The sequence below is a fragment of the Amycolatopsis sp. NPDC001319 genome (genome assembly GCF_042896185.1).
In the GTDB taxonomy this organism is placed as follows: Bacteria; Actinomycetota; Actinomycetes; order Mycobacteriales; family Pseudonocardiaceae; genus Amycolatopsis.
The window spans coordinates 371,407-485,266 of the sequence record NZ_JBIAWY010000005.1 but is presented as its reverse complement, the minus strand read 5'-3'; the positions used below and the strand labels follow the sequence as shown (position 1 = coordinate 485,266).

Below are 113,860 nucleotides of genomic sequence, written 5' to 3'. Positions count from 1 at the left end.
CGTCGTGAACCAGACCGGCGATTCCGTGGCGAAGTACGACGTGCTGACGCTCGTTTCGAAGGAGCAGCCGTGACCGCTGTCGCTTCCGAAGAAGACTTGCTCGGCCATTTCGAGCACACCATCGAGCGCGACCAGCGCATCGAGCCGCGCGACTGGGTGCCCGAGGGCTACCGCAAGACGATGATCCGCCAGATCGCGCAGCACGCGCACTCGGAGATCATCGGCATGCAACCCGAGGGCAACTGGATCACGCGCGCGCCTTCCTTGCGGCGCAAGGCGATCCTGCTCGCGAAGGTGCAGGACGAGGCCGGCCACGGGCTCTACCTGTACTCGGCGGCGGCCACGCTGGGCGCGGACCGCGCGGACCTCACCGACAAGCTGATCAGCGGCCGGCAGAAGTACTCGTCGATCTTCAACTACCCGACGCTGACCTTCGCCGACGTCGGCGTGATCGGCTGGCTGGTCGACGGCGCGGCGATCTGCAACCAGGTGCCGCTGTGCCGGTCGTCGTACGGGCCGTACGCGCGGGCGATGATCCGGATCTGCAAGGAAGAGTCGTTCCACCAGCGGCAGGGGTACGAGCTGCTGATGACGATGATGCGCGGCACGCAGCAGCAGCGCGATATGGTGCAGGAAGCCGTGAACCGCTGGTGGTGGCCGTCGCTGATGATGTTCGGTCCGCCCGACGCGGAGTCGCCGAACACCGCGCAGTCCATGGCGTGGAAGGTCAAGCGGCACACCAACGACGAGCTGCGGCAGCGTTTTGTCGACATGTCGGTGCCGCAGGCGGAGGCGCTGGGCGTCACGTTCCCGGACCCCGACCTGCGCTGGAACGCCGATCGCGAGCACTACGACTTCGGTGCCGTCGACTGGGACGAGTTCAAGAACGTGTTGCAGGGCAACGGCCCGTGCAACAAGCAGCGCGTTGCGCATCGGAAGCAGGCCCACGACGACGGTGCCTGGGTGCGTGAGGCCGCTGTGGCACACGCTGCCAAATCGCAGTTGGGGGGTCCAGGGGGGCTCGCCCCCCGGCCGGGGTCTGGGGCTCGGCCCCAGGAAACAGAGGAAGGTTCGCGATGAAGCACGATTGGCCGTTGTACGAGGTGTTCGTGCGGGGCAAGCGCGGCCTGAACCACGTGCACGTGGGCTCGCTGCACGCCGCGGACGACCAGATGGCGCTGCACAACGCCCGTGACCTCTACACGCGGCGCAACGAGGGCGTGTCGATCTGGGTCGTGCGCGCTTCGGACATCACCGCGTCCTCGCCGGACGAGAAGGACCCGTTCTTCGCGCCCAGCGGCGACAAGGTGTACCGGCACCCGACGTTCTACGACATTCCCGACAACGTTCCGCACATGTGAGGCCTTGATGTCCTTCGACAACGTCTACGAGGCCATCACCGAGGACAACGACGCCCGGTGGGCCTTCGGCACCGGCTTCGCCGACCCGCTGTCCGGTGTGGACACTTCCGTTCCGCCTTCGCTGGATGCTTCGGCGTTGGCCGCGTACTGCCTGATGCTGGGTGACGACGCGCTGGTGTTCTCCCACCGCCTCCAGGAGTGGGTCACGAACGCGCCGGAGCTCGAAGACGAGGTGGCGATCGCCAACATCGGCCTCGACCTGCTCGGCCAGGCCCGCCTGCTGTTGGCGCGCGCCGGCAAGGCCGACGGCACCGACCGCTCGGAGGACACGCTCGCGTTCCTGCGGGCCGAGCACGAGTTCCGCAATGTCCGGCTCGCCGAGCTTGGTGGGGGCCACTTCGGCCACCTGATGGCGCGGCTGCTCGTGTTCTCGACCTGGCGGCTGGCGTTGCTGCAGCAGCTCGAGTCCGATGCCGCCTCCGCAGGAGGGAGTACGTCGGCGGAGTCCAGTGTGGACCCAGTGCTCTCGGCGATCGCGGCCAAGGGCGTGAAGGAGCTGGCCTACCACCGCGACTACGCGGCGCAGTGGGTCGTGCGGCTCGGCGACGGCACCGAACTGTCGCACGAGCGCATGCAGGAGGGCCTCGACGCGGTGTGGCCGTACGTCGACGAGCTGTTCAAGACGCACCCGCTGGAGCTGGTGGACGCGGCTACTTTGCGCCCGGAGTTCGACGTCGTCCTCGACCAGGTGCTGGCCGCGGCGACGCTGGAGCGGCCGACTTCGGGTGCCGTGGCCGGCGTGTCCGGCCGGACCGGGCGCGACGGCGTCCACACGGAGCAGATGGGGTTCCTGCTGGCGCAGCTGCAGAGCGTGGCGCGGGCGATGCCGGACGCGACATGGTGACCGCGCTGGCCGTGGCCGCCACGGTGACCGACCCGGAGCTGCCGATGCTCACGCTCGCCGACCTCGGAGTGCTGCGGTCGGTGTCCGAAGAGGACGGTCGCGTGACGGTGGCCATCACCCCCACCTACACCGGCTGCCCGGCCATGGACACCATGCGCGACGACCTGGAGCACGCGCTGCTGGGCGCCGGCTACGCCGACGTCGAGATCCGCACGGTGCTCGAACCGGCGTGGACCTCCGACTGGATCTCGGCCGACGGGCGGCGCAAGCTCGCCGAGGCCGGCATCGCGCCGCCGGGTGCCGCCCCGCGGCGGGCGAGTGGACCGGTGCCGCTCACGTTGTCACCGCCCGTGTCGCGCATCGCGTGCCCGCACTGCGGGTCGCTCGACACGGTGGAGCAGTCGCGGTTCAGCGCCACCGCGTGCCGGGCGCTGCGCCGCTGCCGCGCGTGCCTGGAACCGTTCGAACACGTCAAGGAGATCTGAGTTGACCAGCACGATTTCCCGGCGCACCGGCTTCCACTCCCTGCGGGTGGCCGACGTCGAGCGGCTGTGCGACGACGCGGTCGCCGTGACCTTCGACGTGCCGGAGGAGCTGGCCGAGACGTTCGCCTTCGCGCCCGGCCAGTCGCTGACCTTGCGCCGCACCGTCGACGGCCGGGACGAGCGCCGGTCGTACTCGATCTGCGCTCCGGCCGGCCGGCGGCCACGCGTGGGCGTGCGCCTGGTTCCCGAGGGCGTGTTCTCGTCGTGGCTCGTGCAGGACGTGCGCCCTGGTGACGTCGTCGAGGTCTCCGCACCGACGGGGACCTTCACGCCGGATCTGACCACGGGCGGTCACCACGTGCTGATCGCGGCCGGCTCGGGCATCACGCCGGTGCTGTCGATCGTCGCGTCGCTGCTCGCGACGCCGGACGCCACCGTCACCGTGCTGTACGGCAACCGCCGCACGGACACGGTGATGTTCGCCGACGAGCTGGCCGACTTGAAGGACCGCTACCCGGCGCGGCTGGAGCTCATCCACGTGCTGTCGCGGGAACCGCGCGAGGCCGAGCTGTTCACCGGCCGCCTCGACGCCGACAAGCTGCGCGTGTTGTTCGGCTCGCTGGTGCCGGTGGAGTCGGTGGCCCACTTCTGGCTGTGCGGGCCGTTCGGGATGGTCGCCGCCGCGCAGGAGGTGCTGACGGCCCTGGGCGTGCCGGAGTCGAGTGTCCACCAGGAGCTGTTCTACGTGGACGACGTGCCGCCGGAGCCGGTCAAGCACGTCGACCCGGCCGTGGCCGGCGCCGCGTCGGAGGTCACGCTCATCCTCGACGGCCGTTCGACGACGATGAGCCTGCCGCAGGAATCGTCCATTCTGGACGGTGCGCAGAAGTTCCGGCCGGACCTGCCGTTCGCCTGCAAGGGCGGCGTGTGCGGAACGTGCCGGGCGCGCGTCACCGACGGTGCGGTGGACATGCGGCGGAACTTCGCGCTGGAGAAGGCCGAGGTGGACGCGGGGTTCGTGCTGACGTGCCAGTCGCACCCGGCGAGCGAGCGCGTGACGGTGGACTACGACGCTTGATCAGCGCCTGCGGCGCCGGCGCCGGGACCCCAGCGTGAGGTCTTCGGGACTGTCCGGTTCGGTGGCGGGGCGGGTGGTGTCGGGCAGGCCCATGGCCTCGGCCGCGCGTTCCTGGGCCTCCGCGAACTTCCCGGACGGCCCGTCCTGGGCCCGCCGCAGCACCGACGTCCGCAGCCGGTTGTACCCGCGCACGGCGACGGGCCGGCGGGACCGCAGGTCGTACTCCGGCAGGTGCTCCAGCTCGGCCGCCAGCTCGCGGTCGACCAGCACCGTGCCGGGGCGCGCGACGGACGTGAGCCGCGCTGCGAGGTTCACGACGGAGCCGTAGACGTCGCCGAAGCGGGACAGCACCCGCCCCGAAGCCAGCCCCGCGCGGACCGCTGGCAGGTCGTCCGACGCCGACGCGCGTTCGGTGAGCGTGAGGGCGATCTCGGCGCCCGAGCCGGGGGAGTCGGTGACGAAGAAGACCTCGTCGCCGATCATCTTCACGATCCGGCCGCGGTGGTCGGCGACCACACCCGCGGCCAGTGACTCGAACGCGTCGAGCACGTGGCTGAGCTCGTCCTCGTCGACCTCGCGGGTCATCTTGGTGTAGCCCACCATGTCGACGAAGCCGACGACCTGCGGCCGCGCCTCCAGGTCCTCGTCGGTCGCGAAGGCGCGCCCGGCGTACGCCACGAGGTGACGGCGCCACACGAAGTTCTGCACCTGCTCCAGCTCGGGCAGCAGCCGCGCGACGAGCTTGGTGACCTGGCTGTCGTCGAGGCCCGGGTTTCCGGCGATGAGCGACCACAGCATGTGCACCTGCCACTCGGCCAGGCGCGACAGGTGCTGGCCGAGCGCGCGCGTCACGGCGACCTCGAGGTTGCGCGCCACGAGCCCGGACGCGATGAGCTGGTCGGCGGTGCGCATGGCCTCGACGTCGGCGTCGGTGAACACCACCTCGTCGTCCTCGGCCGCCGCGAACCCGAGCGCGCGCCACAGCCGGCGCGAACGTTCCTCGGGCACCCCGGCCTTTCGGGCCACTTCGAGCCGGGTGTACTTGCGCGGCCCGCCGAGGAGGAGCTTCTCCAGCTGGTGCTGCACCTCAGGGGTTTCGGCCACGGCTCAGGTCGTGTGCACGATCAGCACGTCGACACCCGACTTGCGCGCCACCTCCGCCGGCACCGAGCCGAGGATCCGCCCGGCGAGCGTGTTGAGACCGCGGTTGCCCACCACGAGCAGATCGGCCGACGTCTCGTGCACGACCTTCCGCAACGCGTGCACCGGCTCCCCGTTCACGGCGATGGTCTGGATGTCCTTCGCCCCCGCCTTCGCGGCCCGATCGCGCGCACTCTGCAACGTGTCCTCCGCCGGCGCCGACCCGACGACCTGGTAGGCCTCGTCGCCCAGCTCGTCCTGCGCCTGCTCCACGTCGTGCTTGCTGGCGGGGTAGTACGCACACACCACGACCAGCTTCGCCTCGGCATCCGCGGCCACCCCCGCCGCCCGATCCACCGCGGCGAACGACGAGTCCGACCCGTCCGTCCCCACCACCACGGTCCGATAGACAGCCATCCGAAACCTCCCGGCGATCCCGAATCGGGGCAGCTCCGCCCCTCTTGTCGGGGGAAGGTTACTCGCCAGTTGGCTCGCCCGCCGTTCGCCTCGGCTCCGCCGGGGCGAACGGCGGGCTCGCTGGTGTTTTTTGCCCCGGCTCCGCCGGGGCGGCGAGATCGCCTTTGAGCCGGTGCCGGGATCGAGCGGTCTGATCGGCCTGGCGGCCGATCGCACCGCCCGATCCCAACACCGGCGCGATCTCGCGTTGTGGTCGCCTTCCGGGCCTGGTCGTTCGGGGGCTTCGTCTGCTGAGGGTGGTTGAGTCCGCACCCCGAGACGGCGGCCGAAATGTCTGAGGTGAGTGGGGGGCGATCTCGCGTGGTGGTCGACTGGAGGGCGTGGTGATTCGGGGGCTTTGTCTGCTGAGTCCGGATATGCCGCTGCCTCGGGGAGGTGGCCGGAGGGTCTGAGGCGGGTTGGGTGCGGTCTCGTGTTGTGATCGTTTTCAGGGCCTGGTCGTTCGCGGGCTTCGTCAGCTGAGGGCGGCTGAGTTCGCACCCCGAGACGGCGGCCGAAGGGTCCGAGGCGAGTTGGGGGCGATCTCGCGGGGTGGTCGCCTGAAGGCCTGGTCGTTCGGGGCTTTGTCTGTTGAGGCGGGATGTGTCGCTGCGTCGGGGAGGTGGCCGGAGGGTCCGAGGCGAGGTGGGTGCGATCTTGCGTTATTGGTCGCCTTCAGCGCCCGGTGGCCGCGGGCGCGTCAGCCGAGGGCGGGGGTGGCTGCACCCGGTGAAGCCGAAGAGGCAATGGTGGCGGCCGAGGTGGGTTGGGGGTGTCGGCGGCTGGTACCGCGCGGGTGGGTTGCCGGCGGTGGCCTTGCTCCAGGCTGAGTGGGCCGGCGGCTGGTGGTCGAGACCGCGCGTTATCGGCGGTCAAGTGTGGGGTTGGCCCGCAGCGTGTTTGAGCTGTTCAAGGGGAGAACTTCGTGACTTCGCCGTCGGCAGCGGTCAGTGTGAGCGCCCAACCGCGAGAGCGATCGAGCCGGGGTCGCGGTGCTCGCCGCGGCCCCGGCTCGGCCGGGTCTGGAGGGTGCTTGCCTTGGCCCGGAGGTCAGTCGCCGGTGGGTTTGCCGGGGTGGCCGGAGGCGGGTTGGGGCTGGGGCTTGGGCTTGGGGACGTCGCTGGTGCGGAGGCGGACCGTTTTCTCGACGTCGCCTTCCGCCGAAGCCGAAGCCGAGCTGGAGCTCGAACCCGCGCTCGAACCCAAACCCGAGCCGGTCGAAGCAGCGGGGGCAGCGGCCGCGACCGGGGTCTTCGGCTCGATGGAGGCCTTGATGTCCGCCGGCACCAGTGTGTCCGTCTCGCCGAGGACGTGGTGGGCCTCGGCGAGCACGGTGCGCGCCTGGCGGACCTGTTCGGCGAGGCTGGTGCGGACGTTGCGCAGCGCCTCGACGCGTTCGTTGGCCTGCGTGATGCGGCGGTTGGACTCGTCGGTGGCTGTGCGGACGCGGCGGCGGGCCTCGTCGGCGGCTTCGGCGAGGCGGGCGTTGGCCTCGGTGATCGAGTCCTGCTTGCGCTTGTTCGCGTCGGCGACGGACTCGCGCTGGCGGCGCTCGATGTCGGCGCGGGCGGCTGTTTCCTCTTCCAGCACCTTGGCGCGGATGGCGGCGGCGTCCTCGGCGGCTTCGCGCACGCGGCGCTCGGCTTCGGCCTTCGACGCGGCCTCCTGCTCGGCCAGCACGCGCATCGCCTCGGTGCGGCGGGCGGCCATGGCGATCTCGAAGTCCTCTTCGACCTGCGTGCGGCGGGCCTCGGACTCCGCGTCGAGCTTGTTGCGCTCGGCCTCGGCCTTGTCGGTGATCGACTTCGCCTCGGCGCGGGCGTCCTCGAGGACCTTGCGGTGCTCGGCTTCCATCTCCTTGCGGCGCAGGTCGAGCTCGGTGAGCAGCTGCTCGTACCGCGCGCGCATGGCGCTGGCGTCGGTCTCCGCCTTGGCGCGGATGTGGCCGGCCTCGGCCTCGGCGCGCGCCCGCGTGTCGGCGGACTCGTCCTGCGCCAGGCGCAGCATCCGCTGCAGGCGCTCGGACAGGCCCTCGACGCTCGTCGGCGGCTGCGCCAGCCGGTCGACCTGCCCGCGCAGGTCGGCGATCTCACCGCGCGCGATCTCCAGCTGCCGGGCCAGATCACCCGCCTGGGCGATGGCGGCGTCGCGGTCGCCGGTGAGCATCTTCAGGTCGGCATCGAGCCGTTCCAGATGTTCGTCGACCTGCGCTCGGCTGTACCCGCGCTTCGCCACGTCGAAGCCGGCTCCCAGCGGCACAAGCTCCCGTTCCTCGCCAAGGCTCATGGCCCTACCGTAGCCGCTACGGGGTCACGGACGGGTGAGCACCCACGGTGTCCGGACGAGCCTGCGCCGAGCGGCCGAACACAGTAGCCCGATGGCCGAAAACCACGCCGGAACCGGTTGTGCGCAACTGTGACCCACAGATCTTGACCGGCCGGCCAACCAAGGCGCATGATCGAAGCAGGGAAACTTCCTGAACAGCAGGTTCTCTGCGGAGGTGAGCACGAATGAGTGAAGTCTCGACGCGCGCCTGGACCCGGCCCCACGACTGGGCCGAGGTCGTCATCGGTGTTGTCGCCGCTCTTTCACCCCTTTGGCTGAGCACGGACACGATGACGATGTGGACGATGGTGATCCTCGGTGCGCTGATCGCCATCGACGGCCTGGTGTCGCTCGCGGCGCCCGGTGCCGTCTACGGCGAGGGCATCCAGGTCGTCCTCGGGGTGTTGCTGTTCATCGCGCCGTGGGTGATGGGGTACACCGAACTCAACGGGGCGTCCTGGACGTCCTGGGTAGCCGGTGCGCTCACGATCATCGCCGGCGCCGCCGCGATGCCGATGGCCACCGCCGCCCACCGGACGGCGATGCCGCACTGAAGGAGCTGACATGACGGATGACTCGGCGAAGGAGCGGATCCTCTGCGCGGCTGAAGCGCTCTTCGCCGAGTCCGGCTTCGACGCCACCCCGACGTCCCGCATCGCGGAGCGCGCCGGGGTGCCGAAGGGTCTGGTCCACTACTACTTCCGCCGCAAGTCCGACCTGCTGGCGGCCCTGGTCGCGCGGCTGCCCGACGAGAACATCGAGCCCGCCGCCGTCGTGGTGCCCGGTGACCTCGCCGGGTCGCTGCGCCGGCTCGTCTCGGAGCTCGACCGCCGCTTCACCGGCTCACTCGGCCTCTCCCACGTCCTCTGGCGCGAGGCCGACACCCACTACGTCGTGCGCGACGCCCTCGGAGAACGCTTCCAGCACCTCGTGCGCCTGGTCCGCGCGGTGATCGTGGCCGCCACGGGCGGGCGCCTCGCCGTCGCCGACCTCGACAGCGCCTCCGGCCTGCTCGCCCGCGCCGTCAGCCACCGCCACGCCACGGCCCGCCACTCCGGCGACGACCTCCCGGCCGAGTTCGACGGCGAGCTCGTCTTCCTGGCCAACGCGTTGTCGGCGAAGGCGAAAGAGTCCTAGCGAGCGGCCGGTTCCGGAGTCAGTCCGCCGCGGGCATCAGGGTGCCGTTCCATCGGACGGCCTGCGGGAGCCGCCCCGTCTTGAGCAGTTCAAGCAGGGCGTTCGTGAATTGGTCGAGCGGGATTCCGGATCCCGCGGGGAAGCCGGTTTCGGAATCGGTGACTTCCGGTGATGCGGGGTCGCCGATGGCGTAAGCGGCGATCATCTCCTCGCCGTTGTAGAGGAGATAGCCGTAGCCGTGCTGGACATGGACGTCGACGACGCCGTGTTCGGATTCCACGGTGGCGGTGAAGACGCCGTCCTGAGCCAGCAGATCGACCAGCTGCCGCACGTCGTCCGCGCTGGTGAGCCGGCGGTTGAACCCGCCTTCCTCACCGTTTTGGAAGGTGGGGCCATACGCGGTGAGACTCACGCGTCTTCCTCCCGTCCTGTGTAGGTGATGGTACCGCCGTCCGGTTGGACGACGTGGAGGGTGGAGCCGGGAGCAAGGAACGTGGTCTCGAGCTGCTTGTCGCAGGTCAACGGAGCTGAGCGGTCGAACTCTCGGGTACCGCACACCGAACGGTCGACGACTACCGTCTCTTCGGTCAGGCCCCGGTTGCGCATCTCGATCGCGACCTTGACCTCCATATGCGCGGCCAGCCGCGCGACCTTCCTCCGAGCAGGTGGAAGGTTCGCGGCAACGAACTCGTTGACCCGCGGGTAGTACTCGTCGCCAGTGCCGCTGCGGATCGGAATGATCGTGCCATCGGAGCGCACCCATTCCCCTTTCGCCGGCGACGAACCGATGGGTGAATTGCCGACGCGGTCACGGGCCCGCTGTACTCGCTGCTGCTCCGCGGGTACGGGCGTTGGTGAAGACTTTCTAGGCGGCCCTGCTGGACGCGCTCCGGGGTGAATCTACGAGCCGCCGGCGATAGCAGCAGCGACTGCCTCCAGCTGCTGGGCTAGGCCTTGGAGCTGCGCGCCGACGGTCTGGCCGATCTCCTGGCTGACCTTCTGGATCTCGGCAACGACCGCTTCGTGAGGAGTGCCGCCGACAATCGCGGCGGCCTGGGTGGCGACGCTGTCCAGCTCCTGGGTGATCGCCTGAGCAGCGGCCAAAGGCAGGCTGGTTGCGAGGGCTTGGAGCTGACTGGCGGCTTCCTGGAGTTGGCTGGCCATGCGGCGGGTCCTCCGGGCTGTGGCGGCGGTGCGTAAGGGAGATCAAGTATGACGGGTCGGCACGACAGAAAGATGCCGTTGCCGAAGTTCGTCGAGCTGACCTTCGGGTTCTCCGCCTGTTCAAGGCCCACTTCTCGCGGACACGCCCGCGAGTCCTAGTGCGCCGCCGGTTCCACCAACTCCACCAGCACCCCACCAGCGTCCTTCGGGTGCACGAAGTTCACCCGGCTGTTCGACGTCCCACGCTTGGCCTCGTCGTACAGCAGCCTCAGCCCTTGCTCCCTCAACGCAGCCGCGGCGGCGTCCACATCGGACACCCGGAAGGCGAGCTGCTGCAGGCCGGGACCGTTGCGCCCGAGGAACTTCGCGATGGTCGAGTCGTCGCGCAGGGGCGCGAGGAGCTGGATCATCGTCTCGGTGCCCGCGGTGCCGGGGGCGCGCAGCATCGCTTCGCGGACGCCCTGCTCCTCGTTCACCTCCTCGTGCGCGACCTCCAGGCCGAAGTGCTCCTTGTGGAACGCGATCGCTTCGTCGAGGTCGGGAACCGCGATCCCGACGTGGTCGATCGCGGTCACGAACGGGGTGAGCACGGCTTGGATGGACTCAGTGTTCATGGGGGCAGGATAAAGGCCACTACCCTGGTGAAGCCCCCTGAAATCCACGGAGTCCATCCAAGACGTGCGCCCCCTCACACTGGCTCCATCAAGAAGCCGTAGGCCCGGGTACAGTCGTGAGACTGTAGGTGTTCCTAATTCTTGGGAGGACGACGTGTCCGGTTCCGTGATCCTGGGTGCGGCCCGTACCCCCATCGGGCGGCTGCTCGGCTCGCTGAAGGACTTCACCGGTGCGCAGCTCGGTGGCATCGCCATCAAGGCCGCGCTGGAGCAGGCCGGGGTTTCGCCGTCCGAGGTCGAGTACACGATCATGGGCCAGGTCCTCACCGCGGGCGCGGGCCAGATCCCGGCGCGCCAGGCCGCCGTCGCCGCGGGCATCTCGATGGACGTCCCGGCGCTCACGATCAACAAGGTGTGCCTCTCGGGCCTCGACGCCATCGCGCTCGCCGACCAGCTCATCCGCGCCGGCGAGTTCGACCTCGTCGTGGCGGGCGGCCAAGAGTCGATGACGCAGGCGCCGCACCTGCTGCCGAAGTCCCGCGGCGGCTTCAAGTACGGCGACGTGACCATGCTCGACCACATGGCCTACGACGGCCTCTTCTGCGCGTTCGACCAGGTCGCCATGGGCGCCTCGACGGAGAAGCACAACGCGCGTTACGGCATCACGCGCGAGCAGCAGGACGAGTTCTCCGCGCGCTCCCACCAGCGCGCCGCCGCCGCCATCGAGGCCGGCTTCTTCCGCGAGGAGATCGCGCCGGTCACCATCCCGCAGCGCAAGGGCGACCCGATCGTCTTCTCCACCGACGAGGGCGTCCGCGCCGACACCACCGTCGACGGCCTCGCCAAGCTGCGCCCCGCCTTCGCCTCCGACGGCACCATCACCGCCGGCTCGTCGTCGCAGATCTCCGACGGTGCCGCGGCCGTGATCGTCGCCAGCCCCGAAAAGGCCGCCCAGCTGGGCCTCACCCCGCTGGCCGAGATCGGCGCCCACGGCGTCGTCGCCGGCCCCGACGCGTCGCTGCACGAGCAGCCGTCCAACGCCATCCGCAAGGCTCTGGCGAAGGCCAAGCTCGACGTCGGCGACCTCGACCTGGTGGAGATCAACGAGGCGTTCGCCGCGGTCGGTGTGGTCGCCAGCGAGAAGCTCGGCCTGGACCCGTCGAAGGTCAACGTCAACGGCGGCGCCATCGCCCTGGGCCACCCGATCGGCGCCTCGGGCGCCCGCCTTGCGGTGCACCTGATCCACGAACTGCGCCGCCGCGGCGGCGGCCTGGGCGCCGCTGCGCTCTGCGGCGGTGGCGGCCAGGGTGACGCGCTGCTGCTGCGGGTTCCCGCGGCCAAGTAGTTTTCGGTTCGGCTGAAGGCCGGGCAGCCCGTTGCGGCTGCCCGGCCTTTGTCGTCGGCGGACGCGTCAGACGTGCTGATTTCGATCTTCCGCGGCGACTGCTGCATCCGGGTGATTGCCGTCGAAGATCACCCGCCCCTCGTTCCTCCTGGCAATAATCCGAACGCGGACAGTGACCAGGAGGGGGAGCGAATGGTGCTGAGCGCGCACGCGAAGAGGCAGGTCCAACGTCAGGCGGCGGAGCTGCTGGCGAAGCGCTTTCCGGATTTGGACTCGTTGCGGCGCAACGTGTTCGGCGAGTTGGTGGCGCACACGGCGGAAGGCTGGCACGTTCTGCTCCGGTCGGATCTGCCCGCGCCGGCGGAAACCGCCGACGCGTTCCTGCTGGGGCCGGCCGGGGTGTTCGCCGTGGTCGTCGCGGACCGGCCGCCCGAGTCGGGTCAGGCCGTGCTGAGGCACGCCGAAGAGCGGTTCGCGTCGATCCGCGGTTCGCAAGGCCGCCTGCTTGCGCCGACCGCCATCACGCTCGTGGTGATCGGCGGTGCCACCCGGTCGCCGCGCGGAGCCGGGCCGTACTGGGTGCTTCCGGTGGCGGACCTGGACAAGGTGCTCCGCCGGGGCGACGCCGGGCTGACCCGTCGCCAGGTGGCCGAATTGGCGTCGGCCGTGGTCCAGCGGTTGCCCGAGTACTCGGCCCTGTCGGTGAAGACACCCGAGCGCGAGCCTGAAGCAGCCGGGCTGCTGGCCGCGCAGGACGTCGCCGAAGGCCAGCTGACGGCAGCGTTGAAGAGGCCGTTCGAGAGCTGGATGACGTTCCTGCACCCGCAGCAGCACGCCATCGTCGCGCGCGAGTACGGCGGCCCCGCCCGGATCAGCGGGCCGGCCGGCACGGGCAAGACGGTGGTCGCGTTGCACCGCATGCGTCACGTGGGCCGGCGGAGCGTGGGCCCGCTGCTGTTCACCACGTTCGTCCGGACTCTGCCGACGGTGCACGCGGCGGCGTTCCGCCGGCTGGCACCCGAGCTGGAGGGGCGCGCGGAGTTCGTGAACCTGCACGCGTGGGTTCGCGGGCTGCTCGCGGGTCGCGGGGTGGAGCTGAACGTGCAGCGCGGCGGCATCGACACCGCGTTCAACCGGGCACGGGCGCGCCATCACGCCGCACTGGAGGAGATCGAACCGGATTTCGAGTACTGGCGCACCGAGGTCGACCGCGTGATCAAGGGCCGAGGGTTGCGGACTCTCGAGGAGTACAAGAAGGTCCCGCGCCGAGGCCGCCGGCTGGCGCTCGGTGACGCGCACCGTGAACGGGTCTGGGCGCTGTACGAGGCGTATCGCGACAATCTCGTCGAGCGCGGGGTGCACGACTACAACGACGTGCTCACCGCGGCGCACGCTTCGCTGGTCGAACGGCCGCTCGACAACCCGTATGCGCTGGTCGTCGTCGACGAGGTCCAGGACATCACGCTCGTCGGCCTGCGATTGCTCCGCGAGGTCGCGGGCGACGGGCCGAACCGGCTGCTGCTCGTCGGCGACGGCCAGCAGCAGGTTTATCCCGGTGGGTGGCGCCTGTCCGACGCCGGCATCCCCGTGCAGGGCCGGGGCGAGGTGCTGAAAGTCAACTACCGCAACCGGTCGGGCATCCTCGACTTCGCGCGCCGCATCGACGCGGGCAACAGCGTCGACGACCTCGACGGTGCCGCGGGCGTCGTGCTGCGCGATGCCGAGGTGGTCAACGACGGCGGACGCACGCAGACGTGGACGGGCAGCAAGGCGGACCTTCCCCGCGCGCTCACTGCGGTGCTGCGGAACGTGGAGCCGGCGCACACCGCGCTGATCACGTTCACCAAACACGACGCCGACGAGTGCCGCCGGCTGTTGGAGAGCGCCGGAGTGGCGACGCAGAGCCTCGAACAGCACACCGGGGAGCCGGATGACCGCGTGAAGGTCGGCACCGTCCACCGCGCGAAGGGACTGGACTTCCAGGCGGTGCTGGCCGTCCAGTTCCCGCTTCGGGACTCCGCGAACAGCGCTGCCGCTCGCCGCGAAGCCGACGAGCTGCGAGACCGGCAGAGGCTCGTCGCGGCGACCCGGGCGCGGGATTTCCTGTGGTGGGGTGTGGTGGAGGACGCGGCGTGAACCGGTCCTCCACCGCCCGTCAGGCGTGCTGCGCCGCTTCGAACAACGGCTTCGTCACCGCCGTGCTGAACTGGGGGCCCACCAGATACCGAGTGCACCCGGCGTCGCGGTCGCACGGCTGGCCCGCGGCGTCGAAGAAGCCGGCCTCCGTGTTGTCGCCGACGACCGTGCCGAGGCCGGTCTTCGGGTTGAAGTCGCGCAGGCGCGGGCCGCCGCTGGAGCCACCGCCCATGACGCACGCCGTGCCCCACTGGTTCGGCGAGTCGAGGAAGTCCGGGGTGCCCGGCCATTCGCGCGTCGGGCCCGTGCAGAACGCCAGGCGCGCGCCTGTGTACTCGGGCAGGCCTTCGCGCGCGGGGTCGGCCGAGGCGCGGGGGTAGCCGAACTGGACCACGTCGGCGCTGCCCGGCCGGTCGAAGCCGATCTTCTGCGCGGCGCCCACCTTGTCCTGCACGGAAACGCCGTGCGCGCCGCGGTTGAGGACCACGAACGCCTGGTCGAAGGTGTCGAACTTCTGCGCGTCGATCTGGTCGTTCGCGAGCCACGTGCTGTCCGCGACGCCGAAGCGGCCGACGAACTTCCCGTACGGCGCCTGCCCGTCGTGGTAGCCCGGGATGAACATCGAGTGGGCGTTCCACTGGTTGTCCTCGCCGAGGAGGTCGGTGTTGTTCACGCAGTGCCCGGCCGTGACGACGGTGCTGCGGTTCGTGCTGTCCACCACGGTGGCCGTGCAGCTGGCGTCCTCGCCGTGGTCGGTGAAGAAGAGCCGGCCGACGGTTTTGGCCACGGCGTTGGCGGTGGTCCAGGGCGCCCCGTCGGGGCCGCCCGTCGGCGGGTTGTCCGACGACGGCTGCGTGAGCGCATTCATCCGTTCGGGGGTCCAGTAGTCGAGCACGGCCTGCTGTTCGGCCGCGGACACGGCCAGGGGCTGCACGACCGGTCCGGTCGCGGCGGACGCGACGGCGGGCAGCGCGCAGGCCACCGCGGCGGCCGCCACCGCGCTGAGGAAGAGGCGAGTGATCATGACCCGCGACGTTAGGGAACGGTTGTCAGGAGCCCGTCAGCGTTTCGTGAGCCTCCCACTTTCGCCGGATGCCGATTGGTTCGAACCCTGCTTATGCTTCCGTGATTGGTTCACTGGGAGGAAACGCATGAAAAAGCTCCTCGTCACCACGTTGGCCGTCGGTTCCCTGCTCGCCGCGTTCGCGCCGGCAGCGGGCGCCGCGACAGTGGCGAACAGCGAGCCCACCACCACCCACGGCGCCTGCCAGTACACGGAAACGCCCGACGAGCCCGCCGCCCGTCCCGTGCCCCTGCCGCCCGACCCGCAGCACACCCCCGACCGCGGCAAGGTCGCAGTCCCCGTGATCACCAACCAGGGGCTGCTTCCGCTGACGCTCGACCGCGCCGAAGCGCCGTGCACGGTGCAGAGCTTCCTGCACCTCGCCCGCCACGGCTTCTTCAACCAGACGACCTGCCACCGGCTCACCGACTACCCGACCCTGAAGGTCCTGCAGTGCGGCGACCCGACGGCCACCGGCGAAGGCGGCCCGGGATATAGCTTCCGCGACGAACTGCCCACCGACCTGCCGCCGGCCTCCAACCCGGCGGCCCGCATCTACTCCCGTGGCCTGGTCGCCATGGCCAACGCCGGCCCGGACACCAACGGCAGCCAGTTCTTCCTCGTCTACGGCGACTCCACCCTGCGCCCCGACTACACCGTGTTCGGCACCGTCGGGCCGCTCGGCCTGAACACCCTCGACCGCGTCGCCGCCGGCGGCATCGTGCCCGAACCGGGCGGCGAACCCACCGACGGCGCCCCGTCGCGCAAGACCAACCTGGAGCTGGTGCTGCCGCTCGGGTTGTAGCTCGATATCTCCCGCAGCGCCTGCACCGGTCAACGCGTGCCCCGGCTTCAGAATCCAGCAGGTGCGGCTCCGCCGGGTTCCCTTGTGGACGGACCGTCGAGGGCACGGCGGGGCCCCACCGTTGCCGGCGGCCGCACGGATCGCGCCGGCCAGGCCCGCTCGTCCGCGGGAGGGCCACCAGCCGAGGTGCACGTCGAGGCCTGAACTCGTCCACACTTCCGGCCCGGGACTGGACCACACGGGTGGGCCCGGTTGCCGCTAGCGTGAACGGCATGTCGAACCGCATCTGCCTCGGGCGCGGTGTGCCCGAGACCTACCCGGCCATGGCCCAGCTCCCGGACCGCGAAGCGTGAGCGCCGCCGAACTCCGGGCGCTGCACGTGCCCGGCCGGCCGCTGGTCCTGCCCAACGCGTGGGACGCCGACTCGGCCCGGCTGGTGGAAGCGGCCGGGTTCCCGGTCGTGGCCACGAGTTCCGCGGCCGTCGCCGCCGCGCTCGGCCACGCCGACGGCGAAGCCGCCCCCGCCGGCGAAATGCTGCTCGCGGCCGCGCGCATCGTCCGGGCGGTGTCGGTGCCGGTGACCGTCGACGCGGAAAGCGGTTACGACCTCATCCCGGCCGAGCTGGTCGACCGCCTGCTGGACCTTGGCGCGGCCGGCTTCAACCTCGAGGACACCGACCACTCACGAAGCGAGCTGCGGCCCGTCACCGACCAAGCCGATCGCCTGGCCGCCCTGCGCCAAGCCGCCGGCCAGGACCTGGTGATCAACGCCCGCATCGACGCGTTCATCGGCGCCCCCGACCCCCACGCCGTCTTCGCCGACGCCGTCACCCGTGGCCAGGCCTACCTCGCGGCCGGCGCCGACTGCGTCTACCCGATCACACTGACCGACCCGGACCTCCTCGCCGAGTTCGTCCGCGAAACCGGCGCCGTCAACGCGTCCCTGCCCCACGGCGGCCCGGGCCTCCCCGCCCTCGCCTCCCTCGGCGTCGCCCGTATCTCCCTGGGCGCGGGCCTGTGGCGTCACATGCGCGGCCTGCTCGGAGGCGTTCTGGATGACCTGGCTGCGGGGAAAGTGCCGTACTGAACCAACAAAGCGGGCCGGGACTCGAGAGTCCCGGCCCGCTCGAAGCAGACAAACCTCAGTGCTGCACAGCTTTCTCCGCATGCGCACCCGTCAGGGCGCGCACCTCCATCTCCGCGTACTTCTTCGCGTTGCGCTCCTTCGACAGCATCGTGCCGAGCCAGCCGAGGAAGAAGGCGACCGGGATGGACACCAGGCCCGGGTTGTCGAGCGGGAACCAGTGGAAGTCGACGCCCTGCAGCATCGACGCGCTCTTGCCCGTCTTCGCGTCGATCGGCTTGCCCGAGACCGCAGGTGAGAAGACAATCAGCACCAGCGAAACGATGAGCCCGCCGTAGATGCTCCACAGCGCGCCCTGGGTGTTGAACCGCTTCCAGAACAGCGAGTACAGGATCGTCGGCAGGTTGGCCGACGCCGCGACCGCGAAGGCGAGCGCCACGAGGAAGGCGACGTTCTGCCCGTTGGCCAGGATGCCGCCGATGATCGCGACCGCGCCGATGACCACGGCGGTGATCCGGGCGACGCGCACCTCCGAACCCGGCTTCGTCTTGCCTCGCTTGATCACGTTCGCGTACACGTCGTGCGCGAACGAGGCCGACGCGGTGATCGTCAGGCCGGCCACCACGGCGAGGATCGTGGCGAACGCGATCGCCGAGATCAGGCCCAGCAGCACGGGCCCGCCGAGGTTGAGCGCGAGCAGCGGCGCCGCCGAGTTCACGCCGCCCGGGGCGGCCTTGATCTCGTCGGGGCCGACCAGTGCGCCGGCGCCGTAGCCGAGGACCAGCGTGAACAGGTAGAACACGCCGATCAGTACGATCGCCCAGACCACCGAGCGGCGGGCGTCGCGGGCGGTCGGCACGGTGTAGAAGCGCATCAGCACGTGGGGCAGGCCCGCGGTGCCGAGGACCAGCGCGATGCCGAGCGAGAAGAAGTCCAGTTTGGACGTTCCCGTGGCGCCGTACTGCTTGCCCGGCCCGAGCAGCGTCTCACCGGCCTTGCCCGCCTTGTCGACGGCGCCCTGCAGCAGCGCCGAGAAGTTGAAGCCGTACTTGCCGAGCACCCACAGCGTCATCGCGAGCGCGCCGACGATGAGCAGCACGGCCTTGATGATCTGCACCCACGTGGTGCCCTTCATGCCACCGATGAGCACGTAGGCGATCATGATCACGCCCACCACGGCGATGACCACCGACTGCGCGGCCTTGCCTTCGATGCCCAGCAGCAGCGCCACCAGGCCGCCGGCGCCGGTCATCTGGGCCAGCAGGTAGAAGAACGACACGATCAGCGTCGAGATCGCCGCCGCGGCCCGCACCGGACGCTGCCGCATGCGGAACGCCAGCACGTCGCCCATCGTGAACTTGCCGGTGTTGCGCAGCAGCTCGGCCACGAGCAGCAGCGCGACCAGCCAGGCCACGAGGAAACCGATCGAGTACAGGAAGCCGTCGTAGCCGTACACCGCGATGGCGCCCGCGATGCCGAGGAACGACGCGGCCGACAGGTAGTCACCGCTGATCGCGATGCCGTTCTGCGGGCCGGTGAACGCGCGCCCGGCCGCGTAGTAGTCGGAGGCCGTCTTCGTGTTGCGGCTCGCGCGGAACACGATCACGAGCGTAATCAGCACGAACACACCGAAGATGATGATGTTCAACGTCGGGTTGCTGCCCTCGACGCCTGCTGCGAGGGTTTTCATTCGGACTCCTTCGCGGCCGGGCTCTCGATGTCGTCGCGGATCCGCTCGGACAACGGGTCGAGCTTGCGGTTGGCGTAGCGCACGTACAGCCACGTGATGAGGAACGTCGACACGAACTGCAGCAGGCCGAACAGCAGGCCCACGGTGAAGTTGCCGGCGATCTTCGTGCTCATGAAGCCGTGGGCGTAGTCGGCCAGCAGCACGTAGAGCAGGTACCAGACGAGGAACAGCGCAGTCATCGGGAAGACGAAGCTGCGCAAGCGGTGGCGCAGCTGCCTGAACTCGGCACTCTCCTGTACGTGTTCCCAGTCCATGTCCGGCGGGTCGCCGGTCAGGTCGGTGTCGGTGGGACTCATCGTCACTCCCTCGCGACGCTGCGAATTGTGGTCCGCGCCACAGTAGGGAGGCGAGCGCCCACGAGGAAGCGTCAGCGGTTCAAACGCCGGGCGACACGACGAACGGTCGACGAGCGGTACGCGGGTGCGGACGAATGGGGCGGCTCCGGGCCGGGCGCTCGCTCGTCGAGGTGCAGGCGGAGCATCGCCGCGCCGGCCCAGGACGGCGGGCGGCCGCGCAGGGAGACGGCCACCATCACGCCGAACGCGAGTGGTACCGACCAGGGTGCCGGTTGTGACACCAAGATCGCCACCCAGCCGTCGAGGCGCGGCCCGGCCAGGGCGAACAGGATCGAGCCGGACGACGCGACGAGCCCCGTGACCACGCCGCTGATCGCGCCCGCGGCGGTGAGCCGCGGCCACCAGATGCCGAGCACGAGCAGCGGGCAGAACGTCGACGCGGCCACGGTGAAGCCCCACGTCACGAGCACCCCGGCGTCGAGCTGCGCCGACGGCAGCGACAGCACCACCATCGCCACCGCGACGAACACGACGGTCACCCGCAGGCGGCGCAGGCCCCCGGGCATGAGGTCGTAGGCGATGGCGCCGGACATCACCAGCAGCAGCCCCAGCGACGTTGCCAGGAACGCCGCGAACGCGCCCGCGGTGAGCAGCGCCGTGAACAGCTCGCCGGCCCAGCCGGTGTCCACTTGTGCCGGCAATGCGACGACAACCGTGTCCGTGTCGCCGGAGAGGTAGATCTCGGGCACCAGCACGCGCCCGAGCACGCCGTAGACGCCGGGGAACAGGTAGAACACGCCGAGCAGCGCCACGGTGATCGCGGCGGTCCGGCGGGCGGCGCGGCCGTCCGGGCTGGTGTGGAAGCGCATCAGCACGTGGGGCAGGCCCATGGTGCCCAGCATGGTCGCGATGAGCACGGCCCACGTGCCCAGCAGCGGGTAGCCCTTGTCGAGGTCGAGCAGCGGCCGCTGCCAGTCGGGGCCGCCGAGCGCCGCGCCGTCGCTGACGTCGGGCACAGGCGCGTTGGTGGCGAAGACCAGGCGCTCTCCACTGTGGACGGTCAGCTCACCCGGCGGGAGCGTGCGCGGCCCGGTCGCCGTGACGACGGTGGTGGGCTCGCGCAGGACCACGGTCACGTCGTGCTCGAAGTCCACCGGCGTCTCGTGCGTGAAGCGGGTGAACTCGACGGGCGTGAGCGCGGCGTCGCGGTCGGCGTCGCTCACGTGCAGCACGAGCCACAGCGCGGGCACGAGGAACAGCAGCAGCTTGAGGAAGAACTGGAACGCCTGCACATACGTCGCCGCGCGCATGCCGCCCAGCGCCAGCGTGACGCTCACGGCCGTACCCGCGATGACCACCCCGACCCAGTACGGCGTACCGCCCACGGCCGTGAGCACCAGCCCGGCCGTGCGGAACTGCGGCACGACGTAGATCGTGCCGATCACCAGCACCACGACCGCCGCGATCCGGCGCAGCGCCGGCGAGGCCAGGCGCGCTTCGGCGAAGTCCGGCACCGTCAGCGCCCCGGAGCGCCGCATGGGCGCCGCGACGAGCACGAGCATCGCGATGTAGCCCGCCGTGAACCCGACCGGGTACCACAGCGCGCCGACGCCGTCCTTCACCACGAGCCCCGCCACCCCGAGGAACGACGCGGCCGACAGGTACTCCCCGGACACCGCCGCGGAGTTCACGAACGGCGAGATCCGCCGCGACGCCACCAGGAAGTCCGACGTCGTGCGCATCGCGGCCACCCCGCGCACGCCGATGAGCAGCGTGATGAGCACGACCGGAGTCACCGCCAGCGCGAGGTCCATCAGCGCACCCCGCTCGCGCGGGCCGTCATCGGTCGTCCTCGGCCTTCTCCGCGCGCCGCAGCTGCCAGCGGGCCAGCCCGGCCATCACGGGGTAGGGGAGCAGCGCGATCATCAACCAGGACAACGGAATGCCCCACACGCGCACCGCGTCCAGCCCCGGCGCCACGGCGAACACGGCGGGCAGCCCGAGCACGAGCGCGAACATGGCGACCAGGGCTGGGATGCCGCGTTTGCGTTGCGCGCGGTAGAGCGCGGCGGCGCGTTCGGCGTCGGACGCGCGCAGCCGCGGCATGCGCCACCGCCCGCGCGCCTGCCGGCGGGACCGGGCGAGGCGCGTCTGCGGGCTCATCACGGCGACCCGCCGGACCCGGCTCACGCGCCCCTCACCAAGACGACCCCAGCTGTCCCTGCTGCGCCGCCTCCAGCAACCGGTCGCGCAGCTCGCGCGCGTGCCGCCGGCTCACCGGAACATCCCCGACGGGCGTGTGCGCCAGCAGCCCGCCCGTCGTGTCACTGCGCAGCTCCACCACGGCCGACACCGACAGCAGGTAACCCCGGTGCACCCGCGTGAACCCGGTCCCTTCCCAGTACTCCTCGAGCCGCGAGATCGGCATGCGCACCAGGTGCACCCCACCGCGGGTGTGGAGGCGGACGTAATCCCCGTGGGCTTCGACGAACAGCACGTCGTCGCGGCGGACGTACCGCGTGCGGCCGCCCGCGTCGACCGGGAGGGCGGCCATCGCGTCGGGCACCGCGCGCTGGGCCTCCGAAGGCGCCATGCGCACGACCTTCGCCAACGCGGCCGCCAGCCGCTCCGTCCGCACCGGCTTGAGCAGGTAGTCCACCGCGCCGATGCCGTACGCCGCCACGGCATGGCCGTCGTGCGCGGTCACGAACACGATCACCGGCGGCTCCGACAGGCGAGCCAGCAGGGTCGCCAGCTCCAGCCCGTCGAGGCCCGGCATGGAGATGTCGAGGAACACCGCGTCGAAGTGGTCCGCCTGCAACAGCTTCAGCGCGTGCAGCGCATCACCCGCGCCCACGACCTCGCCGACCTCCGGGGCCTCGCGCAGCATCCGGCACAGCTCGTCCAAGGCCGGCGCCAGGTCGTCGACGGCCAGTACCCGCAGCCCGCTCACGGCAGCACCCCCGGCTGGAACCTCGGGACCCGCACGACCACTCGCGTGCCGGCACCCACTTCGGTCTCCACGGTCAGCCCGTACCAGGCGCCGTAGACGTTGCGCAGCCGTCTGTCCACATTGGCCAGACCGAGGCCGCCGCCCTCGGCGACGCGGCCGGCGAGGATGTCGGCCGCGAGCTTCGGGTCCATGCCGACCCCGTCGTCCTCCACGCTGATCACGCAGTCGTTCCCTTCCGCCTGCCCGTGGACCTGCACGAGCCCGGTGGTCGCGCGCGGCTCGATGCCGTGGCGGATGGCGTTCTCCACCAGCGGCTCCAGCACCAGGTACGGCACGGCCACGGCCAGCACCTCCGGCGCCACGCGCACCTGCACCTTCAGCCGTTCGCCCAGCACCGCGCGCTGCAGCGCCAGGTACGTCTCCACCGCGCGGAACTCCTCGGCCACCACGGTGTACTCGCCGTGGCGCGCCAGGCTGTAGCGCGTGTAGTCGGCGAAGTCGAGCATCAGGTCCCGCGCCCGGTCCGGTTCCGAACGCACCAGCGAAGCGATCACCGTCAGCGCGTTGTACACGAAGTGCGGCGACATCTCCGCCCGCAACGCCCGCAGCTCGGCCTGCGCCGCCTGGTCCGCCGACGCCTCGAGCCGGCCGCGTTCCAGGGCCTGCACCACCACGTCGGCCGCCTGCCGCACCACCTCCGAACCCCGCGCGCCCACCACGAGCAACGCGCCGGCCAGCTCGTCGTGGACGTGCAGCGGCACCGCCTCCACGCCGTCGACGACCGCGGGCTCCTCGCTGTGCAGCACCTCGTCGAGCACGTGGGCCACGGTCGCGTCCGGCCCCGGCCGGCCCGACCACAGCAGCGATCCCGACAGGTCCGTGAGCCCCAGGCCGGCCACGCCGAACAGCCGCCGCAGCCCGTGGGCCGCGCGCCGGGCGTGGGTGCCGGCGAGGCCGTCGATGAGGTCGTCGGTCACCTTGCGCGCCGCGGCCAGCACCGGCACCGGGTCGGCGCGCGCGGCGGAGCGCCACGGCAGCCGGACACCCTCGGTCATCGGCGGCCTCCCCTCGGCGACGGAGTCTGGGGGAGTAGATCCTAGCCCCGAACGAGTCGAAGGGGACTTTCCGCGCGGGAAAGTCCCCTTCGCCGCGCTCGGGTCGCTCAGCAGCTCTGCTTGTAGAAGTACTGCGAGTTCGCGTCCATGTCGTCCTTGGTGATGGAGTGCAGCTGCGCGGTGAGGGTCCGCGTCACGGGCTTTCCCTCCAGCGCCGCCACGGCCTGCTGCACGCCCTGGGTGCCGATCGCCGCTGGGTCCTGCGCGATCAGGGCCTGGTACTCGCCCTTCTTCAGGCCGTCCACTTCGGACGGGCTCGCGTCGAAGCCGACCAGGTTGACCTGGCCGATCTTGCCCGCGTTGCGCAGGCCGGTCGCCGCGCCCTCACCGGTGTTGAGGTTGGTCGCGAAGATGCCGATGAGGTCCGGCGTCGACGCCAGCGCCGCGGTGACCTTGGACGCGGCCTGGTCCGGCTCGTTCTGCGTGAACTGAATGCCGGCCGACTTGAGGTTCGGGTGGTTCTTCAGCTCGTCTTCGAAGCCCTTCGCGCGCGCCGCCGTGGTCGACGTGCCGGCGATGGTGTCGAGGATCAGCACCGAGCCCGGCTTGTCGCCCGCGAGCTTCGCCATGGTCTGCGCGGCGAGCTTGCCGCCCGCGGTGTTGTCCGAGGAGATCGACGACTCGGCCACGCTCTTGTCCTGCAGCGCCGTGTCGACCTCGATGATCTTCGTGCCGCGGTTCTTCACCTGCTGGATCGGCGCGAGCATCGCCTGGTCGTCGGTCGGCGCGATGAGCAGCGCGGCCGGCGGGTTGGAGCCCAGCGCGTTGACGATCGTGGTCTGCATGGCGGCGTCGAACTTCTGCGGGGCCTGCGTGGTGAGCTCGTAGCCGAGCTTCTTGGCCTCGTCCTGCGCGCCGCACTGCATCGAGATGTAGAACGGCTCGGCCTGCACCCCCGGCACGAGCGCGAGCTTCTTGGTGGTGATCGTGTTGTTCGCAGAGGTACCGGAGCCGCCGCTCTGGCCCACCTGCCCGGAGCCGCACGCAGCCACCAGCGAAGCCGCCGACGCCAGCGCGCCGGCCGCGATCAGGGTCTTGGTCAGTTTCATCGTCAGCACCTCTTTGTACTCTCGGAAACCGGGGGAACCTGGGGAGTCAGCGGGAGTTGCGGCGCCGCCGGCGCTGCTGGTCGAACCACACGGCGGCGATCAGCACGGCGCCGACCGCGATCATCTGCCAGAAGTCCTGCACGTGCGTGATGTTGAAGCCCTTCTTCAGCACGGCCGGGATGAACACGCCGATCACGGTGCCCAGCACCGAACCGACCCCGCCGAAGAGGCTCGTGCCACCCATCACCGTGGCGGCGATGGCGTTGAGGTTGTCCGTGGTGTGCGCCGAAACCGTGGTCGACGAGTAGTAGGCCAGCGAAAGGAACCCGGCCACCCCGGCCAGGAACCCGGTCAGCGTGTACACCTTGAGCAGGTGCGCCGTCACGCCGATGCCCGAGCGCCGCGCCGCTTCGGCGTTGGAGCCGATGGCGAACGTGTAGCGGCCGAACTTCGTGGTGTGCAGCAGCCACGCGCCGATCAGCGTGATCACCACAGCCACCAGCACGAGGTTGGGGACCCCGCCGAACGACGTGCCGTAGCCCAGCGTCTTGTTCAACGCGGTCGGCACGCTGCGCACGTCCGAACCGCTGTTCAGCAGCAGCGCCGCACCGAGCGCGGCGCCCATCGTGCCGAGGGTGACGATCAGCGGCGGGATTTTCGCCACGGCGATGAGCCAGCCGTTGATCAGGCCCCAGACCGTGCCCGCGACCACGGCGGCCACCAGCCCTGCGAAGATCACGCCCCAACCCGCGCTCGTCGCGTTGCCGCCAGGGCTGAGTGCCTCCATCGTCTTGCCGGCCACCATGCCGGCGAAGATCAGCACGGAGCCCACGGACAGGTCGATGCCGGCGGTGATGATCACGAACGTCATGCCCACCGACAGCACCAGCAGCACCGACGTCTCGATCAGCGTTGTCTGCAGGTTGAACAACGTCGCGAACTCGGCCGGCGCGAGCACGGTGAACACGATGATCAGCGCCACGAGCACGAGCGCGATCCAGAACGTGTTGGCGCCCACGAGCCGCCTGCCCAGCGGCACCTTGCCGAACCCACCGTCCACAGTGGTCTGGATGTCCTTGGTAGGAGTACTCACGCGGCCTCCTCCTGCACGAGGGCGCCGGTCATGGCCGCCACGAGGTCTTCCAGCTTCGTGTCCGCCCCGGCGAACCGGGCCACGCGCTTGCCCAGCCGCAGCACCTCGATGCGGTCGGACACCGACAGCACCTCGGGCATGTTGTGGCTGATCAGCACCACGGCGATGCCCTTGTCGCGCACCTTCTTGATCACGTCGAGCACGCGTTCGCGCTGCACCACCCCCAGCGCAGCCGTCGGCTCGTCCATGAACACGACCTTCGACGCCCACACCACCGACCGCGCCACGGCCACGCTCTGGCGCTGCCCGCCCGAAAGCGACCCGATGGGCACGTCGGTGCTCTGCAGCGTCACGCCGAGCCGCTGGAACTCCGCCACGGCTTGCCGGCGCATCTCCGGCTTGTCGAGCATCCCCAGCTTGCCGAGGAAACCCTTGCGGTGGATTTCCCGGCCCAGGAACAGGTTCGCCGCCGGGTCGAGCTCGGGAGCGACGGCCAGGTCCTGGTACACCGTCTCGATCCCGAGCCGCCGTGCGGCCACCGGGGAGTCGAGGTGTACTTCGGAGCCGTCGAGCAGGATCCTGCCGGACGTCGGCTGCTCGGCGCCGGAAAGGCACTTCACGAGCGTCGACTTGCCGGCGCCGTTGTCGCCGATCAGGGCCGTGACCTCGCCCGCGCGGGCCTGGAAGGAAGCGCCGCGAAGGGCTTCCACCGAGCCGTAGTGCTTCGTGAGGTCCACCGCGTCCAGCAGGATCTCGCTCATGAGGCCTACCTCTTCTCGGGTGCGGGCGGGCGGCAGCGGATCGCGGTGAGCGAGCCCGACGCCTCGACCTGCCCGGCGTCGAACGGCACCACGTAGGTCTCGCCCTTGGCCAGGGCGAACTCGCCGCCGTGTTCCGTGCGCAGCGTGCCGGCGCCGTCGAGGACCACGAGCACGGAGAACGACGGGTCGAACGCCAGGGAGCCGCCGGACAGCTGCACGCGGTCGGCGCGGAAGAACTCGTCGGAACCCGCGGCCAGCAGGTCCACCGACGTGGCCTTGTCCTCGGCGGTGTGCTTCACGATCGTGGTGAGCCGCTCGGTGTCCCAGCCGGACGTGTCGAGCGTTTCGATCGCGGTGTCGAAGCCGATGCCGAGGTGGCCCTTCTCCGGCGAGGCCAGGAAGTCACGCCACTCCAGCGTGAGCGAGAAGTCGGTGGGCTGCTGCAGCTCCACCACGAACACGCCCTCGCCGATCGCGTGCGGCAGCCCGGCCGGGATGTACACGGTGTCGCCGGCCTGCACCGGCACGCTGTTGAGCGCGCCCAGCATGCTCGGCGCGTCCTGCTCGCGGGTCCACTCGGCGACGGTCGCCTTGCTCACCGTCTCCTTGAAACCCGGGTACACGCGCGGGTCGTCGCCGTAGGTGCCCACCACGATCCACGCCTCGGTCTTGCCGAAGTGCGAGTCGAAGTGCTTCTCCGCGAAGGAGTCGCTGGGGTGGAAGTGCACGGGCAGCCGCTGGCCCGCGTCGAGCAGCTTCACCAGCAAGCCGGTGGAATCGCCGAGCTTGGCCACGTGCGCGGCACCCAGCCACGCCTCGGCGTTCTCGCGCACGGCGTCGCGCAGCCAGACGCCGCTGGGGAGCTTCGTGAGGCCGTTGGTGTCCTGGCCGAACATCGTGGTGACGGAGCCGACCCAGTCCTCCGGGCCGAACTTCGAGTCCGTACCGGTGGCACCGCGCAGCGCGGCGATCGCGTCGCCACCGCGGTAGAACTGCGGCGGCTGGTTGGCCGGGAGCCGGATCGGTTCGAGGTGCGTGCTCACGGGGTGACCTCACCGGAACCACGGGCGACAAGATGCACGGGCAGGACTACCTTTCTGGGTGCGGACTGATCCCCCTGGATCCGCGCGAACAGCAGCTCTGCCGCCGCGTGCCCCAGGGCGCTGACGTCGTGGGCGACCACCGTCACGGGCGGGTCCAGCAGGTCCGCCAGCTCGAAGTCGTCGAAACTCACCATCGCGGGCCGGTGCTCGGCGTGGGCCAGGGCGCGCAGCAGGTGCACGGCCACGCGGTTGTTGCCCGCGATCACCGCGGTCGCGGCCGAAGGACCCGTCAGCAGCGTCGCCACGGCGTTGGCGATCGTCTCCGGCGTGGGCGTGCGCATCACCACGAGGCTCTCGTCGTAGGAGACGCCGTTGCGCACGCAGCCTTCGCGGAAGCCGCGCAGCCGCTCGGCCGCGGTGAAGATGTCGGGGCTGTCACCGAGGAACGCGATCCGGCGGTGCCCGTGGCGCACCAGGTGCGTGACCGCGTCGATGGTGCCGCCGAGGTTGTCCACGAGCACGGTGTCGGCCACGATGTCGCCGGCCGGGCGGTCGAGGAACACCACGGGCGTGCCCGCGCGCATCTCCGGCACGAGGTAGCCGTGCTGCATGCCCGCCGGGACCACGAGGATCCCGTCGACCCGGCGCGCGCAGAACTCCAGCGCCAGCTCGCGTTCGCGGTCGGAGTTCTCCTCCGACGAACCGGTGAGCACGTGGCGGCCGAACGACGTGGCGATGCGCTCGACCGCGCGGTTGAGCTCGGAGTAGAACGGGTTGCCGACGTCTTCGACGATGAGGCCGATCGTGCCCGTGGTCGAGCCGCGACGCAGGTTGCGGGCGCCGAGGTTGCGCCGGAACCCGAGCTGCTCGATGGCCGCCACCACGCGCTCGGCGGTGTCGGGGTGGACCGCGGGCTCGTCGTTGACCACCCGGGACACGGTCTTGATGCTGACGCCGGCGAGCCGGGCCACATCGCTCATCGTGGCCCGTCGGCTCGCCGGGCGGGGAAGCCCGTCCGCTTCCCAGCCATGAGGAGACAACGTTGTCATAGTGGCGCAGATTGCACACCACAGGCCGGGTCGCTGTCAATGCCCGCTTCGCGCCGAATGGGGTTCAGCCTGCGAAAGTTGTGAGGCAGATGGCTGATCACTGTGTCCTGAACCAGACAGGCTTCCACGCACGACTTGACGTTTTCGTGAACGATTGCCCAAGGTTGCCCGCATCGACGGTGTGCGCGACAAGGTTGTCATCCCACTCCTGAGCGGCCCTGACGGCCGAGTCGCGCCGACGACTGGAGAGGCGATGGCGATGGCGCGAGCGCGCTGGAGAGCCGGACTGATCTTCCTGACCACGGCGGTGGTGGCGGCGGTCGCGCCGGCCACCGCGGCCGTGGCGGCGAAAGCCCCGGACACCGATTTCGCGAAGTGGGTGAACCCCTTCGTCGGAACCCGGCCGGGCGGCGAGGACCACGGCACCGGTGGCGGTGCCGGCAACACGTTCCCTGGCGCGGTGGCGCCGTTCGGGATGGTGCAGTGGAGCCCGGACACGGTGAAGTCGCAGCCGGGCGGCTACTTCTACGACGACAACGCCCTCACCGGCTTCAGCCTCACGCACCTCTCGGGTGCCGGCTGCTCGACGTACGAGGACATCCCGTTCATCCCGTACGTCGGCGAGGTCAGCACCTCGCCCGCGACGGACCCGGGCCACTACACGTCGAAGTTCAGCCACGACAACGAGCACGCCACCGCGGGCGAGTACGACGTCACCCTCGACAGCGGCGCGAAGGTCGAGCTGAGCGCGACGCAGCGCACCGGCTCCGCGCGCCTGACCTACCCCGCCGGCGCGTCCTCGACGCTGCTGGTCAACACGTCCGGCTCGGTCAACGGCACCGACGACGCGTCGATCACCATCGGCAAGGACACCATCAGCGGCTGGGCGACCAGCGGCCGCTTCTGCGGCGCGCAGAACACCTACCGCGTGTACTTCTCGGCCAAGTTCGACACCCCGTTCGCCTCGATCGGCACGTGGAAGAACGGCGCGGTGACGCCCGGCAAGACGTCGGAGACCGGCGGGGCTCGCGCGAAGGTGGCGCAGCCGAACGGCGTGAACGCCGCCATCGCCCGCCCGGCCAAGGCCAAGACGCAGGACACCACCGTGAGCGGCCCCGGCAGCGGCGGCTACGTGACCTTCGCGAACCTCAACGGCGCGCAGGTCAACGTGCAGGTCGGCCTGTCGTTCGTGTCCGTGGACGGCGCGAAGGCGAACCTGAAGGCCGAGAACAACGGCAAGAAGTCCTTCGACCAGATCGCGGCCGGCGCGCGCAAGGCGTGGAACGACCAGCTCGGCAAGGTCGCCGTCAGCGGCGGCGCCGACGCGGACATGACGACGTTCTACACGTCGCTGTACCACTCGCTGATCCAGCCGAACGTGTTCTCCGATGTAGACGGTTCCTACCCGGGCTTCGACGGCCGGATCCACAAGGCCGACAAGGGCCACGCGATGTACACCAACTTCTCCGGCTGGGACATCTACCGCTCGGAGATCCCGCTGCTGGCCACGATCGACCCGGCCCAGACGTCGGACATCGTGCGCTCGATGATGGCCTACGCCGAGCAGGGCGGCTCGTGGGACCGCTGGACCGTGGCCAACGACTACACCGGCGTGATGAACGGCGACCCGTACCACATCATCGTCTCCAGCGCCTACGCCTTCGGCGCGCGTGACTTCGACGCCCAGAAGGCGTTGCTGCTGATGATCAAGGGCGCCACCCAGCCCACCCAGGGCTACACCGAGCGGCCCGGCCTCGCCGACTACATGCGGCTGGGCTACGTACCCGGCGCCGGCGCGGACACCCTCGAGTACACCAGCGCCGACTTCGCCATCGCGCAGTTCGCGAAGCGCCTCGGCGACAGCGCCACCTACACCACGTTCATGAAGCGCGCGCAGAACTGGCAGAACCTCTACAACCCGGGCACCGGCCACCTGCAGCCGCGCAACGCCGACGGCTCGTTCGCCGGCACGTACGACCCGGCCAGCTCGCAGGGCTGGGTCGAGGGCAACGGCGCGCAGTACGAGTGGATGGTTCCCTACGACCTCGGCGGCGTCGTCTCGGCGTTCGGCGGCGACACGGCGACCCAGTCGCGGCTGGACCCCTTCTTCACGCAGCTGAACGCCGGCACCCAGCTGCCGTACGCGTTCATGGGCAACGAGCCGAACTCCAACGCGCCCTACGTCTACTCGTACGCGGGTGCCCCGGCCAAGACGCAGTCCATCGTGCACCGGTCGATGGACGAGCTCTACAACCCGCGTCCCGAGGGCCTGATCGGCAACGACGACCTCGGCCAGATGTCGGCCTGGTACGTGTGGTCCGCGCTGGGCGTCTACCCGGAGATCCCGGGCCGCGCCGAGGTGCTGCTGTCCACGCCGCGGTTCGAGCACGCCGTGCTCACGACGGGCGCGGGCAAGAAGATCACGATCAACGCGCCCGGCACCGGTGACTACGTCGGCTCGCTGAAGGTCAACGGCGGTGCGGCCACCAAGGCGTGGCTGCCCGAGGCCCTGATCTCGACCGGCGGCACGCTCGACTTCACCCGCTCGGCCACGGCCACCCAGTGGGGCGCCGCGGCGGCCGACGCCCCGCCGTCGTTCCGCGAGCAGGAGAAGCCGAGCCTCGCGTTCGCCAACCCGGCCCGCGTGGTGACCCCGGCGGGCTCGACCGTGACGGCGAGCGTCGGCGTGCAGGACCTGTCCGGCACCGCGAAGACGTGGACCTACACCGCGGGCAGCGCCGACGGCATCACGCTGTCGCCGGCGTCGGGCTCGGTCGCCGTGCCGGCCAACGGCAAGGCGCAAGCCACGGTCAACGTCACCGTCCCCGCGGGCACCGCCGACGGCGCCCGCCGCATCCCGGTCACGTTCTCCGCGCCGGGGCTGGCGAGCACCGAGGCCGTGCTGACGGTGCTCGTGGCTCAGCCGGGCAGCTGGCTGGCCACAGTGGACAACGCCGGCATCTCGCCCGACTCCGACTCGACGAAGGCCAACTTCGACGGCGGCGGCTGGAGCTACTCGGCCGACGCGCTGGCCGCGGCCGGTGCCAAGCCGGGCGGCACGGTGACGAGCGACGGGCTGAACTTCACCTGGCCCTCGTTCCCGGGGGGCGACCCCGACAACGTGGTGGCGAACGGCCAGAAGGTGACCGTGACCGGCTCGGGCCGGCTCGAGCTGCTCGGCGCCGGCTCCAACGGCAACGCGCAGGGCACGCTCACCATCACCTACACCGACGGCACCACGTCCACCGCCACGGTCGGCGTGTCCGACTGGACGCTCGGCGGCGGCGGTGCGCAGCCGTCGTTCGGCAACCGGATCGTGCTGTCCACGCCGTACCGCAACGCTTCGGGCACCGACCCGCAGCAGATTCGCACGATGGTGTTCGGCACCGCGCCGATCACCCTCGACGCCGGCAAGACGGTGGCGAGCGTGACGTTGCCGTCGAACGTCAGCGGCGGCGTGATGCACATCTTCGCCATCGCTGTCGGCTGATCTTCGCCAGTCCGTGATCCGTGGAGGGCTCCTCGTCCGAGGGGTCCTCCACGGACCCGTTTCGGGAGGGAGCTCGATGAGGAGCAGAACACTGGCGGGCGCGCTCGCGCTCGCCGTCGTGGCGGCCGGCCTCACGCCGGTCACGGCCTCGGCCGGACCGGCCGACGCGCTGGAGTCGGTGAATACGTTCATCGGCACGCAGGACGAGGGCAACACGTTCCCCGGCGCCTCGGCGCCGTTCGGCATGGTGCAGGTTTCACCGTCGACCACGCACTACGCCGGCTACCTCTACACCGACACCGCGATCCGCGGCTTCGGCCACTTCTACCTGTCCGGCGCGGGTTGCTGGGAACAGGGCGGCCTGGTGCAGACCCTGCCCACCACCGGGGACGTCGGCCCGGGCGCGGCCTTCGACACGACCAAGCCCGCCACCTTCGACAACGCCAATTACGCCGCGCCCTACACCCACGACGGCGAGGTCGGGAAACCCGGCTACTACAAGGTGCACCTGACCGGTTACGGCGGCGTCGACGTGGAGACCACGGCCTCGACGCGCAGCGGCGTCGAGCGCTACACGTTCGACAAGTCCGGTCCCGCCAACGTGTTCGTGAACGTCGGGCAGGCCAACGCCAAGGAGCCCGTGACCGGCAGCAGCGTGCGGATCGTCGACGACCACACGATCTCCGGCACCGTCGAGTCGCAGGCCTTCTGCGGCGGCAAGGCCTACACGACGTACTTCACCACGAAGTTCGACAAGCCGTTCTCCAGCTACGGCACCTGGTCGCCGACGGGTGGCACGCCCGGCAGCAAGTCGTCGGAAGGCGGCGCGGGCCTGCGCGGCGCGTGGCTGACCTTCCCGAAGGGCGACCAGATCACGGCCACCACGTCGATCTCCCAGGTGGACGCCCACGGCGCCGACGTGAACCTCGCCGCCTCGCGCGTGCGCCCGTTCGACGCGGTGAAGGCCGACGCGCAGCGCACGTGGCGCCAGGAACTGTCCAGTGTGGACATCACCGGCGGCACGCCCGATGAGCGCACGGTGTTCTACACCTCGCTCTACCACGCGTTCCTGCAGCCGCTCACCGCGAACGACGCCGACGGCCGCTACTACGGCTTCGACAAGAAGATCCACCGCGCGATCGGCTGGACGTACTACGACTTCTTCTCGCTGTGGGACACCTACCGCAGCCAGAACCAGCTGCTCGCGCTGCTGAAGCCCGACCGGGCGCGCGACATCGCGAAGAGCATCCTCGCGATCCACGAGGAGGGCGGCTGGCTGCCGCGGTGGGCGTACGCGAGCCAGGAGACGAACACGATGACCGGCGACCCGGTCACGCCGTTCCTGGTCGACCTGTGGCGCTTCGGCGCGCTGAAGGGCGACGAAGTCGAGGCGTACGAGGCGCTGCTGCAGAACTCGCAGCAGATCCCGCCGGCGTCCTCGCCGTTCCAGGGCCGCTCGGGCAACGCGAGCTACCAGGCCGACGGGTTCGTGCAGTACGACCCGAACTTCCCGAAGAAGGGCCAGGACACCGACCCGAACCACGGCGCTTCGGCCACCCTGGAGTACGCGCTCGGCGACTGCTCGCTCTCGGCCATGGCCGCCGCGCTGGGCAAGAAGCAGGACGCGGCCGCGTTGGCCGCGAAGGGCCGCACGTACCAGACGCTGTGGGACCCGACCGTGACCGACCGCGGTTTCACCGGCTTCTTCCGCCCGAAGGTCTCCGGCGGCGACTGGTTCACGCCCGCGGGCCAGGCCTACAGCCCGCAGAGCCAGGACGGCTTCCACGAGGGCACCGCGTGGCAGTACCAGTGGCTGGTGCAGCAGGACGTGCCCGGCCTGATGAAGGAGATGGGCGGCGCCGACAACACCCACGCGCGCCTCGACGACTTCTTCGCCTACGACGACCTCGTGAAGGACCCGGCGAAGACCGTTCGCGAGGAATGGGTCGTCGGTCCGTATTCGTACTACAACCAGTTCCGCTACAACCCCAACAACGAACCCGACCTGCACTCGCCGTGGATGTACACGCTCACCGGCCAGCCGTGGAAGACCTCCGCGGTGGTGCGCGCGGCCCACACGCTGTTCACGAACGCCCCCAACGGCGTCACGGGCAACGACGACCTCGGCACCATGTCGGCGTGGTACGTCTTCAGCGCGCTCGGCCTCTACCCGGCCGTACCCGGTACCGGGAACTTCGTGCTCAACGCGCCGCAGTTCGCGAAGTCCGTGCTGCACCTGCAGAACGGGCGTTCGGTCACCATCAAGGCACCGGGGGCCGACGGGGCGAAGCTCCAGTACGTCCGCGGACTGAAGGTGGGCGACGGGCGGCAGGCGCAGCCTTCGGACAAGTCCTACGTGAGCGTCGAGCAGCTGCGGCGCGGGACCACACTGGACTTCACGCTGACCGCCGACGCCGCGCAGGCCACGTGGGCAACATCACCTTCGTCGGCGCCGCCGTCACCGTGTGCCGGTTAGTGTCCGGTTGAGGACTATCCGTGAAGGCTCTTTCCCGGAATGCGAGACCGGGAAGGGGCCTTCACGGTTTTCCGGGCATTTCCCCACGGTTTCCCGCAGTGGTCCAGACCATATTCGGGAGGGTCCGTGAGGATAGTCACGGGCCCCGGTGTTCCGGTGAGGGCCGTCACGCCTCACACTGGTGTCATACGCGTCCGACAGTGCTGTTGACGTCAAGCGGGTAGTCCCCCTTGGACAGTGCGCCGGACGCGTTTTTGTGTGTGCAGGCAGCACGCACCCGTGTGACGCACAGGAGGAAAGTCGTGTCCAGCAAGGCCGCTCTCGTGTTCCGCGTGGCCGCAGTCGCCGAAGCCCTGTCCTGGGCCGCGTTGCTGATCGGGATGTTTCTCAAGTACGTCGTGCACTCCTCCGGTGAGGGCGGCGTGCCCGTCATCGGCATGGTCCACGGCGTGATCTTCGTGCTCTACGTCGTGGTCTCCCTGTCCGTCGCCAAGCCGCTCGGCTGGCGCCCGAAGACCCTGGTGCTCGCGCTGCTGTCCAGCATCCCGCCGCTGTTCACCTGGATCTTCGAGAAGTGGGCCCTGCGCAACGGCCGCCTCGACGGCCCCCAGCGCCTGACCCACGGCGGTGTCGGCCTGTTCGAGTCCCGCGTGCCGGAGACCGTCAACGCCTGAGTTCCCCGCTTTTCGACGGGCCCGTACGACCTCGTGTCGTGCGGGCCCGTCTCGCGTTCCGGCGTTATTCGCTGAAGTCGCCCGACGAGCGGCGGACCTTGGTGAGCAGGTCGGTGAGCTGCTCGACCTGCCGCTCGGTGAGCCCCGTGAGCCCGAAGTCGATGCCCGTCACGGCGGCCGTCGCGGCTTCGCGGCGCGCGCGGCCGTCGTCGGTGATCTCGACCAGCGTCGTGCGCCGGTCGGTGGGGTGCGGCACGCGCTTCACGAGCCCGTCGCGCTCGAGGCGGTCGACTATGTTGGTGACACTGGTGGGGTGCAACTGCAGCCGCTCGCCCATCACCCGCATCGGCAGCCGCGAGTTGCGGGCGAAGGTGAGCAGCACGAGCGCCTCGTAGCGGGCGAACGTGAGGCCGTGCGGCTTGAGCGAGCCGTCGACCGCCGACTGGATGATCTGTTGCACCCGCATCAGACCGGTGACCGCGGCCATGGTTCCGGCGGGACCGATCCGGTCCTCCCAGAGCTCGGCCGCACGGGCGATCGGGTCGAACGGCAGCGGTCGGTTCATGACAAACGAAGTTACCAGCGGGTACCCGGAAGACGGCGATCGCCCTGCTCAGCCGCCATTGTTTTCCTCTGATGAAAGGATCCCGACATGATCGTCGCGTTCAGCGTGAGCCCCTCCGGCGGCGACCCGGACGCCGGGGTGAGCGAGGCCGTCTCCCGCGCCGTGAAGGTCGTCCGCGACAGCGGCCTGCCGAACTCCACGAACGCGATGTTCACGAACGTGGAAGGCGAGTGGGACGAGGTGATGGCCGTCGTGAAGCAGGCCGTGCAAGCCGCGGGGGAGGGGTCGGCGCGCGTCGGTCTCGTGCTGAAGGCCGACATCCGCCCGGGCTACGACACGGGCCAGTTGACCGCGAAGGTCGACCGCGTGGAAGCGCACCTGCGCGAGGACTGAGCGCCTACGGCAGCGGCGGGGTGAACGCGACGGTCCACCGGCCTTCCTCCCTGGTCACCGCCAGGGAGTAGGTGAACCGCGACCCGTGCGTCACCCCGCTGACCACCGCGCGCGTCGGGGCGTGGTCGTCGGGGACGAGTTGCACGGCGATGTCGCGCACGTCCTCTTCGCCGAGCACGGCCACGTAGTCGTCGGCGAAGTCGGAGGCGCCCGAGCCCGGGTAGTCGAGCAGGTCTTCGAGCCCGCCGGAGTCGCGGGCGACCAGGGCGCTGCGCAGCGAGTCCCGCAGGGCGACGGGCGAGGGCGCGCCCGGGTCCGGCTGGTTCGCGATGAGCAGCGTGATCGCCACGACCCACGCCACGCCCACCCCGACGGCCACCGCCACGGTGGCGTTGCGCCGGCTCAGCATCACGGCCTCCCTGATCTTTCCGCGTGAGCATGCCCGAGCCGGGCGCTCCTGCCAATCGCGGCGCGAGTGCGCCACCCGGGCACCGGCGGTGAAATGTCCCGCCGCCCCGTGCCAGGATGGAGGGCGTGACACACCCACGCGGATCTGCAGCGAACTCAGCGGCCATGTCCGCCGCACTGTCCGGCGCGGTCGACCTGTCCGCGCTCAAGGCCCGGGCCGAGGCGTCCCGGAGCCAGCCCCCCGCGCCGCCCGCGGGTGCGGCGCCGGCCGGGGGCGGCGCGCCGCCGTCGGACGTCATCATGGATGTGACGGAAGCCACGTTCCAGACCGACGTCGTCGAGCGCTCGCTCAACCAGCTCGTGCTCGTGGACCTGTGGGCCGACTGGTGCGGCCCGTGCAAGCAGCTCAGCCCCGTGCTGGAGCGCCTCGCCACCGAAGCGGCCGGCGCGTGGGTGCTCGCCCGCGTCGACGTGGACGCCAACCCGCGCATCGCGCAGCTGTTCGGCGCCCAGTCGATCCCGACCGTCGTCGCGATCGGCGGCGGCCAGCCCGTGGACGCGTTCTCCGGCGCCCTGCCGGAGCCCGAGATCCGCAAGTGGCTGAACGCGCTGCTCGACGCCCTGCGCGACAAGCTCCCCGGCATCCGCGCCGCCGAGGAGGTCCGCGGCCCGATCGAGGAGCCCGAGGACCCGCGCTTCACCGAGGCCGAGGAAGCCTTCGAGCAGGGCGACTTCGCCGCCGCGCAGGCCGCCTACGAGCGCATCCTCGACGCCGAGCCCGCCAACGAGCTGGCCAAGAACGCCCTGGCCCAGGTCAAGTTCACCGCCCGCGCCGAAGCGGCCGACCCGGACGCCCGCACCAAGGCCGACGCCGACCCGTCGAACCTCGACGCCCAGCTGGCGGCCGCCGACCTGGAGATCGCGGAGCAGGACGTGGAAGCCGCGTTCACCCGCCTGATCGACACCGTCCGCCGCACCGCCGGCGACGACCGCAACCGCGTCCGCGAACACCTGGTCGCGCTCTTCGACCTGTTCGACCCGGCCGACGAGCGCGTGATGAAGGCCCGCCGCAACCTGGCGAGCGCCCTGTTCTGAGCCGTCCCACCACGAAGGCCCCCGATCCGCGATCGGGGGCCTTCGTCGTCCGGCGGCGAAACGATCGTGCTCCACTAGCCTCACGGACGTGCGCATCTCCAGCCTGCGAGGAAAAACCGCCCTGGTCACAGGCGCCGGCCGCGGACTGGGCCGCGCCCTCGCCCTGGGCCTGGCCGAACGCGGCGCCGAAGTCGTCCTCGTCGCCCGTTCCGAGGCGGAGCTCGCGAAGACGGCCGAGCTCGCCGCCGGCCCCACCCGGGTCATCCCGGCCGACCTCGGCAGTCCCGCCGAAGTCGCCGCGCTCGTGGAGCGGGCCGGCCCGGTCGACGTGCTGGTCAACAACGCCGCCGTGACCCGGCCCGTCGCCCCCACGGCCGAGGTCGACCCGGTCGATTTCGCGGCCGCGATCGCGACCAACCTCACCGCGCCGGTCACGCTCACCCTCGGCGTGCTGCCCGGGATGCTCGCCCGCGGCTGGGGTCGCGTCGTCAACGTCTCCAGCGGCGTCGCCACGCACCCCGGCTCGCTCATCGGCGGCAACGCCTACACCACGACCAAGGCCGCGCTGGAAGCCCACAGCCGCAATCTCGCCGCGGAGCTCGCGGGCACGGGCGTGACCGTGAACGTCTACCAGCCGGGCATGGTCGACACCGCGATGCAGACGGAAATCCGGGGCGACCTCGGCCGTGGCCTCGCCGAACCCGTCCGCCGCGGGTTCGCCGACGCGTACGAAAACGGCGTCCTCATCACCCCGGAGGCGTCCGCGGCGGGGCTGCTCGACCACCTGCTGGGCGACGACAACGGCGTCACCTGGGACGCACCCGGCTTCGGCTGAACCTCGGCCAGGCGCGTTTCCAGCATTCCTGGAAATTCCGGCCACACCGATTTTCCAGCCTGGGTGGAAAATCGGGTCAGCCGTACTGCTTCGAACAGACCGAAGACCCCTCGAGATACCCCCGCCGCAGGGACTCGACGCGGTCGAAACCGCTGTCGGGCCGCTTGCCGTTCACGTCCGCCGACACCAGGCCCTGCGGCCGCAGCAGGTCCGCGATCGCCTCGTCGAGGTCGCCGGCGGACAGACGCAGCGAGCCGGGCCGGTTCGTGAACGCCGCCCAGGCGCCGACCAAGCACGACGTCCGCAGCCCGGCGTTCGGGTTGTCCAGCGAAGCCCCCACGCCCTTCTGGATCCCCAGCGCGTATCGGGACGCCACCTCCGCGAACGCCGCGAAGTCGCCCAGCCCAGAACTCTGCTGCCCGGACGCCTCGGCCTCCTCGTCCACCGGCTGAGCCAGCGCCGTGAGCCGCGAAACGTCGATGTTCACCGTGTTGTCGGCTGGGCAGTAGGACGCGGGCGGGGTCGACGGCCCACCCGAGCAGCTGCCGCTCCCGGGCACGATCGTCGGCGCCTTCACTCCCGCACCACCGAACGCCGAGTCGAGGCTCGACTTCAGCAGCGCGAGGGTCTGCTCGGAGATCTTCGCGTCGCCCTTGCCCTTGTCGCCGCTGTCGAACGGCCGCTCGGTGAGCCGCTCCTGCACGTTCTGCGCGTTCATGCCCGCGCACTCCTTCGGGCCCTTCTCGAACCCGGACTGGAACGCGAACGTCCGGTCGAACGCGGTGCCGTGGGCTTGGCGGTCGGTGGCGCTCGTGCCGGCCTGGTCGCGGATGAAGAACATCGCGGCCATGATCTGGTCGAGGCCCTCGGCCGTGGACACCTGGTAGTACTTGCTCTTGCCCTCGGCCACCCAGCGGAAGTAGCTGCCCGCGAAGCAGTCGGCCTGCTGCTCCTTCACCACGCTCGGCGTGCTCTTCGTGATGCCGGCCTTCGGCCCGAGCCGGTACTGGATCGCGTGGCCGAACTCGTGCGCCAGCACGGTGACCACCGACATGGGCCCGAAGCGCTGGCGCAGCATCGGCAGCAGCACGCCGCGGTCCCAGGCCACCGAGTCGTCGGCGGAGCAGTAGAACGCGTTCACGAGCTTCTTCACGCTGCCGCACGCCGTGTTCTCGGTGTCGGTGCGCGAGTCGTAGGACAGCAGCGACGTCACGGGCTTGAAGTCCTGCCCGAAGTCGGTCGGCAGGGCCTCGCCCCAGTAGGCCTCGACGTCGGCGATCGCGGCCGTGGCGAGCTGGTCGTCCTGGCCGCCCTCGGCGTTCTTCACGGTCAGGTTCGGCTTCGGCGCGCCACTCTTGAGGCCGCTGTCGAAGTGGGTCACGGGCAGGCCCGCGACGTTGCCGGCCCCCGGCGTGATCGGTCCGGCCGAACCAGTTCCGCACGCCGCCGCGCCCAGCGCGGCCACCACCGCGAGCGCCAGCAGCGCTCCCCCTCGCCTCATCACGCCCGGGACCCTACCCAGCGGGTGTGCCCGATGTGAGCGTTATCCCCGAACGGGTCACGAGCGCCGGGACCGGCGGCCCGATATGGTCGCTGACCATGCGTGCTGTCCGCCGGTTCACCGTCCGAGCCAGCCTGCCGGAATCGCTAGCGGGCCTTGGCGCGCTCGCGACGAACCTGCGCTGGACGTGGCACCCACCGACTCGCGACCTGTTCGCGTCGATGGACGCCGAGCTCTTCAACGCCATCCGCGACCCGTTGCGGATGCTCACCGCGCTGCCGCCCGAGCGTCTCGAAGAGCTGTCGGTGGACGAGGACTTCCTGCGTCGCACGCGCGAAGCGGCGGCGGGGCTGGAGCAGTACCTCACCGAGCCGCGCTGGTACCAGCGGCGTACCGACGAAGGCCTGCCCGCGGCCGTCGCGTACTTCTCGATGGAGTTCGGCGTCACCGAGGCCCTGCCCAACTACTCGGGCGGCCTCGGCGTGCTCGCAGGCGACCACCTGAAGGCGGCTTCGGACCTCGGCGTGCCGATGGTCGGCGTCGGGCTGCTCTACCGGTCGGGCTACTTCCGCCAAAGCCTGTCGCTCGACGGCTGGCAGGTCGAGCACTACCCGGTGATCGACCCCAACGCGTTCCCGCTGGAGCTGGTCACCGACGGCGGGCACGCGGTGCTCGTCGAGGTCGCCATGCCGGGCGGGCGCACGCTGCACGCGCAGATCTGGCGCGCTCGCGTGGGCCGCATCCCGCTGCTCCTGCTCGACACCGACATCGAGACCAACGACGAGGACCTGCGCCCCGTCACCGACCGGCTCTACGGCGGCGACGCCGACCACCGCATCCGCCAGGAGATCCTCGCCGGCATCGGCGGTTTCCGGGCCGTGCGGAAGTTCTGCGAGCTCACCGGCCACCCACAGCCGAACGTCTTCCACACCAACGAGGGCCACGCCGGGTTCCTCGGCCTCGAGCGCGCCCGCGAGATCATCCAGGCCGACCGGCTCGGCTTCGACGAGGCGCTGCCGGCCGTGCGCGCGGGCACGGTGTTCACCACGCACACCCCGGTGAGCGCCGGCATCGACCGGTTCCCCGTCGACCTCGTGCAGCGCTACTTCTCCGACGGCCGGCTCGTGCCGGACATCGACGTGCGCCGCGTGCTGCAACTCGGCGCGGAGGACAACCCGGGCCTGTTCAACATGGCCCACATGGGGCTGCGGCTCGCGCAGCGCGCCAACGGCGTCTCCGAGCTCCACGGCCGCGTCACCCGGCGCATGTTCTCCCGTTTATGGCCCGGATTCGACGACGACGAGGTGCCCGTCTCGTCCATCACCAACGGCGTGCACGGGCCCACGTGGGTCGCGCGCGAGCTGAGCGCGCTGCTGGGCGGCAACCACGACGAGTTCGGCCACGAGGGCCGCACGCCGGACAGCTCGCTGCGCGACGGCGTCACCGACCAGCAGCTGTGGGAGCTGCGCCGCGAGCTGCGGGAGAAGCTCGTGGCCGAGGTGCGCCGGCGCGTGCGGGCGGCGTGGATGCAGCGTGGCGCTTCGGCGCTGGAGCTGGGCTGGACGGAACGCGTGTTCGACCCGGACGTGCTGACCGTCGGCTTCGCCCGCCGCGTGCCGACGTACAAGCGCCTCACGCTGATGCTGCGCGACCCCGACCGCTTGCGCGCCCTGCTGCTCGACGAGAAGCGCCCGATCCAGATCGTGATCGGCGGCAAGTCACACCCTGCTGACGAGAACGGCAAGCAGCTCATCCAGCAGATCGTGCGGTTCGTCGACGACCCCGCCGTGCGTCATCGCATCGTCTTCCTGCCCGACTACGACATGTCCATGGCCCGCTACCTCTACCGCGGCTGCGACGTGTGGCTCAACAACCCCGTGCGGCCGCTGGAGGCGTGCGGCACGTCGGGCATGAAGTCGGCGCTCAACGGTGGCCTCAACCTCTCCATCCGCGACGGCTGGTGGGACGAGTGCTACGACGGCTCCAACGGCTGGGCCATCCCCACCGCCGACGGTGTGACGGATCCCTTGCGCCGCGACGACCTCGAGGCCGCCGCGCTCTACGACCTGCTCGGCCAGCAGATCGCGCCGCTCTACTACGACAAGGACGCTTCGGGCGTCCCCTCCGGCTGGCTGTCGATGGTGTGGCACACGCTGGAAACGCTCGGCCCGCGCGTGCAGGCCTCGCGCATGGTCCGCGAGTACGTGGACTCCGGCTACCTGCCCGCGTCGCGCATGGTCGCCGCCGCCGTCGGCGACGGCTACGCGGGCGCCCTGTCGCTCGCCGACTACCGCACCAAGCTCGAAGTCTCGTGGCCGCGCGTGCGGATCTTCGACTCGGAGCTGCTCTACGACCACTCCTCACGGTTGGTCGTCGGCACCGAGGTCACCGTCCGCGCCCGCATCGACCTGGCCGGCCTGAATCCGTCCGAAGTGGACATCCAGGCCGTCGTCGGCCAGGTCGGCGACGGCGACGAACTCACGGACACCGTCACGGTCCCGATGCAGGGCGACGGCATCGGCGCGTTCTCCGCGTCCCTGCGCCTGCCCCGCGCCGGCTCGGTCGGCTACACGGTGCGGGTGCTGCCGAAGCACCCCCTGCTGGCGAGCCCGGCGGAACTGGCCCGCGTCGTCCTCGCCTAGTGCCGGCCCTGATCGCCCCCACCACCCGGCTGCACCGAGCCTGGCTCGAAGCGCACGCCGAGTGGGGCCCCGGCAGCCACGAAGACGGTTTCGGGCTGGTGCCTGCCGATGAGGTCGGCTCGCCGCCGGGGTTCGCGACCTGGGTGGCGCGGCTAACCGGCGAGTCGGACCGGGTGACCTACCGGTGGCTCGTCGAGGACGACCGGGTGCTCGGCGGAATCGCGCTGCGGCACGGGTTCGACGACGTCGTCCGCGACGTCGGCCACCTCGGCTTCGGCATCCGGCCCTCCGCTCGGCGTCGCGGCTTGGCCGCTTGGGCGCTGGGCCGCATGGTCGACGAGGCGCGCGGACTCGGGATGGACCGCGTGCTGCTCGTCTGCGAGGCCGGCAACGTCGCTTCGGCGAGGACGATCGAGCACCTCGGCGGTGTCAGGGAAGAGCGCCGGGACACCGAACACGGCCCGGTGCTGCGTTACTGGATCCCCCTCGGCGAATCCGGCACGTGAGCCCCTGAGCCGTGCTACGGCACCGCCGGCGAGCCACCCTCCACCACGGGCAACCCAGCCTCCGCCCAAGCCCGGAACCCACCCTCGAGATCCGTAGCGTTCTTCAACCCCAGCCGCTGCAGGTCCGCCGCGGCCAGGCTCGACGAGTAGCCCTCGTTGCACATCACGATCGCCGTCGTGTCAGGAGTCACACCGTCGAGCCGCCAGTCGCTGTCCGGGGCGAGCCGCCACTCCAGGTGGATCCGCTCGACGACCACGGCGCCGGGGATCTCGCCCTCGGCGGCGCGGTTGGCGTGCGGCCGGATGTCCACGATCAGCGCGCCTTCGGCCTGCAGCGAAGACGCGCGCTCCGGCGAGACCCGGTCCAGGGAGGACCGGGCGCCGGCGAGGAAGTCGTCGATCGAGCTCATCGGCCGAGTATGACCGGCAGCGGCGGGATTTCGCCGGGCACGTCGGCCAGCGTCGCGTATTCGCGCGTGGGCACCAGCGGCGGCGAGTACGCGTGGACGCTGGCGGCCGGCTGGTCGCCGAGGCCGGTGACCTGGTGCGCGCGCCCGGCGCCGAAGCCGATGCTCTCGCCCGCCGTGTGCGTGCGGCGCCGGATCGGGCCGCCGGGGTAGCGGTATTCCTCACCCAGCTCGCCCTGCAGCACGGTGAACGAGCCGGCCGCGCCACCGTGGTCATGGGGCTTCGTTTGCTGGCCGGGCAGCCACGACAGCAGCCACAGCTCCAGCCCGTCGGTGAGCGCGAGCCGCGCCCACCAGCGGCTTTCCTCGTCGAAGCGCAGCACCTCGCGCAGGCTGGAGGTGAGCTCGGTGGTCACGGTCTTGGTGAGGTCGGCCAGCTCACGCGGCGTCCACAGCAGCCGCTCGGGCTGAAGCAGCTGCGCCAGCAGCGGATCGGTCAGCCGGGGGTGGATCTCGAAGTCGGGACGGGTGATCGACGTGGTCAACGCGGGTGCTCCTCAAACGGGGGTGACGGCTGGCAAGACGGCACAGCGCGGCACGAAACCCGCGTTCAGCAGGCGCGCCGCGCTCGCGTACACCCGCACGAGGCCACGAGGAGCAGGTCGATCGTGCGACGGCGCCAGAACGAGCCCCGGGCTGCGGGGACGGTGGCGGACGCGGACCTGGACACGTCACCGATCGTGCCACAGCTCGCACTTTGTACGCTGCTTCGTCCCATCCGCTGGACGTCGGCGCGGGGTCACACGCGCGCGGGTGCGTTGTCAACCCCGGGCGGGTGCGGACGCGCGCGCGTGGACGGCCACAATGGGCCCGTGAGCGAGCCGATCCTGCCCAGCGACCTTGACGACCTCGTGGTGCGGATGTCCGGTGTCGGCGTCCGCCGGAGCGGAAACGACCTTCTCGCGGACCTCGACTGGAGCGTCGAACTCGACGAACGGTGGGTCGTGCTCGGGCCCAACGGCGCGGGCAAGACGACCCTGCTGCGGCTGGCCGCCGCGGAGCTGCACCCCACGGCCGGCACCGTCGACCTGCTCGGCGACCGCATCGGCCGCGTGAACATCTTCGACCTGCGCCCCCGCATCGGGTTCACCTCCGCCGCCATCGCCCAGCGCATCCCGGGTGACGAGCGCGTGGAAGACGTGGTGGTGAGCGCCGGCTACGCCGTGATGGGCCGCTGGCGCGAGGCCTACGACAGCCTCGACCTCAACCGCGCCGCCGAGCTGCTCGGCACGCTCGGCATCGCGCACATGGCGAAGCGCACGTTCGGCACGCTGTCCGAAGGCGAGCGCAAGCGCGTGCTGATCGCGCGTTCGCTGATGACCGACCCGGAGTTGCTGCTGCTCGACGAGCCGGCGGCGGGTCTGGACCTGGGCGGGCGTGAGGACCTCGTGGCGCGGCTGTCCGACCTCGCGATGGACCCGGACGCGCCGGCCATGGTCCTCGTCACGCACCACGTCGAGGAGATCCCGCCGGGCTTCACCCACGCGTTGCTGCTGCGCGACGGGCACGCCGTGGTCGCGGGCCTGATGGACGACGTGATCACGAGCGAGAACCTGTCGAAGACGTTCGACCAGGACCTGGTGCTGCAGCGTTCGGGCGAGCGGTTCTTCGCCCGGCGCCGGTAAGTTCGGGCGTACCGGCCGGTAGCCTGCCGGCATCCGTCAACGAGGAGGAAGTCGCGTGGGAGAGTTCGTCAACCTCGAGGTCGAGAACGGCGTCGGCACGATCCGCCTGAGCCGGCCGCCGGTCAACGCGATCAACAACCAGCTGCAGACCGAGCTGGCCGAGGCCGCGCGCGAGGCGTCGAACCGCGAAGACGTGCGTGCGGTGATCCTCTACGGCGGCGAGAAGACCTTCGCCGGTGGCGCGGACATCAAGGAGATGGGCGACCGCACCTACCCGGAGATCTCGAAGTTCGGGGCCGAGCTCACCGCGTCCTGCTCGCTGGTCGCGGCCATTCCGAAGCCGGTCGTCGCCGCCATCACCGGCTACGCCCTCGGCGGCGGCCTGGAGCTGGCGCTCACCGCCGACTGGCGCGTGGCGGGCGACAACGTGAAGGTCGGCCAGCCGGAGATCCAGCTCGGCATCATCCCGGGTGCCGGCGGCACGCAGCGGCTCTCGCGCCTGATCGGCCCGAGCAAGGCCAAGGACCTCATCTACACCGGCCGGTTCGTGAAGGCGGACGAAGCGCTGAAGCTCGGCATCGTCGACGAGGTCGTCGCGCCGGACGACGTGTACGCCGCCGCGCACAAGTGGGCCGCGCAGTTCGTGAACGGTCCCGCCGTGGCGCTCAAGGCCGCGAAGGCCGCCATCGACTCGGGTCTCGACGTCGACCTGGCGACCGGCCTGAAGATCGAGACGCAGCTGTTCACCGCGCTGTGGGCCACCGAGGATCAGAAGAACGGCATGAAGTCCTTCATCGAGAACGGCCCCGGCAAGGCCACTTTCGAGGGGAAGTGACCGCCGTGACCGACCCGGCCCCGAACCCGCACGCCACGGCCGACGAGGTCAAGGCCGCTTACGACGACCCGAAGCTCGCCAACGTGCTCTACCACGACTGGGAAGCCGGGACGTACGACGAGAAGTGGTCGATCTCGTACGACGAGCGCTGCATCTCGTATGCCACCGACGTGTTCAACGCCGTCGCGGGCGAGGACGGCCAGCCCTACACCCACGCGATGGAGCTGGGCAGCGGCACCGGGTTCTTCCTGCTGAACCTCATGCAGGGCGGCGTCGCGAAGAAGGGTTCCGTCACGGACCTCTCACCGGGCATGGTGCAGGTGGCGCTGCGCAACGCGGAGAAGCTGGGCCTCGACGTCGACGGCCGCGTGGCCGACGCGGAGCGGATCCCGTACGAGGACAACACTTTCGACCTCGTGGTGGGTCACGCCGTGCTGCACCACATCCCCGACGTGCGCCAGGCGTTCGGCGAGGTGCTGCGCGTGCTGAAGCCGGGCGGGCGGTTCGTCTTCGCGGGCGAGCCGACCAAGGTCGGCGACTTCTACGCGCGCAAGCTCGGCCAGATCACCTGGTACCTCACCACGCGTGTCACGAAGCTGCCCGCGTTGACCGGCTGGCGGCGTCCGCAGTCCGAACTGGACGAATCCTCCCGTGCGGCGGCTCTCGAAGCCGTGGTGGACATCCACACCTTCGACCCGTCGGAACTCGAGGGGATGGCGCGCGGCGCCGGGGCGCAGGATGTGCGCGCGGTGACGGACGAGTTCTCGGCGGCTCTCGCGGGCTGGCCGATCCGCACGTTCGAGGCGGCTGTCCCGCAGGAGAAGCTCACGGTCCGGTGGCGCATGTTCGCCTACCACCTGTGGCTGCGGCTGTCCGCTTTGGACAAGAAGGTGCTCTCGAAGGTGCTGCCGCGTGAGCTGTTCTACAACGTGATGATCACCGGGACCAAGCGGCCTTCCTGAATTGGCCTACGGTTTCTCGCTCGACGACGTCGCCTTCCTGCGCTCCGCCGCGGGACGGGCGGCGCTCGCCGACTGCGCGGCGCTGCCGCTGACGGACGCTTCCCGCATCGCCGACGTCGCCGCCGTGCGCCGCTCGGTGGGGGAGCGGTTCGCCGCGGCGGTGCTGGAAACGGTGGTGCTGCGGCGGAAATCGGCTTCGAAGCTGTCTCATGCGGACTCGTGGCTGTTCACGGGCGACGCGTTGCAACAGGCGAGCGCGACGGCGGTGGCGCGGCACCGCGCGTCCCGGTTGGCCGGCCGCGACGTGCACGACGTGACGTGCTCCGTCGGCGCCGACCTGGTGGAGCTGGCGCGGGTCGCTTCTCGGACGTTGGGGTCCGATGTGGACCGCGTACGGCTGGAGATGGCGCGGCACAACGCTTCCGCGGCTTCGGTCGCGGTCGGTGTGGTGCAGGCCGACGCTCTGCGCCCGGTCAGCCGGGACACGGTCGTGGTCGCCGACCCGGCCCGCCGCGACTCGGCCGGGCGGCGCACGTGGAAACCGGCGGACTTCCTACCGCCGCTGGACGAGCTAGTCGACGCCTACGCCGGGCGGACGTTGTCGGTGAAGTGCGCGCCGGGCCTGGACTTCGCCATCGCGCCGTGGGCTTCGGAAGTGGAGCTGGTCTCGCTCGACGGCGCGGTCCGCGAGGCCTGTCTCTGGCGGGGCTTGGAGGGTGGTGTCTCCCGTCGGGCTACGGTGCTGCGTTCGGACGGTACTCAGTGGACGGTCACCGACACCGATCCGGACGACTTGCCTGCGCAGCCGCCGGGGGAGTGGATCATCGACCCGGACGGCGCCGTCGTGCGTGCCGGCCTGGTCCGCCACTACGCGGCGCGCCACGGCCTGTGGCAGCTCGACGAACGCATCGCGTACTTGACCGGTGACACGCCGCCGCCGGGCGTGCGCGCCTTCCGCGTGCTGGAACACGGCCCGTACAGCGAAAAAGCCCTGCGTGCCACGCTGAAGCGCCACGGCGTCGGCCGCCTGGAGATCCTCGTCCGCGGCCTCGACGTCGACCCGGACGCCTTGCGCCGCCGCCTGAAACCACGGGGCAGCGCGGAGTCCACTGTGGTGCTCACGCGCATCGGCCGGTCGCCGGTGGCCTTCGTCTGCCGCGCCGAACGCATCCCTTCGGAGGGTTCTCCTGCCGCCTGAGGTGGCGTAGATTTCGGGCGCACTTTACCTGAAGTTCACCTTGGAGGGGTTCGCCGTGTCCCGTTTTCCCGTTTTGCTCAAGCTCGCCGCCGCGGCGGCGATCGGCGCCACCGTCGCGGGTGGTGCGACCGCGCTGGCCGGCTCCGACGCGGTGACGGCCGCCCACGGTCGGGAGCCTGCGAACATCGGCCAGGTCAAGAACGACGTGAAGGCCTACTACGGCGACTACCTCGACGCGTCGGGCAAACACCACTACTCCGACTCGAGCCGGTTCGTCACCGACACCAAGCGGGTCGTGGCCGACGCGAAGCGCTACCTCACGCAGAAGCTCGGCAAGGTGAAGAACCCGGCCATCGTGCTCGACGTCGACGACACGTCCGAGGTCACCTACGGCTGGGAGGCCGACAACGACTTCGGGTTCGACCCGGTCAAGCAGCAGCAGGCGATCGACAACGGCACATTCGTGGCCAACAAGCCCGTGCTGGAGCTGGCGAACTGGGCCGCGCAGCGCGGCGTGAAGGTCTACTTCCTGACGGGCCGCAGCACCCCGCAGGGCCCGCAGTCGCTGAAGAACCTGGCCAACGAGGGCTACCCGGCGCCGGCGGGCGCGTTCTTCAAGCCGGCCGGCACGGCGCCCGACTACCTGCCGTGCGGCCTGACCTGCACCACGATCCAGTACAAGTCGGGCACCCGCGCCCACATCCAGGCGACGGGTGCCCACATCGTGCTCAACCTGGGCGACCAGTTCAGCGACCTCGAGGGCGGCTACGCCGACAACCCGGTCAAGCTGCCGAACCCGATGTACTACCTGCCCTGACGGCGTCGCCCGGCCTGGGCGTCCACTGAGGACACCCAGGCCGGGTCACCGGTCAGCCGGTGTAGCCGGAGAAGATCTTCGAAAACTCGTACGGCTGCTGGGAAACGTTGGTGCAGCGGTAAAGCGCGCCGTTGCACGCGTTCGCGTCGCGGCCGGCTTCCCAGAACGACAGCATGCCGAGGTGCACGCTCTTCGCGAAGTTCACCACGGCGGTGGCGTCCTTCTGGTAGAAGATCTCGTTCTGCGAGTCGTTGACGCCCAGCATCGGCGTCAGCCCGACCTTCTTCCACGCGGCCGCGTCCGACAGCCCGAAGATGGACTTGAGCTGCGCCTGCGTCGCCTTGGCGGCCGAGATCGCCTTCGCCCCTTGGTCGCCCGCGCCCTGGTAGTAGTCCATGGCCATCACGTTGACCAGGTCCAGGTTCACGCCCGCCGCCTTGGCCGCGTTGACGACGCCCAGGCCGTTGCTGTCGAGCCCATTGGGCAGCACCGGCAGCGTCAGCGAGATCTTCAGCCCGGGATTGTTGTTCTGCACCGTCTTGAGCGCCTGCGACCGCCGCTGGATCGACGCCGTGTCGGCCACGGCGGCACCCTCGATGTCGAGGTCGATGTACTTCAGCCCATACGCCTTCACCACCGCGTCATACTCCGCCGCCAGCGACGACACACTGCTGCACGCCTGCGCCAGCTCAATCCCCGACGCCCCACCGAACGACACCTTCACATCACCCCCGCCCGACCGGATCTTCGCGATCTCACTCGCCTGCCACGCCGAGCGCGGGTCGTACGCGTTGAACCAGCTGGCCTTGCACCCGGCGCCCGTCACGAACCCGAGCGTGAACCCCTTCACCCCACCCTTCGACGACATCGTCGAGAGCACCGGCGTCGGCCACGCCCCCATATCCACATACGGCGCCACCGGCACCGGCGACCCGGCCGCCGCCGGCACCGCGGGCGCCGCACCCGCCGGCGCAGCCAACCCGGCGGCCACAGCCGCCAATCCACCCAACGCAGCAATCAACTTCCGGGGAGAGGGGAGCCTCATGGTGAAACCTCCACAGCGGGGACCTGGAGAGCGGGGAAACCTTGTCCAAATGGTATAGACCAATAATGTGAGCCGGGCCATAGGCCATTCGGATGCCACGCAGTCCCGATCATCGGCAACGCTGTGGCTGACCTGCACTTTCCGTAGGGCTTGCCTCTCCGTTCGCCTTCGCCCGCAACTTCGGCCGGCCGGCCACCGCGGCTCTCCCCGAGCTCCCCCGCTCGACTCTTCGCCCGTCGAGCCCCCTTGACTCCTCAGAGTCCTTTCCGGTCATCCACAACCCGACATCAGATGTGGATAACTCCCGCTGACGCCGGTTCCTGTCGGTACACCCCGGTAAAATGGATCATGGGCGGCCCCCGGGAGGGTGGGCCCTTGCCAACGCGCGGGTTGCCGCGTCACAAGGCACGCCACCGACCGCGAACGAGCGCAATTTCCACCGCTCGCCAAGATCCCGCCTCCAAGCACATATCGCCGTGGCACCCCGCGCGATCTCCGCTATCCAGGAGCCACACCGCCTGCGACCTTCCCCGAGCCACGATCGCACTGCCCGCTGACCACCGCCGAGCACCCCACACGGCAGCTCGACGCGCCACCAACAACTCGCCCCCGACCAACGCGATCGCCGCCACCCGTTCCCGTCAGCTCCGCGAACTCCAGGCGCCACCGTCATCTGCACACCTCAACCGGCATCCCGCAAGCTCCACAAGGCGGCAGTCAACTGTCCATCGCAACCGTCATTCCGCAAGCCCGACATCGCCGCCGCGCATCGAGCATCGCGCGACTCCCGCAGCACCGCCGTCAACCGAACTCCCCAAGCGGCATCGCGCAAGCCCTACATCGCGCCCGCCAACTGCGCACCGCGACCGGCATTCCGCAAGCGCCACACTGCGGCCGTCAGCGCGATCCGCAACCGACACCCCGCAAGCCTCGCAGAGCGGCCGTCAACTGCGCACCGCAACTGGCATCGCGTAAGCCCCACACCGCGGCCGTCAACGCGACCCGCATCCGACATCCCGCGAGCTCCCAAAGCGCTGCCATCAACCGAACACCCAACCGGCCGCGCGCCCCGCAGCGCCGCCGTCAACTGCGCACCGCATCGGGCATCGCGAGAGCCCCGCATCGCGCCCGCCAACTGCGCACCGCAACTGGCGTCGCGTAAGCCCCACATCGCGGCCGTCAACGCGACCCGCATCCGACATCCCGCGAGCCCGACGGCGCTGGCATCCGCCGAACACCCAACCGGCATCGCGCGAGCACCACACTGCGGCCGTCAGCGCAACCCGCATCCGACATCCCTCGAGCCCCACAGCGCTGCCGTCAGCCGAACTCCCCAAGCGGCATCGCGCAAGCCCTACATCGCGGCCGTCAAGTGCGCACCCCAGTCGGCATCCCGCGACCTCCGCAGTGCGGCCGTCAACGCGACCCGCATCCGGCATCTTGCGAGCGCCACAGCGCCGCCGTCAACTGCGCACCCCATCCGGCATCCCGCAAGCCCCACAACGCCGTAGGCAACCGAACACCCAACCGACCTCACCCAACAGCGAGCGCAGTAACCCCCGAGACATACCGCCCACCCTTGACATCCCCCAACGGCACCAACCGCGGCAGGTCCAGCGCCTTCCCGTCCTCCACCGTCGACAGCAGCAGCGGCCGCCCGCCCACCGAAGCCTCAGCCAGCGTCACCGCGGCCCCATAGCCGTCCGACCCGACCGCGATGACCGTCTTGTCCGACGTCGGCAGCACACCAGCCAGCAGCAGCACCAGCGAAAGCGCCGGCCCCGACTCCGTGTGCGTCTGCTGCCCCGCGTCCGACCCGAACTTCGCCGTGACCGTCCGCCGCGGCAGGTGGGCGAGCAGCTCCGGCGGCAGAGTCACGACGCGCCGCCCCACCGTCACGCGCACCGCGCGCGTCGCCGAAGCAGCGTCGGACACAAGCACCGTCGCCGACCGAACGTCAGTCACCGTGCGCGAGGCGTTGCGGTCACCCGGCACCGTCAGATCCACGCCATGCCGGCCCGCCCGGAACACCGCCGGGTGATTGCCGAACGACGGATCCAGCTCCGCCAGCGCGAACGTCACGGCGTGGTTGGTGCCGCGAACCGTCACCGTCACCCGCAGCATCGTGTTCTTGCCCGGCGGCAGCATCGGCGACAGCCCCGTCACCACCTGTTCCAGATCCGCGCCCGCCAGCTCGGCCGCCGAGAACGACCGCGGTTTCGCCACCGCGCCGCCCACGCTCACCGACGTCGTGGCCGACGCCACCCCCGCCGCCCCGAACGCCGCGACGACCACCGCAAGAACAACGACGAGCCTGCGCATCCGCGCCTCCCTCGACCGGTTCCGTCCGCACTCGCGGACGCGCGGGCGAAGTTTAGCCGCTTTCCCGGAGTTCGGCGCCCACTCGGCACACGGTCGCCACCGGCCGCCGTCGCCGCGAGACAGCGACACCCCCGAGCACCACCACCATCCCCACCACCACGCGCGCCCCGATCTCCTCGCCCAGCACCACGGCACCGAGCACCACCGACACCACCGGCAGCAGATACCCGACGGTCGCCGCCGTCGTCGGCCCCTCATCGGCGATCAGGCGGTAGTTCAGGTAGAACGTCACGCCGGTGCCGAACACCCCGAGCACCACCACGGCCACCACCGACAACACGGTGACGTGCGGCGACGACACAGAACCAACCGGCAACGCCAGCGCACTCAGCCCCGTCGCCGCCAGCAACTGCGCGGCCGACAACGCCAACGGCTCCGTCCCGCGACCCACGAGCTTCCGCCCCATGTACGCGTACGCGACCGCGTAACTCACCGCCGCCCCGAGCAGCGCGAGCGAACCCCAGCTCGCCAGTCCCGCCCGCGTCCACGGCGCGAAGATCAGCAACGTCCCCGCGAACCCGATCAGCAGACCCGCCAGCCGCATCGGCCGGATGCCTCGCTCGACACCAAGCACGAGGCCGATCAGCAGCGACCACAGGGGAGTGGTCGCGTTGAGCACGCCGGCCACCCCGGAGTCGACGGTCCGCTCGCCCACCGCGAACAACCCGAACGGCACCGCGTTGCACAACAACGCCGCCACCGTCAGCCGCCCCCACGTCGTCCGGTCGCGCGGCAGCTTCTGCCGCGCCGCCACCGCGAGCCCGAGCAACACCAGGGACCCGAGTGCGCACCGGACCACCGTCACGACCACCGGCGCAAAGCCTTCGAGGGCGAGTTTGATCCACAGGAACGTCGAGCCCCACAGCACGGCCAGCGCCGCCATCCGCACCACCGTGCCGCTGCCCGACATCCGCGCTCCCCCTGGTCGATTCGCCTTCCACGCTGCCCCAGCCCGATCGACAGGACAAGTGAAAGATCTTGGACGAATCGTTAAGGAGAGCTGGACGATGTCAGCCGACGCCGCGCTCCTCCAGATACTGCTTCCCGACCTTCTTCGGCACCCGGCACAGCCACCCTTCGACGAGGGCTTCGTCAAGCGTCGCCAGATCAATCTCGGCCAGCCGAACGAGCACCGCCGGATACCCGTCGAAATGCGGCGTGGTGAAGAAGACGCCCGGCTCGTCCACCAGCAACGCCTCCTTTGCCCCGACATCCGGCACCCGCACCGCCAGCACGTCGCCCTCCGGCGCCGCGTCCCCGAGCGCGTCCAGGTCGGTCTTGCGCAAGGGCCGCTCCCACGCGTACGCCTTACCCTTCACACCCCACGACCGCGCATCCCTCTTGACGACCAGCTCCGTCCCCGGCAGCCGCGCCCCGAGCCGCGCCACGTCCTCCCAAGTCGCCATGCCGCCCAGGCTAACCCGCCCCCGTCCGGGCGGCGCCCCTTTTCACCCGCCCACCAGCCACTCGCCCTCACGGGCGAACACCCTCACCGCTCAACGACGAATCGCGCGACTCGTCGCCACTGACCGGCGAACGCCGCAACCTGTAACCCCTCGCGGGCGAACGCCGTCGCCACTCAACGACGAGCCGCGCGACCCGGTCACTAGACGGCGAATGGCTCGAGACGTCGCCATCAAACGGCGAGAGGCGTGACCCCTCGCCCCTCAACCATGAACGTCGCAACCCGTCGCCACTTGCCGGCGAACGCCATCGCCGCTCAACGGCGAGCGCCCGCGCGACCCGTCGCCACTCACCGGTCAGCGCCGTAGCCGCTGAGCGGCTGCGCGACCCGTCGCTGCTAAGTGGCGAATAGCGCGACCTGTCGCCACTGGCGGGCGATTGCCGTCGCCTCTCAACGGCGAGCCGCCGCACGACCCGTCGCCACTCACTGGCGAATCGCGCGACCTGTCGCGACTGGCGGGCGAATGCCGTCGCCGCTCACCGGCGAGTGGCAGCAGGCGTGATTGTCACTTACTGCTGGGTCAGTCTGCTGACCGCCGCGGGCAACCCGGCGGCGGGACCCGTTGCCACTGAGTGGCGAATCGCGTGACCATCGCAACCCACTGGCTAATGCCATTGCCGCTCAACGGCGAGCGGCTGCGCGACCCGTCGCCCCTGAGCGGCGAATCACGCTACCCCTCGCCACTCACGGGCGAACGCCGTTGCCAGTGAACGGCGAGCGACCGCCCGACCCGTCGCCGCTGAGCGGCGAATGGCGCGGCTGGTCGCCACCTGCAGGCGAATCCTCGCCTCTCACCGGCGAGTGCCGGTGGGGACCGTTGCCGCTGAATGGCGAATGGTGCGACCGTCGCAACCCACTGGCGAATGCCGTCGCTTCTCACCGGCGAGCGGCTGTGCGACCCGTCGCCGCTGGGCGGCGAATGGCGCAACCTGTCGCCCCTCTCGGGCGAACCGTCGCCTCTCACCGGCGAGTGCCGGCACGCCCCGTTGCCGCTGAATGGCGAATGGTGCGACCGTCGCAACCCACTGGCGAATGCCGTCGCTTCTCACCCCTGAGCGGCTGCGCGACCCGTCGCCGCTGGGCGGCGAATGGCGCAACCTGTCGCCCCTCTCGGGCGAACCGTCGCCTCTCACCGGCGAGTGCCGGCGCGCCCCGTTGCCGCTGAATGGCGAATGGTGCGACCGTCGCAACCCACTGGCGAATGCCGTCGCCGCTCACCGGCGAGCGGCGGCGCGACCCATCGCCACTGAACGGCGAACGGCGCAACCTGTCGCAACCCACCGGCGAACACCGTCGCCCCTGAACGGCGACGACCACCATCCACCGCCGACAAACCCGGCCGGACACCCGTCGCCACTCAAAGGCAACAGGCGCCCGGCCAACGAACTCACCGCTTCCTCGCCACCAACACCGTGTCGCGAATGGACACTTCATGCCCCTCGATCACGTGCGCCCGCTCCCGCGCGTCACTCACCACGGACTCCCACGACTCATCCAACGTCGCCGCCACATCCTCCGCCAAGAAGAACATGTCCGGCACGTTCGGCCGGTGCGCGGCGCCCTCCACGTCGGTCGGGTGGTGGCCGACGATGAGCAACGTCCCACCCGGCGCCACGGCATCCGCGAGCCGCGCGAAGATCGGGACGCGCTGGGCCGTCGGCAGGTGCAGGAAGTGCGACGTGACGAGGTCGTACTTCTCGTCCGGCACCCACGTCGTGAGGTCCGTCGTCAGCCACCGGATCTGGTCGCCCAGGCCCTGTTCGGCCGCCTGCGCCGCACCCCGGTCGAGGGCGGTGGCCGCGAAGTCCGCGGCCGTCACGCGCCAGCCGTTCTGTGCAAGCCACAGCGCGTCGCCGCCTTCGCCGGAGCCGGCGTCGAGCGCGCTGCCCGGGCGCAGGTCGGCGGCCTCCGTCACGAGCTGCGCGTTGGGCCGCCCACTCCAGATCGCCGGCTTTGACCGGTATCGCTCGTCCCAGGAATCCTGGTCGATGGGGACTTCTTCGTGCTGCTCAGCCATCGTCACACCCCGTGCTTCGTCGAGCCGCCGACCAGCGCGGCAACCTGTCGTTCCATTTCGTGCGCGAAGGGCTCCCGCGCCCGTCGTACGTCCTCGGCGACGAGATCGCCGTTGATCACCGCGCCGGCCGTCAGCCCGGCCGCCGCGGACACGACGACCTGCGACTTCATGTCGGTCACGTTCCCGGCCACCCACACCCCGGGCACCGACGTGGCGCCGTTCGCGTCGGCCGGCACCGAGCTGCCGATCACGTGCCCGTCGACCTCCAGCTCCACCGGCTCCAGCCCCAGCGACACGAGCACGTCGGCCCGCGCCGTGAACCGCGGCGCGACCACCACGGCGTCCCGCGCCACCACCGCACCCGAGCGCAGCACGACACCGGTGAGCGCGTCGTCCTCCACCCGCAGCGCCGTCACCTCGCCGTCGACGACCCGGATCCCGCGCGCGCTCAGCTGCGCCAGCTGCTCCTCGTCGAACGCGGCCGTGTGCCGGAAAACGACCACGTCATCCGACAGCTGCCGCCACATCAGCGCCTGGTGGACGGCCATCGCATTCGTGGCCAGCACGCCGATCGCCTGGTCACGTGCCTCCCAGCCGTGGCAGTACGGGCAGTGCAGCACATCGCGTCCCCACCGCTCGGCGACGCCCGGAACGTTCGGCAACTCGTCGACGAGCCCCGTCGCCACCAGGAGGCGACGCGCCCGCGTGGTCCTCCCATCGGCGAGAGCCACGGTGAACCCGCCGCCGTCCAGCGCAACGGCCGAGGTCACCGCCCCGTCGACGATCTCGCCCCCGTACCCCACGACCTCTTCCCGCCCAGCCGCCAGCAGCTCGCCGGGCGGCGTGCTCTCGCGGGCGAGGTAGTTGTGCACGTGGCCGGCCGGCGCGTTACGCGGCTCGCCGGCGTCCACCACGAGCACGGAACGCCGTGAGCGCGCAAGCGCCACCGCGCCGCTGAGGCCCGCGGCACCGCCGCCGACCACCACGACGTCATAGTTCTCGTTCACCTGGTCCTCCTGTAGTTCGTCCCTCCCCTCGGACTATCCGCAGATCTCGCCGACTTGACAAATACGTTTGCCGAAGTAGCAAATGGAGTCATGGACGGTGAACTCCCGGACGTCGACGGCGTCCTCGAATCGGTGGGCCCGCGACTGCGCGCGCTCCGCCAGCAGAACAACGCCACGCTCGCCCAGCTGTCGGAGACCACCGGCATCTCGGTGAGCACGCTCTCGCGCCTCGAGTCCGGCCAGCGCAAGCCGACGCTCGAGCTCCTGCTCGCCCTCGCACGCGCACACCAGGTGCCGCTCGACGAGCTCGTCGGCACCGCGCCGACCAGCGACCCTCGGCTGCGCACGCACTCGTTCGTCCGGCACGGCGTCACGTTCCTGCCGCTCACGCGCCGGCCCGGCGGGCTGCGTGCGTACAAGCAGATCTTCCCGCCGCACTGGCCCGACACGGACCCCGATCCGCGCGTGCACGAGGGGTACGAATGGGCCTACGTCCTTTCCGGACAGTTGCGGCTCATCCTCGGCGAGCACGACGTGATCCTCAAACCGGGTGAAGTCGTGGAGTTCGACACGCACGTTCCGCATTGGTTCGGCAACCCCGGCGACGTGCCGTGCGAGGTTCTCGCCCTTTTCGGGCCACAGGGGGAGCGGTTCCACGTCCGCGCCCGGCCGGCGTCCTCTTGACACATACCCATATGGGAATACGATGGTCGGCGTGGCACGAGCAGCGACGACGACCGACGTGTTCAACGCCGTGGCCGAACCGCGGCGACGGGAGATCCTCGACGTGCTCGCCGGTGGCGAGTACCCCGTCAACGACCTCGTCCGGCTGCTCGGCATGGGGCAGCCGCAGGTGTCGAAACACCTGCGCGTGCTGCGCGAAGTGGGCGCGGTCGACGTCCGGGACGAAGGACGTCAGCGCTTGTACCGGCTCAACGGCCGTGCCCTGAAACCGATCCACGACTGGGTGCGGCAGTTCGAGCGCTCCTGGGAGGAGCGGTTCGAGCTGCTGGACTCCGTGCTGGAGGAACTCGAACGCACCGACGACCGATCCACGGGCGAGGAGAGCGACCATGACCGAGACGACAACGGGCACGGCGACGGTGACCCTGCCGGCCGATGACCAGATCCTGATCACCCGCGAGTTCGCCGCCCCGCGGCACCTCGTCTACCGCGCGTGGACCACGCCTGAGCTGGTCAAACGCTTCTGGGCGGGCCACCGCGGCACCATGCGGTCCGTCGAGATCGACCTGCGCGTCGGCGGCCGGTGGCGCTACGTCCTCGACGCCAACGGCGGCTTCGAGGTCGCGTTCCACGGCGAGTACCGCGAGATCGTCCCGAACGAACGCATCGTCAGCAGCGAGGTCTACGAAACCCCCGGCGCCTCCGACGACGACGCCGCCATCACCACCGCGACCTTCGCCGGCTCGGGCGACCGCACCAGCCTGTCGATCCTCATGGAGACGGGCAGCCGCGAAGTCCGCGACGCCATCATCGAGTCCGGTATGGAGGGTGGCATGCAGGAGCAGATGGACTTGCTGGAGGAACTGGCCGCGTCCTTGGCCTGACTCGCGGACTTGTTCTGCGGCAACGGGTTCTGCCCAGGTCGAGTCGGGTGACGCGAAGGGACCCGCGGTGCCGACCACGGTGTGCGCGAACGGACCCGTCGTGCCGGCTCTGGTATCGGCGAAGGGACCCGTCGTGCCGGCTCTGGTATCGGCGAAGGGACCTGCCGCCGGATCCGTCGTCGCGGAGTAACCCGCGATGCAGACTGCGGTGTCGCGAACGGACCGTTCGTGCGGAATCCTTTGTTGCGAACGGACCCGTCGTGCCGAATCCGGTGTCGCGAAGGGACCTGCCCTGTCGGATGGGCACGACAGGTCCCTTCGCTCCGGGCAAGCACGGCGGGTCCCGCCGCGCGAAATGGAAACGACCGGTCCCGCCGCGCCGCGCGCGTTCGCAACGGCTCAGGTCTGGGCCGTGGGCCGCACCACGATCTCGTTCACGTCCACCGCCGCCGGCTGGCTCACGGCGTAGGCGATGGCGTCCGCGACGGCCGAAGCCGGGATACCCAGCTGCTCGCTCGCCGCACGCGCCGCCGCCTGTGTCTCGGGATCGCCGCCCTGGTCCGCGAGTTCGGAGTGCGTGAACCCCGGACTGACTATGGTGACGCGGACGTTCGTGTTCTCCTGGCGCAGACCTTCGGAAAGCGCCCGCACCCCGAACTTCGTGGCGCAGTACACAGCCGCCGTCGGGTCCACGCGCAGGCCGGACGTCGACGCGACGTTCACGATGTGACCCCCGGTTTCGCCCATCAGCGGCAACGCGGCGGCGATCCCGTGCAGCGTGCCACGCAGGTTCACGTCGATCATCCGGTTCCAATCGTCGACGCGGAGCTTGTCCAGAGTGGACAGCGGCATCACGCCGGCGTTGTTCACGAGCACGTCGACCCGGCCGTGCGTCTCATGCGCGGCCGTCACGAACGCGCGCACGCTCTCCAAGCTGGTCACGTCGAGTTGCCGGAAATCGGCAACACCGCCGTTCGCGCGGATCTTCTCCGTGAGCGCCGCGAGCCGGTCGGCGCGGCGGGCGCCCAGGACGACGTGGTGACCGTCAGCGGCCAGACGCAGTGCGGTGGCCTCCCCGATGCCGCTGCTCGCGCCCGTGATCAGCGCGATCTTGCCGTTCATGCGTACTCCTCGTGAGGTCTGCGCGGTCGTGGGGACCGTCGTGACCTCGAGGCTGCCCGCGGCGAAACGCATCCGGAAGGACGCCGTTGCCTAGGAGCGGCACACCCTGGTTCGGCTCACCGGGGCTGGTCGGCCACCGCGCGCAACGACCCCAGCAACGCCAGCGCGTCGGCACTCGCGCTGTTCGGCTCCGCGATACCCACCAGCAGGTACTGGCCGGACGCGTCGCGCACGTCGAACGTCTGGTAGTCCAGCACGATCCGGCCGACGGCGGGGTGGTGGAACGTCTTGCGCGTCCCCGCGAGCCCCCTCACACCGTGGTTTCGCCACAGAACGGCGAATTCCTCGCTTGTGGCCAGCAGTTCGTCCACGAGCTCGCCGACCTCCTCGCGGTCGTAGCCACTCGCGAGCCGCAACGCATCGACGGCGCTGGCCACGATGTCTTCCCACTCCACGAAAAGCTCGCGCGCCGCCGGTTCGTGGAACAGCGTGCGCACCATGTTCGCCGGCTTGCCGACGGGGGACAGGAGCGCGTCGGCGAGCGCGTTGGTCGCCAGCAGGTCGAGGCGCCGATTGGTGACATACGCGACCGCGTTGGGGAAGGTGTCCATGAGTCGCAGGAGCTCGGGGGAGACGTCGTCGCGAGCGTGCTCCGGCACCCGCGGCACGAGGCCGGCGAGGCGGTAGGTGTGCCAGAGGCCATCGGCGTTCAGCCGCAGCGCCCGCCCGATCGCGTCCAGCACCGGCCCGGACGGGTTGCGCTCGCGCCCCTGCTCCAGGCGCGCGTAGTAGTCCGCGCTGACGCCCGCCAGCACCGCGACCTCTTCGCGCCGCAGCCCGCTCACCCGCCTCGGACGGTGACTGGTCACGCCCGCGTCCTCAGGCGCCAGCCGGGCCCGCTGCGCGCGCAGGAACTCTCCCAGCTCGTTGCCGCTCACGTCACCACGCTACCGGGCGTCCCGGCTTCCCGAAGGTTACTGAGCACGCCGACTCACCGCAGGCAGATCAGGCGGTCGGACCCCGTGGACCACCCCGTGGCGAACGAGAATCCGTCGCCACCCGCAAGCAGCCGGCGCCGTTGCCGAAAATCGGCGACACCGAGGGCATTGCCGATTTCCGGCCCGCGATCGGGGCCGGATCCGGACCTCAGGAGGCCGGCTCCAGGTGCTGCCTCAGCACGTCGGCTTCCGCGCGCAGCCGCGCCGCGGCCTCGGTCCGGCCGAGAGTCTCGTACTCGTCCGCGGCAGTCGTGCGCTCCAGCACCTCGTTCTCGACGATCGCGCGGACGTCCGCCTCCGTCAGCTCACGCCGCTGGGCCTCCGAGGCCCCGACGCCCAGCGCCGCGCCCACAACGTGTTCCGTCCCGGTCGCCGTGGACAGCTGATCGACCGGCACGGCCTCGGCGTTGTCGATCGCCGCCAAAGCCGAGCGCAGGGCGGTGGTGGCGACGCGGTCGCGGTTCTTGAGTGCCGTCTTCAGGCCGGCACGAAGGCTGGCGCGCATAGTGCGGATTCCATCCGGGAGTCGGGACGAACGAACCCGACGCTAGCAGCCGATCACCATCTCGAGCGCGCCATTTCCGCGTCTTCACCCCACGCGGACGCCCGAAAACGGGAACGTCCCGCCTCCCGAAATCGTCACCGATCCGGTGAACACGTCGCCATCGACCGTGCCCACCACGCCGATGTCGAACCGCGCCGGATCGGTCACCACGGCGGTGAACTCCAGCCGACGACCGTCGATGCGGCCCGACACGAGGGGGACCGTCACGCCCAGCTGAGTGTCCACGATGGACCCGGTCACGCCGTCGTCCCGGGTTTCGAGGTTCAGCACCAGCTCCTTGCTCCCCGCAGGGTGCGTGAAGGTGATGTGCCACGTCCCGTCGACGCCGGTTTCGCCGCTGAACGGCAACGCGCCGGCCACGACCGGTCCCGCGACGACCGCCGGCATCACGCGTTCACCGAGTTGCGGCTGCCCCGGCTTCACCTCGACGCCCGCCGAGTTCAGGAACCCCGCCATCATCCGGTAATAGCCGACGAGGAACAGCAGCTCTAGGACCGTGGCTTCGTCGAGTGTCGACGCGAGAGCCGCCCACGTTTCGTCCGAGACGAACGCGTCGGCACACAGCTCGTCGGCCGCCCGGAGTACTGCGTCGTCTCCGGGCGACCACACCGCGGCCGGATCCGACAGCGCGTTGATCTCCTCCGCCGTCGCGCCGGCGCCGAGCGCGGCGGGCACGTGGTTGGCCCACTCGTACGGCGCCTCACACCGCAGCGCGACCCGCAAGATCGCCAGTTCCCGGACCCGCGGGTGCAGCTTGCCTTGCGACAGCAGGTGTTCGCCGAGTGCCGACGAAGCCATCATCAACGACGGGTTCCGCGCGAGCACCCGGATCACCTCATCAGCACCGAGTTTCGCGAGCTTCTGCTCCTCCGGCGCCATTTCCTCCCACGGAAGCGGCGCGATCCGGGGCTGGGTCGCATGAGGCATGACAGGTTCCTCCCAAAGTCGCTGGTGCCGCTCGATCTCGTCGAGCGCTTTCCGCGCATCGTCGGCGCTGAGCATCGGGTGCGAGTAGAGGTCGATCAGGGCGCGCGCGAGCAGCACGTCGCCCTCGGGGCTGAACACGTCCACGCCCATCGCGCGCGACACGTGCCCGTGCAGCACCGTGATCGACAGCGCCATCGCGGTACTCACCGCCGCCCGCACCTCGGGCGCGACGCTCGGCGCGTCCGGCCGCGTCCGATCGACGTCGGCGAGCCACCGCGCCCCCAGCCGCACCATCTCGTCGAACAACGGCGCGGCGCCACCGTCCACCAACGCCCGCGCGAGGTACGCCTGATACGGCCCGACGGCGATCCGCGCGGCCGCCACGTGGTTGCCGCCCGTGCCCGCGAGCGCCTGGTCGTTGAGGCGGTGGATCAGCTTCACCAGGTGCGCGTCGCACGCCTCGCGCAACGCCTGCTTGGACCCGAAGTGGTGCCGCACCAGACCCGACGAGACTCCCGCGGCCTCCGCGATGCCACGGATCGTCGCGCCCTCGAACCCTTGCTCGCCGAACAGCCGCATCGCCGCGTCCCGAATCCGGGCGCGTGCCGTCAGGTCGTCGGGTTCGGCCACGACATCCTCCTCGCTACACAATCGTGCAGCTGACTATACGCTTGTGCAGTCGGAAAGCGAGACCCAACTGCAAGACCGCGCACATGGCTGAGACAACACCAGGCCGCCCGGGCCGTCCCGCGCGCTGGTCGCGTGCCGTCATCGCCGAGACGGCCGGCCGACTCGTCACGACCGCTGCAGGACACCGTCACCTGCTTCAACACGGCCACCGACGCCGCCCGCGACGACGACTTCCGCCGCGGCGAAACGTGACCTACTTGACCTGGGGTTGGATCGCGCGGACCGACGCGCCGCGACCCTCTTGATCTGGGGTCCGGCCGCAGGGACCGACGTGGTGTGACCTTCTTGACCTTGGGGCTGGGTCGCGGAGACCGACGTGCTGTGACCATCTTGAACCGGGTCTGCGTCCGGGTCGCGAGGTCCGACGTGCCGTAGCCCCGTCAGGCTGTCGGCCGCCCCGCGCCGGCGTAGTCGTCGCCGGGCTTGCGGTACGGGTGCACCTGCACGGCCTGGCCCGTCTGCGGGGCGTCGATCATCTGCTGGTTGCCGATGTAGAGGCCGACGTGGTGGATCTTCGTGGTGGGTTCACCGTAGAAGATCAGGTCGCCCAGCTGGGGTTCACTCACGTGGGGGACGCTGTGGAACTGCGTGTCCGCCGTGCGCATGAGCTTCACGCCCGCGCTGCCATACGCGGCCGTCGTGAGGCCGGAGCAGTCGAAGCCCGGGTCGGGGTCGCCGCTGCCGTTGCCGCCCCAGACGTAGGGGAGGCCGATCTGGTCGATCGCGAAGTCGACCGCGCTCAGCACGGCGGGGTTCGGCGCCTGGCTGCTCTGTCCGACGGTGCCGTAGACGTTCACCGTCGCCAGGATCCGGTGCAGCGAAACGGGCGCGCCCTGCAGTGACGAAACGGCGTTCCACCAGTCCGTCGCCAAATCGCGGCCACCTGCGCACAGCGCGCGGCCCGCGGTGAGGGCCGCGTCGTCGATGTTCTGTGGATCGGGCTTGCCACCCGACGCGCTGCGCTGCCACTTCGCCCACACCGCCGGTGCCAGCTGCATCGGCCCGGACGTGTTGGCCGTCGACACGACGCGGCCGTAGAAGTCGCGCACCTCGACGGTGCCCAGCGGCTTGGTCATCGCGCCGTCGGTGCCGACGTGGTCGCCCTGCGCGCGCCCGTGGTCGCTCGCGACCTTGCCGATGGCCGCGAGCGTCACCCACGACAGGTGGCACGCGGGTTGTTCCTTGGTGAGCGTGACGGTCGCCTGCGCATACCCCGTCATCGCCCGAAGCGGGATGTCCAGCCACTGGCTCGTCTTCGACGCCCACGCGTCGAACTCGCTGGGCTGCGGCACGTTCGGCTGCGTCGTCGGCACCGCCGCACTCGACGCGGCCGCCGACGGCATCGGCGCTTGCACCGACGACGAGGCCCCCGCGGCCGTCGTCGCCGGCTGCCCCGACCCCGGCGCGAACTGCACGGCCACCACCAACGCCGCGACAGCCACGACAACCGCCGCGACCACCACAACCGCCCGCCCCCGCCGCCGCGACTTCCGCTTCCCGACCTGGGCCTTCTCCCCATCGCCACTCAGCGGCGACAGCTGCTCCGTCATCGCCGCGGAGAACGGCGGCAACGGCTCGACCAGCCCCGAAAACCCACGCCCGACCTGGCCGTCGCCACTGATCGGCGACGCTCCTAAGCCCGCCCTCTCGCCTTCGAACCGCGACCCGCCAGCACTCCCGGCGCCATCCATCGGCGACGGCTCAGCGGCCTCTCCGCTGTCGCCGTCCAGCGGCGACGCCGCGGTCGTCTCGTCGCCATCCATCGGCGAAGCCTCACCGTTTTCCTGCGCGTCGCCGTCGAGGGGCGAAACCTCGGCGGCCTGATTTTCGCCATCCAACGGCGACGGTCCAGGGCTCGCCGGGCCCTCGCCGCTAATCGGCGACAGCTCCCCGGCGGCTGAGCCATCGCCCCTGGCCGGCGACGGTTCTTTGGACGCTGAACCATCGCCGTCGAACGGTGACGGCTCGTCGACCGCTGAGCCAATGTCTCTGGCCGACGACGGTTCGTTGGCGACTGAACCCTCGCCGCTGACCGGCGGCGGCTCGGTCGCGTGGTCGTCGCCCCTGGCTGGCAACTCGGCGCCGCCCGGGTTGTCGCCGCCGACCGGCGAAGGCCCGCTGACCTGGCCCTCGCCACTGATCGGCGACACCGCCTTCTCGTCGTCGCCACCCAGCGGCGACGGCCGCGAACCCTCCGGCGGCCGCGCCATCACCGGCCCCCGGCGAGTCTCGAAAGCACGAACTCCCGCAGCCCGTCGAGGTCGGTGTCGACCGCGACCTCGATCGGCCGGCCCGTCGGGTTGACCGGCACCGCGCGGCGGTCGACGAGCGTCATGCCGCGCGCGGGCCCCGCGGTCACGTCGATGTCCACCGGGTAGGTCTCCGTCTGGAGAATCCCGGGGCTGATCGCCTCCGCGACGGCCACGGCGTCGTGCATCACGATGCCGTCGTAGCCCAGGACCTGCCGGTAGTGGGCGAGGTAGTCCGGCGTCAGCCCTTCCAGCGTCCGGCCCAGCGGCCCCGACGCGGCGAGCTTCGCCAGCCACGCGCTGTCCACGGCGCAGCGGTGCGTGAGGTCGAGGGGGACCATCACGCACGGCACGTCGTCCTCGGCGATCACGCGGCGCGCGGCCTCAGGGTCGGCCCAGACGTTGAACTCGGCGACGGCCGTGCTGTTGCCGCGCGCGACGCCGCCGCCCATCAGCACGATGCGCGAGATCTTCGACTTGATGCCCGGGTGCGCGGCGAGCAGCGCGGCGATGTTCGTGAGCGGCCCGATCGGCGCGATCGTCACCGGTTCGTCGGACGCTTCCAGCAGAGAGACCATGAGTCCCACGGCGTCCAGCGACTCCAACGGCCGCGTCGCCTCCGGCAGCGAGCCGGCGTGACCGGAGAGGCCGTCGTTGCCGTGGACGTGGCTCGAACCGCGCTTGCCCAGGTGCACCAACGGCCGCGAAGCCCCGGCGGCGACCGGCACGTCGGGGCGGTCGCAGAGCTGGAGCAGGCGCCGGGCGTTGGCGGTGGTGCTGGTCAGCGGCACGTTGCCGAAGACCGTGGTCACCCCCAGCAGCTCGACGTCGGCGGAAACCGCCGCCAGCGCGATCGCGAAAGCGTCGTCGACACCGGGGTCGGTGTCGATGATCAGCTTGCTCCCCATCCGTGCTCCCCTTGCCTGTGGCGGGCGTCCCCACACAGGTTACGGTCAACGGCATGACGTCGATGTGGGGTGCGCCCGCGTTGTCCCGCGTGCGTGCTTGGCGGCGGGCCCGGCGCGACCCGCACCAGGCGAAGTTCCTGACGCGTGACTCGTTGCGTTGGGTTTTGCGCAATCGGGCGTACACGCCGTGGTACCTCGTGCGGTACTTCCGCCTGCTCAAGTTCCGGCTCGCGAATCCGCACATCATCCTGCGCGGCATGGTGTTCCTCGGGAAGGACGTGGAGATCCACTGCCGCCCCGGCTACGGCCGGCTCGAGATCGGCCGCTGGGTCCACATCGGTGACGGAAACGCGATCCGCTGCCACGAGGGGTCCCTTCGCATCGGCGACAAGTCCGTGTTCGGGCGGCAGAACGTGATCAACTGCTACCTCGACATCGAGCTCGGCGCCGCCACCCTCGTCGCCGACTGGGTCTACATTTGCGACTTCGACCACGTGACGGCCGACATCCACGTGCCCATCAAGGACCAGGGCATCGTGAAGTCACCGGTGCGCATCGGTCCGGACACGTGGCTCGGCACGAAGGTCAGTGTCCTCAAGGGAACGCGCGTCGGCCGCGGCTGCGTGCTCGGTGCCCACGCCGTGGTGCGCGGCGACATCCCGGAGTACTCCATTGCGGTGGGCTCGCCCGCGCGTGTGGTGCGCAACCGGAGGGACGACTACGCCGCCGACGCCGCCCGCCGCGAAGCCGTCGCCGACATGGCGCGCAAGGCGAACAAGGCCCTGCAGAAGACGCTCGGCGAGGGCTGAAGGTTTCGCCGCTGAGTGGCGACAACTCAGCCGTCGCCACTCAGCGGCGACGGCCTGGTTGTCGCCGCTGAACGGCAACGACGGGACAACGGCTTTCGCCGCTGAACGGCAACCCGTAGCCATCCAGCGGCGAATCCCGTCACTCCTCGAACGACATCTCCGGCGGCGGCTGGCGGAACCCCCGCGTCAGCGCGACCAGGTAGACGATCCCGATCCCCAGCCACACGAGGCCGAAGGTCAGGGCGAGCCCGTCGAGGTTCACCAGCAGCCAAAGATCGACCAGCGCACCGATCACCGGAGCGACCAGCCACGTCAGCACGTTGCGCGAAGCCGTGTGCCGCGTGCGGATCCAGGTCGCGATCACGCTCACGTTGACCATCGTGAAGGCCGTGAACGCGCCGAAGTTGATGAACGACGTCGACGTCGTCACGTCCAGTGCCAGCGCGATCAGCCCGACCACGCCGGTCAGCACGATCGCGAACGCCGGCGTGTTCAGCTTCGGCTGCAACCGGCCGAAGACCCGCGGCAGCACGCCGTCGCGGCCCATCGCGAACATCAGCCGCGACGCGCTGGCCTGCGCGGCGATGCCCGACGCGAACTGCGCCACCACCAGCCCCGCCAGGAAGACCGCGCCGAACAGCGAGCCGCCGATGTGACGCGCGATCTCGAAGGCGGCCGACGACTCGTCGTCGAACAGAAAACCCGGGTGCACGAGCTGGGTGACGTACGCGAGGACGATGAACACGCCGCCACCGATGAGGGCCGTCAGCAGGATCGCGCGGGGGATCGTCCGCTTCGGCTCCACGGCTTCCTCGGTCAACGTCGTCACGGCGTCGAAGCCCAGGAACGAGTACGTCGCCAGTGCGGCACCGCCCGAGATCGTGCCGAACGTGCTGCCCGGGTGGAAGAACGGGTCACCGCTCGCCACCGAGTGGCCATCGGCGAGCACCTGCTTGAGTGAAAGCACCACGAAGAACACGATCACCAGCACCTGGAAGGCCATGAGGACGAAGTTGGCCTTCTCGGCGATCTTGATGCCCAGCACGTTGAGCAACGTCGTCAGCACGATGAACGCGATCAGCCACAGCCAGCTCGGCACGTCCGGGAACTGCGCCGACAGGTACGCGCCGCCGATCAGCCAGATCACCATCGGCAGGAAGAAGTAGTCGAGCAGCACCGCCCAGCCGACGAGGAAGCCGAGCCGGGAGTCGATGGCCTTGCGCACGTACGTGTACGCGGAGCCGGCGACGGGGTGCGTCGCGGCCATCTTGCCGTAGCTCGCGGCGGTGAAGAGCATCGCGACCAGCGCTACGACGTAGGCCGACGGCACCGTGCCCTGGGTCGTCGTCGCCACGACGCCGAACGTGCCCAGCACGATCAGCGGCGCCATGTACGCGAGTCCGAAAAGGACGACGCCGGGCAGCCCGAGCCGTCGTTCGAGCGTGGCTCCGGGGGTCACCTTCGTGGTGCTCATCGGGCTCCTTCTCCTCGCGGACGCCACCGGTCCGGCTCGATGCGGCCCCCGTACAGGGGGAGTTCCAGCGGTTGGTCACCCGGCGTGAACTGATCCCACATCCGGTTGACGCCGGCGGTCCCTTCGCGACGGACGCGGGCGACCTCGTCCAGGTCGACCGTGCTCGCGAGCACGCCGGGCGTGGCGCCCGGCAGCTCGCCGAGCACGGTGCCCTCCGGGCCGACCAGGATGCTGTCTCCTACCCCGACGGGCCCGGCCGTATTCACACTCGCCACGAAAACCTGGTTGGTGATCGCGTTGGCGCGCGCGAGCACGAGCTCCTGCGCGCGGTCGGGCGTGGTGGTCTGCACCGGGTTGAGCACGAGCTCGGCGCCCAGCCACGCAAGGTGGCGGGTGACCTCGGGGAACCAGGCGTCGTAGCAGATCGAGAAGCCGATTCGCCCCTCATCGGCGAGATCGGCGACCACGAAACGGTCACCCGGGTCATAAGGCTCATACGGCCGCCACGGGAACACCTTGCGGTAGCTGCCGGCCAGCTCGCCTTCGGGCGAGAAGACCAGGGCGGTGTTGAACAGCTCGCCGTGCTCCCCGCGTTCGCAGACGCTGCCCGGCGAAAGCCAGACGCCGAGGTCGCCGGCCAGCTGGGCCAGGTCACGAGTTCGCGGGCCGTCGAGGGGCTGCGCGGCGGCGTTGAGCTGCTCGGTGCGTTCGTCAGCGGTCCCTTCGACCCCGCAGAGATGCAGCTCGGGAAAGGCGACGAGGCGCGTTCCGGGGTGCTCGGCCAGCACGGTCCTGACCTGGTCCGCGAACGCCGCGACGGAGTCGGTGTACGGCCGCGGTGGCAACTGCGCCAGCGCGATCGGCAGGGAGCGGGGCATGCGCCGAAAAATAGTCCATCTTGCTCACTTAAACAATAGTGTTCACTTTGAGATGTTTTATTGGGTAAGGTCTCCGCATGGCTGCCGACCTGGGTTCGCCGGCGCTGACGGGCATCCGGCGCCTGTCCGCGCTCGACACCGTGCGGGCGCGCATCGCCCTCGCGATCGAGCTGGGCCTGCTGGGCCCGGGGGAGCGGTTGCCGCCCAACGGCGAGATCGCACGTGCACTGGGCGTCGGCGACATCACCGTGCGCCGGGCGCTCGTGTCGCTGTGCGAAGACGGCGTGCTGGTGCGCCGGCGCGGCCGCAACGGTGGCACGCACGTCGCCCCCGACGCGCCGGCGGGCCGGGTCGGCGCGGTGAACGCCTACCGCGAGTCGTCGGACGAGGTCCACGACCTGATCGACCACCGGCTGGTGATCGAGTCGGGGCTGGTCCAGCTCGTCGCCATTCGGCGAACCGACGAGGACGTCGAACGGCTGCGTGACCTCGTCCGCCGCATGGACGACGCGGCCGGGTGGGCCGAGTTCCACGAGCTCGACGCCGAGTTCCACCTCGCCGTGGCCGCCTCGGGCGCGCCGGCGGCGGCGGTGAAGCAGTATGAGCTCGTGCTGCGCGAGCTGTACCGCTTCTACCTGCCGTACCGGATGTCGGCGCTGCGGGCGTCCAACCGGGAGCACGAGGTGATCGTCCGCGCCATCGCCACGCGCAACCCCGACGAGGCGGCGATCATGACCCGCGCCCACGTCGGCGATCTGCACCGGACGATGTTCGTCGGACTGTCGGACGTGTCGGGTTCCTGACCCGCGAAAGTCCACTACGGACTGATCTCGGCTCATCGGTGACGCACATCAGCCGATCGGCTGATCCGGATCATCACGCGCGGACCCGATGATCATCAGCATGCCGAAGTTCCGTTTACTCGTCCCGGTTGTCGCGGCCGTCGCGATGGTCCCCCTCGTGCCGGCGCTCGCGTCCGCGCAAGGGCTGGACTGGAAACCCTGCGTGTCCATCGCGAAGGGCTGGGACGTCGACGACCAGCGCACCGAGTGCGCGATGGTCACCGTGCCGCTCGACTACGCCGACCCCGCCGGCCGCACGATCGACATCGCCGTCAGCCGAATCCGCGCGACGGGCACGCGCGCGGGCGCGATCGTGTTCAACCCCGGCGGCCCCGGCCAGTCCGGGATGAAGATGCCGCTCACCATGGCGGAGAGCAAGGCGTCGGGCCTGCTGGAGCACCACGACCTCATCGGCTTCGACCCGCGCGGCGTCGACTACAGCGCGAGCCTCCAGTGCGACGAGGACGACGCCCAGCCCGACCCGTCGTTGTCCGAAAAGGACCAGGCGCGCTTCCTCGCCGACCACAAGGCCGCGGCCAACGCGGCGTGTTTCGCCAAGGACCCCGCCCTCGTGAAGTCGTTCACCACGCCCAACATCGCCCGCGACGTCGACCGCATCCGCGAAGCGCTGGGCGAGCAGAAGATCGGCTACTACGGCGTCTCCTGGGGCACGGCCCTCGGCGCCGAGTACCGCACGCTCTTCGACAGCCACGTCGACAAGATGCTGCTCGACTCCGTCATGCCGCCGCAGCTGAGCGTCACGACGATGGACGACGACCAGGCCGCCGCGGGCGAGAACACGTTCCGCGAGTTCGCGGCGTGGGTCGCGCGCTACGACTCCGTCTACCACTTCGGCGGCATCGAACCCCAGGTCGAGAAGGCTTTGCTCGACCTGCGTGCCGAGCTCGCCGCCCATCCGCGCACCGGCCCCGACGGTTCGCCGCTCAACGGCGAAACCGTCAACCAGTTCTTCGCCTACCCGCGCCGCCAGTGGGTCGAGGCCGCCGGCCAGCTCGCCGCCATCCGTGACGGCGGTGCTCCGGCGGGGCAGCCCGCTACCGCGCCGAAAACCGGCTTCGGCTGGGACACCGAACGGACCGGTGGCAACTTCTTCCAGCAGAACGCCCTGCTCTGCAACGAATCACCCAGCCCACGAGACTTCGACACGGTCTGGCAGCACCGCGTCGACCGCATCAAGGCCAACCCGGTCGCGGGCTCGTTCGGCATCTACGAGCAGATGTGCGTCGGCTGGCCCGTGCCCGCGACGCAGTGGCAGTTCAGCGCCGGCAAGAGCCCGCTGCAGCTCGTCGGCCACGCTTTCGAGCCGGTCACGCCGATCGGCTGGGCTCTCGCCATGCAGCGGCAAATCGGCGGCTCCCTCATGACCGTCGAGGACGACGCCCACGGTTCGCTCTCGAGCCTGCCCTGCGCCGCCGCGGCCGTGACGTTCTTCGACACCGGCCAGACGACCACGCAGTCCTGCCCGGGCGAGCCGATCTTGGCACCCAAGGCGTAGCCGCCGAACGGCGAAACCCACGTGACGCCGCGGATACCCTCACCTCGTGAGCGAGATCCTGCGGCGTCACGTGGCCGCGTTCAACAACCGCGACCTCAGCGCCCTGCTCGCGGGTTTCACCGACGACGCCGTCTGGATCACGGGCACGACCGTCGCCCGTGGCCGCGCCGAGCTGGCCGACCTCTTCGAGAGCGCCATGACCCGGCTCCTGCCGACGCTGACCGTCGACGAGATCCTGATCGACGGCGACCGCGTGGCCGCCCAGCTGACGGAGCGGCTCACCCACGCCGGCGACGAGCACACGTTCCCGATCGCCGGCTTCTACCACCTTCGCAACGGCCGCATCGCCTCCGCCAAGATCTATCGCGAAGGCAGCGCGGAACTGGCCTGAACCCGTTGCCGTTCAGCGGCGAATGCTGCTGACCAGCGGAAACGTCAGAGCAAGAAGTGGAACAGCGGGCTCCCAGGCTCCACCTGCTCGACCTGCAGCGGACTCGCCTCCAGCCGCTTGAGCAGGCCGGGCAGCTCGGCCGGCCGCGGGATCTCGATGCCGATCAGCGCCGGCCCGAGCTCGCGGTTGTTGCGCTTCACGTACTCGAAGCGCGTGACGTCGTCCTCCGGTCCGAGGATCTCGTCGAGGAACCGCCGCAGCGCGCCCGGCTCCTGGGGGAAGCTGACGAGGAAGTAGTGCTTCAGCCCTTCGTGCATCAGCGAGCGTTCGAGGATTTCGCTGTAGCGGCTGACGTCGTTGTTGCCGCCCGAAACGATGCAGACCACCGTCTGCTCGGGTTCGACCAGCACCGTCGTCCCGAGCGCGGCCGAGGCCAAGGCGCCCGCGGGCTCGGCGATCACGCCGTCGGCCTGGTACATCGCCAGCATCTCCGTGCACACGGCGCCCTCGGGCACGGATGTGAGCTCGGCGCCGCTGTCGCGCACGAGCGGGTAGGTCACGCCGCCGGCCTCACGGACCGCGGCGCCGTCCACGAACGAGTCCACCGCGTCGATCCGCACCGGCTCGCCGGCCTCCAGGGCGGCGGCCATGCACATCGCGCCGGCCGGCTCGACGCCCACGACGCGGATCTCCGGGTGCCGCTTGCGCACCCACGTCGCGATGCCGGCCAGCAGGCCACCGCCGCCGACGGGCACCACGAGCACGTCCGGGACAAAACCGAGCTGATCCACGACCTCCAGCGCCACGGTGCCCTGGCCGGCGACGGTGCGCGGGTCGTCGAACGCAGGCACGAGCGTCGCGCCCGTGCGCTGGGCGTCGTCGTTGGCGGCGGCGAACGCGTCCTCGTACGTCTCGCCGACGACGATCACCTCGATGTGCGCGCCGCCCAGCGTCGCGATGCGCTCGCGCTTCTGCCGAGGCGTGGTGCCCGGCACGTACACGCGGCCATTCGCTCCCAACCGGCGACACGCGTACGCCACGCCCTGCGCGTGGTTGCCGGCGCTCGCGCACACGACGCCGCGCGAGCGGGTGGCTTCGTCGAGCTGCACGATGAAGTTGTAGGCGCCGCGGATCTTGTACGAGCGGACCGTCTGCTGGTCCTCCCGCTTGAGCCACACCCGCGCGTCCACGCGGGACGACAGCCGGGCGTTCGGCTCGAGCGGCGTCCGGGTGACCACACCCGTGAGCCGCTCGGCGGCCTGTTCCACCATCTGGGCACTGACGGTATCGATCCGTTGCACGATCGTTGAATCTACTTCCCGCTCATCGCGACGCCCGAGGCGGTGCGGGCGGCAGCTTGCGGTCAGCCGTCACCGAGTGTCGGGGGTACGGCCTGATTTGCGCAGTCGTGAACGTTTCGGACGAGCCCGGTCGCGGCCTTTCATCGGCCACATCGCGGTGTGGCGGCCGCCCGCCGCCAACACCTACCTCCGCCTCTGCAGCTCAAGAACTCTTCGGGACCGCCGGGTACGGGACGAACGTGCTCGTGTTCTCGTCGACCGTCAGCGGCTTGCCGATCGCGGGGAACGCGCGCTGCGAGCACGCCGGGCGTTCACAGACTTTGCACCCCATCCCGATCGGCGTCGCCGCGGCGGGCTCGTCCAGGTCGAGGCCGGTGGAGTACACGAGCCGGCCCGCGTGGCGCAGTTCGCAGCCGAGGCCGACGGTGAACGTCTTGCCCGGGCTGCCGAAGCCGCCGATGTTGCGCGAGACCGTGCGCGCGACCCAGAAGTAGCGTTTGCCGTCGGGCAGGGCCGCGATCTGTGTCAGGATCTTGCCCGGCGAAGCGAACGCCTCGTAGATGTTCCACAACGGACAGGCGCCACCGACGCGCGAGAAGTGGAACCCCGCGGCCGACTGGCGTTTCGACATGTTCCCCGCCCGGTCCACGCGCACGAACGAGAACGGGATGCCCCGCTGCTTCGGCCGCTGAAGCGTCGACAGCCGGTGGCACACCGTCTCGAAGCCGACGCCGAAGTGGTCGCACAGCCGCTCGATGTCGTAGCGGAACTTCTCCGCCGTGGCCAGAAACGGGCCATACGGCAGGATCAGCGCGCCGGCGAAGTAGTTCGCCAGGCCCACGCGTGCCAACGTCCGCGCGGCCGGCCCCGAGAACGCCCACGAGTCGGCCAGCTCGGTGATCAGGTCGTCGTACTCCAGCAACGCGATCTGCGAAGCCATCCGGAACGCCTGTTGCCCCACGCGCAAGCTCGGCGCGAGCCGCAACACGCGCGTCGCCGGCTCGTAGCGGTGCTGCTGACCTGCGGCTTCGTTGAGCCCTTCGCTCGTCACCTCCACGCCGTAGCGCTGCCAGAGGCGATCCTTCAGCGACGTCAGCGCCGAGCCTCGGCGCAACGGGATCTCCGCGGCCATGCGTTCGGCGCGCTCGTCGAGCTCAGCGACGTAGTTCTCCCGCTCGTAGAAGAAGTCGCGCACCTCTTCGTGCGGCAACGGCGCGGCGGCGCTGCCGTGCAGGCCGAGGCCGTTTTCCGTGGTCAACGCGACCGTGCTCTCCACTGCGTTGCGGTAACTGCGATGCAGCTTCACCAGCGCCTGGGCGATCGAGGGCAGGTTGGACGCCAGCTCGTTGAGCTCGCTACTGGTCACCTCGACGCCGACGACCTCGTCGAGCAGCGCCTCCTTCACGTCCGCGACCAGGCGAGACGTGTCGTTGTTGGCGAAGAACTCCGTGTCGACGCCGAACGCCTGCGTGATCCGCAGCAGCACCGGCACCGTCAACGGCCGTGAGTTGTGCTCGATCTGATTCAGGTAGCTGGGTGAGATCTCGAGCACACGAGCGAGGTCGGCCTGGCTCATCGAACGGCTCTCACGGAGATGCCGTAGCCGCGCCCCGGCGAAAGTTTTGTCCATCGCTCCTCCGATCGGCCGGAAGGTTTCCGGCCCTGAACGATTACGTGAACGATCAAGGCCGTGGATTTTCACCCAGCTTGCCAACCGATGATTCGCAAGCTTTGCAAGATGCTACGCATCCTTCACACAAATTGGCAAATTGGAGCTATGGACCGCCTTTTCGTGCTCGTGTCAGGGTCGTAACCAGGCAAGGCGAGCAATCGCAAACTTCGCAACACGGGAGAGTCCGATGACCGAGCAGGCCAAGCAGCTCGACCAGGCGGCGGCCGAGCTGGCCGAGCAGTGGAAGACCGACCCCCGCTGGGCGGGCGTCCAGCGGACCTATTCCGCCGCCGACGTGGTGAAGCTTCGCGGTTCGGTCGTCGAGGAGCACACGCTCGCCCGTCGTGGCGCGGAGCGGCTGTGGGAGCTCCTGCACACCGAGGACTACGTCCACTCGCTGGGCGCGCTGACCGGCAACCAGGCCGTGCAGCAGGTCCGCGCGGGTCTCAAGGCGATCTACCTGTCCGGCTGGCAGGTCGCGGCCGACGCCAACCTGGCCGGCCAGACCTACCCGGACCAGAGCCTCTACCCGGCCAACTCGGTCCCGGCCGTCGTCCGCCGCATCAACAACGCGCTGGGCCGCGCCGACCAGATCAACTGGGCCGAAGGCAACACCGACATCGACTGGTTCGCGCCGATCGTCGCCGACGCCGAGGCCGGCTTCGGTGGCCCGCTGAACGCGTTCGAGCTGATGAAGGGCATGATCGCCGCCGGTGCCGCGGGCGTGCACTGGGAGGACCAGCTCGCGTCCGAGAAGAAGTGCGGCCACCTCGGCGGCAAGGTGCTGATCCCGACCAAGCAGCACGAGCGCACGCTCAACGCCGCCCGCCTCGCCGCGGACGTGCTGAACGTGCCGACCCTCGTCGTCGCCCGCACCGACGCGCAGGCCGCGACGCTGCTGACCAGCGACGTCGACGAGCGTGACCAGAAGTACCTGACCGGCGGTCGCACGGCCGAGGGTTTCTACGAGGTCAACAACGGCATCGAGCCCTGCATCGACCGCGGCCTGGCTTACGCGCAGTACGCCGACCTGCTGTGGATGGAAACGTCCACTCCGGACCTCGAGATCGCCCGCAAGTACGCCGAGGCGATCAAGGCCGAGTACCCGGACCAGATGCTGGCCTACAACTGCTCGCCGTCGTTCAACTGGAAGAAGCACCTCGACGACGACACCATCGCGCGGTTCCAGCGCGAGCTCGGCGCCATGGGCTACAAGTTCCAGTTCATCACCCTCGCCGGCTTCCACGCGCTGAACTACTCGATGTTCGACCTGGCCCACGGCTACGCCCGTGAGGGCATGACCGCCTACGTCGGCCTGCAGGAGCGCGAGTTCGCCTCCGAGGCGCGCGGCTACACCGCGACCAAGCACCAGCGCGAGGTCGGCACCGGGTTCTTCGACCTGGTGTCCACGGCCCTGAACCCGGAGAGCTCGACCACCGCGCTCAAGGGCTCGACCGAAGAAGACCAGTTCCACTGACGTTCTCCGCGGGCCGGCGACTCGGTCGCCGGCCCGCACCCCCTTCTTTCCCTCGCGGAGGTACGAGATGGCCGACAAGCTGAACTACCGCATCGAAATCACCGGTCCTGCCGGTGACCGGTTCGCCGAGATCCTCACCCCGGCCGCGCTGGAGTTCGTGGCCAAGCTCGACAACGCCTTCGCCGGACGCCGCCGCGAGCTGCTCGACGAGCGCCGCCGTCGTCGCGAGCGCGTGCAGTCGGGGGAGGAGCAGCTGGACTTCCTGCCGGAGACGCGGCGCATCCGTGCCGACGACAGCTGGCACATCGCGCCGCTGGCGCCCGGTCTCGAGGACCGCCGCGTGGAGATCACCGGCCCGACCGACCGCAAGATGACCGTCAACGCTCTGAACTCCGGCGCGAAGGTCTGGCTCGCGGACTTCGAGGACGCGACTTCGCCGACGTGGCACAACATCGTCGACGGCCAGCTGAACCTCTTCGACGCCATCCGCCGCAACATCGACTTCACCACCGAGTCCGGCAAGCGCTACACGATCGGCGAGGACCCGGCGACGATCGTCGCCCGCCCGCGCGGCTGGCACCTGGTGGAGAAGCACATCCGCATCGACGGTCGCCCCCTGGCGGCGAGCCTGGTCGACTTCGGGCTGTACTTCTTCCACAACGCGCGCCAGCTGATCGCCCGCGGCAGCGGCCCGTACTTCTACCTGCCGAAGCTCGAGAACCACCTCGAGGCGCGCCTGTGGAACGACGTTTTCCTGTTCGCGCAGAACGAACTCGGCATCCCGCGCGGCACGGTCCGGGCGACGGTTTTGATCGAGACGATCACCGCGGCGTTCGAAATGGACGAGATCCTCTTCGAGCTGCGTGAGCACGCTGCCGGCCTCAACGCGGGACGCTGGGACTACATCTTCAGCGTCATCAAGAACTTCTCCGAGCACGGCGCCGACTTCGTGCTGCCGGACCGCGCGCAGGTCACGATGACGGTCCCCTTCATGCGCGCCTACACCGAACTCCTGGTCCGCACGTGCCACCGCCGTGGCGCGCACGCGATCGGCGGCATGGCGGCGTTCATCCCGAGCAAGGATCCTGGCGCCAACGCGACGGCGTTCGAGAAGGTCCGCCAGGACAAGGAACGCGAGGCGGGCGACGGGTTCGATGGCTCGTGGGTCGCGCACCCGGGTCTGGTTCCCGTCTGCCGCGAGGTCTTCGACGGCGTGCTGGGCGGCTGGCCCAACCAGCTGGGCCGGCTGCGTGAAGACGTCGACGTCACCGCCGCCGATCTGCTCGACGTCGCGTCCGCCGGCGGTGAGGTGACCGAGGCCGGCGTTCGCGCCAACATCAACGTCGCCCTGCGCTACATCGACTCCTGGCTGCGCGGTACGGGCGCCGCCGCGATCCACAACCTCATGGAAGACGCCGCGACGGCCGAGATCGCGCGGTGCCAGGTGTGGCAGTGGATCCGCAACGGCACGAAGTTCGCGGACGGCACCGCGCTGACTCGCGAGCTGGCTGTCGAGTTCCTGGACGACGAGTTCGAGTCGGTCCGCGCCGACCTGCCCGCCGGCCACCGCCTGGACGACGCCCGCGCCATCTTCACCGAGACCGCCCTCGGCGAGAAGCTCCCCAGCTTCCTCACGACGAGCGCCTACGCCCGCCACCTGTGCGACGCGCGGTGACCACGCTCCGGCCGCCCCCGACCTGACCGGGGGCGGCCGGTTTCCCCGCACTGCTTTTTGGGACGGTGCGGCGAGACGGGTCCGGTGGCGGAGGCTCCCCGCCACCGGACCCGGGTTTTTGTCTGTTGCCGCCCAGTGGCTATGTGCTGGTGGGCGGCAGTTCTTGGTCTTTCGCCCGTGGGCGACTATGGCTCTGTCGCCGTTAATCGGCGACCGCTCTTGGGTCGCTGTTTCGCCGCGCCGGACGATCGCCGTGCGTACCCTTCCGACCGCGTCGGGGCAGGTACGGCTCGCCGTTGGGTGGCGATTTGTCGACGACGGCGCCGGTTGCCATTTAGTGGCGACGGCCCGGCCGGCCGTTCAGCGGCGAATTCGCGACGCCCGCATCGCCGCCCAACGGCGAATCCCCGACGCCCTGCTGCTCAGCGACGTCATGACGGCGCGATTGGCCGTTCAGCGGCGACATGACGACGCCCGATTGGCCCCTCAGCGCCGAGGTACCGACGGCCCGGCTGGCCGTTCAACGGCGAAGTCCCGGCGGCCCGACTGCCGTTCAATGCCGACGTCACGATGGCGCGATTGGCCGTTCAGCGGCGAAGTCCCGACGGTGCGATTGGCCGGTTCAACGGCGAAGTCGCGGCGGCGCGGCTGGCCGCTTGAGGTGACGTCACGATGGCGCAGCCGGCCGTTCAACAGCCAAATCACGACGCCCGACTGACTGTGCGGCGACGAATCCCCGACAGTCTGATTGGCCGTTCATCGGCGAATTCAGGGCCGCGGGTTATCGCCGCGCGGCCAACAGCGTCGCCGCCGCCGCGCGGGCCGTGCCGGCCTCGCCGGGGTCGCCCTTGATCGCGGCGAGCACCGTGGCCCCCTCCATGAGGGAGAAAAGCTGGTCGGCGAGGTCGTCGTCGGCGACCAGCCGGCGCAGGTACGCGCGCACTTCGTCCTTGTGGTGGTGGATGGCCGCGGCGACGCCGGGCGCGAGCGTCCCGAACTCGCCGAAGGAGTTCACGAACGCGCAGCCCCGGAAGTCGGGCTCGCTGAACCACTCGTGCAGCCAGTCGAAAACGGCCAGCGGGTCGTCGCCCCGGGCGGCCACGAAGTCGCGCAGCGACCGGCGCCAGCGTTCGTCGCGCGTGTTCAGGTAGGCGGCCACGAGGTCGTCCTTCGACGGGAACACCTGGTAGAGCCGCTTGAGCGAGACGCCGGAGCGGCTGCGCACGGCGTCCATGCCCACGGACTGCACGCCCTGGGCATAAAACAGGTCTTCGGCGGCCTCGAGTAGCCGTTCGGTCGCTTCCGCGGTGTTCACGTCGTGTCCCTCTGGTGTGGAGAATCAACGTTCTCTATGCTAGCCGAACCAGGGAGAACGCACGTTCTCCCGTGATCCGCGCAGGAGCCCGCCATGACACCGCGTCCGCCGTTCCCGCCGTTCGACGAGAACACCGCCCGCCAGAAAGTCCAGGCCGCCGAGGATGCCTGGAACACGCGTGACCCCGAGAAGGTCTCGCTCGCCTACACCGAGGACTCCGTGTGGCGAAACCGCGACCAGTATGTCGTCGGCCGCGCGGAGATCGTCAAGTTCCTGACTCAGAAGTGGGAGCGCGAGCTCGACTACGCGCTGCGCAAGGAACTGTGGGGCTTCCGCGGCAACCGCATCGGCGTGCGGTTCCAGTACGAGTCGCACAACGCCGAGGGCCAGTGGTTCCGCAGCTACGGCAACGAGCTGTGGGAGTTCAGCGACGAAGGCCTCATGCGCCGCCGCGAGGCGAGCATCAACGACCGCCCGATCGCGGAAAGCGAACGCTGGATCTTCGGCAAGCGCCCGGAATCCGAATACGGCAAGGAGTTCCCGATCTTCTGATCCTCGGCCGTGAGCGAACGCGCGTGATTTCTCCCTGACGTGCCGCCAGGATCCAGTCATGAGCCTGGGATTCAGCGGAGAAGTCACGGAGTTCTACCACCGCTATCGCCGCGGCTACCCGACGGCGGTGTTCGATGCGATCGCCGCCGAGTTCGCCCTGGCCGGGGACGACGTGGTCCTCGACCTCGGGTGTGGCACGGGACAGCTCGCTTTGCCGATGGCCGCGCGGGTCCGCGCGGTCGCGGGCATGGACCCCTCACCCGACATGCTTTCGCGCGCCCGCCGCGCCGCGGCCGACGCGAGCGTGACCAACGCGTCGTGGCTCCTGGGCGGCGACACCGACGTCACCGCGCTGAGTTCCCTGCTCGACGGGCTCGGCGCCGTCACGATCGGGCAAGCGCTGCACTGGATGGACCACCCGACGTTGTTCGCCGCCGTGAAGCCGATGCTCCGGCCGGGCGGCGGCATCGCGGTGGTCACCAACGGTTCGCCGCTTTGGCTCCAAGACAGCGACTGGTCGCGAGCGCTGCTCGACGTGCTGTCCGACTGGTTCGGCCACCCCCTCACGGCGGCCTGCGGAACGGACGACGCCAGCCAGGACCGCTACCGCGCCGCACTGACCGGCGCCGGCTACGACGTCGGCCTCCGCACCATCGACTACACGGGCGACCTCACCGCCGACGAGATCATCGGCGGCGTCTACTCGGCCATGGGCGAAGACGACTTACCACCCAGCGGCGAACGGCCGGCCTTCGAGAACCGCATCCGCTTGGCGATCGAGCCTCACGCGCCGTTCAGCGAACCGGTGCGCGTGACGATCCTGACCGGCCGCGTGCCCTGAGCCTCGTCGCCACTGAGTGGCAACAGATCACCGACAGCAGGATTTCGCTGGTCAGAGGCCGGTTTCGGCCGGACTTCCGAGCTCGGCCAACTCCGTGGTGACGGCGTCGAGGTGAAGGGGGCGAAGGTCGTTCACGTCCATCCCGACGTTCAGCTGCCGGCCCCGCTTGCGCCACGCGCTGTGGACGTGACCGTGCAGCAGCCACAGCCCCTCGTCGGGCAGGCGGTACTGCGACCCGCGGTCCTCGCCGACATGGTCGCCTTCGTAGGGGAAATGGCTGAGCAGCACGTTCTGCCCCGCGATCCGGCGGCGCGCAAACGCTTGCACCGTGGCGAAATGATCCAGCCACGCGCGTTGGTGCCGATGCGCTTGGCGCAGCCCCGGCCACGGCTCGTCGTGGTTGCCGGTGATGAGGTGGATCTCGCCGTTCAACTGCCGAAGCGTGTCGGAGAATCGCGCCAGCCGGCCCATGCCGACGTCACCCAAGTGCCAAACCTGGTCGCCCGGCCGGACGGTGGCGTTCCACCGCTCGACCACGAACTCATCGTGCTCGGGCGGCGACTCGAACCCGCGCAGGCCGGCCACCAGCTGGGGGTCGAAGTGGGTGTCGGCGGTGAACCAGACGTCCATGATCGGGCTTCTCCTCATTGTCGACGTCGGCCCATCGCCGGGGTGGCGACGCACGCATACCTTGCGCCCTGAACCGCCGATCGTGCCAGGGATTTTCGCCGTTCGGCGGCGATCGTCACTGTCCGTTGTGGATAGTGGGATGAAGGTCCCCTTCATCCCTTCCCGAGGAGCCGCATCACGGTCGCGTCCGACACCTGGGTGAAGTCGACGTACCAACGACCCACGGCACTGAATCGCCTCGGCGCGGCGACGGCGATGAACTGGTCCACCTCGCCCTCGAACTCCGCGACGGCGTCCGGCGCGCACACCGGTACGGCCAGCACCACGCGTCGCGCGTCGCGAAGGTCGCGGACGGCGGCCATCGCGGTGACACCGGTCGCCAGTCCGTCGTCGACCACGATCACGTCGTGGCCGGCCACCGCGACTTCCGCGCGCCCGTCGCGATAGGCCGCCAAACGGCGACGCGCCTCGGCCCGCTCGAGCGCACACGCCGGCTCCATCGCCTTCGGCGTGAGCCCGAACGCGCGCAACGCCGGCGTCGAGTAGTAGGGCGGCCCCTCCGCCGTCACCGCGCCGACGCCGAACTCTCGCCGCCCAGGCGCCCCGATCTTCCGAGCGACCACGACGTCCAGCGGAGCTCCGAGCACCTTGGCGACCTCGGCCGCCACCGGCACGCCCCCGCGCGGCAACCCGAGCACGACGGGCTCGACCCAAGGTTGCCTGGCCAGGATTCGCCCGAGTCGCCGTCCGGCGTCGATTCGATCGAAGAACAACGTCCTCACCACGGTCTCGTCACCGGCCCAGGCAGGGCGGAACGCGGATCGTTGAACAATCCATGGGTCGAAAAACGGCAAAAGACTGGCGCACAACGCATCCCGACGACAGCCGGAACGAGCCCGGCCGCGTGGTCGATGAGCGGCGACACCATGCGTTCCACATTCCCGCGACGCAGCCGGACGAACCGGTCACTCGCCGCGTTCGGGTAGGCCTACGTACTGCTTCCGCTATTGTTTCGCGCGCGACGACCAACGGATGCTTCGAGCACCCCACCGAAAATCCAAGGAGCCGTCGTGACCGGCAGATCCAGAGCCGTCGTCGCTGCTTTACTCGCCGTTTTCGCAGTTGCTCTCACCGCGGCGCCGGCGGTTTCGGCGCACTCGAAAGCGCACGCGTACGCCGCGTGCGTCTGGCCCTGCCACTTCTGACGGCGGGCCGATTCAGAGTTCGAACGCGTTGCCCGTCGCGATCTTCGGGCGTCCCAGCTCGATCGGTTCACCCATGCGCGCGCGCCGGTAGACCTCCGCGGTCGCCTCGGCGATGCGTCCCCAGTCGAAGTCCGCCGCGAGGCGCGACTGGGCCGCTCGCGCGCGTCGGGTCGCGGCGACGGCGTCGCCCAGGACGGTCGTGACCGCCGTGGCCAGACCCGCGACGTCGCCCGGTTCGAACGCCAGGCCCGTCTCCCCGTCGACGACCACCTCGCCGAGTCCGCCCGCCGTCGACGCGACGAGCGGCGCCTTCGCGGCCGCGGCCTCCAGGGCGACGATCCCGAATGGCTCGTACCGGCTCGGCAGCACCACCGCGTCCGCCGCGGCCAGCAGCGCGCGCAGGTCGCGGTCGGGCAGGTGACCGACGAAGTCCACCGCGCGGCGAATCCGCAGCTTGCGCGCCTGCGCGACCAGCTCGTCGTGGTGTCGTCCCTTACCGGCAACGACCACCCGAGTGCCTGGAAACTGGCGACGGATGCGGGGGAGCGCGGCCAGCAGGTCCTGCACGCCCTTCTCCCACTCCAGCCGGCCGAAGAACAGCAGGAACGGCGCGCCGTCGGGGCTGTGCCGTTCGCGCATCTTCGCCACCTCGGCGGCCGAGACGCGCCAGCTGCGTTCTTCGATGCCGTTGTGGATCACGGTGACGTCGGCGGCCTCGATCTCGAACAGGTGCGCCACTTCCTTGCGCATCGCCTGCGAGCACGTGATGACCGCGTCGGCGCGGTTGGCCAGCCACCACTCGACGGAGTGCACCTGCTGGTTGAGCGGGTGCGAAAGCCAGCCGGAATGCCGGCCCGCCTCGGTCGCGTGCACGGTGCCGACGAGCGGCACCCGCGCGGCCTCGGCGATGGCGATCGCCGGGTGGGTCACGAGCCAGTCGTGCGCGTGGACGACGTCGGGCTGCCACGTGCGCAGCAGGTCCTGCGCGGCGCGGATCATGGCGTGGCCCATGGCGAGCGTCCAGGCGACGAGGTCGCGCTCGAACGTCAGGTGCATCGGGTCCTCGGCCACGCGGATCAGCCGCACGCCCTCGACGTCGCGGTCGCTGCGCGGGTGCGTCGACGCGTCGGTGCCGGCCTGGTGACGGCAGAGAACGACCACGTCGTGGCCCTGCTGGGCGAGGTGCCGGGCCAGCGCGTGCACGTGCCGGGCGAGCCCGCCGATGACCACGGGCGGGTACTCCCACGACAACATCAGCACGCGCATGGCCAGAGGTTACTCGCCAGTCGCTTCCGCCGGGCGGCCCGGCTGTCGCCGCCTTCGAACTCTGTCACCATCGGAGGTGATGACTTCCAGTCAGCCCGAGTGGCAGCGCGCGGACCCGCCCCTGACGACGCCGTGGACCGACCTCGTCAGCCCCTCCGACGTGCTCTCCGGCTACCCCAGACCGCAGCTGAGGCGGCCGCGGTGGCTGAACCTCAACGGCGTCTGGGACTACGCAGGGTGGCCGTCTTCGCCCGAGGAACCCCGGCCTGTCGGCTACGGCGAGCGCATCTTGGTCCCCTTCGCGCCGGAATCGGCACTCTCCGGGATCAACCGGCGCGACGAGGTCCTCTGGTACCGGCGGTTGTTCGTGGTCCCGGACGACTGGCGTGGCGAACGGGTGCTGCTGCACTTCGGCGCGGTCGACCAGACGGCGAAGGTCTGGGTGAACAACCAGCTGGTGGTCACCCACGAGGGTGGCTACACGGCGTTCCAGGCGGACGTCACCGATGCGCTGCGTGCGTCCGGGCCTGAGGAACTGACCGTTCGCGCCGAGGACCGCACCGACATCTCGCCGTTCCCGCTCGGAAAGCAGCGCAACGCCCCGGGCGGCATTTGCTACACGCCGACGTCCGGGATCTGGCAGCCGGTGTGGCTCGAACCGGTGCCGTCCGACCGGATCGAGGACCTGGAGATCACTCCGGACCTCGCGGGCTTCACCGTGTTTCCGCAGGTCAAGGGTGGCGCTCAGGTCGAGCTGAGCGTTTCGCCACCCAGCGGCGACGAGATCGTCAGCGTCCGAGGGGCCGCCGGCACGAGGCTGCGGGCGGACGTCCCGGAGCCCCACTGGTGGACTCCCGACGACCCGTATCTCTACGACCTCACCGTGCGCCTGCTCGACCACCACGGCGAGGTGCTCGACGAGGTCACCAGCTATGGCGGCCTGCGCACCGTGGAGCTCGTCCCGGACGCCGCCGGCCGCCCCCGCATCGCCCTCAACGGGCGGATCACCTTCCTCTACGGCCCGCTCGACCAGGGCTATTGGCCCGACGGCGGCTACACCGCGCCCACCGACGACGCCCTGCGGTTCGACCTCGAAAAGACGAAAGAGCTCGGCTTCAACTTCGTGCGCAAGCACGTGAAGGTCGAGCCCGCGCGCTGGTATCACTGGGCCGACCGGCTGGGGCTGCTCGTGTGGCAGGACATGCCGTCGCTGGTGGTGTCGTTCGACGGGCCGCCCGGGCCGGCGCCGGACCCGGTGCCCGAAGGTAAGGAACGCTTCGAGGCCGAGCTGCGGGAAATGGTGCGGCAGTTGCGCAACGTGCCGTCGATCGTCGCGTGGGTGCCGTTCAACGAGGGCTGGGGCGAGTTCGACACGGCGCGGATCGCCGAGGTGGTGAAGGAACTCGACCCGACTCGCCTCGTCGTGGCCAACAGCGGCGTCAACTGCTGCTTCTCCCGCACCGACGTGGGTGCCGGCGACGTTTACGACGACCACACTTACGTCGGCCCCGGCGAGCCGCGCGTGCAGGACCACCGCGCGCTCGTCGACGGCGAGTACGGCGGCCTCGGTCTCGTCCTCGACGACCACCGCTGGCCCGGCCCGCCCAACGCGTACGAGATGACCGCTGACGCCGAGCACCTCACGCGCCGTTACGCGGAGCTCAGCGCCCGACTCGAGTCCCTCGTGGACGAACTGGGCCTCTCAGGGGCGATCTACACCCAGACCACGGACGTCGAAAACGAGGTCAACGGCCTCCTCACCTACGACCGCCGCTTGACCAAACTCGACGCGGACGTCGCGGCGGCCCGCAACCGCGCTGTGATCGCCCGCGGCTCGTCCCCGGCCGTCGAATCCGCCCAGGAGCAGCAAAACCCCAGCTAGAGACGTTTCGCCACTGAACGGCGACACGGAAAAAGGGCGGGAACCCCAACGGAGTCCCCGCCCTTCGCCGGCTGTAAAAATCAGGCAGGCAGCACAGCCTCGATCGCCTTCACCACGGTGTCGTCCTCGGGCTCGGTCCGCGGACGGAACCGGCCCACGACCTCACCGTCGGAGTTGATCAGGAACTTCTCGAAGTTCCACTGCACGTCGCCCGCTTCACCCTCGGCGTCCGCAGTCTGGGTGAGCGTGGAGTACAGCGGGTGACGGTCGTCGCCGTTCACCTCAACCTTCTCGAACAGCGGGAAGGTGACGCCGTAGGTGGTGGAGCAGAACGTCTGGATCTCGTCGGCCGTCCCGGGCTCCTGGCCGGCGAACTGGTTGCACGGGAACCCGACGACGGAGAAACCCTTGTCGCCGTAGCGTTCCTGCAGCCGCTCCAGGCCGGTGTACTGCGGGGTCAGGCCGCACTTCGAGGCGACGTTGACCACCAGCAGCGCCTTGCCGCCGAGCGCGCCCAGGGTGGTGTCCTCACCCGAGAGCGTCTTCAGCGGGATGTCGCGAATGCTCATTCCTCGGTGTCCCTTTCACTTGTGTGGCAGCAGCTGCCGTGCGTCCAGCTGTCCGAACGGTCCATCGGCGCGGCGGTACTCCGCCGCGAGCTCGTGCGCGCGGGCCCGGTCGCCGGAGCGCAGCAGCCCGGCGAGCTCGTCGAACCGCGAGGTGTGCACGCGGGCGCGCCGGCGCGCGTAGTCCGCGGCGGAGTCCTTGGTGACCATGAACGCCCAGTCGCTCGACAACGCCAGCATCGCCTCCGCAACGGCCTGGTCGGCCACGGTGTCGCGAGCGGTCCCCCCGTGCTCCCCGAAGTGCCCGGAAACGAGGTCCAGCAAGCGTTTCTGCAACGCGGTGTTGTCCTGCACCATGTCGGCCACCTGCTCGCCGTCCCACACGCGCCAGTCCTTGCCCGAGCCCCACGACGACGCCGGCAGGTCGATCGGCGCCCCCACGTGGCCGGCTTCCAGCGCGCCCTTCAGCGTCGTCACGCGCACACCCGCCTCGGGCAACGCACGCAGAACGCCCTCAAGCCACGCGGGACCCTCGTGCCACCAGTGCCCGAACAGCTCCGTGTCGTACGCCGCGACCACCAGCGACTCGCGCCCGTGCTGCTCCCGCAGCGAACGCAGCCGCGCGACGACCGTGTCGACGAAGTCCTTCACGTGCGTACCGAGCACACCGGCCGCCAGCGCCGGGTCGTACGGCGCCTTCTCGTGCGGCGGCACTTGCTTGCCGGTGACGCGCGAAGCCTTCAACCCCACTTCGTGCGCCCACGTGTGGAAATCGCGGTACGCAGCGTGGCCGGGGTAGCCGGCTTTCGGCGACCAGACGCGGTACGTCACTTCGAGGTCGCGCCCGAAACACACCACGTCCGAGGAGCCGACCGTTCGCGCCGCCGACGTGTCGCCGTGCAGCGACGGCCCGTCGACCAGGAACCGCTGCACGCCGGCCGCCGCGTAACCGCGCTCCATGCCGGGCTCGTAGCCGCATTCCGGAGCCCAGATGCCCTCCGGCCGCCGCCCGACGCGCAGCTGCGTATCAGCCAGGCCTTCGCGCAGGGCGAACGCGCGGACGTCCTCGTCCAGCAACGGCTGGAACGGGTGCGCGAGCGGTCCCCCCAGCAGCTCGATCGTGTCACTGTCCACAAGCGACCGCAGGATCGGCGAGAACCCGTGGCGCCAGCGCGTCTCCAGCTCCTCCGTCGCGCGCGCGGCCGTCTGGTGCTCGGCCGCGGCCAGGTCGCGCAGGAGCGGGTCGCCGCCCCACAGCGTCGACGCGTGCTGCGCGCGCAGCTGCCAATGGCCGAGCCAGTCGTGGCACGCGCGGATCGCGTACGGATCGTCGAGCTGCGCCGCGAGCACGGGCGTCATGCCGAGCGTCAGGACGTCGCGTCGCCCCTCAGCGGCGAAACGCTGCAGCAGGTCGACGACCGGCAGGTACGAATGCGCCCACGCCTGGTAGAGCCACTCCTCGCCGACGGGCCAGCTGCCGTGGTGCGGCAACCAGGGCAGGTGGCTGTGCAGCACGAGGCAGAACGTGCCTTCCGAGGCGGGCGGAGTCACGGGCGCACCGCCACCGCGACCAGATCGAGGCTCGCGTCCAGGTCAGCACCGCGGACGGAGAAGTCCTCCGCCCCGATCGCCGCGAGGTCGGCGAGCAACCCCGCCGGCCACACGGCCTGCCCGGGCAGCGAGCCCATCACCACTTCGAGCTGCGCGTCGATGATCGAGCCGCCGTACGCGCGTTCCAGATCCTGCAGCCGGTCCCCGTGATGCAACCCTTGTAGCATTTGGACGGCGAACCCGGCGGCGCGCAGCAGACCGTCCAATTCGGACGGTGCGAGCTCCCGCGTGTGGAACGGGTTCAGCGGCGTGTCGGAGTCCGGCGTGAACGTGAGCCGGTTCGGCGTCGTGACCAGCAGTTTCCCGCCCGGCCGCAGCACGCGGAAGCACTCGGCGAGGAACCCGTCCTGGTCCCACAGGTGCTCGATCACCTGGAAGTTCGCGACCACGTCCACAGATTCGCCCCGCAACGGCAAATACGCCAGGTTCGCGCGTGCCACCGCGACCTCCGGGTACCGGCGCGCGACGTGCTCCGTGGTCGGCACGTCGTAGTCCAGCGCCAGCACGCGTCGCGCCGTCTTCGCGATCAGCCCCGCGCCGTAACCCTCACCGCAGCCCGCCTCCAGCACGGTCGCGCCGGCGCAGTGGGGGCGCAGGGCGACGTAGGCGGCTTCGTGGCGACGGAACCAGTAATTCTCCTCGGGGATGCCGGGGACGGTCCGTTCGCCGGTGAGGTGAAGTGCCTCGGCCCGGGTGGCTGCGTTGGTCACCTGCGCGACCCTAGCGCGTGTCACGTTCCCGACCGCCGTCTCGTTCCAGCCCCATGCAACGGACCCTCACGCGCGTACTGCTGGTGCTGCTCGGCGTCGTCACGGCGGCGACGGGGCTGTGGCCACTCCTGTCGCCCCTGGGCTTCTACCAGGACTTTCCCGGCTTCCGCCACGGCTGGGTCAGCATGGACGGAGCGTTCGACGAACACCTCATCCGCGACTTCGGCGCCCTCAATCTGGCGCTGGCCGCGACGCTGACCGGCGCCGCCGTGATCGGCACCACAGCCGTCGCGCGCCTGGCGGCGGTCGCGGCGCTGCTGTTCGCGGCGCCGCACTTCGTCTACCACCTCGGGCACGTCGGCCACTTCGCGACGGTCGACCGAGTAATGATCCTGTCAACGCTCGCGTTGGGCGTGCTGGTGCCGCTCGTCGTGCTGCTCGTACCGGGACGGAAGCCGATCAGCTCGGCGACACCGTGATGCTCAGCGCGCCCGGGCCGACGTGCGCGCCGATCACCGTGCTCGCGTCGCCGACCACGACGTCCGTGATCCCGGGGATGCGGTCCCGCAGGCGTCGGACGACCTCGGTCTCGTCGGAGCCGAAGCGCGTCACCGCGATGTCCACGCGCTGGTCGCCCGCGGCCTTCACCGCGAGGTCCACCAGACGGTTCATCGCGCGTTTCGTGCCGGGAACGCGCGCCAGCGGCGACACTTCACCGTTACGGACGGTGAGCAATGGCTTGATCGAGAACGCCGTGCCCACCAACGACTGGGCGGCTCCGACGCGTCCCGTGCGCCGGAGGTATTCGAGCGTGTCCACGTAGATCAGCTCAGTGGCGGCGCGAACGCGGCGCTCGGCGGCTTCGAGCACGCGCGCGAGCTGGCCCCCGGCGCCGGCGACGCGCGCGGCCGACACCGCTGCGTAACCGAGGCTCATGCTGGCCGTTCCGCTGTCGATGATGTGCACGGGGATCCGGACCTGCTGCGCCGCCTCGCGGGCCGCCTGCACGGTCTCCGAAAGGCGGCCGGAGATGTGCAGGCTGACGATGGCGGACGCGCCGCGTGCGGCGGCGTCCTGGTACGTCCAGAAGAACGCACCCGGGTCGGGCGGCGAGGTGGTGACGCTGTGGCCGGTTTTCATGGCGGCGATGAGCTCGTTGCGGTCGAACCGGTGTTCGTCGTCCGTCTGATCCCCGACGTGCAGCTGAACCTGCACCACGCCGATGCCCCAACGGGCGGCGAGTTTGTCGGGCAGGCACGAGGTCGAGTCCGTGACTACGGCGATGTGCGCGGGCATGGTCGGGGAGGTTAACGCCTGTCGGCCTACTGCCAGTAGCCCACCGTTGGTCCGATCGGGCGAGCGGTGTGCTGGACGGGTTAACCGGCGGACTATCGGGACGATGGTCTCAAAAGATTGCTCATCCAGGTGAATGCCGTCACCTCGGCGGGTCCCGCCGCCTGAATGGCCCTAATCTACCGGCCAGTAGAGCACTGTCCCGCGGCCGAGAGCCGGCCCCAACCGGGAGGTCGAAGAAGACCCATGACGAACATCGTTGTCCTGGTCAAGCAGGTACCGGACACCTATTCGGAGCGGAAGCTCTCCGGTGCCGACAACACACTTGACCGCGAATCCGCAGACGCCGTGCTCGACGAGATCAACGAGAAGGCCGTCGAAGAGGCGCTGAAGATCAAGGAGGCGGGCGAGGGCGAGGTCACCGTGATCTCCGTCGGCCCCGACCGCGCCACCGACGCCATCCGCAAGGCGCTGTCCATGGGCGCCGACAAGGCCATCCACGTCTCCGACGAGGCGCTGCACGGCTCCGACGCCATCGCCACCGCCAAGGTGCTGGCCGCCGCGATCGGCAAGGTCGAGGGTTACGACCTGATCATCGCCGGCAACGAGGCGTCCGACGGCCGCGGCGCCGCCGTGCCGGCGATCGTCGCCGAGCTGCTCGGCCTGCCGCAGCTGACCTACGTGCGCCAGCTGACCGTCGAGGGCTCCAGTGTGAAGGCCGACCGCGAGACCGAGGACGGCATCACCCACCTCGAGGCGAATCTGCCGGCGCTCGTGAGCGTCGGCGAGAAGATCAACGAGCCGCGCTACCCGTCGTTCAAGGGCATCATGGCCGCCAAGAAGAAGCCGGTCGAGACGTTCACCGTCGCCGACCTCGGCATCGACGCGGGCGAGGTCGGCCTCGCCAACGCGTGGTCCACCGTGCTCGAGTCGTCCCCGAAGCCGCCGCGCACCGCGGGCGAGAAGGTGGAGGACGAGGGCGACGGCGGCACGAAGGTCGCCGAGTACCTGGTCGCGCAGAAGCTCATCTGAGACACGGTTTCGAGGAGGATCACGAAAAATGGCTGAAGTACTCGTCCTCGTCGACCACGTCGACGGTGATGTCAAGAAGGTCACGCTCGAGCTGCTGACCGCCGCCCGCGCGCTGGGTGAGCCCTCGGCCGTCGTCGTGGGCCCCACGGGCACCGCGGCCAAGGCCAAGGAAGCGCTCGCCGGCCACGGCGCCGCGAAGGTCTACGTCGCCGAGGGCGACGACGCCACGAGCTACCTGGTGACCCCGAAGGTCGACGTGCTGACGAAGCTCGCGGAGCAGGCTTCGCCGGCCGCCGTGCTCGTCGCCGCCAGCGCCGAGGGCAAGGAGGTGGCCGCGCGCGTCGCCGTGCGGCTGGGCTCCGGTCTGCTCTACGACGCGGTGGGCGTGAACGCCGACGGTTCGGTGGACCAGTCCATCTTCGGTGGCGCGTTCTCCGTGAAGTCCAAGGCTGCCAAGGGCACGCCGGTGATCTCGGTGCGTCCGGGTGCCGTCGAGGCCGAGGCCGCCGACGGTGCTGCCGCTGAGGAGACCGTTGAGATTCCGGCGCAGGACGCGGCGAAGTCCGCGAAGGTGACCGGCATCGAGCCGATCGTCGGTGGCGACCGTCCGGAGCTCACCGAGGCCTCGATCGTCGTCTCCGGTGGCCGCGGTGTCGGTTCGGCCGAGAAGTTCGACGTCGTCGAGAAGCTGGCCGACTCGCTCGGCGCGGCTGTCGGCGCTTCGCGCGCAGCCGTCGACTCCGGCTACTACCCGGCGCAGTTCCAGGTGGGTCAGACCGGCAAGACGGTGTCGCCGCAGCTGTACATCGCGCTCGGCATCTCCGGCGCGATCCAGCACCGCGCCGGCATGCAGACGTCGAAGACGATCATCGCCGTCAACAAGGACGCCGAGGCGCCCATCTTCGAGATCGCCGACTTCGGCATCGTGGGCGACCTGTTCAACGTCGCGCCGCAGCTGACGGAGGCCGTGGAGAAGCGCAAGGGCTGACGTTTTCCCGCACCGAAGGCCGCTGGGCGATGTACCGCTCAGCGGCCTTCGGCGTATGTCGGACCCTGAGAAAAGCCTGAGAACCTGCAATTAACTCAACGTGCACTAATCGGTCATCGATTGGCACTCTCCGCGGTTTCCAGGTCGCAGGTACACAGTGTTCATGACGTCGTCTCAGCTCCTCGTCAGCACTGATCAGGCGGGTGTCGAGCTCCCGGCCGATGCGCCGAGGTACTCCCTGCTCGTGGCCCACGCGAACGAAGAAGTGCTCGCCGCGCAGAAGCTGCGGCACCAGGTTTTCGCCGAGGAGATGGGGGCCCACCTCAATTCCCTGAAGCCCGGTCTCGACGTCGACTACTTCGACGAGTTCTGCGACCACCTCGTGGTGCGCGACGACAAGACCGGCGACATCGTCGGCTGCTACCGCATGCTGCCGCCGGAGCGCGCCTCGCAGGCCGGCAGCCTGTATTCCGACAGCGAATTCGACCTGACAGCCCTTTCCGGCCTGCGCTCGACGCTCGTCGAGACCGGCCGTTCCTGCGTTCACCCGGACCACCGCAGCGGCGCCGTCGTGAGCCTGGTGTGGGCGGGGATCGCGCGGTACATGCTGCTTTCCGGCCACCGCTACCTCGCCGGCTGCGCGTCCGTGCCACTGAGCGACGGCGGCAGCTACGCCGCCGGCGTCTGGGATGTGTTGCGCGCCAAGCACTACGCCGACGAGACGCGCCGCGTTTCGCCGCTGCACCCGTGGGAGTCCGACTCCGTCGCCCGCCCCGACCGCGCCATGTTGCCGCCGCTGATCAAGGGCTACGTGCGGCTCGGCGCCGAGGTCTGCGGCCCGCCGGCACTCGACGAGGACTTCGGCGTCGCCGACTTCTTCGTGCTGCTCGACCTGCACAAGATCGACGAGCGTTACCTGAAGTTCTTCCTCGGAGTGCAGGTATGAGCCACGCCTGGATGCCGACGTCGCCCTGCGGCGATGGCTGCCTCACCGAAGGCGCTGCCACAGTCGCGTTCCCGCGCCGCGTGGTTCGCTTCGCGTCTGCGATCGGCGTGGTCCTCGCGGCTCTCCTGACCGCGCCCATGCTGCTCGTGCTGCGCGGCCGGGGCCGGGAACGCCTGGTCCGGACCATTTTCCACTCGGTCCTGCGCGCGTTCGGCGTGAAGCTGGTCGTCCAGGGCGGCGCCGACTTCCTCGCCGCCCCCGCCGGCCGCGGCGCGCTGGTGGTGAACAACCACATCTCGTGGCTGGACATCGTCGCCATCAACGCCCTGCGTCCGATGCGCGCCCTCGCGAAGGTCGAAATCGGCTCCTGGCCGGTCCTCGGCACCCTCGTCCGCCGCGGCGGCAGCATCTTCCTCGACCGCGAACGCCTCCGCACGCTGCCCGACACCATGACCGAGCTCGCCGACGCCCTGCGCTCCGGCTCGCTCGTCAACGTCACCCCCGAAGGCACCACGTGGTGCGGCCTCGCGTCGGGCCGCTTCACCACGGCCACCTTCCAGGCCGCCATCGACGGTGGCGTGCCCGTCCGCCCCATCGCCCTGCGCTACCGCCTCGCCGACGGCCGCGAGACCAGCATGCCGGCCTTCATCGGACCGGAGTCCCTCATCGCCTCCCTGCGGCGAGTGGCCTCGCTGCGCGGCTTGGTCCTCGAGGCGCATGTCTGCCCTGAGATCGCCCCGGGGCGTGCGGAAGACCGCCGCTCGCTCGCCGCCCTTGCGGAGGCGTCGGTGCACTCGGCGCTTGGGACAGTCCGGATCCCGGCCCAGGGTCGCCGTCGGGTGTCCACGGCTCCTCCGGCCAAGGCGTCCGTCGAGACGGCCGAGGCGCAGCCGGTTCACTGAGCCGGCTTTGATGCTTGACCTGCAGGTTCGCGGGTGTCGCCACTGAACGGCGACACCCGCGAACCACTGTTTTGCTCTGATGCAACGCTCGCGTCGCCACTGAGCGGCGACACCCGCAAACCGCTGTCTACTCAGACGCGGCGGTCGCGTCGCCTGGGCGTCGCCACTGAACGGCGAAACCCGGCAAGCACGTGCGACCGACCTCGCGTTCGCGCTTGCCGTGAGACGCCGGACTCTGGTTGCCGCCTCGCGGACGTCGCCCCAGGCGCCGTTCGCAGGCCGTCGCCACTGAGCGGCAAATCCCGTGCGAGCGGTTCTCCGGCCAGCCACAGAACGCCGAGCCCGGACGACGTTTCCCGCGTGTCGCCACTCAGCGGCAACGTCGGCGAGCACCCCTCCAACCAGCCTCCGGAGAAGACCTCACCAACCGACCCGACACCATCGCCTTTCAGCGGCAAAACTCTCTGACCAGGCAATTATCCCAAGAAATCGGCGTGATGATCGAAGACCTCCACACGATCAGGTGGAGCTTGTCTCAGCCGAACCACCTCCGGCTGAGACGTTCGACCCCTCAGATCGTCAGGAAACGACGATCGTGATCTTCCCTCCCGGATGCCCCGCCTGACTCTCCTCCTGTGCGGCCGCGGCGTCCTCCAGCGGATAACTCTTGCCCTGCGCGATCTGCAGCCCGCGTCCCGCGTACTCGAGGATCTCCTCCAGCACCTCGGGCTTCTGGTCGTCCGCGCCACCGGCCGAGAACGGCAGCCCGAGCTCGAACGCCGCCCCGTCCGCGATGGTCACCACCCGCTCCTTCGACCCGCGAAGCTCCACGGACTCCGGCAGCACGCCGTGACCCGACGCGTCGAACACGGCGTCCACCGGCCGGTCTGCCGCGTCGCGGACGCGCTCCGGCCAGCCGTCGCCGTAGAGGACGGGGATGGCGCCGAGCGACTTCACGTCGTCGAGGCTGCGTTGTCCCGCCGTGCCGATGACGGTTGCCCCGAGCGCGACGGCCGCCTGCGTCGCGAAGCGCCCGACAGTGCCGCTTGCGCCGTGGATCAGCAGCAGGTCGCCGGCCTTGACGTCCAGCAGCCGCAGGACGCGTAACGCCGTTTCGCCGGCTACGGGCAACGCCGCTGCGTCTTCCCACGACAGGCTGGCCGGCTTGCGGGCGATGGCCGTGGCCAGCGCATACTCCGCGTACGCGCCGGTGGTCGACCACCCGAAGACCTCGTCGCCGACGGCCACCGTCGCGCCGTCGCCCACCGCGTCCACGACGCCGGAGAACTCGGCGCCGGGGATCTGCGGGGCCTTCGGCGCGGAGCCCTGGGCCATGGCGCCGCTGCGGATCTTCCAGTCGATGGGGTTCACGCCCGCGCGCCGCACGGCGACGCGGACCTGCCCGGGGCCGGGTTCGGGCAGCGGGACGTCGCTGAGCTGCAGGACGTCCGGGCCGCCGTACGCGGCGAAGGTGATGGCTCGCATGGTTCCTCGTACTTTCCTTCGATTCGGGACGGTCGTTCGTCCTGCTTCGAGTCAACTGTCCCGCGTCGCGATCCGAACCGCTCGGACGAGTAGCGTTCACTATCCGGAAGAGCAGGACCGGTCCCTTCGTACGCGCCTACCGTGGACACATGGACGCCTCCTGGACGAACCCGGCCCACGTGCTCGACGTCGCCGTGCGTGTCATCTCCGCACCGCGGCCCGAGATGCTGCCGCGCTTCTCGCAGGAGCTCGCCGCCGTGCTGCCGCACCGCGCGGCCGCCATGCAGACGGGCGACTGCCCGCGCAGCCCGTTCAAGGTCACCGGCGACACGACCATCACCGGTGCCGTGACCAGCGCGGAGCTGGACCACCTCGCCGAGCGAGCCGTCCCGGGTGAGGCCGTGGTCCTCGACGGTGTGCTCGCCGGCGTCGAACGCCGCCTGGTCCTGCTCACCTCTCGTCCCGCCGTCGGCAACGGTGCGGTGATCGCCCTGGTGCCGTCCGTTGCCGAGCCGTCCGCCGAGGCCTTGGGGCTCGCCGCCCGTCTCTGGCACCTGACCAGCACAGACGCCGGTCAACGCACCGTCGACCCCGGTCCCGACGTCCTCGCGAGCAACCTCGCCGCCGCGTCCGCGCGCGCCCAGACCGTCACCGACCTCGGCCAGACGCACGCGGCCACGCTCGTCGCGCTCCTGGCCGTCCTGCGCTCGGGCCGGCTCGGCGACGCGGCCGCGCGCCAGACGGCGACCGACCTGGCCGCTCGCGCGCTCCTGGACCTGCGCGCGGTTGCGGACCGTGACCAGGCGTTGTCCGCGGAGTCCGCTCGCGCCGCGTTCGGCGTGCTCGCCGACCAGCTTTCGCCGGTGGTCGGCCACGCCGACGTCGCCGTCGACCTCGTCGCCCCCACCGACGACCGCCAGCTGCGGCAGGACATCGCCCACACGGCCCGCACCGTCACGCGCGGCCTGGTCATCGCGGCCCTCGACCGCCCCGGCACGACCCGCATCCGCGCTTCCTGGCGCCTCGACGGCGCCGCCCTCCGCATCACCGTCCGCGACGACGCGCCGGACATCCCCGACGTCGTCCTCGACCCGGGCCTCACCGAACGCATCACGCCCCTCGGCGGCAGCTGGGAGGTCGACGCCGTCCCGGGCTGGGGTGCGACGATTACCGCCGCCCTGCCGCTGGACACCGTCGAGCCGCCCGAACTGCGCCCGCTCGACCGGCTCAACGCGCGGGAGGTCGAAGTCCTTTCGGGCATTTCGCAGGGGCTGCGCAACCGTCAGATCGCCGCGCAGCTGCAGCTCAGCGAGCACACGGTGAAGTTCCACGTGCGCAACCTCCTCGAGAAACTCGAGGTCAGCTCCCGCGGCGAGGCCGCCGCGCTCGCCCGCGACCTGAGGCTCGATCCGGTGGCGGTGCACCGGACCGCGTGAAAAGCGGCTTGACCTCCACAGGGCTGGAGGTTGCAGGCTGTCGATCATGAGCCGAACCGTCGATGCCCAGGCCCAGCCCCGAAGAAGCGTGCTGTGGAGCCGCGAGCACCGGCTCACGACGATCGGCTTGCTGCTCGTGGTCACGTTGGTGGCCTTCGAAAGCATGGGCGTCGCCACGGCCATGCCCACGCTCGTCGCCGAACTGCACGGCCTCGCGCTGTACTCGTGGCCGTTCACGACGTTCCTGATCGCCAGCGTCGTCGCGACCGTCCTGTCCGGCCGCATGGGCGACCGTCGCGGCCCGGCACCCGCGCTCCTGGCCGGTCCGGCGCTGTTCGCCGCCGGCCTCGTGGTGGCCGGCACTGCAACGTCGATGCCCATGCTGCTGGCCGGCCGCGCCCTCCAGGGTCTTGGCTCAGGCTTCCTGCTGGTCGCGGTGTCCCTGCTCATCGCCCTGACGTTCACCGACCGCGAACGCCCCGTCATCTACGCCGCGAACGCCGCCGCCTGGGTCCTGCCCGCCGTGATCGGCCCTTCGGTCGCCGGCCTGATCACCGTCAGCATCGGGTGGCGCTGGGTATTTCTCGGCCTGGTTCCGCTGGTCGCCGTCGGTGTCGCGCTGCTGGTCGTCGTCGTTCGCGGCTTGCCCGATCACGTCCCGGCCGCGGAGGCGCGCCGCGCCGGCGTCGTCCCGGCCGTCGTCGCCGCGCTCGGTGTCGCCGCCTTGACGTGGGCCGCTCAGCACCCGTCGCCTCTCGCCCTCGTCTATGGCGCCGTCGGCCTCGTGGCGCTCGGGTTGGCGCTTCGGAAGCTGCTCCCCGCAGGCACTTTGACCTTCCGCCCCGGTCTGCCCACCGTCGTCGCCTCCCGCGCTTTGCTTTCCGGCGCCTACGCAGGGATGGAGGCCTACCTGCCCCTCACGATGAGCGCCGTCCACGGCTACGGCCCCGCCCTGGCCGGCTTGCCGTTGACGATCACCGCCCTCGGCTGGTCGGCCGCCTCCGGACTTCAGGGACGGTTCCTGGACTGGTCCCGCGAGGCGACGCTCCGCATCGGCTTCGGCCTGGTCGCCGTGGCCTTGGTGGGCTTCGGCTTCATCGCGCAGCCCTGGTGCCCCGCGTGGCTGGCCTTCGTGATCTGCGCCATCGGCGGTGCCGGGATGGGCATCGCCATGCCGGCGATCTCCGTCCTCCTGCTCCGCTACTCCCCGGAAGGCGAACGCGGCTTCAACACCTCCGCGATGCAGCTGGCCGACTGGGTCGGCTCGGCCCTGCTCATCGGCCTCGGCGGCGTCCTGCTGGCCGTGGTCGCCTCGGCCGTTCACCCGTCGCCGGCGATGGCGATCCTCGCTGTTGCCCTCGTTCTGCTCGCTTTGCTGGGAGTTCGAGTGACCAGCCGATGGCCGCGGAAGGTGTGACAGGCCACTTCCGGGCCCAGGGTGGACTTCGTCACGGGCTGGAGCGGACTACCCTGATGTGGCGATGACCTATCTCGACCATGCGGCGACCACCCCGATGCTGCCCGAAGCCGTTGCGGCGATGACCGAGGCTTTGTCCACCGTGGGCAACGCCTCCGCACTGCACTCTTCGGGACGCCGCGCGCGCCGTGTCGTGGAGGAGTCCCGCGAGATCATCGCCGAAGCCCTGGGCGCCCGCCCCTCCGAAGTGATCTTCACTGGAGGCGGCACGGAGAGTGACAACCTCGCGGTCAAGGGCATCTACTGGGCCCGCCAGAACGCCGACCGTGGTCGCCGCCGTGTCTTGTGCAGTGTCGTGGAGCACCACGCCGTCCTCGACACCGTCGAATGGCTCGAGTCCCAGTGTGGCGCCGAGATCACCTGGCTCGAAGTCGACGACCAGGGTCGCGTCTCGCCGGCCACCTTGCGCGCCGCGATCGAGTCCTCGCCCGAGACCGTCGCCCTCGCAACGGTCATGTGGGCCAACAACGAGGTCGGCAGCATCAACCCGATCGCCGAGCTCGCCGCCATCTGCGCCGAGCACGGCATCCCGCTGCACACCGACGCCGTCCAGGCCGTCGGCGCCGTCCCGGTCGACTTCGCAGCCAGCGGCTCCTCCGCCCTCACCTTGACGGGCCACAAGCTCGGGGGCCCGTACGGCGTTGGCGCCCTCCTCCTCGGCCGCGACACCGAGTGCACCCCGGTTTTGCACGGTGGCGGCCAGGAACGCAGCGTGCGCTCCGGCACCCTCGATGTCCCGGCCATCGTCAGCTTCGCCACCGCTGTCCGCGTGGCGGCCGAGGGCCGCGCCGAATACGCCGCGCGCGTCGAGAAGCTCCGCGACGAACTCATCGCGGCGGTCCAGCGCGAGGTCCCCGACGCGATCCTCAACGGCGGTCGCGGCGAGCGCCTGCCCGGCCATGCCCACTTCACGTTCCCCGGCTGTGCCGGCGACAGCCTGCTGATGCTGCTGGACGCCAAGGGAATCGAATGCTCCACCGGCTCGGCCTGCACCGCTGGTGTCGCCCAGCCGAGCCACGTGTTGCTGGCGATGGGCGCCGACGCCGCGGCTGCGCGCGGCTCCTTGCGCTTCTCGCTGGGCCATACATCGATACTGGATGACGTGACCGCGCTCGCGCGGGAGATCGGCGGGGTCGTCGCCCGGGCGCGGCAGGCAGGACTTGCCGGCATGCGCAAGCAGACCCAGAAGCAAGAGGTGTAAGCGATGCGGGTACTGGCTGCAATGAGCGGAGGAGTCGACTCGGCCGTCGCCGCGGCGCGGGCGGTTGACGCGGGCCACGACGTCGTCGGCGTGCACCTGGCGCTGTCCGCGAAACCAGGCACGCTGCGGACGGGTTCGCGCGGCTGCTGCACCATCGAGGACTCACACGACGCCCGCCGCGCAGCCGACATCCTCGGGATTCCCTTCTACATCTGGGATTTCGCCGAGCGCTTCACCGAAGAGGTCGTCGAGACGTTCGTCGGTGAGTACGCGGCCGGCCGAACGCCCAACCCGTGCGTGACTTGCAACGAGAAGATCAAGTTCGAGGCGTTGCTGGAGAAGGCAATGGCGCTCGGATTCGATGCGGTGGCCACCGGCCACTACGCGCGCCTGGCGACGGTTGATGGCGAGCTCGAGCTTCGCCGGAGCGCCGACGAGGGCAAGGACCAGTCATACGTGCTGGCTTCTCTTACGCCCGAACAGCTCAGCCACGCGATGTTCCCGCTGGGCGACTCGTGGAAGTCGGACGTCCGCGCGGAGGCGGAGCAGCGTGGACTTTCGGTGGCTCACAAGCCGGACAGCCACGACATCTGCTTCATCCCCGACGGTGACACCAAGCAGTTCCTTGAGAGCCGCCTGGGGCAGCGACCGGGTCAGCTCGTCGACGCGGAGACCGGAGCCGTTCTCGGACAGCACACGGGCGTGCACGGATTCACCGTCGGCCAGCGCAAGGGCCTCGGCATCGACGCGCCGGCCACTGATGGGCGACCCCGCTACGTGCTTTCGCTCGAGCCTGTTTCGGGCACGGTGAAGGTCGGGTCGTCGACCGGCCTCGGCGTTGACGTGATCGAGGCCGACCGGGCGATCTGGCCCGGCGGGCGCGCACTCGACGGTCCGACCGAATGCGTCGTGCAGGTTCGAGCGCACGGCGGTATCGCCGAAGCCGTGGCCGAGGCCAATGGCGAGCACGTCAGCGTCCAGCTGCGCGAGCCGCTCCGGGGTGTTGCTCCGGGGCAGGTCGTGGTCTTGTACCGGCCGGACGCCGGTGCGGGCGATCTCGTCCTCGGCAGCGCGAAGATTTCCAGCACGCGTTGATCTCGTCGCTCAAGCTCCCTTGCGCGTCTCCAAGGGCTGCTTGACCTGCTGGTCAGGCTCATGCAGCGGCGGCGGGATGCTCTCGACCGTTTGGCCGGTCGGCGTCGTGATGACGAGCTTTCCGTCCTCGATGACCTGATACTTCCAATCGACTCGATTCTTGAGTCGCCGGTGGCGGATGCAATAGCTCAGCGTCTCATCGGCGTCGGTTGTCGACTCGCCCTTTGTCGGCGTCGGTTCAGTCAGGCAGTTGTGTGCGGGCCGCGGGCACCCGGGCTGACGGCACTCTCGATCCCGGACCCGTACGAACTCCTCGAGGTCGATGGTCGGCCGGTAACGGAACTTGCCGACTTCGATCACCTGCCCAGTGAGCGGGTCGGTGATGATCCGCCGCAGCGTTGTGTCGGCGCCGGTCGCGATGTGCCGAGCAACCTCGGCCGGAACGTGCCCGTGCCCGGCCATCTCGGCTGGGTTGTCATTGAGCCCGAGGTAAGTCTGGAGATCGACGTACAGGTAAACCTCGGCCTGCTCGGCGGCGCCGCCCTTGCCGGTCAGGAGGAGGTCGAGCGCGACGTCCGCGCGCAGTTGGTCGAGAGTCCGCTTCTCGTCGCTTGTCTTGAGAGCCCGGGCGATTTTGTCGATACGGAGATAAGCGGCAGTGGCCTTCTCCGTGCGCGCGTTGTCGATGGACAACTGCGAGATGCCCTCGGACTGGTGGTGCAGGACGGTCCGGCGTTCGGCGCGCCGTTGCGTGACACGGTTCGCCGCGCCTTCGGGGTCGGTTTTCATCGCGGCGTACGCGGTGGCTTTGCGGATCTGCGTCGGGTTCTTGTCGGACAGGCGGTCTTCCAGCAGGGTGTCGACGATCCGGGCGTGCTGGTCGGACAGCCACACGGTGCCTTCAGTGACCTTCATGGCGCGATACAGGTCGACGAACCCGCTGTCCATGAGGCGAAAGGTCCTGGGAAGTCGGCTCGCCAGCGCCTCCGCCGCGGAAATCATCGCGCCGGCGCGGTTGTCCGTGAGGTGCAAGGTCAACGCTACTTCAGACGCCAGTTCTCGGGCGTCCGATCTTCGTCTGCGCAGCCCGGCGAGGCAGTGGAGTTGAAGCGCTTGAAGTCGGGCGATCTGGTGACCCGCCTCCTTGGCCACCTGCATGAGCTGCCCCGTCTGCAAGCGCTCGAAAATCTCGAGATTCCCTTGCATGGCACGGAGAAGAAAGTCGAGATCGGCGGTTTCGGGGCTGTTGGAATCGTCAGTGACGGTAGTCGCCGACTTCGATTTGGTCATGGCGGCGACGATGCGCATCAGTGGGTGCGTGGTCATCAAAATGGCACGAACGGGCCGTTCGCGCACTTTTCTTGGCGTCACGTTTGATTTGTGGCAACGTGGAGTCGTCGGGCGTAGCGGCGGCCAGGGGAGACCTGTGCTGAATGGCAGTCGGAGGAAAGGTCAGAGGTGCAGCTTGAAACCGGTGTGGCTGGCCACGAAACCGAGTCGTTCGTAGAACCGGTGGGCTGCGATCCGGGAAGTGTCGGAGGTGAGCTGTACCAGGGCACATCCGCGCCGCCGCGACTCGTCGATGGCCCATCGGACGAGGTCTCCGCCGACGCCGGCGCTTCGGTGGTCGCTGCGGACCCGCACCGCTTCGATCTGCCCGCGGAGGGCGCCCTGACGAGCGAGACCGGGGATGATCGTCAGTTGCAGCGTCGCCACGGGTTCGTCGTTCGACGTTGCCACGACCAGAAGCTGTTGCGGATCGGCGTCGATGGCATCAAAGGCGCGCAGGTAGGGCTCGAGGTCGTCGGCTGAGTCCCTGGTCGCGCCGAGTTGGTCGTCGACGAGCATGCGCACGATGGCTTCGACGTCGTCGCGGCGGGCTTTCCTTACGGTGATACCGGGCATGGTGATCAGTATTCCAGCGTGGGTGACGTCGTTGTCGCTGCTGTTGTCAGGAGATCAGTTCGTCCGGTAGTGGCGAACTCCGTCGATCTGCTGGACTGTCAGCTTGTTCTGCGAGACCAGGAGGTCGAGATGGGCTCCCGTTTCGAGGACGGCGAGCATCTGGTTGAACGCGTCCATTTCGGACAGTTTGCGGCCACGTCGGGTCCAGCCCAGCCGGCTGGCGGTTTCGAACGCGGTGCTGGCTCCGGCGTCGACTTGGGCGGTAATCGTCTCGAGGCGCTGGCGGTGGTGTTCGAGCAGCTCGTCGATGCGTTTGTGCACGCTGTCCGCGACCGGCCCGTGGGCCGGCAGCATGCGCTGGTCGGGCAGGGCACGGACCAGGCGCAGTGAGTCGAGGTAGTCGTTGAGCGGCAACTCGGCCGGCACCGGCTGGAAACCGATCGACGGTGTGATGTGGGGCAGGACGTGGTCGCCCGAGAACAACAGGCCTGCGGCGTCGTCGAGGAAAACGACGTGGCCGGTGGTGTGGCCAGGGGTGTGGACCACTTCGAGCTGGCGGTTCGGCAGGACCTGGCGGCGGCCTGGGGTGAGCCACTCGTCCGGGTCCTCCCACAGGTCGAGGTCGGTGCGGCTGGGGACGTCGGCGAACATTCGCCCCAGAGCGGCGATGACTTCGTCGGCGCCGGAGTGGCGAAGGAGCTCGATCTGGGCGTGCATCGGAAGCTGGTCCGGGTCGGCGGTGACCTTTAACGAAGGTTCCTCCAACTGGCCCAAGGAGATCTTGTTGCCGAATTCGCGCCGAAGGGCGACGGCCTGCGTGTAGTGGTCGCGGTGCACGTGGGTGACGAGGAACTCGCGCACGTCACCGAGTTCGGCGCCGATGCCCTTGAGCGCCTCGGCCAGGAGCTGGCGCGCTTCGGTGAGGGCCCAGCCGGAGTCGACGAGGGCGAGGGTGGTGCCATCGGTCACGGCGTAGACGTTCACTGCGCGGAGGGCGTCGTTCGGCAACGGCAACGGGATCCGGTAGACGCCGGCGGCCACTTCGTAGACCCCGGGTTCTGTCCAGTTCCGGTTGCTGTCTTCGGGCAACGGCTCCACGGCGACCTCCGTCCAGGCAGGACTCCGGCGTCCCGGCCTTTCGCCTCACATTGGGCCGTCACCGGCGCGGTGTCCACCTGGGCGGCCTGAGACAACGGTCACGTGGTCAGGTGGTCTGGCGGGTGAGGGCCGTGTCGATCGTGAGCGTTGTGGCGACGACCATGCTGGCCAGGGGTTCGGGCAGCTGGTGCGGGATTTCGACGAGGTAGGTGTCACCAGCGATCGGCGAGGGCCCGGACGGCGCGCGGCTGACGCGGGCGACCTCGGTGTTGGCGTGGTTCCTGATGGCCACGTCCCACGCTTGGCTGCCGGTGGCCGCGACGCGGCCGACGGTGCGGCCGTCGACGACGAAGGTGAAGCGGGTGTCGCCCTGGGCGCGGGCAGGGACGATTTCGCCGATCGGGGTTTCGTCGGCGCGGGTGACGACGAAGCGGGTGCGCAGGTCCCTGGCCGGCCTCGCCACTTTCAGTACCGTGCTGTGGTTGGCGTCGCGGACCTCGAACTTGTGGGTGACGTACTGGTCGTATTTCGGCAACAGGCGCGCGGCCTTGTGCAGGAACCCTTGGCTGACGTCGGCCACACCGCCGACGCGGGTGCCGTCGCGGTCGAAGACGCTGAATTCCTCGGTGGTCTCGACGACCTCGGTGCGTCGGCTGACGATGAGGACCGCTTCGGTGAACAGGGTCCCGCCGAAGGAGCGGCCCGGGTAGCGGCGTTCGGGGATGCGCGGCTCGTCGTCCCACCGGCGCAGCCGGGTGGGACTCACCTCGTCGGGGTGCCGGCCCGGCGGTGGTGGCGAGGAGCTCGTCATGGCCATCCAGAGTATCGCTGTCTCCGCGAATTCGGTGCTGGCAAAGGGATATGCGGCGAATGTCCGGCTCACTCGGGTGACCCCGGCGAGGGCGGTGGGAGGCATCGGGGTGGGTTCGGCGAGAATTCGCCCGTGACTGAACGAGCTTGGCCCGACGGCGCGGCCACCGCGATCGGCTCGATGCCCGGGGCGGACCCGGCCGAGGCGGCCGCCGTCGTGTTCGGCGAGCTGCCCGACTTCCCGCATCTGCCGGAGTTGCCGGGGCGTGGGGTGGGGGCCGACATCCTTGGTCGCACCGCGGCGTTGTTGGTGGACCTGGCCGTGGAGGTGGTGCCGAGCGGGTACCGCGTCGCGGGGCGGCCCGGGCACGATCACCGGCGAGGGCGGGACCTGCTGCAGTGGGATCTCGACGCCGTGCAGGAAGCGCGTGAAAAAGCGGGCGTCGTGCCGCCGGTGTTCAAGACGCAGGTGGCCGGGCCGTGGACGCTCGGTGCCGGCATAGAGCTGCCGCGCGGGCATCGTGTGCTCACCGACCGCGGCGCGCTGCGGGACTTCACGTCCTCGCTGCTGGACGGCCTGGCCCAGCACGTCGCGGAGCTGAAGGCGCGGATCGGGGCACCGATCGTCGTGCAGATCGACGAGCCGTCGTTGCCGGCGGTGCTTGCCGGGAGTCTGTCGACGCCGTCGGGCTACGGGAACGTGTCGGCGGTGCCCGAGCCGGAGGCGCGGGAACTCCTGTCGACCATGATCGAGGGTGTGCGGGCGATCACGGACCAGCCCGTCGTCGTGCACTGTTGCGCGCCGAAGCCGCCGCTCGCGCTGCTCCGGGCGGCCGGCGCGGACGCGATCGCGTTCGACGTCACGCTGCTCGGCAAGGCGTCGGCCGAGACGCTGGACGCGATCGGCGAAACGTGGGACAGCGGCACCTCGCTGTTCCTCGGCCTCGTCCCGGCGACGGACCCCGGTACGCGCCCGACGCTCAAGGACGTCGCCGACCCCGCGTTCAGGCTGGTGGACCGCCTCGGTTTCAACCGCTCGATCCTGGCCGAACGCGCCGTCCCGACGCCGACCTGCGGGATGGCCGGCGCCACGAACGAGTGGATGCGCCGTGCCCTCGCCCTCACCCGCGACCTCGGCAAGGCCTTCGTGGAGCCGCCCGAGACGTGGTGAGCGCGCGGTAGCGTGGCGGGCAACGATCGACAACGGGGGATGTTCCATGGGCCTGTTCCGCCGCCGCGCTGCTCGCACCGGCGCTGACACCGATGGCAAAGCTACGCCGCCCGACCCGCGCACGCCGTGGCCGGCCCAGGCCGTGCCGTCGGACGTCGAGGCGGCCGCGGCGAAGTTCTGGGAAGGCTGGTTCGAGCTGCTCCCGGAGGTCAACGCGGCCCTGGGCGACCGTGAACCGCACCGCGTCGAGCACGATCTCTGCGTGCTGGTCGAGGCCCTGCACCCGCGACTGCACTTCTCGCTCGAACGCGGCCATCACGCCATCTACGCCCTCGTGGTCACCGGCCAGGAGGACCCGGAGCTGCGGCCGTTCACCGACGCCTGGAAAGCCGCCGCCCCGCCGGACGACGCCATCTGGGAGCACCACGACTCCGTGCCGCCGGTTCCGGACCCGACCGAGGTCACGGTGAACCTCGGCGACCACCGCATCTCGCTGGCCGACGTGCGTGTCGTCGCGCAGGTGGACGAGGACGTGGTCGACGTGGCCGTCTACCACCCCGCGCTGGCCGACCTGGAGCCGGCGGCACGCACCACCATGACCTTCCTCCCGTTGGATGCCACGCTCGGTGAGCGGGTCGCCGCCGAACGGCTACGCCGCGTCGAGACCGCGGAGACGGAGCCGGAGAGCACGATCAGCCTCCTGCAGCTCCGTGACCTGGTCCGGGGTCTGAACGGCCAAGAGGACGAAACTGTCGGCACCTCCGGCTAGGGTTACCACCCGTGAGCAGCGACCTTCCCCACGACCAGCTGGCCGCCCCCGCCGAACCGGCAGCGGAGGTGCAGGACGTCACCGACGTTCCCGCCGACGTGCGCGAACGCCACGCCGCCCTCGCCGAGGACGTCCGCGGCCATCAGTTCCGTTACTACGTGCTGGACTCGCCCATCGTCTCCGACGGGCAGTTCGACGCGCTCCTCGGCGAGCTGCAGGGGCTCGAAGACGAGTATCCGGCGCTGGTCACGCCGGATTCGCCGACGCAGAACGTCGGCGGCACGTTCTCCACCGACTTCACCGCGTACGACCACCTCGAACGCATGCTGAGCCTGGACAACGTCTTCGACACCGACGAGTTCCTTACCTGGGTGGAGCGCGTCGAGAAGGAGATCGGCTCGACGGAGTACCTCGCCGAGCTGAAGATCGACGGCCTGGCCATCAACCTCCTCTACGAGGACGGCAAGCTCACGCGCGGCCTCACCCGCGGCGATGGCCGCACGGGCGAGGACGTCACGCTCAACATCCGCACGCTGGAGCAGGTCCCCGACGAGCTCACCGGCACCGACGAGTTCCCCGTGCCGAAGCTCATCGAGGTGCGCGGCGAGGTCTTCTTCCGCGTCGAGGACTTCCTGGAGCTCAACGCGAAGATGGTCGAAGCGGGGAAGCCGCCGTACGCGAACCCGCGCAACACGGCCGCGGGGTCGTTGCGGCAGAAGGACCCGCGCATCACCAAGGAACGCCGGCTGCGGCTGATCTGCCACGGTCTGGGCAAGCGCGAGGGCTTCGAGCCGGTGACGCAGTCGCACGCGTACGACGCGCTCGTGGCGTGGGGCCTGCCCGTTTCGCCGCACACGCGCGTGCTGCACACGGCGAAGGAGCTCACCGACCACATCGCGTACTGGGGCGAGCACCGGCACGATGCCGAACACGAGATCGACGGCGTGGTGATCAAAGTCGACCAGGTCGCGCTGCAACGCCGGCTCGGCACCACTTCGCGTGCGCCGCGGTGGGCGATCGCCTACAAGTACGCGCCGGAAGAGGCGATCACGACGTTGCTCGACATCCAGGTGGGCGTCGGGCGCACGGGGCGCGTCACGCCGTTCGCCGTCACGGAGCCGGTGAAGGTCGCGGGCTCGACGGTGGCGCGCGCGACGCTGCACAACGCGGAAGAGGTCAAGCGCAAGGGCGTCCTGATCGGCGACCGCATCGTGATCCGCAAGGCGGGCGACGTCATCCCCGAGGTGATGGGACCGGTCGTCGACGCGCGAACGGGGAACGAGCGCGAGTTCGTCATGCCCACGCACTGCCCGGAATGCGGCACGGAACTCGCCTATCAGAAGGAAGGCGACAAGGACATCCGCTGCCCGAACACCCGCTTCTGCCCCGCGCAGCTGCGGGAACGGCTGTTCCACCTGGCCGGGCGCGGCGCGTTCGACATCGAGGTGCTCGGGTACGAGGCGGCCGTCGCGCTGCTCGACGCACGCGTGGTCGCCGACGAGGGCGACGTGTTCGACCTCAGCGAGGACGCATTGTCCGAGGTGGAACTGTTCCGCACCAAGGCCGGCGACCTCTCGGCCAACGCGCACAAGCTCCTCGCGAACCTCGACGCGGCGAAGGACCGTCCCTTGTGGAAGGTGATCGTCGCGCTGTCGATCCGCCACGTCGGGCCCACGGCGGCGCAGGCGCTGGCGCGCGAGTTCGGGTCGATCCAGCGGGTCGAGGAGGCGAGTGAGGAGGAGCTCGCCGACGTCGACGGCGTCGGGCCGACCATCGCGCACGCCGTGCAGGAGTGGTTCGAGGTCGACTGGCACCGGGAGATCGTCGAAAAATGGCGACGCGCCGGCGTGCGGATGGAAGAGGAACGCGACGACTCGATCCCGCGTCACCTCGAGGGGCTGTCGATCGTGGTCACGGGCTCGCTCGACGGGTTCTCTCGCGACGAGGCCAAGGAAGCCATCATGGCCCGCGGAGGCAAGGCGGCGGGGTCGGTGTCGAAGAAGACGGCGTTCGTCGTGGCGGGCGAGGCGCCGGGGTCGAAGTACGAGAAGGCTGTGCAGCTGAAGGTGCCGGTGCTCGACGAGGACGGTTTCCGCGTGCTGCTGGAGCGGGGCCCGGACGCGGCCGCCGAGGTGGCCCTGGACACCGGCGCCGGCGAGGAGGCGGACGGGGAGCCGTCGGATGGGTGACGTCGAGATCAGGCCGCCGCGGGCCGAGGAGTTCGCGGCGGTGGGGGAGCTGACGGTCGAGGCGTACCGCCTGGACGGCCTGCTCTCCGACGAGGTCGGGTACGAGAAGGAGCTGCGCGACGTCGCCCACCGGGCGGAGCACGCCGAGCTGCTGGTGGCTGCGGAGGGCGACGCGGTCCTCGGGACGGTCGCGGTGGTGCGACCGGGTACCTCGTACGCGGAGATCTCGCGTGAGGGAGAGCTGGAGTTCCGGATGCTGGCCGTCACCGGTGCCGCGCGGGGGCGTGGGATCGGCGAGGCGCTCACGCGGGCGGTGCTGGAGCGGGCGCGCGAGTTGGGGCTGGGGAAGGTCGTGCTGAGCAGTCTCGATCGGATGCGGACGGCTCATCGGCTGTACGAGCGCATCGGGTTTCGGCGATTGCCGGAGCGGGATTGGCGGCCGTTGCCGAATGTCAGCTTGATCGCGTACGAGTACGATTTGTAAGGGGTTTGCGCTGGTCAGGGTTTTTTGCCGCTGAGTGGCGACGGGTTGGGCGGGACTGGAACCGGGCGCGTGGGCAGGGTCGGACGCCTGCCTGATTGTGGTGGCGGATCGCCGAGGTGATGAGGCTCTCGACAGCGCGTCGGCGGCAGTCGGGCGAATGGCCTGAGCGTCGAGAGGTTGTGGTTCGCCGGCTCTTGGTGTTGCCGCGAGATGGCGAGACCACAGATCGGTGTCGTCGACGGGCGGCCAAGCTCACAGCTCACGCGTGACTGGTCGGCGTTACCGGATGAGGTGTCGTCGCTTCTCAACGGCGACACGGTCGAACGCTAGGAAAGTCGGCCCTGAGAGGACCGTCGCTCCCTGCACGAAGCCATCGCCGTTTCGCGGCGAATCCCAGGTCAGCGAAGGATTCCGCTCAGCTGTCCAGGACGACGGCGACGATGCCGGCGAAGTGCGCCAGCCGGGCGACCTCCGCGGCGCGGAAGTTGGGCCCACCGGGCCGGGCCACGAGAAGAGCTTTGCCCGGCTTGCCCAGCGGCGTCGCCGCGAGCTCCGTGCCCAATTCCTTCCACGTCTCCGGGATCCAGTCCTCTTCACCGTCGAGGACGGTGGCGCGCTCCAGCGGCAGCCAGGGCAGGTCCGTGAACGGGTTCTCCGGCGCCGCGCTCGACGAGGCCAGCCGGCGTGTGCCCGATTCCCGGTGCTCCACGACGACGGCCCAGCCGGCGCGGATGATCTTCGGCACACCCTCGGCCAGCAGGTCCAGCCCGGACTTCGGCTGCGCGGCGATCTCCTCCACCAGCTCCAGCTCGCGGTGGGTGTCGAGAATCCCGGCGTACGGTCGGACGGCGTCGACCTCGACGCCTTCGATGCTTTCGGCCGCGGTGATGAGGGCGTCCGGCAGGCGGCCGGACGGGAGCTCGACCACGAGGTCGTCGATGGCGACCCCGCCGCCGCGCTCCACGACGTCGACGCTGAGGATGTCGGCGCCGACGGTGCCGAGCGCCGTCGCGACGGCGCCGAGGGTGCCGGGGGAGTCCGGAAGCTGGACCCGCAGCAGGAACGACACCACACGCCCCTCTCGCCTCAGGCGTTCCGCCTTGTCGCGGAACGCGGTAACCGGGCGCCGATTGTGACAGACCGGGTACTTCTTGGGGACCGCTGTCCGGCGAACGGGACACCCCGGGTCGCAGCAGGTCCGGCCATAACCCGGTCGAGCCGTCCGGCGCCGCCACCATAGACTTGCAGCTTCCGACCGCACCCGCACAGCACACCCCGGGAGTCACCCGCGTGCCCAACATTTCCCGAGACGAGGTCGCGCACCTCGCCAAGCTGGCCAGGCTGGCCGTCACCGATGACGAGCTGGACGTCTTCGCGGGCCAGCTCGACCAGATCCTGGACTCGGTGGCGAAGGTGAGCCAGGTCGCCGCGGCTGACGTCCCGCCGACCTCGCACTCCGTGCCGCTGACGAACGTCTTCCGCGAGGACGAGCTCCGCCCCTGCCTGACGCAGCAGCAGGCACTGGCCGGCGCGCCGGCCGCCGAGGAGGGCCGGTTCCGGGTGCCGCGGATTCTGGGAGAAGAACAGTGAGTGAACTCGTCAAGCTGACCGCCGCCGAGCTGGCGGCGAAGATCCACGCGCGTGAGGTCTCCGCGGTCGAGGTCACCCAGGCACACCTGGACCGGATCGCCGAGGTCGACGACCACGTCCACGCGTTCCTGCACGTCGACACGGAAGGCGCGCTCGGCGCGGCCAAGTCCGTCGACGAGAAGCTGGCCGCGGGGGAGCAGCCCGCGTCGCCGCTGGCGGGCGTGCCGCTGGCGCTCAAGGACGTGCTGACCACCGAGGGCATCCCCACCACGTGCGGTTCGCGCACGTTGGAGGGGTGGATCCCGCCGTACGACGCGACCGTCACGCGCAGGCTGCGCGAAGCGGGCGTCGTCATCCTCGGCAAGACGAACATGGACGAGTTCGCGATGGGCTCGTCCACGGAGAACTCCGCCTTCGGCCCCACGCACAACCCGTGGGACCACGCCCGCATCCCGGGCGGTTCGGGCGGTGGCTCGTCGGCGTCGATCGCGGCGTTCGAGGCCGCGCTGGCCATCGGCACGGACACCGGCGGCTCGATCCGCCAGCCGGGCGCCGTCACCGGCACCGTCGGCGTGAAGCCGACGTACGGCGGGGTTTCGCGCTACGGCCTCGTCGCCTTCTCGTCGTCGCTCGACCAGGCTGGCCCGTGCGCGCGGACGGTGCTCGACGCCGCGCTGCTGCACGAGGTCATCGCCGGCTACGACCCGATGGACTCGACGTCGATCGACGCACCGGTCCCACCGGTCGTCGCCGCGGCGCGCGAGGGGGCCAATGGCGACCTCAAGGGCGTGCGCGTCGGCGTGGTGAAGGAGTTCGCCGGCGACGGCTACCAGGCCGGCGTGCTGCGGTCGTTCCAGGCCGCCGTCGAGCAGCTTCGCGCGCTGGGCGCCGAAGTGGTCGAGGTCTCGTGCCCGCACTTCGTCTACGCGCTGCCCGCGTACTACCTGATCGCGCCGAGCGAGGCGTCGTCGAACCTCGCGCGGTTCGACGCGATGCGCTACGGCCTGCGCGTGGCCGACGACGGCACACACAGCGCCGAAGAAGTCATGTCCCTGACGCGCGAAAAGGGCTTCGGCGCCGAGGTGAAGCGCCGGATCATGCTGGGCACGTACGCGCTTTCGTCGGGCTACTACGACGCCTACTACGGCTCGGCCCAGAAGGTGCGCACGCTCATCACGCAGGACTTCACGTCCGCGTTCGAGCAGGTGGACGTGCTCGTGTCGCCGACGACGCCGACCACGGCGTTCAAGATCGGCGAACGCGTGGACGACCCGATGGCGATGTACCTCGCCGACCTCTGCACCATCCCGTCGAACCTCGCGGGCAACGCCGCGATGAGCGTCCCGAGTGGACTGTCCGACGAGGACGGCCTGCCGGTCGGCCTGCAGATCATGGCCCCGGCGCTCGCCGACGACCGGCTCTACCGCGTCGGCGCCGCCTACGAGGCCGCACGCGACGCCGCCGCCGGCGGGTCGCTCGTGCACAAGGTCCCGGAGCTGGGAGGAACGAAGTGACTGCCGTGGCCGAGTTGATGGACTACGCCGACGTCGTCGAGCGCTTCGACCCGGTGCTCGGGCTCGAGGTCCACGTCGAGCTCAACACGAAGACGAAGATGTTCTGCGGCTGCGCCAACGAGTTCGGCGGCGAGCCGAACACGAAGACGTGCCCCACCTGCCTCGGCCTGCCCGGCGCGCTGCCCGTGGTGAACGGCAAGGCCGTGGAGGGCGCGATCCGCATCGGGCTGGCGCTCAACTGCGAGATCGCCGAGTGGTGCCGCTTCGCGCGGAAGAACTACTTCTACCCGGACCAGCCGAAGAACTTCCAGACCTCGCAGTACGACGAGCCGATCGCCTTCAACGGCTACCTCGACGTCACGCTCGACGACGGCGAGGTCGTGCGCGTGGAGATCGAGCGCGCGCACATGGAGGAGGACACCGGCAAGTCGCTGCACATGGGCGGCGCGACCGGCCGGATCCACGGCGCGGACTACTCACTGCTGGACTACAACCGTGCGGGCGTGCCGCTGATCGAGATCGTCACCAAGCCGATCGAGGGCACCGGCGCGCGGGCGCCGGAGGTGGCGCGCGCGTACGTTTCGGCGCTGCGCGACCTGCTGCGCGCGCTCGACGTGTCCGACGTCCGCATGGACCAGGGGTCCCTTCGCTGCGATGCGAACGTGTCGCTGATGGACAAGGACGCCACCGAGTTCGGCACGCGCACGGAGACGAAGAACGTCAACTCGCTGCGCAGCGTCGAGCGCGCCGTGCGGTACGAGATGACCCGCCAGGCGGCGATTCTCGCGGGCGGCGGTTCGATCAAGCAGGAGACGCGGCACTTCCAGGAGGCCGACGGCACCACGTCCGGCGGACGCACCAAGGAGACCGCGGAGGACTACCGGTACTTCCCGGAGCCCGACCTGGTGCCGATCGCGGCGTCGCGCGAGTGGGTCGAGGAGCTGCGCAAGACGCTGCCGGAGATGCCGGCCGAGCGGCGCAAGCGGATCCAGACCGAGTGGAACCTGTCGGACGAAGCGCTGCGCGACCTGCTGAACGTCGGCGCCGTCGACCTCGTCGCGGCCACGGTCGAGGCCGGCGCGAAGCCGGACGAGGCCCGCGGCTGGTGGGTCAACACGCTGGCGCAGGAGGCCAACGCGCGCGAGGTCGAGCTCTCCGAGCTGGCGATCACGCCGGTGCAGGTGGCCGAGGTGATCGCGCTCGTGTCCTCGGGTGAGCTGACGAACAAGCTCGCCAAGGAGGTCGTCCAGGGCGTGCTCGCGGGCGAGGGTTCGCCGCGCGACGTGGTGGACAAGCGCGGGCTGAAGGTCGTTTCCGACGACTCCGCGCTGATCACCGCCGTCGACGAGGCGCTGGCCGCACAGCCGGACGTCGCCGAAAAGATCCGCGGCGGCAAGGTCGCCGCGGCGGGCGCGATCGTCGGCGCGGTAATGAAGGCCACCAAGGGCCAGGCCGACGCCAAGCGCGTGCGCGAGCTCATCATCGAGCGCGTCGGTTCCTGAGTGGCGTTCTCGATCAAACGCGTCACGTGGCGCGAGTGGCTCGGTCTGGGGGCCGGGCTGCTCGCGCTCGTGGCGGTGTTCCTTCCCTGGACGGTCCTCACCGCCGACACGGCCACGGCCGACGTCCGCGACGCCTTCAACTCCCTGCCCCACGACGACGTCGTGCGCTCGGCTTGGCATTCGGACTTCTTTTCGTGGTTCCCGCCGTTGGTGCTCGTGCTGGTCGGACTTGTGGTGGTGTTCTTCGGGCAGGTTCGGAAGGTCCGGGTCAGCGGCCTGCCGCACCTGTGGCTCGTCGCGGGCCTCGCCGCGCTGCTGCTCATGGTCATCGGCTGGACGACGCTGGACTGGGTCTTCGACAGCGACCAGCGGGCGTTCCTGGAAACCGCCGGTGTGATGATCAACCCGGGGGTTGGCCGGTACGTCGCGTTGCTCGCCGCGCTGGTGTCCATCGCCGCCTCGATCCTGGACATCCGGGCTGCGCGGGCGGAAAGTCGGGCTCCGCGCTATCGCCGCTAAGGGGCGAACCCGCCGTCGCCTCTCAACGGCGACGGCCTGTTCGCCCGGGAGCGGCAACGGGATTCGCCGCTGAACGGCGACAGCTGGCTCGCGCGGGAACCAGAACGGGGATTCGCCGCTGAACGGCGACAGCTGGCTCGCGCGGGAACCAGAACGGGGATTCGCCGCTGAACGGCGACAGCTGGCTCGCGCGGGAACCAGAA

General features: G+C 70.1%; 108 protein-coding genes (1 of these 108 cut by a window edge). 54 read left to right on the top strand and 54 right to left on the bottom strand.

All coding sequences use genetic code 11. From position 1 onward, the window contains the following. The 6 genes in view from paaZ to paaE are tightly spaced (at most 7 nt apart) and all read left to right on the top strand, a layout consistent with a single transcriptional unit that may run on beyond the window. Window positions 1–73, top strand: partial view of a phenylacetic acid degradation bifunctional protein PaaZ gene (gene paaZ / locus ACFY1H_RS21460; protein ID WP_386948731.1) — the end only. It extends 1,955 nt beyond the left edge of the window; only the last 73 of its 2,028 coding nucleotides appear in the window; its start codon lies beyond the left edge, outside the window; the stop codon is at window positions 71–73. Further along, window positions 70–1,080, top strand: coding sequence for a 1,2-phenylacetyl-CoA epoxidase subunit PaaA (gene paaA, locus ACFY1H_RS21455; RefSeq protein WP_366579137.1), 1,011 nt, complete (start codon window positions 70–72; stop codon window positions 1,078–1,080). Before paaZ ends, paaA begins: the two co-directional genes overlap by 4 nt. Further along, window positions 1,077–1,361 carry a 1,2-phenylacetyl-CoA epoxidase subunit PaaB gene (gene paaB, locus ACFY1H_RS21450; RefSeq protein ID WP_366579138.1) on the top strand — a complete coding sequence of 95 codons (285 nt, stop codon included), beginning with the start codon at window positions 1,077–1,079 and terminating at the stop codon, window positions 1,359–1,361. Before paaA ends, paaB begins: the two co-directional genes overlap by 4 nt. Window positions 1,362–1,368: 7 nt before the next feature. After that, window positions 1,369–2,265, top strand: a complete 897-nt coding sequence (gene paaC / locus ACFY1H_RS21445; RefSeq protein ID WP_366579140.1) for a 1,2-phenylacetyl-CoA epoxidase subunit PaaC — start codon at window positions 1,369–1,371, stop codon at window positions 2,263–2,265. Then, on the top strand, window positions 2,259–2,750 hold the full coding sequence (paaD, locus tag ACFY1H_RS21440) for a 1,2-phenylacetyl-CoA epoxidase subunit PaaD (protein WP_366579142.1): 492 nt from the start codon (window positions 2,259–2,261) through the stop codon (window positions 2,748–2,750). Before paaC ends, paaD begins: the two co-directional genes overlap by 7 nt. Before the next feature lies 1 nt (window position 2,751). Beyond that, on the top strand, window positions 2,752–3,828 hold the full coding sequence (gene paaE, locus ACFY1H_RS21435) for a 1,2-phenylacetyl-CoA epoxidase subunit PaaE (protein ID WP_386948726.1): 1,077 nt from the start codon (window positions 2,752–2,754) through the stop codon (window positions 3,826–3,828). Here paaE and ACFY1H_RS21430 read toward each other — a convergent pair whose 3' ends face one another. The 3 genes from ACFY1H_RS21430 to ACFY1H_RS21420 form a co-directional block, all read right to left on the bottom strand. Continuing rightward, on the bottom strand, window positions 3,829–4,932 hold the full coding sequence (locus ACFY1H_RS21430) for an adenylate/guanylate cyclase domain-containing protein (protein ID WP_366579146.1): 1,104 nt from the start codon (window positions 4,930–4,932) through the stop codon (window positions 3,829–3,831). A 3-nt stretch (window positions 4,933–4,935) separates the two neighbouring features. Beyond that, entirely contained in the window at window positions 4,936–5,385 is a 450-nt protein-coding gene (locus ACFY1H_RS21425) for a universal stress protein (RefSeq protein ID WP_364055653.1), read from the bottom strand. A 1,089-nt stretch (window positions 5,386–6,474) separates the two neighbouring features. Beyond that, complete coding sequence (locus ACFY1H_RS21420; RefSeq protein WP_366579361.1) at window positions 6,475–7,683, bottom strand: chromosome segregation protein; 1,209 nt, start codon at window positions 7,681–7,683, stop codon at window positions 6,475–6,477. 251 nt (window positions 7,684–7,934) lie between these two features. On the opposite strand from ACFY1H_RS21420, the gene ACFY1H_RS21415 reads away from it, so the two are divergent. Continuing rightward, the gene (locus tag ACFY1H_RS21415) at window positions 7,935–8,303 is read left to right on the top strand and encodes an SPW repeat protein (protein WP_386948722.1); all 369 of its coding nucleotides are present in this window, start codon (window positions 7,935–7,937) and stop codon (window positions 8,301–8,303) included. 10 nt (window positions 8,304–8,313) lie between these two features. Further along, on the top strand, window positions 8,314–8,886 hold the full coding sequence (locus tag ACFY1H_RS21410; RefSeq protein WP_386948719.1) for a TetR/AcrR family transcriptional regulator: 573 nt from the start codon (window positions 8,314–8,316) through the stop codon (window positions 8,884–8,886). 19 nt (window positions 8,887–8,905) lie between these two features. On the opposite strand, the gene ACFY1H_RS21405 is transcribed toward ACFY1H_RS21410, so the two are convergent. The 4 genes from ACFY1H_RS21405 to mce form a co-directional block, all read right to left on the bottom strand. After that, on the bottom strand, window positions 8,906–9,298 hold the full coding sequence (locus ACFY1H_RS21405; RefSeq protein ID WP_386948716.1) for an Imm1 family immunity protein: 393 nt from the start codon (window positions 9,296–9,298) through the stop codon (window positions 8,906–8,908). Then, on the bottom strand, window positions 9,295–9,786 hold the full coding sequence (locus ACFY1H_RS21400) for a DddA-like double-stranded DNA deaminase toxin (protein ID WP_386949381.1): 492 nt from the start codon (window positions 9,784–9,786) through the stop codon (window positions 9,295–9,297). Before ACFY1H_RS21400 ends, ACFY1H_RS21405 begins: the two co-directional genes overlap by 4 nt. Beyond that, window positions 9,787–10,050 (bottom strand): hypothetical protein, encoded by a 264-nt coding sequence (locus tag ACFY1H_RS21395; protein ID WP_386948713.1) that lies wholly within the window; start codon window positions 10,048–10,050, stop codon window positions 9,787–9,789. It abuts the gene before it with no gap. Between the two features lie 155 nt (window positions 10,051–10,205). After that, a complete protein-coding gene (mce, locus tag ACFY1H_RS21390) occupies window positions 10,206–10,664 on the bottom strand; it encodes a methylmalonyl-CoA epimerase (RefSeq protein ID WP_366579152.1) in 459 nt (152 codons plus the stop codon). A 154-nt stretch (window positions 10,665–10,818) separates the two neighbouring features. Between mce and ACFY1H_RS21385 the strand changes: the two genes are divergently transcribed. Continuing rightward, window positions 10,819–12,009, top strand: coding sequence for an acetyl-CoA C-acetyltransferase (locus ACFY1H_RS21385; RefSeq protein ID WP_366579154.1), 1,191 nt, complete (start codon window positions 10,819–10,821; stop codon window positions 12,007–12,009). Between the two features lie 72 nt (window positions 12,010–12,081). Next, complete coding sequence (locus tag ACFY1H_RS21380) at window positions 12,082–14,145, top strand: UvrD-helicase domain-containing protein (protein ID WP_386948709.1); 2,064 nt, start codon at window positions 12,082–12,084, stop codon at window positions 14,143–14,145. A 19-nt stretch (window positions 14,146–14,164) separates the two neighbouring features. Here the strand turns inward: ACFY1H_RS21380 and ACFY1H_RS21375 are convergent, their stop codons facing one another. Then, window positions 14,165–15,169: a trypsin-like serine peptidase gene (locus ACFY1H_RS21375; RefSeq protein ID WP_386948706.1), complete on the bottom strand. Its 1,005-nt coding sequence runs from the start codon at window positions 15,167–15,169 to the stop codon at window positions 14,165–14,167. Between the two features lie 127 nt (window positions 15,170–15,296). On the opposite strand from ACFY1H_RS21375, the gene ACFY1H_RS21370 reads away from it, so the two are divergent. Together ACFY1H_RS21370 and ACFY1H_RS21365 are read left to right on the top strand one after the other, a co-directional pair. Then, window positions 15,297–16,013, top strand: a complete 717-nt coding sequence (locus ACFY1H_RS21370) for a peptidylprolyl isomerase (RefSeq protein WP_386948703.1) — start codon at window positions 15,297–15,299, stop codon at window positions 16,011–16,013. A 349-nt stretch (window positions 16,014–16,362) separates the two neighbouring features. Continuing rightward, window positions 16,363–17,100, top strand: coding sequence for an isocitrate lyase/phosphoenolpyruvate mutase family protein (locus ACFY1H_RS21365; protein WP_386948700.1), 738 nt, complete (start codon window positions 16,363–16,365; stop codon window positions 17,098–17,100). Between the two features lie 55 nt (window positions 17,101–17,155). Here ACFY1H_RS21365 and ACFY1H_RS21360 read toward each other — a convergent pair whose 3' ends face one another. From ACFY1H_RS21360 to ACFY1H_RS21310, 11 genes are all read right to left on the bottom strand, one after another. Then, window positions 17,156–18,787 carry a cation acetate symporter gene (locus ACFY1H_RS21360; protein WP_366579164.1) on the bottom strand — a complete coding sequence of 544 codons (1,632 nt, stop codon included), beginning with the start codon at window positions 18,785–18,787 and terminating at the stop codon, window positions 17,156–17,158. Then, on the bottom strand, window positions 18,784–19,143 hold the full coding sequence (locus ACFY1H_RS21355; protein WP_366579166.1) for a DUF485 domain-containing protein: 360 nt from the start codon (window positions 19,141–19,143) through the stop codon (window positions 18,784–18,786). The genes ACFY1H_RS21360 and ACFY1H_RS21355 overlap by 4 nt, the downstream gene beginning before the upstream one ends. A gap of 71 nt (window positions 19,144–19,214) precedes the next feature. Further along, window positions 19,215–20,957, bottom strand: coding sequence for a cation acetate symporter (locus tag ACFY1H_RS21350; protein WP_366579168.1), 1,743 nt, complete (start codon window positions 20,955–20,957; stop codon window positions 19,215–19,217). 25 nt (window positions 20,958–20,982) lie between these two features. Beyond that, a complete protein-coding gene (locus tag ACFY1H_RS21345; protein ID WP_366579169.1) occupies window positions 20,983–21,333 on the bottom strand; it encodes a hypothetical protein in 351 nt (116 codons plus the stop codon). A gap of 7 nt (window positions 21,334–21,340) precedes the next feature. Then, complete coding sequence (locus ACFY1H_RS21340) at window positions 21,341–22,096, bottom strand: LytR/AlgR family response regulator transcription factor (protein WP_386948695.1); 756 nt, start codon at window positions 22,094–22,096, stop codon at window positions 21,341–21,343. Next, window positions 22,093–23,151 carry a histidine kinase gene (locus ACFY1H_RS21335; protein ID WP_366579173.1) on the bottom strand — a complete coding sequence of 353 codons (1,059 nt, stop codon included), beginning with the start codon at window positions 23,149–23,151 and terminating at the stop codon, window positions 22,093–22,095. The genes ACFY1H_RS21340 and ACFY1H_RS21335 overlap by 4 nt, the downstream gene beginning before the upstream one ends. Before the next feature lie 107 nt (window positions 23,152–23,258). Beyond that, a complete protein-coding gene (locus ACFY1H_RS21330; protein ID WP_366579175.1) occupies window positions 23,259–24,260 on the bottom strand; it encodes an ABC transporter substrate-binding protein in 1,002 nt (333 codons plus the stop codon). A gap of 46 nt (window positions 24,261–24,306) precedes the next feature. Continuing rightward, window positions 24,307–25,353, bottom strand: coding sequence for an ABC transporter permease (locus tag ACFY1H_RS21325; RefSeq protein WP_366579177.1), 1,047 nt, complete (start codon window positions 25,351–25,353; stop codon window positions 24,307–24,309). After that, the gene (locus ACFY1H_RS21320; protein WP_366579178.1) at window positions 25,350–26,114 is read right to left on the bottom strand and encodes an ATP-binding cassette domain-containing protein; all 765 of its coding nucleotides are present in this window, start codon (window positions 26,112–26,114) and stop codon (window positions 25,350–25,352) included. Before ACFY1H_RS21320 ends, ACFY1H_RS21325 begins: the two co-directional genes overlap by 4 nt. Window positions 26,115–26,119: 5 nt before the next feature. Continuing rightward, window positions 26,120–27,157: a class I mannose-6-phosphate isomerase gene (locus ACFY1H_RS21315; protein WP_386948689.1), complete on the bottom strand. Its 1,038-nt coding sequence runs from the start codon at window positions 27,155–27,157 to the stop codon at window positions 26,120–26,122. Then, a complete protein-coding gene (locus tag ACFY1H_RS21310; protein WP_386948687.1) occupies window positions 27,154–28,137 on the bottom strand; it encodes a LacI family DNA-binding transcriptional regulator in 984 nt (327 codons plus the stop codon). Before ACFY1H_RS21310 ends, ACFY1H_RS21315 begins: the two co-directional genes overlap by 4 nt. Before the next feature lie 322 nt (window positions 28,138–28,459). On the opposite strand from ACFY1H_RS21310, the gene ACFY1H_RS21305 reads away from it, so the two are divergent. From ACFY1H_RS21305 to ACFY1H_RS21295, 3 genes are all read left to right on the top strand, one after another. Then, window positions 28,460–31,696, top strand: coding sequence for a GH92 family glycosyl hydrolase (locus ACFY1H_RS21305; protein WP_386948684.1), 3,237 nt, complete (start codon window positions 28,460–28,462; stop codon window positions 31,694–31,696). Window positions 31,697–31,772: 76 nt separating this feature from the next. Next, window positions 31,773–34,172, top strand: a complete 2,400-nt coding sequence (locus ACFY1H_RS21300; RefSeq protein ID WP_366579185.1) for a GH92 family glycosyl hydrolase — start codon at window positions 31,773–31,775, stop codon at window positions 34,170–34,172. Window positions 34,173–34,474: 302 nt separating this feature from the next. After that, window positions 34,475–34,846 (top strand): DUF3817 domain-containing protein, encoded by a 372-nt coding sequence (locus ACFY1H_RS21295; protein ID WP_360600889.1) that lies wholly within the window; start codon window positions 34,475–34,477, stop codon window positions 34,844–34,846. Window positions 34,847–34,910: 64 nt separating this feature from the next. Here the strand turns inward: ACFY1H_RS21295 and ACFY1H_RS21290 are convergent, their stop codons facing one another. Further along, entirely contained in the window at window positions 34,911–35,411 is a 501-nt protein-coding gene (locus tag ACFY1H_RS21290; protein ID WP_366579187.1) for a MarR family transcriptional regulator, read from the bottom strand. An 87-nt stretch (window positions 35,412–35,498) separates the two neighbouring features. On the opposite strand from ACFY1H_RS21290, the gene ACFY1H_RS21285 reads away from it, so the two are divergent. Next, window positions 35,499–35,804 carry a thiamine-binding protein gene (locus ACFY1H_RS21285; protein WP_220237532.1) on the top strand — a complete coding sequence of 102 codons (306 nt, stop codon included), beginning with the start codon at window positions 35,499–35,501 and terminating at the stop codon, window positions 35,802–35,804. Between the two features lie 4 nt (window positions 35,805–35,808). Here the strand turns inward: ACFY1H_RS21285 and ACFY1H_RS21280 are convergent, their stop codons facing one another. Next, entirely contained in the window at window positions 35,809–36,213 is a 405-nt protein-coding gene (locus ACFY1H_RS21280; RefSeq protein WP_366579189.1) for a hypothetical protein, read from the bottom strand. 125 nt (window positions 36,214–36,338) lie between these two features. Between ACFY1H_RS21280 and ACFY1H_RS21275 the strand changes: the two genes are divergently transcribed. Next, window positions 36,339–37,307 carry a tetratricopeptide repeat protein gene (locus ACFY1H_RS21275; RefSeq protein WP_386948678.1) on the top strand — a complete coding sequence of 323 codons (969 nt, stop codon included), beginning with the start codon at window positions 36,339–36,341 and terminating at the stop codon, window positions 37,305–37,307. An 88-nt stretch (window positions 37,308–37,395) separates the two neighbouring features. Next, entirely contained in the window at window positions 37,396–38,142 is a 747-nt protein-coding gene (locus tag ACFY1H_RS21270; protein WP_386948676.1) for an SDR family NAD(P)-dependent oxidoreductase, read from the top strand. A gap of 76 nt (window positions 38,143–38,218) precedes the next feature. On the opposite strand, the gene ACFY1H_RS21265 is transcribed toward ACFY1H_RS21270, so the two are convergent. Then, window positions 38,219–39,643 carry a neutral zinc metallopeptidase gene (locus tag ACFY1H_RS21265; RefSeq protein ID WP_366579363.1) on the bottom strand — a complete coding sequence of 475 codons (1,425 nt, stop codon included), beginning with the start codon at window positions 39,641–39,643 and terminating at the stop codon, window positions 38,219–38,221. Window positions 39,644–39,741: 98 nt separating this feature from the next. Between ACFY1H_RS21265 and glgP the strand changes: the two genes are divergently transcribed. Continuing rightward, window positions 39,742–42,285, top strand: coding sequence for an alpha-glucan family phosphorylase (gene glgP / locus ACFY1H_RS21260; RefSeq protein ID WP_366579194.1), 2,544 nt, complete (start codon window positions 39,742–39,744; stop codon window positions 42,283–42,285). Next, entirely contained in the window at window positions 42,285–42,791 is a 507-nt protein-coding gene (locus ACFY1H_RS21255; protein WP_386948673.1) for a GNAT family N-acetyltransferase, read from the top strand. Before glgP ends, ACFY1H_RS21255 begins: the two co-directional genes overlap by 1 nt. Window positions 42,792–42,805: 14 nt before the next feature. Here ACFY1H_RS21255 and ACFY1H_RS21250 read toward each other — a convergent pair whose 3' ends face one another. Continuing rightward, window positions 42,806–43,201, bottom strand: coding sequence for a rhodanese-like domain-containing protein (locus ACFY1H_RS21250; RefSeq protein ID WP_386948670.1), 396 nt, complete (start codon window positions 43,199–43,201; stop codon window positions 42,806–42,808). Continuing rightward, window positions 43,198–43,743 carry a cysteine dioxygenase family protein gene (locus ACFY1H_RS21245; protein WP_366579199.1) on the bottom strand — a complete coding sequence of 182 codons (546 nt, stop codon included), beginning with the start codon at window positions 43,741–43,743 and terminating at the stop codon, window positions 43,198–43,200. Before ACFY1H_RS21245 ends, ACFY1H_RS21250 begins: the two co-directional genes overlap by 4 nt. Window positions 43,744–44,070: 327 nt before the next feature. On the opposite strand from ACFY1H_RS21245, the gene ACFY1H_RS21240 reads away from it, so the two are divergent. From ACFY1H_RS21240 to ACFY1H_RS21220, 5 genes are read left to right on the top strand one after another with little or no spacing between them, the layout of a single operon-like run. Next, on the top strand, window positions 44,071–44,883 hold the full coding sequence (locus ACFY1H_RS21240; RefSeq protein WP_364055729.1) for an ABC transporter ATP-binding protein: 813 nt from the start codon (window positions 44,071–44,073) through the stop codon (window positions 44,881–44,883). A 55-nt stretch (window positions 44,884–44,938) separates the two neighbouring features. Beyond that, window positions 44,939–45,718, top strand: a complete 780-nt coding sequence (locus ACFY1H_RS21235; RefSeq protein ID WP_386948667.1) for an enoyl-CoA hydratase/isomerase family protein — start codon at window positions 44,939–44,941, stop codon at window positions 45,716–45,718. After that, window positions 45,715–46,680 (top strand): class I SAM-dependent methyltransferase, encoded by a 966-nt coding sequence (locus tag ACFY1H_RS21230; RefSeq protein ID WP_364055735.1) that lies wholly within the window; start codon window positions 45,715–45,717, stop codon window positions 46,678–46,680. The genes ACFY1H_RS21235 and ACFY1H_RS21230 overlap by 4 nt, the downstream gene beginning before the upstream one ends. Window position 46,681: 1 nt before the next feature. Further along, window positions 46,682–47,878, top strand: a complete 1,197-nt coding sequence (locus ACFY1H_RS21225; RefSeq protein WP_386948663.1) for a class I SAM-dependent methyltransferase — start codon at window positions 46,682–46,684, stop codon at window positions 47,876–47,878. A 55-nt stretch (window positions 47,879–47,933) separates the two neighbouring features. Beyond that, window positions 47,934–48,695 (top strand): HAD family acid phosphatase, encoded by a 762-nt coding sequence (locus ACFY1H_RS21220; RefSeq protein WP_366579207.1) that lies wholly within the window; start codon window positions 47,934–47,936, stop codon window positions 48,693–48,695. A gap of 52 nt (window positions 48,696–48,747) precedes the next feature. On the opposite strand, the gene ACFY1H_RS21215 is transcribed toward ACFY1H_RS21220, so the two are convergent. From ACFY1H_RS21215 to ACFY1H_RS21190, 6 genes are all read right to left on the bottom strand, one after another. Beyond that, window positions 48,748–49,686 (bottom strand): chitinase, encoded by a 939-nt coding sequence (locus tag ACFY1H_RS21215; protein WP_386948661.1) that lies wholly within the window; start codon window positions 49,684–49,686, stop codon window positions 48,748–48,750. Between the two features lie 1,587 nt (window positions 49,687–51,273). Next, window positions 51,274–52,062: a hypothetical protein gene (locus tag ACFY1H_RS21210; RefSeq protein WP_386948658.1), complete on the bottom strand. Its 789-nt coding sequence runs from the start codon at window positions 52,060–52,062 to the stop codon at window positions 51,274–51,276. A 52-nt stretch (window positions 52,063–52,114) separates the two neighbouring features. Then, the gene (locus tag ACFY1H_RS21205; RefSeq protein WP_386948655.1) at window positions 52,115–53,032 is read right to left on the bottom strand and encodes a DMT family transporter; all 918 of its coding nucleotides are present in this window, start codon (window positions 53,030–53,032) and stop codon (window positions 52,115–52,117) included. Between the two features lie 100 nt (window positions 53,033–53,132). Continuing rightward, entirely contained in the window at window positions 53,133–53,528 is a 396-nt protein-coding gene (locus ACFY1H_RS21200; RefSeq protein ID WP_366579214.1) for an MmcQ/YjbR family DNA-binding protein, read from the bottom strand. Between the two features lie 1,446 nt (window positions 53,529–54,974). After that, the gene (locus tag ACFY1H_RS21195) at window positions 54,975–55,604 is read right to left on the bottom strand and encodes an SAM-dependent methyltransferase (RefSeq protein ID WP_386948652.1); all 630 of its coding nucleotides are present in this window, start codon (window positions 55,602–55,604) and stop codon (window positions 54,975–54,977) included. A gap of 2 nt (window positions 55,605–55,606) precedes the next feature. Then, window positions 55,607–56,611, bottom strand: coding sequence for an NAD(P)/FAD-dependent oxidoreductase (locus ACFY1H_RS21190; protein ID WP_386948650.1), 1,005 nt, complete (start codon window positions 56,609–56,611; stop codon window positions 55,607–55,609). Window positions 56,612–56,701: 90 nt separating this feature from the next. Between ACFY1H_RS21190 and ACFY1H_RS21185 the strand changes: the two genes are divergently transcribed. The 3 genes from ACFY1H_RS21185 to ACFY1H_RS21175 are packed head-to-tail and all read left to right on the top strand — an operon-like array spanning window position 56,702 to window position 58,179. Further along, window positions 56,702–57,295, top strand: a complete 594-nt coding sequence (locus ACFY1H_RS21185) for a cupin domain-containing protein (protein ID WP_366579220.1) — start codon at window positions 56,702–56,704, stop codon at window positions 57,293–57,295. A gap of 31 nt (window positions 57,296–57,326) precedes the next feature. Beyond that, entirely contained in the window at window positions 57,327–57,734 is a 408-nt protein-coding gene (locus tag ACFY1H_RS21180) for an ArsR/SmtB family transcription factor (protein ID WP_386948647.1), read from the top strand. Continuing rightward, window positions 57,685–58,179 carry an SRPBCC family protein gene (locus ACFY1H_RS21175; protein ID WP_386948644.1) on the top strand — a complete coding sequence of 165 codons (495 nt, stop codon included), beginning with the start codon at window positions 57,685–57,687 and terminating at the stop codon, window positions 58,177–58,179. Before ACFY1H_RS21180 ends, ACFY1H_RS21175 begins: the two co-directional genes overlap by 50 nt. Before the next feature lie 399 nt (window positions 58,180–58,578). On the opposite strand, the gene ACFY1H_RS21170 is transcribed toward ACFY1H_RS21175, so the two are convergent. The 6 genes from ACFY1H_RS21170 to ACFY1H_RS21145 all read right to left on the bottom strand — a co-directional run bounded on the left by ACFY1H_RS21170 (window position 58,579) and on the right by ACFY1H_RS21145 (window position 65,638). Next, window positions 58,579–59,301: an SDR family oxidoreductase gene (locus tag ACFY1H_RS21170; RefSeq protein WP_386948642.1), complete on the bottom strand. Its 723-nt coding sequence runs from the start codon at window positions 59,299–59,301 to the stop codon at window positions 58,579–58,581. Window positions 59,302–59,417: 116 nt separating this feature from the next. Beyond that, entirely contained in the window at window positions 59,418–60,239 is an 822-nt protein-coding gene (locus ACFY1H_RS21165) for a helix-turn-helix domain-containing protein (RefSeq protein WP_386948639.1), read from the bottom strand. A gap of 208 nt (window positions 60,240–60,447) precedes the next feature. Further along, a complete protein-coding gene (locus ACFY1H_RS21160; RefSeq protein ID WP_386948636.1) occupies window positions 60,448–60,804 on the bottom strand; it encodes a GatB/YqeY domain-containing protein in 357 nt (118 codons plus the stop codon). Window positions 60,805–60,888: 84 nt separating this feature from the next. Then, window positions 60,889–62,421 carry a TetR family transcriptional regulator gene (locus ACFY1H_RS21155; RefSeq protein WP_386948633.1) on the bottom strand — a complete coding sequence of 511 codons (1,533 nt, stop codon included), beginning with the start codon at window positions 62,419–62,421 and terminating at the stop codon, window positions 60,889–60,891. A gap of 440 nt (window positions 62,422–62,861) precedes the next feature. Next, window positions 62,862–64,031: an NlpC/P60 family protein gene (locus ACFY1H_RS21150; protein WP_386949376.1), complete on the bottom strand. Its 1,170-nt coding sequence runs from the start codon at window positions 64,029–64,031 to the stop codon at window positions 62,862–62,864. Between the two features lie 659 nt (window positions 64,032–64,690). Beyond that, window positions 64,691–65,638 carry a nucleoside hydrolase gene (locus ACFY1H_RS21145; RefSeq protein WP_386948630.1) on the bottom strand — a complete coding sequence of 316 codons (948 nt, stop codon included), beginning with the start codon at window positions 65,636–65,638 and terminating at the stop codon, window positions 64,691–64,693. A 53-nt stretch (window positions 65,639–65,691) separates the two neighbouring features. Between ACFY1H_RS21145 and ACFY1H_RS21140 the strand changes: the two genes are divergently transcribed. Further along, complete coding sequence (locus ACFY1H_RS21140; RefSeq protein WP_386948628.1) at window positions 65,692–66,447, top strand: acyltransferase; 756 nt, start codon at window positions 65,692–65,694, stop codon at window positions 66,445–66,447. Between the two features lie 139 nt (window positions 66,448–66,586). Here the strand turns inward: ACFY1H_RS21140 and ACFY1H_RS21135 are convergent, their stop codons facing one another. Together ACFY1H_RS21135 and ACFY1H_RS21130 are read right to left on the bottom strand one after the other, a co-directional pair. Then, window positions 66,587–67,921 (bottom strand): APC family permease, encoded by a 1,335-nt coding sequence (locus ACFY1H_RS21135; RefSeq protein WP_386948625.1) that lies wholly within the window; start codon window positions 67,919–67,921, stop codon window positions 66,587–66,589. Next, complete coding sequence (locus tag ACFY1H_RS21130; RefSeq protein WP_386948622.1) at window positions 67,918–68,799, bottom strand: carbon-nitrogen hydrolase family protein; 882 nt, start codon at window positions 68,797–68,799, stop codon at window positions 67,918–67,920. Before ACFY1H_RS21130 ends, ACFY1H_RS21135 begins: the two co-directional genes overlap by 4 nt. A 77-nt stretch (window positions 68,800–68,876) precedes the next feature. On the opposite strand from ACFY1H_RS21130, the gene ACFY1H_RS21125 reads away from it, so the two are divergent. From ACFY1H_RS21125 to ACFY1H_RS21115, 3 genes are all read left to right on the top strand, one after another. Then, window positions 68,877–69,602 (top strand): FCD domain-containing protein, encoded by a 726-nt coding sequence (locus tag ACFY1H_RS21125; RefSeq protein WP_366579242.1) that lies wholly within the window; start codon window positions 68,877–68,879, stop codon window positions 69,600–69,602. 100 nt (window positions 69,603–69,702) lie between these two features. Continuing rightward, the gene (locus ACFY1H_RS21120; protein WP_386948619.1) at window positions 69,703–71,157 is read left to right on the top strand and encodes an alpha/beta fold hydrolase; all 1,455 of its coding nucleotides are present in this window, start codon (window positions 69,703–69,705) and stop codon (window positions 71,155–71,157) included. Window positions 71,158–71,203: 46 nt separating this feature from the next. Beyond that, window positions 71,204–71,548 carry a nuclear transport factor 2 family protein gene (locus ACFY1H_RS21115; RefSeq protein ID WP_386948617.1) on the top strand — a complete coding sequence of 115 codons (345 nt, stop codon included), beginning with the start codon at window positions 71,204–71,206 and terminating at the stop codon, window positions 71,546–71,548. A 44-nt stretch (window positions 71,549–71,592) separates the two neighbouring features. Here the strand turns inward: ACFY1H_RS21115 and ilvA are convergent, their stop codons facing one another. Together ilvA and ACFY1H_RS21105 are read right to left on the bottom strand one after the other, a co-directional pair. Then, window positions 71,593–72,849: a threonine ammonia-lyase IlvA gene (ilvA, locus tag ACFY1H_RS21110; protein ID WP_386948614.1), complete on the bottom strand. Its 1,257-nt coding sequence runs from the start codon at window positions 72,847–72,849 to the stop codon at window positions 71,593–71,595. 202 nt (window positions 72,850–73,051) lie between these two features. Further along, window positions 73,052–74,479, bottom strand: a complete 1,428-nt coding sequence (locus ACFY1H_RS21105) for a short-chain fatty acyl-CoA regulator family protein (RefSeq protein WP_366579249.1) — start codon at window positions 74,477–74,479, stop codon at window positions 73,052–73,054. A gap of 229 nt (window positions 74,480–74,708) precedes the next feature. Here ACFY1H_RS21105 and aceA point away from each other — a divergent pair, with 229 nt between their 5' ends. Further along, a complete protein-coding gene (gene aceA, locus ACFY1H_RS21100; RefSeq protein WP_366579250.1) occupies window positions 74,709–75,998 on the top strand; it encodes an isocitrate lyase in 1,290 nt (429 codons plus the stop codon). A gap of 67 nt (window positions 75,999–76,065) precedes the next feature. Continuing rightward, window positions 76,066–77,673, top strand: a complete 1,608-nt coding sequence (gene aceB / locus ACFY1H_RS21095) for a malate synthase A (protein ID WP_386948610.1) — start codon at window positions 76,066–76,068, stop codon at window positions 77,671–77,673. 781 nt (window positions 77,674–78,454) lie between these two features. Here the strand turns inward: aceB and ACFY1H_RS21090 are convergent. Then, window positions 78,455–78,988, bottom strand: a complete 534-nt coding sequence (locus tag ACFY1H_RS21090) for a TetR/AcrR family transcriptional regulator (RefSeq protein ID WP_366579254.1) — start codon at window positions 78,986–78,988, stop codon at window positions 78,455–78,457. 93 nt (window positions 78,989–79,081) lie between these two features. Between ACFY1H_RS21090 and ACFY1H_RS21085 the strand changes: the two genes are divergently transcribed. Together ACFY1H_RS21085 and ACFY1H_RS21080 are read left to right on the top strand one after the other, a co-directional pair. After that, a complete protein-coding gene (locus ACFY1H_RS21085; RefSeq protein ID WP_366579256.1) occupies window positions 79,082–79,540 on the top strand; it encodes a nuclear transport factor 2 family protein in 459 nt (152 codons plus the stop codon). A 58-nt stretch (window positions 79,541–79,598) separates the two neighbouring features. Further along, window positions 79,599–80,381 (top strand): class I SAM-dependent methyltransferase, encoded by a 783-nt coding sequence (locus tag ACFY1H_RS21080; protein ID WP_386948606.1) that lies wholly within the window; start codon window positions 79,599–79,601, stop codon window positions 80,379–80,381. A 51-nt stretch (window positions 80,382–80,432) separates the two neighbouring features. Here the strand turns inward: ACFY1H_RS21080 and ACFY1H_RS21075 are convergent, their stop codons facing one another. The 3 genes from ACFY1H_RS21075 to ACFY1H_RS21065 form a co-directional block, all read right to left on the bottom strand. Further along, window positions 80,433–81,011 (bottom strand): metallophosphoesterase family protein, encoded by a 579-nt coding sequence (locus tag ACFY1H_RS21075; RefSeq protein WP_386948603.1) that lies wholly within the window; start codon window positions 81,009–81,011, stop codon window positions 80,433–80,435. Window positions 81,012–81,163: 152 nt separating this feature from the next. Then, the gene (locus ACFY1H_RS21070; protein ID WP_386948600.1) at window positions 81,164–81,796 is read right to left on the bottom strand and encodes a phosphoribosyltransferase; all 633 of its coding nucleotides are present in this window, start codon (window positions 81,794–81,796) and stop codon (window positions 81,164–81,166) included. A 432-nt stretch (window positions 81,797–82,228) separates the two neighbouring features. After that, entirely contained in the window at window positions 82,229–83,482 is a 1,254-nt protein-coding gene (locus ACFY1H_RS21065; RefSeq protein WP_386948597.1) for a glycosyltransferase family 4 protein, read from the bottom strand. Between the two features lie 79 nt (window positions 83,483–83,561). Between ACFY1H_RS21065 and ACFY1H_RS21060 the strand changes: the two genes are divergently transcribed. Further along, a complete protein-coding gene (locus ACFY1H_RS21060) occupies window positions 83,562–85,364 on the top strand; it encodes a glycoside hydrolase family 2 protein (RefSeq protein WP_386948594.1) in 1,803 nt (600 codons plus the stop codon). A gap of 80 nt (window positions 85,365–85,444) precedes the next feature. Here ACFY1H_RS21060 and ACFY1H_RS21055 read toward each other — a convergent pair whose 3' ends face one another. From ACFY1H_RS21055 to ACFY1H_RS21045, 3 genes are read right to left on the bottom strand one after another with little or no spacing between them, the layout of a single operon-like run. Continuing rightward, a complete protein-coding gene (locus tag ACFY1H_RS21055; RefSeq protein WP_386948591.1) occupies window positions 85,445–85,933 on the bottom strand; it encodes a glutathione peroxidase in 489 nt (162 codons plus the stop codon). A gap of 15 nt (window positions 85,934–85,948) precedes the next feature. Further along, window positions 85,949–87,481 carry a 1,4-alpha-glucan branching protein domain-containing protein gene (locus tag ACFY1H_RS21050; RefSeq protein ID WP_386948588.1) on the bottom strand — a complete coding sequence of 511 codons (1,533 nt, stop codon included), beginning with the start codon at window positions 87,479–87,481 and terminating at the stop codon, window positions 85,949–85,951. Then, window positions 87,478–88,251, bottom strand: coding sequence for a methyltransferase domain-containing protein (locus ACFY1H_RS21045; protein WP_386948585.1), 774 nt, complete (start codon window positions 88,249–88,251; stop codon window positions 87,478–87,480). The genes ACFY1H_RS21050 and ACFY1H_RS21045 overlap by 4 nt, the downstream gene beginning before the upstream one ends. Before the next feature lie 53 nt (window positions 88,252–88,304). Here ACFY1H_RS21045 and ACFY1H_RS21040 point away from each other — a divergent pair, with 53 nt between their 5' ends. After that, a complete protein-coding gene (locus ACFY1H_RS21040; protein WP_386948583.1) occupies window positions 88,305–88,730 on the top strand; it encodes a hypothetical protein in 426 nt (141 codons plus the stop codon). On the opposite strand, the gene ACFY1H_RS21035 is transcribed toward ACFY1H_RS21040, so the two are convergent. Next, on the bottom strand, window positions 88,711–89,547 hold the full coding sequence (locus ACFY1H_RS21035; protein ID WP_366579276.1) for a DegV family protein: 837 nt from the start codon (window positions 89,545–89,547) through the stop codon (window positions 88,711–88,713). The two genes, ACFY1H_RS21040 and ACFY1H_RS21035, sit on opposite strands and share 20 nt — an antisense overlap. Window positions 89,548–89,790: 243 nt before the next feature. Here ACFY1H_RS21035 and ACFY1H_RS21030 point away from each other — a divergent pair, with 243 nt between their 5' ends. The 4 genes from ACFY1H_RS21030 (at window position 89,791) to ACFY1H_RS21015 (ending at window position 93,412) form a co-directional block, all read left to right on the top strand. After that, window positions 89,791–90,576 carry an electron transfer flavoprotein subunit beta/FixA family protein gene (locus ACFY1H_RS21030; RefSeq protein WP_366579278.1) on the top strand — a complete coding sequence of 262 codons (786 nt, stop codon included), beginning with the start codon at window positions 89,791–89,793 and terminating at the stop codon, window positions 90,574–90,576. Between the two features lie 28 nt (window positions 90,577–90,604). Continuing rightward, window positions 90,605–91,564 (top strand): electron transfer flavoprotein subunit alpha/FixB family protein, encoded by a 960-nt coding sequence (locus tag ACFY1H_RS21025; protein ID WP_366579280.1) that lies wholly within the window; start codon window positions 90,605–90,607, stop codon window positions 91,562–91,564. A 163-nt stretch (window positions 91,565–91,727) separates the two neighbouring features. Further along, complete coding sequence (locus ACFY1H_RS21020) at window positions 91,728–92,510, top strand: GNAT family N-acetyltransferase (RefSeq protein WP_386948575.1); 783 nt, start codon at window positions 91,728–91,730, stop codon at window positions 92,508–92,510. Beyond that, a complete protein-coding gene (locus ACFY1H_RS21015; protein ID WP_386948573.1) occupies window positions 92,507–93,412 on the top strand; it encodes a lysophospholipid acyltransferase family protein in 906 nt (301 codons plus the stop codon). Before ACFY1H_RS21020 ends, ACFY1H_RS21015 begins: the two co-directional genes overlap by 4 nt. 579 nt (window positions 93,413–93,991) lie before the next feature. Here the strand turns inward: ACFY1H_RS21015 and ACFY1H_RS21010 are convergent. Further along, window positions 93,992–94,897: an NADP-dependent oxidoreductase gene (locus ACFY1H_RS21010; RefSeq protein WP_386948570.1), complete on the bottom strand. Its 906-nt coding sequence runs from the start codon at window positions 94,895–94,897 to the stop codon at window positions 93,992–93,994. A 149-nt stretch (window positions 94,898–95,046) separates the two neighbouring features. Here ACFY1H_RS21010 and ACFY1H_RS21005 point away from each other — a divergent pair, with 149 nt between their 5' ends. The 4 genes from ACFY1H_RS21005 to mnmA all read left to right on the top strand — a co-directional run bounded on the left by ACFY1H_RS21005 (window position 95,047) and on the right by mnmA (window position 100,106). Further along, window positions 95,047–96,333 carry a LuxR C-terminal-related transcriptional regulator gene (locus tag ACFY1H_RS21005; protein WP_386948567.1) on the top strand — a complete coding sequence of 429 codons (1,287 nt, stop codon included), beginning with the start codon at window positions 95,047–95,049 and terminating at the stop codon, window positions 96,331–96,333. A 46-nt stretch (window positions 96,334–96,379) separates the two neighbouring features. Further along, the gene (locus ACFY1H_RS21000; RefSeq protein ID WP_386948564.1) at window positions 96,380–97,750 is read left to right on the top strand and encodes an MFS transporter; all 1,371 of its coding nucleotides are present in this window, start codon (window positions 96,380–96,382) and stop codon (window positions 97,748–97,750) included. A 64-nt stretch (window positions 97,751–97,814) separates the two neighbouring features. Further along, window positions 97,815–99,011 (top strand): cysteine desulfurase family protein, encoded by a 1,197-nt coding sequence (locus ACFY1H_RS20995; RefSeq protein WP_386948561.1) that lies wholly within the window; start codon window positions 97,815–97,817, stop codon window positions 99,009–99,011. A gap of 3 nt (window positions 99,012–99,014) precedes the next feature. Further along, on the top strand, window positions 99,015–100,106 hold the full coding sequence (mnmA, locus tag ACFY1H_RS20990) for a tRNA 2-thiouridine(34) synthase MnmA (protein WP_386948558.1): 1,092 nt from the start codon (window positions 99,015–99,017) through the stop codon (window positions 100,104–100,106). 9 nt (window positions 100,107–100,115) lie between these two features. Here the strand turns inward: mnmA and ACFY1H_RS20985 are convergent, their stop codons facing one another. The 4 genes from ACFY1H_RS20985 to ACFY1H_RS20970 all read right to left on the bottom strand — a co-directional run bounded on the left by ACFY1H_RS20985 (window position 100,116) and on the right by ACFY1H_RS20970 (window position 103,920). Further along, a complete protein-coding gene (locus ACFY1H_RS20985; protein ID WP_386948555.1) occupies window positions 100,116–101,414 on the bottom strand; it encodes a DUF222 domain-containing protein in 1,299 nt (432 codons plus the stop codon). Window positions 101,415–101,558: 144 nt separating this feature from the next. Then, window positions 101,559–102,011 carry a GNAT family N-acetyltransferase gene (locus tag ACFY1H_RS20980; RefSeq protein WP_386948552.1) on the bottom strand — a complete coding sequence of 151 codons (453 nt, stop codon included), beginning with the start codon at window positions 102,009–102,011 and terminating at the stop codon, window positions 101,559–101,561. A gap of 54 nt (window positions 102,012–102,065) precedes the next feature. Then, window positions 102,066–103,109: an MBL fold metallo-hydrolase gene (locus tag ACFY1H_RS20975; RefSeq protein WP_386948549.1), complete on the bottom strand. Its 1,044-nt coding sequence runs from the start codon at window positions 103,107–103,109 to the stop codon at window positions 102,066–102,068. Window positions 103,110–103,215: 106 nt separating this feature from the next. Beyond that, on the bottom strand, window positions 103,216–103,920 hold the full coding sequence (locus ACFY1H_RS20970) for a scramblase (RefSeq protein WP_386948546.1): 705 nt from the start codon (window positions 103,918–103,920) through the stop codon (window positions 103,216–103,218). Between the two features lie 132 nt (window positions 103,921–104,052). On the opposite strand from ACFY1H_RS20970, the gene ACFY1H_RS20965 reads away from it, so the two are divergent. From ACFY1H_RS20965 to ACFY1H_RS20950, 4 genes are read left to right on the top strand one after another with little or no spacing between them, the layout of a single operon-like run. Next, a complete protein-coding gene (locus tag ACFY1H_RS20965; protein WP_386948542.1) occupies window positions 104,053–105,090 on the top strand; it encodes a methionine synthase in 1,038 nt (345 codons plus the stop codon). Window positions 105,091–105,136: 46 nt separating this feature from the next. Next, on the top strand, window positions 105,137–105,859 hold the full coding sequence (locus tag ACFY1H_RS20960) for a hypothetical protein (RefSeq protein WP_386948539.1): 723 nt from the start codon (window positions 105,137–105,139) through the stop codon (window positions 105,857–105,859). An 11-nt stretch (window positions 105,860–105,870) separates the two neighbouring features. Beyond that, window positions 105,871–108,048, top strand: a complete 2,178-nt coding sequence (gene ligA, locus ACFY1H_RS20955; protein WP_386948536.1) for an NAD-dependent DNA ligase LigA — start codon at window positions 105,871–105,873, stop codon at window positions 108,046–108,048. Continuing rightward, on the top strand, window positions 108,041–108,532 hold the full coding sequence (locus ACFY1H_RS20950; protein WP_366579306.1) for a GNAT family N-acetyltransferase: 492 nt from the start codon (window positions 108,041–108,043) through the stop codon (window positions 108,530–108,532). The genes ligA and ACFY1H_RS20950 overlap by 8 nt, the downstream gene beginning before the upstream one ends. Before the next feature lie 415 nt (window positions 108,533–108,947). Here the strand turns inward: ACFY1H_RS20950 and ACFY1H_RS20945 are convergent, their stop codons facing one another. After that, complete coding sequence (locus ACFY1H_RS20945) at window positions 108,948–109,601, bottom strand: amino acid-binding protein (RefSeq protein ID WP_386948533.1); 654 nt, start codon at window positions 109,599–109,601, stop codon at window positions 108,948–108,950. 221 nt (window positions 109,602–109,822) lie between these two features. Between ACFY1H_RS20945 and gatC the strand changes: the two genes are divergently transcribed. Genes gatC through ACFY1H_RS20925 form a run of 4 tightly spaced genes read left to right on the top strand, consistent with a single transcriptional unit; the run spans window position 109,823 to window position 113,657 of the window. Next, on the top strand, window positions 109,823–110,122 hold the full coding sequence (gene gatC / locus ACFY1H_RS20940; RefSeq protein ID WP_364055905.1) for an Asp-tRNA(Asn)/Glu-tRNA(Gln) amidotransferase subunit GatC: 300 nt from the start codon (window positions 109,823–109,825) through the stop codon (window positions 110,120–110,122). Continuing rightward, the gene (gene gatA, locus ACFY1H_RS20935; RefSeq protein ID WP_386948529.1) at window positions 110,119–111,636 is read left to right on the top strand and encodes an Asp-tRNA(Asn)/Glu-tRNA(Gln) amidotransferase subunit GatA; all 1,518 of its coding nucleotides are present in this window, start codon (window positions 110,119–110,121) and stop codon (window positions 111,634–111,636) included. The genes gatC and gatA overlap by 4 nt, the downstream gene beginning before the upstream one ends. Then, a complete protein-coding gene (gatB, locus tag ACFY1H_RS20930; protein ID WP_386948526.1) occupies window positions 111,633–113,138 on the top strand; it encodes an Asp-tRNA(Asn)/Glu-tRNA(Gln) amidotransferase subunit GatB in 1,506 nt (501 codons plus the stop codon). Before gatA ends, gatB begins: the two co-directional genes overlap by 4 nt. Beyond that, window positions 113,139–113,657 (top strand): hypothetical protein, encoded by a 519-nt coding sequence (locus ACFY1H_RS20925; RefSeq protein WP_366579312.1) that lies wholly within the window; start codon window positions 113,139–113,141, stop codon window positions 113,655–113,657. Window positions 113,658–113,860: the final 203 nt, after the last annotated feature.

Coding starts and splice junctions, on each gene's coding strand:
- ACFY1H_RS21285 (WP_220237532.1), top strand. CDS start 35,499: ATGATCGTCGCGTTCAGCGTGAGCCCCTCCGGCGGCGACCCGGACGCC.
- ACFY1H_RS21075 (WP_386948603.1), bottom strand. CDS start 81,011: ATGGACGTCTGGTTCACCGCCGACACCCACTTCGACCCCCAGCTGGTG.
- ACFY1H_RS20985 (WP_386948555.1), bottom strand. CDS start 101,414: ATGCGCATCGTCGCCGCCATGACCAAATCGAAGTCGGCGACTACCGTC.
- ACFY1H_RS21175 (WP_386948644.1), top strand. CDS start 57,685: ATGACCGAGACGACAACGGGCACGGCGACGGTGACCCTGCCGGCCGAT.
- ACFY1H_RS21060 (WP_386948594.1), top strand. CDS start 83,562: ATGACTTCCAGTCAGCCCGAGTGGCAGCGCGCGGACCCGCCCCTGACG.
- ACFY1H_RS21320 (WP_366579178.1), bottom strand. CDS start 26,114: ATGAGCGAGATCCTGCTGGACGCGGTGGACCTCACGAAGCACTACGGC.
- ACFY1H_RS21305 (WP_386948684.1), top strand. CDS start 28,460: ATGGCGATGGCGCGAGCGCGCTGGAGAGCCGGACTGATCTTCCTGACC.
- ACFY1H_RS21145 (WP_386948630.1), bottom strand. CDS start 65,638: ATGGGGAGCAAGCTGATCATCGACACCGACCCCGGTGTCGACGACGCT.
- glgP (WP_366579194.1), top strand. CDS start 39,742: ATGCGTGCTGTCCGCCGGTTCACCGTCCGAGCCAGCCTGCCGGAATCG.
- ACFY1H_RS21080 (WP_386948606.1), top strand. CDS start 79,599: ATGAGCCTGGGATTCAGCGGAGAAGTCACGGAGTTCTACCACCGCTAT.
- ACFY1H_RS21375 (WP_386948706.1), bottom strand. CDS start 15,169: ATGATCACTCGCCTCTTCCTCAGCGCGGTGGCGGCCGCCGCGGTGGCC.
- ACFY1H_RS21025 (WP_366579280.1), top strand. CDS start 90,605: ATGGCTGAAGTACTCGTCCTCGTCGACCACGTCGACGGTGATGTCAAG.
- ACFY1H_RS21300 (WP_366579185.1), top strand. CDS start 31,773: ATGAGGAGCAGAACACTGGCGGGCGCGCTCGCGCTCGCCGTCGTGGCG.
- aceA (WP_366579250.1), top strand. CDS start 74,709: ATGACCGAGCAGGCCAAGCAGCTCGACCAGGCGGCGGCCGAGCTGGCC.
- ACFY1H_RS21290 (WP_366579187.1), bottom strand. CDS start 35,411: ATGAACCGACCGCTGCCGTTCGACCCGATCGCCCGTGCGGCCGAGCTC.
- ACFY1H_RS20960 (WP_386948539.1), top strand. CDS start 105,137: ATGGGCCTGTTCCGCCGCCGCGCTGCTCGCACCGGCGCTGACACCGAT.
- ACFY1H_RS21350 (WP_366579168.1), bottom strand. CDS start 20,957: ATGGACCTCGCGCTGGCGGTGACTCCGGTCGTGCTCATCACGCTGCTC.
- paaD (WP_366579142.1), top strand. CDS start 2,259: ATGGTGACCGCGCTGGCCGTGGCCGCCACGGTGACCGACCCGGAGCTG.
- ACFY1H_RS21030 (WP_366579278.1), top strand. CDS start 89,791: ATGACGAACATCGTTGTCCTGGTCAAGCAGGTACCGGACACCTATTCG.
- ACFY1H_RS21125 (WP_366579242.1), top strand. CDS start 68,877: ATGGCTGCCGACCTGGGTTCGCCGGCGCTGACGGGCATCCGGCGCCTG.
- aceB (WP_386948610.1), top strand. CDS start 76,066: ATGGCCGACAAGCTGAACTACCGCATCGAAATCACCGGTCCTGCCGGT.
- paaB (WP_366579138.1), top strand. CDS start 1,077: ATGAAGCACGATTGGCCGTTGTACGAGGTGTTCGTGCGGGGCAAGCGC.
- ACFY1H_RS21065 (WP_386948597.1), bottom strand. CDS start 83,482: ATGCGCGTGCTGATGTTGTCGTGGGAGTACCCGCCCGTGGTCATCGGC.
- ACFY1H_RS21040 (WP_386948583.1), top strand. CDS start 88,305: ATGCAACGGACCCTCACGCGCGTACTGCTGGTGCTGCTCGGCGTCGTC.
- ACFY1H_RS21195 (WP_386948652.1), bottom strand. CDS start 55,604: ATGGCTGAGCAGCACGAAGAAGTCCCCATCGACCAGGATTCCTGGGAC.
- ACFY1H_RS21140 (WP_386948628.1), top strand. CDS start 65,692: ATGACGTCGATGTGGGGTGCGCCCGCGTTGTCCCGCGTGCGTGCTTGG.
- ACFY1H_RS21425 (WP_364055653.1), bottom strand. CDS start 5,385: ATGGCTGTCTATCGGACCGTGGTGGTGGGGACGGACGGGTCGGACTCG.
- ACFY1H_RS21370 (WP_386948703.1), top strand. CDS start 15,297: ATGAAAAAGCTCCTCGTCACCACGTTGGCCGTCGGTTCCCTGCTCGCC.
- ACFY1H_RS21160 (WP_386948636.1), bottom strand. CDS start 60,804: ATGCGCGCCAGCCTTCGTGCCGGCCTGAAGACGGCACTCAAGAACCGC.
- ACFY1H_RS21210 (WP_386948658.1), bottom strand. CDS start 52,062: ATGCGCAGGCTCGTCGTTGTTCTTGCGGTGGTCGTCGCGGCGTTCGGG.
- ACFY1H_RS21005 (WP_386948567.1), top strand. CDS start 95,047: ATGGACGCCTCCTGGACGAACCCGGCCCACGTGCTCGACGTCGCCGTG.
- ACFY1H_RS21250 (WP_386948670.1), bottom strand. CDS start 43,201: ATGAGCTCGATCGACGACTTCCTCGCCGGCGCCCGGTCCTCCCTGGAC.
- ACFY1H_RS20950 (WP_366579306.1), top strand. CDS start 108,041: ATGGGTGACGTCGAGATCAGGCCGCCGCGGGCCGAGGAGTTCGCGGCG.
- ACFY1H_RS21265 (WP_366579363.1), bottom strand. CDS start 39,643: ATGAGGCGAGGGGGAGCGCTGCTGGCGCTCGCGGTGGTGGCCGCGCTG.
- ACFY1H_RS21010 (WP_386948570.1), bottom strand. CDS start 94,897: ATGCGAGCCATCACCTTCGCCGCGTACGGCGGCCCGGACGTCCTGCAG.
- ACFY1H_RS21200 (WP_366579214.1), bottom strand. CDS start 53,528: ATGGCGACTTGGGAGGACGTGGCGCGGCTCGGGGCGCGGCTGCCGGGG.
- ACFY1H_RS21035 (WP_366579276.1), bottom strand. CDS start 89,547: ATGCCCGCGCACATCGCCGTAGTCACGGACTCGACCTCGTGCCTGCCC.
- ACFY1H_RS21205 (WP_386948655.1), bottom strand. CDS start 53,032: ATGTCGGGCAGCGGCACGGTGGTGCGGATGGCGGCGCTGGCCGTGCTG.
- ACFY1H_RS21335 (WP_366579173.1), bottom strand. CDS start 23,151: ATGACCGAGGGTGTCCGGCTGCCGTGGCGCTCCGCCGCGCGCGCCGAC.
- ACFY1H_RS21150 (WP_386949376.1), bottom strand. CDS start 64,031: ATGACGGAGCAGCTGTCGCCGCTGAGTGGCGATGGGGAGAAGGCCCAG.
- ACFY1H_RS21280 (WP_366579189.1), bottom strand. CDS start 36,213: ATGCTGAGCCGGCGCAACGCCACCGTGGCGGTGGCCGTCGGGGTGGGC.
- ACFY1H_RS21330 (WP_366579175.1), bottom strand. CDS start 24,260: ATGAAACTGACCAAGACCCTGATCGCGGCCGGCGCGCTGGCGTCGGCG.
- mnmA (WP_386948558.1), top strand. CDS start 99,015: ATGCGGGTACTGGCTGCAATGAGCGGAGGAGTCGACTCGGCCGTCGCC.
- ACFY1H_RS21360 (WP_366579164.1), bottom strand. CDS start 18,787: ATGAAAACCCTCGCAGCAGGCGTCGAGGGCAGCAACCCGACGTTGAAC.
- ACFY1H_RS20970 (WP_386948546.1), bottom strand. CDS start 103,920: ATGACGAGCTCCTCGCCACCACCGCCGGGCCGGCACCCCGACGAGGTG.
- ACFY1H_RS21130 (WP_386948622.1), bottom strand. CDS start 68,799: ATGCCCCGCTCCCTGCCGATCGCGCTGGCGCAGTTGCCACCGCGGCCG.
- ACFY1H_RS21355 (WP_366579166.1), bottom strand. CDS start 19,143: ATGAGTCCCACCGACACCGACCTGACCGGCGACCCGCCGGACATGGAC.
- mce (WP_366579152.1), bottom strand. CDS start 10,664: ATGAACACTGAGTCCATCCAAGCCGTGCTCACCCCGTTCGTGACCGCG.
- ACFY1H_RS21170 (WP_386948642.1), bottom strand. CDS start 59,301: ATGAACGGCAAGATCGCGCTGATCACGGGCGCGAGCAGCGGCATCGGG.
- ACFY1H_RS21310 (WP_386948687.1), bottom strand. CDS start 28,137: ATGAGCGATGTGGCCCGGCTCGCCGGCGTCAGCATCAAGACCGTGTCC.
- ACFY1H_RS21135 (WP_386948625.1), bottom strand. CDS start 67,921: ATGAGCACCACGAAGGTGACCCCCGGAGCCACGCTCGAACGACGGCTC.
- paaC (WP_366579140.1), top strand. CDS start 1,369: ATGTCCTTCGACAACGTCTACGAGGCCATCACCGAGGACAACGACGCC.
- ACFY1H_RS21120 (WP_386948619.1), top strand. CDS start 69,703: ATGCCGAAGTTCCGTTTACTCGTCCCGGTTGTCGCGGCCGTCGCGATG.
- ACFY1H_RS21085 (WP_366579256.1), top strand. CDS start 79,082: ATGACACCGCGTCCGCCGTTCCCGCCGTTCGACGAGAACACCGCCCGC.
- ACFY1H_RS21410 (WP_386948719.1), top strand. CDS start 8,314: ATGACGGATGACTCGGCGAAGGAGCGGATCCTCTGCGCGGCTGAAGCG.
- ACFY1H_RS21415 (WP_386948722.1), top strand. CDS start 7,935: ATGAGTGAAGTCTCGACGCGCGCCTGGACCCGGCCCCACGACTGGGCC.
- ACFY1H_RS21015 (WP_386948573.1), top strand. CDS start 92,507: ATGAGCCACGCCTGGATGCCGACGTCGCCCTGCGGCGATGGCTGCCTC.
- ACFY1H_RS21105 (WP_366579249.1), bottom strand. CDS start 74,479: ATGGACAAAACTTTCGCCGGGGCGCGGCTACGGCATCTCCGTGAGAGC.
- ACFY1H_RS21055 (WP_386948591.1), bottom strand. CDS start 85,933: ATGAGCATTCGCGACATCCCGCTGAAGACGCTCTCGGGTGAGGACACC.
- ACFY1H_RS21395 (WP_386948713.1), bottom strand. CDS start 10,050: ATGGCCAGCCAACTCCAGGAAGCCGCCAGTCAGCTCCAAGCCCTCGCA.
- ACFY1H_RS21185 (WP_366579220.1), top strand. CDS start 56,702: ATGGACGGTGAACTCCCGGACGTCGACGGCGTCCTCGAATCGGTGGGC.
- ACFY1H_RS20995 (WP_386948561.1), top strand. CDS start 97,815: ATGACCTATCTCGACCATGCGGCGACCACCCCGATGCTGCCCGAAGCC.
- ACFY1H_RS21000 (WP_386948564.1), top strand. CDS start 96,380: ATGAGCCGAACCGTCGATGCCCAGGCCCAGCCCCGAAGAAGCGTGCTG.
- ACFY1H_RS21020 (WP_386948575.1), top strand. CDS start 91,728: ATGACGTCGTCTCAGCTCCTCGTCAGCACTGATCAGGCGGGTGTCGAG.
- ACFY1H_RS20980 (WP_386948552.1), bottom strand. CDS start 102,011: ATGCCCGGTATCACCGTAAGGAAAGCCCGCCGCGACGACGTCGAAGCC.